This is a genomic window from Saccharospirillum sp. ABV4_185 (genome assembly GCF_056159245.1).
Window position 1 is genome coordinate 2,795,808 of the sequence record NZ_JBSWUW010000001.1, and the last position, 115,343, is coordinate 2,911,150.

The 115,343-nt window shown below is 55.8% G+C and carries 104 protein-coding genes (2 of these 104 cut by a window edge); 71 read left to right on the top strand and 33 right to left on the bottom strand.

The genetic code is table 11. From position 1 onward, the window contains the following. Positions 1-1,151 carry the 5' portion of an MFS transporter gene (locus ACXAE6_RS13285; protein WP_475149003.1) on the bottom strand. The gene continues 79 nt to the left of window position 1, outside the view, so only the first 1,151 of its 1,230 coding nucleotides appear in the window; it begins with the start codon at positions 1,149-1,151; its stop codon lies beyond the left edge, outside the window. 179 nt (positions 1,152-1,330) lie between these two features. On the opposite strand from ACXAE6_RS13285, the gene ACXAE6_RS13290 reads away from it, so the two are divergent. Then, positions 1,331-2,542, top strand: a complete 1,212-nt coding sequence (locus ACXAE6_RS13290) for an MFS transporter (RefSeq protein ID WP_475149006.1) — start codon at positions 1,331-1,333, stop codon at positions 2,540-2,542. A gap of 91 nt (positions 2,543-2,633) precedes the next feature. Then, a complete protein-coding gene (locus ACXAE6_RS13295; RefSeq protein WP_475149009.1) occupies positions 2,634-4,418 on the top strand; it encodes an ABC transporter ATP-binding protein in 1,785 nt (594 codons plus the stop codon). A 107-nt stretch (positions 4,419-4,525) separates the two neighbouring features. Here the strand turns inward: ACXAE6_RS13295 and ACXAE6_RS13300 are convergent, their stop codons facing one another. Together ACXAE6_RS13300 and ACXAE6_RS13305 are read right to left on the bottom strand one after the other, a co-directional pair. Next, entirely contained in the window at positions 4,526-7,603 is a 3,078-nt protein-coding gene (locus ACXAE6_RS13300) for an efflux RND transporter permease subunit (protein ID WP_475149012.1), read from the bottom strand. Continuing rightward, a complete protein-coding gene (locus tag ACXAE6_RS13305) occupies positions 7,600-8,880 on the bottom strand; it encodes an efflux RND transporter periplasmic adaptor subunit (RefSeq protein WP_475149016.1) in 1,281 nt (426 codons plus the stop codon). The genes ACXAE6_RS13300 and ACXAE6_RS13305 overlap by 4 nt, the downstream gene beginning before the upstream one ends. 337 nt (positions 8,881-9,217) lie before the next feature. Here ACXAE6_RS13305 and thrS point away from each other — a divergent pair, with 337 nt between their 5' ends. The 8 genes from thrS to ACXAE6_RS13345 all read left to right on the top strand — a co-directional run bounded on the left by thrS (position 9,218) and on the right by ACXAE6_RS13345 (position 15,231). Then, positions 9,218-11,149, top strand: a complete 1,932-nt coding sequence (thrS, locus tag ACXAE6_RS13310; protein WP_475149020.1) for a threonine--tRNA ligase — start codon at positions 9,218-9,220, stop codon at positions 11,147-11,149. A gap of 48 nt (positions 11,150-11,197) precedes the next feature. Then, positions 11,198-11,692, top strand: a complete 495-nt coding sequence (infC, locus tag ACXAE6_RS13315) for a translation initiation factor IF-3 (protein ID WP_475151750.1) — start codon at positions 11,198-11,200, stop codon at positions 11,690-11,692. Between the two features lie 166 nt (positions 11,693-11,858). Continuing rightward, positions 11,859-12,053, top strand: coding sequence for a 50S ribosomal protein L35 (gene rpmI, locus ACXAE6_RS13320; RefSeq protein WP_108165514.1), 195 nt, complete (start codon positions 11,859-11,861; stop codon positions 12,051-12,053). A 27-nt stretch (positions 12,054-12,080) separates the two neighbouring features. After that, positions 12,081-12,434 (top strand): 50S ribosomal protein L20, encoded by a 354-nt coding sequence (gene rplT, locus ACXAE6_RS13325; RefSeq protein WP_108124544.1) that lies wholly within the window; start codon positions 12,081-12,083, stop codon positions 12,432-12,434. A 131-nt stretch (positions 12,435-12,565) separates the two neighbouring features. Beyond that, positions 12,566-13,015, top strand: coding sequence for a protein tyrosine phosphatase family protein (locus ACXAE6_RS13330; protein ID WP_475149026.1), 450 nt, complete (start codon positions 12,566-12,568; stop codon positions 13,013-13,015). A gap of 47 nt (positions 13,016-13,062) precedes the next feature. After that, positions 13,063-13,623 carry a GNAT family N-acetyltransferase gene (locus tag ACXAE6_RS13335; RefSeq protein WP_475149030.1) on the top strand — a complete coding sequence of 187 codons (561 nt, stop codon included), beginning with the start codon at positions 13,063-13,065 and terminating at the stop codon, positions 13,621-13,623. Positions 13,624-13,626: 3 nt separating this feature from the next. Beyond that, a complete protein-coding gene (locus tag ACXAE6_RS13340; RefSeq protein WP_475149033.1) occupies positions 13,627-14,169 on the top strand; it encodes a DUF4256 domain-containing protein in 543 nt (180 codons plus the stop codon). Positions 14,170-14,178: 9 nt separating this feature from the next. Continuing rightward, the gene (locus ACXAE6_RS13345) at positions 14,179-15,231 is read left to right on the top strand and encodes a hypothetical protein (RefSeq protein ID WP_475149037.1); all 1,053 of its coding nucleotides are present in this window, start codon (positions 14,179-14,181) and stop codon (positions 15,229-15,231) included. Positions 15,232-15,243: 12 nt separating this feature from the next. Here the strand turns inward: ACXAE6_RS13345 and ACXAE6_RS13350 are convergent, their stop codons facing one another. Further along, positions 15,244-16,011 carry an SDR family NAD(P)-dependent oxidoreductase gene (locus tag ACXAE6_RS13350; RefSeq protein ID WP_475149042.1) on the bottom strand — a complete coding sequence of 256 codons (768 nt, stop codon included), beginning with the start codon at positions 16,009-16,011 and terminating at the stop codon, positions 15,244-15,246. Between the two features lie 127 nt (positions 16,012-16,138). On the opposite strand from ACXAE6_RS13350, the gene ACXAE6_RS13355 reads away from it, so the two are divergent. Both ACXAE6_RS13355 and ACXAE6_RS13360 read left to right on the top strand, forming a co-directional pair. Beyond that, positions 16,139-16,729 carry a TetR/AcrR family transcriptional regulator gene (locus tag ACXAE6_RS13355; RefSeq protein ID WP_475149044.1) on the top strand — a complete coding sequence of 197 codons (591 nt, stop codon included), beginning with the start codon at positions 16,139-16,141 and terminating at the stop codon, positions 16,727-16,729. After that, positions 16,726-17,325 carry a class I SAM-dependent methyltransferase gene (locus ACXAE6_RS13360; protein WP_475149046.1) on the top strand — a complete coding sequence of 200 codons (600 nt, stop codon included), beginning with the start codon at positions 16,726-16,728 and terminating at the stop codon, positions 17,323-17,325. Before ACXAE6_RS13355 ends, ACXAE6_RS13360 begins: the two co-directional genes overlap by 4 nt. Positions 17,326-17,349: 24 nt before the next feature. On the opposite strand, the gene ACXAE6_RS13365 is transcribed toward ACXAE6_RS13360, so the two are convergent. From ACXAE6_RS13365 to purM, 4 genes are all read right to left on the bottom strand, one after another. Then, entirely contained in the window at positions 17,350-18,342 is a 993-nt protein-coding gene (locus tag ACXAE6_RS13365; RefSeq protein WP_475149048.1) for a 2-hydroxyacid dehydrogenase, read from the bottom strand. A 90-nt stretch (positions 18,343-18,432) separates the two neighbouring features. Continuing rightward, positions 18,433-19,152, bottom strand: coding sequence for a DUF3108 domain-containing protein (locus ACXAE6_RS13370; RefSeq protein WP_475149052.1), 720 nt, complete (start codon positions 19,150-19,152; stop codon positions 18,433-18,435). Then, entirely contained in the window at positions 19,139-19,798 is a 660-nt protein-coding gene (gene purN / locus ACXAE6_RS13375) for a phosphoribosylglycinamide formyltransferase (RefSeq protein WP_475149054.1), read from the bottom strand. The genes ACXAE6_RS13370 and purN overlap by 14 nt, the downstream gene beginning before the upstream one ends. After that, positions 19,795-20,841, bottom strand: coding sequence for a phosphoribosylformylglycinamidine cyclo-ligase (purM, locus tag ACXAE6_RS13380; RefSeq protein WP_475149056.1), 1,047 nt, complete (start codon positions 20,839-20,841; stop codon positions 19,795-19,797). The genes purN and purM overlap by 4 nt, the downstream gene beginning before the upstream one ends. Positions 20,842-21,072: 231 nt before the next feature. Here purM and ACXAE6_RS13385 point away from each other — a divergent pair, with 231 nt between their 5' ends. The 7 genes from ACXAE6_RS13385 to hda all read left to right on the top strand — a co-directional run bounded on the left by ACXAE6_RS13385 (position 21,073) and on the right by hda (position 28,456). Next, positions 21,073-22,014 (top strand): ABC transporter substrate-binding protein, encoded by a 942-nt coding sequence (locus tag ACXAE6_RS13385; protein WP_475149058.1) that lies wholly within the window; start codon positions 21,073-21,075, stop codon positions 22,012-22,014. An 88-nt stretch (positions 22,015-22,102) separates the two neighbouring features. Then, the gene (locus ACXAE6_RS13390; RefSeq protein WP_475149062.1) at positions 22,103-23,602 is read left to right on the top strand and encodes a sugar ABC transporter ATP-binding protein; all 1,500 of its coding nucleotides are present in this window, start codon (positions 22,103-22,105) and stop codon (positions 23,600-23,602) included. A 7-nt stretch (positions 23,603-23,609) separates the two neighbouring features. Next, entirely contained in the window at positions 23,610-24,617 is a 1,008-nt protein-coding gene (locus ACXAE6_RS13395; protein WP_475149065.1) for an ABC transporter permease, read from the top strand. Continuing rightward, positions 24,614-25,576 (top strand): galactofuranose ABC transporter, permease protein YjfF, encoded by a 963-nt coding sequence (gene yjfF / locus ACXAE6_RS13400; RefSeq protein WP_475149068.1) that lies wholly within the window; start codon positions 24,614-24,616, stop codon positions 25,574-25,576. Before ACXAE6_RS13395 ends, yjfF begins: the two co-directional genes overlap by 4 nt. Positions 25,577-25,674: 98 nt before the next feature. Further along, entirely contained in the window at positions 25,675-26,766 is a 1,092-nt protein-coding gene (locus ACXAE6_RS13405; RefSeq protein WP_475149070.1) for a DUF2066 domain-containing protein, read from the top strand. 38 nt (positions 26,767-26,804) lie between these two features. Beyond that, positions 26,805-27,761 carry a hypothetical protein gene (locus tag ACXAE6_RS13410; protein ID WP_475149073.1) on the top strand — a complete coding sequence of 319 codons (957 nt, stop codon included), beginning with the start codon at positions 26,805-26,807 and terminating at the stop codon, positions 27,759-27,761. Continuing rightward, positions 27,761-28,456, top strand: coding sequence for a DnaA regulatory inactivator Hda (gene hda, locus ACXAE6_RS13415; protein ID WP_475149077.1), 696 nt, complete (start codon positions 27,761-27,763; stop codon positions 28,454-28,456). The genes ACXAE6_RS13410 and hda overlap by 1 nt, the downstream gene beginning before the upstream one ends. A gap of 13 nt (positions 28,457-28,469) precedes the next feature. Here the strand turns inward: hda and ACXAE6_RS13420 are convergent, their stop codons facing one another. Beyond that, the gene (locus ACXAE6_RS13420; protein WP_475149083.1) at positions 28,470-29,045 is read right to left on the bottom strand and encodes a hypothetical protein; all 576 of its coding nucleotides are present in this window, start codon (positions 29,043-29,045) and stop codon (positions 28,470-28,472) included. Between the two features lie 128 nt (positions 29,046-29,173). Between ACXAE6_RS13420 and ACXAE6_RS13425 the strand changes: the two genes are divergently transcribed. The 3 genes from ACXAE6_RS13425 to ACXAE6_RS13435 are packed head-to-tail and all read left to right on the top strand — an operon-like array spanning position 29,174 to position 32,080. Further along, on the top strand, positions 29,174-29,395 hold the full coding sequence (locus ACXAE6_RS13425; protein WP_475149090.1) for a hypothetical protein: 222 nt from the start codon (positions 29,174-29,176) through the stop codon (positions 29,393-29,395). After that, complete coding sequence (locus ACXAE6_RS13430) at positions 29,388-30,251, top strand: pseudouridine synthase (protein ID WP_475149094.1); 864 nt, start codon at positions 29,388-29,390, stop codon at positions 30,249-30,251. Before ACXAE6_RS13425 ends, ACXAE6_RS13430 begins: the two co-directional genes overlap by 8 nt. Then, positions 30,248-32,080 carry an ABCB family ABC transporter ATP-binding protein/permease gene (locus ACXAE6_RS13435; RefSeq protein WP_475149097.1) on the top strand — a complete coding sequence of 611 codons (1,833 nt, stop codon included), beginning with the start codon at positions 30,248-30,250 and terminating at the stop codon, positions 32,078-32,080. Before ACXAE6_RS13430 ends, ACXAE6_RS13435 begins: the two co-directional genes overlap by 4 nt. Positions 32,081-32,093: 13 nt before the next feature. Here the strand turns inward: ACXAE6_RS13435 and ACXAE6_RS13440 are convergent, their stop codons facing one another. Further along, positions 32,094-32,459 (bottom strand): helix-turn-helix domain-containing protein, encoded by a 366-nt coding sequence (locus ACXAE6_RS13440; RefSeq protein ID WP_475149103.1) that lies wholly within the window; start codon positions 32,457-32,459, stop codon positions 32,094-32,096. A gap of 162 nt (positions 32,460-32,621) precedes the next feature. On the opposite strand from ACXAE6_RS13440, the gene ACXAE6_RS13445 reads away from it, so the two are divergent. After that, positions 32,622-32,789 carry a DUF805 domain-containing protein gene (locus tag ACXAE6_RS13445; protein ID WP_475151754.1) on the top strand — a complete coding sequence of 56 codons (168 nt, stop codon included), beginning with the start codon at positions 32,622-32,624 and terminating at the stop codon, positions 32,787-32,789. A gap of 226 nt (positions 32,790-33,015) precedes the next feature. On the opposite strand, the gene ACXAE6_RS13450 is transcribed toward ACXAE6_RS13445, so the two are convergent. From ACXAE6_RS13450 to pdxR, 5 genes are all read right to left on the bottom strand, one after another. Next, positions 33,016-34,452 (bottom strand): phospholipase D-like domain-containing protein, encoded by a 1,437-nt coding sequence (locus ACXAE6_RS13450; RefSeq protein ID WP_475149109.1) that lies wholly within the window; start codon positions 34,450-34,452, stop codon positions 33,016-33,018. Positions 34,453-34,551: 99 nt separating this feature from the next. Then, the gene (locus ACXAE6_RS13455; RefSeq protein ID WP_475149113.1) at positions 34,552-35,931 is read right to left on the bottom strand and encodes an aminotransferase family protein; all 1,380 of its coding nucleotides are present in this window, start codon (positions 35,929-35,931) and stop codon (positions 34,552-34,554) included. 35 nt (positions 35,932-35,966) lie between these two features. Then, entirely contained in the window at positions 35,967-36,725 is a 759-nt protein-coding gene (locus ACXAE6_RS13460; RefSeq protein ID WP_475149116.1) for an SDR family oxidoreductase, read from the bottom strand. 37 nt (positions 36,726-36,762) lie between these two features. Then, positions 36,763-37,539, bottom strand: coding sequence for a sulfite exporter TauE/SafE family protein (locus ACXAE6_RS13465; protein ID WP_475149119.1), 777 nt, complete (start codon positions 37,537-37,539; stop codon positions 36,763-36,765). A gap of 146 nt (positions 37,540-37,685) precedes the next feature. Next, the gene (pdxR, locus tag ACXAE6_RS13470; RefSeq protein WP_475149122.1) at positions 37,686-39,185 is read right to left on the bottom strand and encodes a MocR-like pyridoxine biosynthesis transcription factor PdxR; all 1,500 of its coding nucleotides are present in this window, start codon (positions 39,183-39,185) and stop codon (positions 37,686-37,688) included. Between the two features lie 283 nt (positions 39,186-39,468). On the opposite strand from pdxR, the gene ACXAE6_RS13475 reads away from it, so the two are divergent. From ACXAE6_RS13475 to ACXAE6_RS13490, 4 genes are all read left to right on the top strand, one after another. Beyond that, on the top strand, positions 39,469-40,335 hold the full coding sequence (locus ACXAE6_RS13475; RefSeq protein ID WP_475149126.1) for a transporter substrate-binding domain-containing protein: 867 nt from the start codon (positions 39,469-39,471) through the stop codon (positions 40,333-40,335). Between the two features lie 84 nt (positions 40,336-40,419). After that, positions 40,420-41,061, top strand: a complete 642-nt coding sequence (locus ACXAE6_RS13480; protein WP_392803992.1) for an amino acid ABC transporter permease — start codon at positions 40,420-40,422, stop codon at positions 41,059-41,061. A 13-nt stretch (positions 41,062-41,074) separates the two neighbouring features. Further along, positions 41,075-41,740 (top strand): amino acid ABC transporter permease, encoded by a 666-nt coding sequence (locus ACXAE6_RS13485; RefSeq protein WP_475149130.1) that lies wholly within the window; start codon positions 41,075-41,077, stop codon positions 41,738-41,740. Next, positions 41,733-42,506, top strand: coding sequence for an amino acid ABC transporter ATP-binding protein (locus ACXAE6_RS13490; RefSeq protein ID WP_475149135.1), 774 nt, complete (start codon positions 41,733-41,735; stop codon positions 42,504-42,506). Before ACXAE6_RS13485 ends, ACXAE6_RS13490 begins: the two co-directional genes overlap by 8 nt. Before the next feature lie 53 nt (positions 42,507-42,559). Here the strand turns inward: ACXAE6_RS13490 and ACXAE6_RS13495 are convergent, their stop codons facing one another. Together ACXAE6_RS13495 and ACXAE6_RS13500 are read right to left on the bottom strand one after the other, a co-directional pair. After that, positions 42,560-43,033, bottom strand: coding sequence for a hypothetical protein (locus ACXAE6_RS13495; protein WP_475149138.1), 474 nt, complete (start codon positions 43,031-43,033; stop codon positions 42,560-42,562). Positions 43,034-43,175: 142 nt separating this feature from the next. After that, the gene (locus tag ACXAE6_RS13500; protein ID WP_475149140.1) at positions 43,176-43,391 is read right to left on the bottom strand and encodes a DUF4287 domain-containing protein; all 216 of its coding nucleotides are present in this window, start codon (positions 43,389-43,391) and stop codon (positions 43,176-43,178) included. A 222-nt stretch (positions 43,392-43,613) separates the two neighbouring features. Between ACXAE6_RS13500 and ACXAE6_RS13505 the strand changes: the two genes are divergently transcribed. Continuing rightward, on the top strand, positions 43,614-43,943 hold the full coding sequence (locus tag ACXAE6_RS13505) for a DHCW motif cupin fold protein (protein ID WP_475149142.1): 330 nt from the start codon (positions 43,614-43,616) through the stop codon (positions 43,941-43,943). 2 nt (positions 43,944-43,945) lie between these two features. On the opposite strand, the gene ACXAE6_RS13510 is transcribed toward ACXAE6_RS13505, so the two are convergent. From ACXAE6_RS13510 to ACXAE6_RS13525, 4 genes are read right to left on the bottom strand one after another with little or no spacing between them, the layout of a single operon-like run. Then, a complete protein-coding gene (locus ACXAE6_RS13510) occupies positions 43,946-44,293 on the bottom strand; it encodes a hypothetical protein (protein WP_475149145.1) in 348 nt (115 codons plus the stop codon). A 41-nt stretch (positions 44,294-44,334) separates the two neighbouring features. Further along, positions 44,335-45,516 (bottom strand): quaternary amine ABC transporter ATP-binding protein, encoded by a 1,182-nt coding sequence (locus tag ACXAE6_RS13515; RefSeq protein WP_475149150.1) that lies wholly within the window; start codon positions 45,514-45,516, stop codon positions 44,335-44,337. Further along, a complete protein-coding gene (locus ACXAE6_RS13520; protein ID WP_392803974.1) occupies positions 45,516-46,439 on the bottom strand; it encodes an ABC transporter permease in 924 nt (307 codons plus the stop codon). The genes ACXAE6_RS13515 and ACXAE6_RS13520 overlap by 1 nt, the downstream gene beginning before the upstream one ends. 10 nt (positions 46,440-46,449) lie before the next feature. Continuing rightward, positions 46,450-47,427: an ABC transporter substrate-binding protein gene (locus tag ACXAE6_RS13525; protein ID WP_475149155.1), complete on the bottom strand. Its 978-nt coding sequence runs from the start codon at positions 47,425-47,427 to the stop codon at positions 46,450-46,452. A 193-nt stretch (positions 47,428-47,620) separates the two neighbouring features. On the opposite strand from ACXAE6_RS13525, the gene ACXAE6_RS13530 reads away from it, so the two are divergent. The 3 genes from ACXAE6_RS13530 to ACXAE6_RS13540 all read left to right on the top strand — a co-directional run bounded on the left by ACXAE6_RS13530 (position 47,621) and on the right by ACXAE6_RS13540 (position 50,800). Further along, on the top strand, positions 47,621-48,703 hold the full coding sequence (locus ACXAE6_RS13530; RefSeq protein ID WP_475149158.1) for an enoyl-CoA hydratase/isomerase family protein: 1,083 nt from the start codon (positions 47,621-47,623) through the stop codon (positions 48,701-48,703). Positions 48,704-48,730: 27 nt separating this feature from the next. Then, positions 48,731-49,492: an SDR family oxidoreductase gene (locus ACXAE6_RS13535; protein WP_475149162.1), complete on the top strand. Its 762-nt coding sequence runs from the start codon at positions 48,731-48,733 to the stop codon at positions 49,490-49,492. Between the two features lie 129 nt (positions 49,493-49,621). Next, a complete protein-coding gene (locus ACXAE6_RS13540; RefSeq protein WP_475149168.1) occupies positions 49,622-50,800 on the top strand; it encodes a thiolase family protein in 1,179 nt (392 codons plus the stop codon). Positions 50,801-50,841: 41 nt separating this feature from the next. Here ACXAE6_RS13540 and ACXAE6_RS13545 read toward each other — a convergent pair whose 3' ends face one another. The 3 genes from ACXAE6_RS13545 to ACXAE6_RS13555 form a co-directional block, all read right to left on the bottom strand. Further along, positions 50,842-51,381 carry a hypothetical protein gene (locus tag ACXAE6_RS13545; RefSeq protein WP_475149173.1) on the bottom strand — a complete coding sequence of 180 codons (540 nt, stop codon included), beginning with the start codon at positions 51,379-51,381 and terminating at the stop codon, positions 50,842-50,844. Positions 51,382-51,479: 98 nt separating this feature from the next. Continuing rightward, complete coding sequence (locus ACXAE6_RS13550) at positions 51,480-52,019, bottom strand: hypothetical protein (protein WP_475149178.1); 540 nt, start codon at positions 52,017-52,019, stop codon at positions 51,480-51,482. 76 nt (positions 52,020-52,095) lie between these two features. Continuing rightward, positions 52,096-52,977, bottom strand: coding sequence for a LysR substrate-binding domain-containing protein (locus tag ACXAE6_RS13555; protein WP_475149183.1), 882 nt, complete (start codon positions 52,975-52,977; stop codon positions 52,096-52,098). 106 nt (positions 52,978-53,083) lie between these two features. Between ACXAE6_RS13555 and ACXAE6_RS13560 the strand changes: the two genes are divergently transcribed. Further along, entirely contained in the window at positions 53,084-53,857 is a 774-nt protein-coding gene (locus ACXAE6_RS13560; protein WP_475149188.1) for a ferredoxin--NADP reductase, read from the top strand. Positions 53,858-54,015: 158 nt separating this feature from the next. Here the strand turns inward: ACXAE6_RS13560 and ACXAE6_RS13565 are convergent, their stop codons facing one another. Beyond that, a complete protein-coding gene (locus ACXAE6_RS13565) occupies positions 54,016-56,034 on the bottom strand; it encodes a methyl-accepting chemotaxis protein (protein WP_475149193.1) in 2,019 nt (672 codons plus the stop codon). Positions 56,035-56,365: 331 nt separating this feature from the next. On the opposite strand from ACXAE6_RS13565, the gene ACXAE6_RS13570 reads away from it, so the two are divergent. Beyond that, the gene (locus ACXAE6_RS13570) at positions 56,366-57,553 is read left to right on the top strand and encodes a substrate-binding domain-containing protein (protein WP_475149197.1); all 1,188 of its coding nucleotides are present in this window, start codon (positions 56,366-56,368) and stop codon (positions 57,551-57,553) included. A 48-nt stretch (positions 57,554-57,601) separates the two neighbouring features. Here the strand turns inward: ACXAE6_RS13570 and ACXAE6_RS13575 are convergent, their stop codons facing one another. The 4 genes from ACXAE6_RS13575 to flgA form a co-directional block, all read right to left on the bottom strand. Beyond that, complete coding sequence (locus tag ACXAE6_RS13575) at positions 57,602-59,275, bottom strand: coiled-coil domain-containing protein (protein WP_475149200.1); 1,674 nt, start codon at positions 59,273-59,275, stop codon at positions 57,602-57,604. Positions 59,276-59,296: 21 nt separating this feature from the next. Beyond that, complete coding sequence (gene flgN, locus ACXAE6_RS13580) at positions 59,297-59,788, bottom strand: flagellar export chaperone FlgN (protein WP_475149204.1); 492 nt, start codon at positions 59,786-59,788, stop codon at positions 59,297-59,299. Positions 59,789-59,829: 41 nt separating this feature from the next. Continuing rightward, complete coding sequence (gene flgM / locus ACXAE6_RS13585) at positions 59,830-60,141, bottom strand: flagellar biosynthesis anti-sigma factor FlgM (protein WP_475149208.1); 312 nt, start codon at positions 60,139-60,141, stop codon at positions 59,830-59,832. 137 nt (positions 60,142-60,278) lie between these two features. Beyond that, on the bottom strand, positions 60,279-61,007 hold the full coding sequence (flgA, locus tag ACXAE6_RS13590) for a flagellar basal body P-ring formation chaperone FlgA (RefSeq protein ID WP_475149212.1): 729 nt from the start codon (positions 61,005-61,007) through the stop codon (positions 60,279-60,281). Positions 61,008-61,210: 203 nt separating this feature from the next. Here flgA and ACXAE6_RS13595 point away from each other — a divergent pair, with 203 nt between their 5' ends. The 13 genes from ACXAE6_RS13595 to flgL all read left to right on the top strand — a co-directional run bounded on the left by ACXAE6_RS13595 (position 61,211) and on the right by flgL (position 78,794). Next, entirely contained in the window at positions 61,211-62,167 is a 957-nt protein-coding gene (locus ACXAE6_RS13595; protein WP_392803943.1) for a chemotaxis protein CheV, read from the top strand. A gap of 73 nt (positions 62,168-62,240) precedes the next feature. Continuing rightward, complete coding sequence (locus ACXAE6_RS13600; protein WP_475149217.1) at positions 62,241-63,065, top strand: CheR family methyltransferase; 825 nt, start codon at positions 62,241-62,243, stop codon at positions 63,063-63,065. Between the two features lie 160 nt (positions 63,066-63,225). After that, the gene (gene flgB / locus ACXAE6_RS13605; protein WP_108165466.1) at positions 63,226-63,624 is read left to right on the top strand and encodes a flagellar basal body rod protein FlgB; all 399 of its coding nucleotides are present in this window, start codon (positions 63,226-63,228) and stop codon (positions 63,622-63,624) included. Between the two features lie 2 nt (positions 63,625-63,626). Beyond that, a complete protein-coding gene (flgC, locus tag ACXAE6_RS13610; protein ID WP_392803939.1) occupies positions 63,627-64,070 on the top strand; it encodes a flagellar basal body rod protein FlgC in 444 nt (147 codons plus the stop codon). Between the two features lie 45 nt (positions 64,071-64,115). Beyond that, on the top strand, positions 64,116-64,871 hold the full coding sequence (locus tag ACXAE6_RS13615; RefSeq protein ID WP_475149225.1) for a flagellar hook assembly protein FlgD: 756 nt from the start codon (positions 64,116-64,118) through the stop codon (positions 64,869-64,871). Positions 64,872-64,975: 104 nt separating this feature from the next. After that, a complete protein-coding gene (locus ACXAE6_RS13620; RefSeq protein WP_475149228.1) occupies positions 64,976-69,358 on the top strand; it encodes a flagellar hook-basal body complex protein in 4,383 nt (1,460 codons plus the stop codon). Positions 69,359-69,653: 295 nt separating this feature from the next. Beyond that, the gene (flgF, locus tag ACXAE6_RS13625; protein WP_475149232.1) at positions 69,654-70,400 is read left to right on the top strand and encodes a flagellar basal-body rod protein FlgF; all 747 of its coding nucleotides are present in this window, start codon (positions 69,654-69,656) and stop codon (positions 70,398-70,400) included. A gap of 13 nt (positions 70,401-70,413) precedes the next feature. Then, complete coding sequence (gene flgG, locus ACXAE6_RS13630; RefSeq protein WP_475149237.1) at positions 70,414-71,202, top strand: flagellar basal-body rod protein FlgG; 789 nt, start codon at positions 70,414-70,416, stop codon at positions 71,200-71,202. Between the two features lie 16 nt (positions 71,203-71,218). Next, positions 71,219-71,926 carry a flagellar basal body L-ring protein FlgH gene (gene flgH, locus ACXAE6_RS13635; RefSeq protein WP_475149239.1) on the top strand — a complete coding sequence of 236 codons (708 nt, stop codon included), beginning with the start codon at positions 71,219-71,221 and terminating at the stop codon, positions 71,924-71,926. 217 nt (positions 71,927-72,143) lie between these two features. Beyond that, on the top strand, positions 72,144-73,232 hold the full coding sequence (locus tag ACXAE6_RS13640; protein ID WP_475149245.1) for a flagellar basal body P-ring protein FlgI: 1,089 nt from the start codon (positions 72,144-72,146) through the stop codon (positions 73,230-73,232). Positions 73,233-73,369: 137 nt separating this feature from the next. Continuing rightward, complete coding sequence (gene flgJ, locus ACXAE6_RS13645; RefSeq protein ID WP_475149249.1) at positions 73,370-74,395, top strand: flagellar assembly peptidoglycan hydrolase FlgJ; 1,026 nt, start codon at positions 73,370-73,372, stop codon at positions 74,393-74,395. Between the two features lie 9 nt (positions 74,396-74,404). Beyond that, positions 74,405-77,470, top strand: a complete 3,066-nt coding sequence (flgK, locus tag ACXAE6_RS13650) for a flagellar hook-associated protein FlgK (RefSeq protein WP_475149254.1) — start codon at positions 74,405-74,407, stop codon at positions 77,468-77,470. Positions 77,471-77,537: 67 nt separating this feature from the next. Further along, positions 77,538-78,794 (top strand): flagellar hook-associated protein FlgL, encoded by a 1,257-nt coding sequence (gene flgL / locus ACXAE6_RS13655; RefSeq protein ID WP_475149259.1) that lies wholly within the window; start codon positions 77,538-77,540, stop codon positions 78,792-78,794. 16 nt (positions 78,795-78,810) lie between these two features. Here flgL and ACXAE6_RS13660 read toward each other — a convergent pair whose 3' ends face one another. Then, positions 78,811-79,101 (bottom strand): hypothetical protein, encoded by a 291-nt coding sequence (locus ACXAE6_RS13660; protein ID WP_475149264.1) that lies wholly within the window; start codon positions 79,099-79,101, stop codon positions 78,811-78,813. 191 nt (positions 79,102-79,292) lie between these two features. Between ACXAE6_RS13660 and ACXAE6_RS13665 the strand changes: the two genes are divergently transcribed. The 11 genes from ACXAE6_RS13665 to ACXAE6_RS13715 are packed head-to-tail and all read left to right on the top strand — an operon-like array spanning position 79,293 to position 90,608. After that, complete coding sequence (locus tag ACXAE6_RS13665) at positions 79,293-80,210, top strand: class I SAM-dependent methyltransferase (protein WP_475149270.1); 918 nt, start codon at positions 79,293-79,295, stop codon at positions 80,208-80,210. Between the two features lie 53 nt (positions 80,211-80,263). Next, positions 80,264-81,265: a UDP-N-acetylglucosamine 4,6-dehydratase (inverting) gene (gene pseB, locus ACXAE6_RS13670; protein ID WP_392803915.1), complete on the top strand. Its 1,002-nt coding sequence runs from the start codon at positions 80,264-80,266 to the stop codon at positions 81,263-81,265. Continuing rightward, on the top strand, positions 81,262-82,410 hold the full coding sequence (gene pseC, locus ACXAE6_RS13675; protein ID WP_475149276.1) for a UDP-4-amino-4,6-dideoxy-N-acetyl-beta-L-altrosamine transaminase: 1,149 nt from the start codon (positions 81,262-81,264) through the stop codon (positions 82,408-82,410). Before pseB ends, pseC begins: the two co-directional genes overlap by 4 nt. 4 nt (positions 82,411-82,414) lie before the next feature. Further along, the gene (pseF, locus tag ACXAE6_RS13680; protein ID WP_475149281.1) at positions 82,415-83,113 is read left to right on the top strand and encodes a pseudaminic acid cytidylyltransferase; all 699 of its coding nucleotides are present in this window, start codon (positions 82,415-82,417) and stop codon (positions 83,111-83,113) included. Next, positions 83,110-84,735 carry a UDP-2,4-diacetamido-2,4,6-trideoxy-beta-L-altropyranose hydrolase gene (gene pseG, locus ACXAE6_RS13685; RefSeq protein ID WP_475149286.1) on the top strand — a complete coding sequence of 542 codons (1,626 nt, stop codon included), beginning with the start codon at positions 83,110-83,112 and terminating at the stop codon, positions 84,733-84,735. Before pseF ends, pseG begins: the two co-directional genes overlap by 4 nt. Then, positions 84,725-85,774 carry a pseudaminic acid synthase gene (pseI, locus tag ACXAE6_RS13690; RefSeq protein WP_475149290.1) on the top strand — a complete coding sequence of 350 codons (1,050 nt, stop codon included), beginning with the start codon at positions 84,725-84,727 and terminating at the stop codon, positions 85,772-85,774. The genes pseG and pseI overlap by 11 nt, the downstream gene beginning before the upstream one ends. 15 nt (positions 85,775-85,789) lie before the next feature. Then, on the top strand, positions 85,790-86,935 hold the full coding sequence (locus ACXAE6_RS13695; protein ID WP_475149295.1) for an N-acetyl sugar amidotransferase: 1,146 nt from the start codon (positions 85,790-85,792) through the stop codon (positions 86,933-86,935). After that, positions 86,925-87,533, top strand: a complete 609-nt coding sequence (gene hisH, locus ACXAE6_RS13700; protein ID WP_475149300.1) for an imidazole glycerol phosphate synthase subunit HisH — start codon at positions 86,925-86,927, stop codon at positions 87,531-87,533. Before ACXAE6_RS13695 ends, hisH begins: the two co-directional genes overlap by 11 nt. Further along, positions 87,534-88,247 carry a HisA/HisF-related TIM barrel protein gene (locus ACXAE6_RS13705; RefSeq protein WP_475149304.1) on the top strand — a complete coding sequence of 238 codons (714 nt, stop codon included), beginning with the start codon at positions 87,534-87,536 and terminating at the stop codon, positions 88,245-88,247. After that, complete coding sequence (locus ACXAE6_RS13710) at positions 88,240-89,403, top strand: N-acetyl sugar amidotransferase (RefSeq protein ID WP_475149307.1); 1,164 nt, start codon at positions 88,240-88,242, stop codon at positions 89,401-89,403. The genes ACXAE6_RS13705 and ACXAE6_RS13710 overlap by 8 nt, the downstream gene beginning before the upstream one ends. 11 nt (positions 89,404-89,414) lie before the next feature. Next, complete coding sequence (locus ACXAE6_RS13715; RefSeq protein ID WP_475149310.1) at positions 89,415-90,608, top strand: DUF4915 domain-containing protein; 1,194 nt, start codon at positions 89,415-89,417, stop codon at positions 90,606-90,608. A gap of 47 nt (positions 90,609-90,655) precedes the next feature. Here the strand turns inward: ACXAE6_RS13715 and ACXAE6_RS13720 are convergent, their stop codons facing one another. Then, a complete protein-coding gene (locus ACXAE6_RS13720) occupies positions 90,656-92,692 on the bottom strand; it encodes a motility associated factor glycosyltransferase family protein (RefSeq protein WP_475149314.1) in 2,037 nt (678 codons plus the stop codon). 240 nt (positions 92,693-92,932) lie between these two features. Between ACXAE6_RS13720 and ACXAE6_RS13725 the strand changes: the two genes are divergently transcribed. From ACXAE6_RS13725 to fliD, 3 genes are all read left to right on the top strand, one after another. Beyond that, positions 92,933-95,350, top strand: coding sequence for a flagellin N-terminal helical domain-containing protein (locus tag ACXAE6_RS13725; RefSeq protein ID WP_475149317.1), 2,418 nt, complete (start codon positions 92,933-92,935; stop codon positions 95,348-95,350). Between the two features lie 105 nt (positions 95,351-95,455). Then, positions 95,456-95,896 carry a flagellar protein FlaG gene (locus ACXAE6_RS13730; RefSeq protein WP_475149321.1) on the top strand — a complete coding sequence of 147 codons (441 nt, stop codon included), beginning with the start codon at positions 95,456-95,458 and terminating at the stop codon, positions 95,894-95,896. Positions 95,897-96,041: 145 nt separating this feature from the next. Continuing rightward, the gene (gene fliD, locus ACXAE6_RS13735; RefSeq protein ID WP_475149324.1) at positions 96,042-99,929 is read left to right on the top strand and encodes a flagellar filament capping protein FliD; all 3,888 of its coding nucleotides are present in this window, start codon (positions 96,042-96,044) and stop codon (positions 99,927-99,929) included. A gap of 45 nt (positions 99,930-99,974) precedes the next feature. Here fliD and ACXAE6_RS13740 read toward each other — a convergent pair. Both ACXAE6_RS13740 and ACXAE6_RS13745 read right to left on the bottom strand, forming a co-directional pair. Next, positions 99,975-101,188, bottom strand: a protein-coding gene (locus tag ACXAE6_RS13740) for an IS3 family transposase (protein WP_475149327.1) whose coding sequence is annotated in 2 segments (ribosomal slippage) — positions 99,975-100,831 and positions 100,831-101,188 — 1,215 coding nt in all. Because the reading frame shifts where the segments join, the coding sequence is not laid out codon by codon here. Positions 101,189-101,296: 108 nt separating this feature from the next. Next, the gene (locus ACXAE6_RS13745) at positions 101,297-103,357 is read right to left on the bottom strand and encodes a class I SAM-dependent methyltransferase (RefSeq protein ID WP_475149330.1); all 2,061 of its coding nucleotides are present in this window, start codon (positions 103,355-103,357) and stop codon (positions 101,297-101,299) included. Positions 103,358-103,618: 261 nt separating this feature from the next. Here ACXAE6_RS13745 and fliS point away from each other — a divergent pair, with 261 nt between their 5' ends. The 11 genes from fliS to fliJ form a co-directional block, all read left to right on the top strand. After that, positions 103,619-104,074, top strand: coding sequence for a flagellar export chaperone FliS (fliS, locus tag ACXAE6_RS13750; RefSeq protein ID WP_392803883.1), 456 nt, complete (start codon positions 103,619-103,621; stop codon positions 104,072-104,074). Further along, positions 104,064-104,366: a hypothetical protein gene (locus tag ACXAE6_RS13755; RefSeq protein ID WP_475149334.1), complete on the top strand. Its 303-nt coding sequence runs from the start codon at positions 104,064-104,066 to the stop codon at positions 104,364-104,366. The genes fliS and ACXAE6_RS13755 overlap by 11 nt, the downstream gene beginning before the upstream one ends. 281 nt (positions 104,367-104,647) lie before the next feature. Further along, positions 104,648-106,099 (top strand): sigma-54 dependent transcriptional regulator, encoded by a 1,452-nt coding sequence (locus ACXAE6_RS13760; RefSeq protein WP_475149338.1) that lies wholly within the window; start codon positions 104,648-104,650, stop codon positions 106,097-106,099. 279 nt (positions 106,100-106,378) lie between these two features. Then, complete coding sequence (locus ACXAE6_RS13765) at positions 106,379-107,593, top strand: sensor histidine kinase (RefSeq protein ID WP_475149341.1); 1,215 nt, start codon at positions 106,379-106,381, stop codon at positions 107,591-107,593. Between the two features lie 26 nt (positions 107,594-107,619). After that, positions 107,620-109,032, top strand: coding sequence for a sigma-54-dependent transcriptional regulator (locus tag ACXAE6_RS13770; RefSeq protein ID WP_475149345.1), 1,413 nt, complete (start codon positions 107,620-107,622; stop codon positions 109,030-109,032). 218 nt (positions 109,033-109,250) lie between these two features. Next, positions 109,251-109,712: a flagellar hook-basal body complex protein FliE gene (gene fliE / locus ACXAE6_RS13775; protein ID WP_392803873.1), complete on the top strand. Its 462-nt coding sequence runs from the start codon at positions 109,251-109,253 to the stop codon at positions 109,710-109,712. Between the two features lie 55 nt (positions 109,713-109,767). Then, the gene (gene fliF / locus ACXAE6_RS13780; protein WP_475149349.1) at positions 109,768-111,561 is read left to right on the top strand and encodes a flagellar basal-body MS-ring/collar protein FliF; all 1,794 of its coding nucleotides are present in this window, start codon (positions 109,768-109,770) and stop codon (positions 111,559-111,561) included. After that, positions 111,554-112,612 (top strand): flagellar motor switch protein FliG, encoded by a 1,059-nt coding sequence (fliG, locus tag ACXAE6_RS13785; RefSeq protein ID WP_392803868.1) that lies wholly within the window; start codon positions 111,554-111,556, stop codon positions 112,610-112,612. Before fliF ends, fliG begins: the two co-directional genes overlap by 8 nt. A gap of 48 nt (positions 112,613-112,660) precedes the next feature. Next, positions 112,661-113,833 (top strand): FliH/SctL family protein, encoded by a 1,173-nt coding sequence (locus ACXAE6_RS13790; protein ID WP_475149355.1) that lies wholly within the window; start codon positions 112,661-112,663, stop codon positions 113,831-113,833. After that, positions 113,820-115,250: a flagellar protein export ATPase FliI gene (fliI, locus tag ACXAE6_RS13795; RefSeq protein ID WP_475149359.1), complete on the top strand. Its 1,431-nt coding sequence runs from the start codon at positions 113,820-113,822 to the stop codon at positions 115,248-115,250. Before ACXAE6_RS13790 ends, fliI begins: the two co-directional genes overlap by 14 nt. Positions 115,251-115,256: 6 nt before the next feature. After that, positions 115,257-115,343: the beginning of a flagellar export protein FliJ gene (gene fliJ / locus ACXAE6_RS13800; protein WP_475149363.1), read on the top strand. The gene runs 360 nt beyond the window's last position; 87 of the gene's 447 nt are visible here — the first part of the coding sequence; its start codon is at positions 115,257-115,259; its stop codon lies beyond the right edge, outside the window.

Sequence of the window (115,343 nt, forward strand, 5' to 3'; positions counted from 1 at the left end):
CAGGGAACGATCTCCAGCGAAAAGCGTGCCGCCAGAACACCGCTGAGTGCGGGCAGACCGGCACCACCAATGCCGGCGGCGGCGATCTGCATACCCATGGTGTTGTCCTGGTGCGCCTTGCCGACGCGGTGCGAAGTGCCAGATACCAGACCTGGAAAGACCGGCGCGAAAGCAAAACCGATTAGCCCGATGGCAAACAGACCAACAACATTGACCGGGTTCCAGATCAGCAGGATGGCACCGATCAAGGCCAGTCCCAGACTGCCCCAAATAAGCCGCTGATGTCCGAGCCAGTTAGCGAAGGCGCCGGCCAGCAGACGGCCAAGGGTAAACATGCCCCAGTAAATGGATACCCACAAACCCGCCGTTGCCACGGAATAACCGCGCGACTCTGCCAACAAGGAGTAGGTCCACAAACCCATGGTCAGTTCCAGGCCGGTGTAACAGAAAAACAGCAACATGCTGAGCCAGACCGACAGGGTGCGCATGGATTTGAACATGGACGCCGGCTGCAGCAGGTCGGGCCGGGTGGTGCTGACTTTGCCGGCCTCGTCACTGAGTTGTGCCGGTGCCTCAGGCGGAGTATCAGCGCTACGTTGCAGCCACAGTGGCGCGGTTAGCAAGAACACCAGCGCCAAGGCCAACTGCGCCAGGCCGACCGCCCAATACCCCGGGTGCCAATTGCCGGTTAACTTCAGGCCGGCGGTCATGATTAATGGACCCAGGGTGACACCGACACCAAAGCTGGCGTGCAGCCACTGCATCATGCGATCGCTGTGATGAGTGGCAACATAGTTGTTCAGACCGGCATCAATGGCGCCGGCACCCAACCCCAGCAACAGAGCCAGACCAACCAACAACCACCAATAAGGCGCTAGCGCATAGCCGATCAATGCCAGCGCTGTGGTTGCGCAACTGACCGCCAGCAGCCGACCAATACCCAGGCGGCGACTGACCGCTCCACTGACAAAACTGCTCAACATATAGCCACAGGTGGAGCCAATCAGCAGGGTTCCCAGCGCGTCCAGCGGCAGGTTGAAATCGCTGCGCATCGACGGCCAGGCAACACCGAGCAGGCCATCGGGCAGGCCCAGAGAGATAAAGGCGATATACGCCAACAGAATCAGTAACAGACTGCGATTCGCCGCCATGGGCACCTCCTGAATTATTCAGTGACAACACACCAGTAGGCCTGTCCCGTAGCGGGCGATGACCGCGGCGCAGGACTATAGCGCTGTGCGTGCGAAGGCTGCAAGCGCACGCTTGTCGGTTCTGGATGATGGCGCTATTGTCGGGCGCTTGCCTGCCTGAACGGAGCCTGTCTGCCACCATGAAAAGTCGTTTGTTGCCTGTTTTGCCTGTCTTGATCAGTGCCTGTCTGCTGCTGATGTTGTCCTTTGGTTATCGCGCCGGTTTCGGTCTTTTTATGCAGCCGTTGTCGTCGGCTCATGGCTGGGGTCGGGATGTGTTTTCCATGGCCTTGGCGATTCAGAATCTGGCCTGGGGCGTCATGGCTGTGATCGCCGGTGGCCTGGCGGATCGCTATGGCAATTTGAAGGTGTTGCTTGCTGGCGTGGCCTGTTACGCCGCCGGTATGGCAGGCATGGCTTACGCCGCCAGCGCTGGCGCCATTATCGCGACAGCTGGTTTGTTGGTGGGTGCCGGTATCGCCGGCACGGCCTTTGGTATCGTCCTGCCTGCTCTGGTGCGCGCCGTGCCGGAAGAGCGTCGCGGCTGGGCGCTGGGCCTGGGTACGGCTGCCGGCAGCTTTGGTCAGTTTCTGGTGGTGCCGTTGATGCAGACCCTGGTCGACGCTGTCGGTTGGTTCCAGGCGTTGCAATGGTTGAGTTTATCGGCGCTGGCCATGGCCTTGCTGGCGATTCCGCTGGCGCCTTATGGCGGTGCTTCCGATACCTCGAGCCCGGCCATTGAGGCCTCGCTGTGGCAGATTCTGCGTCGTGCCTTCGGCGTTCGTTCTTATACGTTGCTGGTGCTTGGCTTCTTTGTCTGTGGTTTTCACGTCGCCTTTATTACCGTCCATATGCCGGGCTATGTCGTCGATCTGGGTTTTGATGCCAAGGTCGGCGCCTGGAGTATCAGCCTGATTGGCCTGTGTAACGTTATTGGCGCCTATGTGGCGGGTGTGCAGAGTGGCCGCCTGCCCAAACAGCGGATATTGGCGTTTATTTATCTGGGTCGGGTGGTGGCGATCACGGCGTTTTTGCTGGTGCCGGTCAGTCTGGTCAGCATCCTGGTATTCAGTGCCGTTATGGGGTTTCTATGGCTGGCAACGGTGCCGCCAACGTCCGGTCTGGTGGCGGTGTTTTTCGGCACCCGTTATATGACCTTTCTTTATGGCGTGGTCTTTCTCAGCCATCAACTGGGTAGCTTTAGTGGTGTCTGGCTGGGAGGTTGGTTGTACGAAACCTTTGGCCATTACGATGGCATCTGGATCGCTGGCATCATTCTGGGTCTGGCTGCGGCGGCTCTGCATTGGCCGATTCGTGAGCGCGATGCCAGTGTGCAGTTGCGTACGGTCTGAGTGCGCTCAACCGCCGCGTTCTTGTTATTAATCCCGCTTTAGTCGCGAGCCGAATTGGCGGCTCGCTGATCGTTTTTGTTTAAGGATTGTCATGTCTGACTCTACCCAGACCAGTTTTCGCTCACTGTTGCGTCTGCTGCGTTATGCCCGTAGTTATCGTCTGCGCCTGATTGGGGCAGTTGCCTGCTCAGCGATCAACAAGCTTTTTGATATTGCCCCGGAAATTTTGATCGGTATTGCCATCGATGTGGTGGTGAATCAAGAAGCCAGTTTTGTGTCGCGTCTTGGCCTGGCGACACCGGAGTCGCAAATTACTGCGCTGGCCGTGCTGACGTTTTTGATCTGGGCGGGCGAGTCACTGTTTGAATATATGTATCAGATTTTGTGGCGCAATTTGGCGCAGCGACTGCAGGCCGATTTTCGTCAGGATGCTTATGAGCATATCCAGAAGCAGGATCAGAGCTTCTTTGAAAATCGCTCCAGCGGCCAGTTGATTTCGGTGCTCAATGACGACGTTAACCAGTTGGAACGCTTTCTCGATGGCGGTGCCAATGAGCTGGTACAGATTTTGGTCGCTGTGGTGGCCGTCGGCGCGGTGTTCTTTGTGATTTCACCCTTGATTGCCGTGCTGGCTTTTACACCGGTGCCGCTGATTATCTGGGGGGCGTTCTACTACCAGAAGAGAGCGACGCCGCTGTACGCCAAGGTGCGCGATCAGGTTGGCCGCCTGGCGACTCGCCTGGCCAACAACATTGGCGGTATGAGCACCATCAAGGCATTCACTGCTGAGCAGACCGAAGCGGCACGGGTGCGCGCCGACAGCGAGGCCTATGCCGAGGCCAACCGCCATGCCATCGCTGTCAGTTCGGCTTTTATTCCCATCATTCGTATGGCGATTCTGACCGGCTTTTTGTTCACCTTTGTCATCGGCGGCATGCAGACATTAGATGGCCAGTTAAGTGTTGGCGCCTATGGTGTGTTGGTGTTTTTGACCCAGCGTTTGTTGTGGCCGCTGACGGCTCTGGCACAGACCATCGACCTTTATGAACGGGCCATGGCCAGTGTGCGGCGTATTCTCGGTTTGATCGAAACGCCCATCGATATTCCCGATCAGGGCACGCGGAGTTTGGCGGCACCGGTGCGTGGTGAGGTGGATTATTCGGCGGTGAATTTTGTCTACGGCCGCACTGGTGTCGGTGTGCATGACATCAACTTTAAGGTGGCAGCGGGAACCACGGTGGCCTTGGTTGGCGCGACCGGTTCTGGCAAGTCAACGCTGATTAAATTATTGCTGCGCTTTAACCAGCCGCAGAGCGGTGAAATTCGTTTGGATGGCACGCCCATCGAACAACTGACTTTGAACAGTTTGCGCTCGGCCATCGGTTTGGTCAGTCAGGATGTGTTTTTGTTCGAAGGCACCATTCGCGACAACATCGCTTACGGTCGGCCGGACGCGAGCGATGAGCAAGTGATCAACGCCGCCCGGACCGCCGAAGCCTGGGAATTTATTGAGCGTCTACCCGACGGCTTGGACACGCCAGTGGGTGAGCGCGGCGTGCGTTTGTCTGGCGGCCAGCGCCAGCGCTTGTCACTGGCGCGGGCGCTGCTGAAAGACCCGGCCATTCTGGTGCTCGATGAAGCCACCAGCGCCGTTGATAACGAAACCGAGGCGGCCATTCAGCGCTCGCTGAAGCATATTTCCCACGAGCGCACCGTCATTATGATCGCGCATCGCTTGTCGACCATTGTCCACGCCGATCAAATTCTGGTGCTGGAGCAGGGGAGAATTGTTGAGCAAGGGAGCCACGATGAACTGGTCGCTCAAGGTGGCGCTTACTGGTCACAGTGGCAGGTACAGACCGGCGGTGCAGCCTGACGCGTTGCGACTCTTGGGAAGGGCTACGGCCATTACCGGCGATTCGCGCCTTGCGGCAGATCCATTTAACCTCGCGCAGAGCCCTGTGCGAGTTGGTCAGAGGCTCCTTAGACCTTGATAGTTTCCGGATCGCCACCGCCGCGGCGGCTGGCGATGCGCGCTTTCAATCGACCGATCTGCAGCAGCAGAATGGGCACCAGCAAGAGTATCAAGAGGGTGCCAAAACCGAGGCCAAAAACCATACCGACGGCGATGGGTTTGAGCAGGGCGGCATCGACACTGGTTTCGAACAACAGTGGAATCAGCCCGGCCATGGTGGTGATCGAAGTCAGAATCACCGGCCGCAATCGCGACAGCGAGGCTTCGACGGCCGAGTCGTAAAGGCTCAGACCATCGTCGTGCAGTCGCCGGAAGACGGTCACCAAAATAATGGCGTCGTTGATGACAATGCCCGATAGCCCGATCAGCCCGAATACCGAAATCGTTGATAACGGCATGCCCATTAACCAATGCCCGATAACCGCGCCGGTCAAGCCAAATGGCACGGTGATTAAAATGGCGAAAGGCCACAGCCAGGATTCAAACACCCAGGCCAGAATCAGATAGATCAGCAGGATGGAAATGCTCACCGCGAGCAGCGTATCGCTGAAGAAGGATTCCAATTCTTCGGCCTGGCCGCTGATTGAGCTGTCCACATCAAAGCGGGCGCTGATGCCGGGCAGTATGGTGTCTTCCAATACCGGATAAAAATCCACCAACTGGTCGCCGTTGTAAGTGGCCGTGACTTCCACTTCCAGCTCACCGTTGCGAGACGTGATGCGATTCAGGCCCTGGTCAAACTGAAAATTGACCAGGCCACCCAGCGGTCGGGTGGTGCCGTCGCTCAGTTGAATCGGCAGATTATCCAGCCAGGCATCGCTCTCGCGCTGACGCTCGATCAGTTGCAACACCACCGGTATTTCCTGATCACCTTCCTGCACCGTGACCAGCGTTTTGCCCGATAACTGACTGGCGACCTGGCTGGCCACGCTGTTCATATCGACGGCTGCGGTTTGGGCCGCCTGAGTCAGACTCATCTGATATTGCTGACCATCCAAAGGCAAATCATCGGTAATGTCGCTGAGCACATCGGAATAGTTCAGCAACTCCGTTTGCAGCGCCAGGGATGCCTGTTTCAGTTCCTGGATATCATCGCCCACCAAACGAATTTCCAGATCGCCACCGCCGCCAGGACCGCGGAAAAAACGACCGCTGGAATAGGCGCGCACGACCGGTGGCAGTTCGAATTCGTTCTGCACGCGCTCCAGTACCTGGGCGTTGCTCAACGCTCTGTCGGTATCGCTGGTCAGCGTCAATTCCAAAGAGGCGCGGTCGGGCTCATCGACGCTTTCAAATTCCTGAACGATGTTGGCGATCAAACCGCCGCCAACCGAAGCATCGATGTTCTCAACCACCGCCTGTAACTGATCGATCGCCGCTTCGGCTTCGGCCAGGGTGGTGCCGTCGAGCATATCGAGGGTGATATTCATGGTCGGCTGGTCGAGCGACGGCGAGGGTTCGAATTGAATGCGGCCGCTGGTCACAGCACCCAGGGTCAACAAAGCGATGGCAAAAACGGCGGCAACAAAGATGCTCGATTGCTGCAACGCCTGTTTGACCAAACGCTGAAAAGGACCATCGCGAAAACGATGAAAGGCGTCTTCAAATTGTTGCCGGCGCGCGCTCATCGGTTTGGGTTTGGCGTTATGGCCGAGGTGACCCGGCAGGATGATAAAACACTCCACCAAAGAGGCGATGATGGCAGCGGTGACGACGGTTGGAATATCGACCAGCAGATTGCCAAAAGAACCGCCGATCAGCAGCAGCGGCATAAAGGCGGCGATGGTGGTCAGGCTCGAGGCAATGACCGCCGGCATCATGCGTTTAGCAGCGGTGCGTGAGGCTTGCTCAGGCGATAAACCCTGAGATTCCAGCGCTGCGGCATCTTCGGCCACGACGATGGCATCGTCGACAATGATGCCGATGGCGATCACAAAGCCGAACAGGCTGATGGTGTTAATGGTGGTGTCGGAATAACCCATAAAGGCGAGGGTGCCCATAAAGGAAACCGGTATGCCGGCCGCCACCCAGAGCGCCAAACGGGTGCGCAGGAAAACGAACAACACCAGCAACACCAATACCATACCGGCGATGCCATTGCTGATCACCAGATTGAGCTGGTCCTGAACCACCTGCCAGATTTCGTTGTATTTGTGCATGCCGACGCCGTAGGGCAGTTCGTCGACAAAGCGGTTCATCCAGTTGTCCAGCAGCTCGGCATTTTCCAGGGTGTCTTCACCAGCAACACGGCTGACTTCCAACTTGACCGCTGGCATGCCGCCGTAACGCAGAATATCGGTGTTGTCATAAGCCTCGCTAATATCCGCCACTTGCGACAGGCGAATCACACCACCGGCGTTTTGCGCGATGATGGCGTCGTTCAGCGCAGCAAGGGTCCAGTCTGGCGAATCAGTTACTAAGGAGGTGCTGTTGGCACCGACGGCCAGAGTGCCGGCGGGGGTGGTATCGAACTGGGCGCGGATACGTTCAGCCAGGGTGTCGAGCGTCAGGCCCAGCGAGCCGAGGGTGGTCAGATCAACATCGATCACTCTTTTGCGCCCGGGCACGCCAGACAGCTCGACCACCGCCACGCCTTCGGCCAGTAACGACTGCTGCGCCTGATAGCCGATGCTGGCCAGATCACCACGCGGCAGATCGCCGTAGATGAGCACCGAAGCCACGGGTTCGGTCACTTCGATTTTTTCCAGATCATCGATGGTCACACCCGACGGCAAACCAATGTTATCGATGGCGTCTTCGAGCGTGGCAAAACCTTCATCGACGCTGAGGCCGTCTTTAACCGCAGCAAAGACTCGGTGACCACCGTTGTAAGAGACGGCACGGACGAAATCGAAGTCGCCGCTGTCCATCATTTCCTGATCGAGCGGGTCACCCAATTGAGTGCGGATGGTGTCGACGTCGGCGTTATCCCAACTGAAGGTGGCGCGCACCAGCGGCAGTTCAAAATCCGGAAACAGCTGCGAACGCACCGACTGCAAACCCCAAATGCCAGCGCCGATGACCAACAGCATCATCAGGTTGGCGGCCAGACGGTGGCGCAGTATCTGATCGTAAAAGCCGCTCATGAAGCGTCACCACTTTGAGTGGTGGCGGCGGTTTCACTGCTTAGGCCGACGCGAGTGACGGGCGTACCGTTGGACGGTTGCGACAGCCGGGTGGTCAGCACCGTTATCGGTTCGTCTGATGATGCTGACCCATCAAACGTCACCAGCGCCCACTGTTTGCCGTCACGTTGTTGATAACCCAGAACCTGGACGGTTTGCATGCTCAAAGCGCCATCGACCAGGCGATACAAACGGTTGTTCTGGTAGATGGCATCCTGAGGCACGGCGTAGCTGCGCAGCGTTGGCAGTTTCAGTTGCAGCTCAATGGTTTCGTTGATCAGTACGGGAATGTCGGGAGGCAGGGCGACTTCCAGTGCCACAGCGCCGGTTTCGGCGGAAGCGGCCAGGCTGGTGACGGTCAGTGGATAGTTGACGTCATCGATAACGGCTTCGGCTTCGATGTCCTGGCCGCGAATACGTCGATAGACCGATAAGGGCACCTGAGTGCGCGCAAAGAGTGAGCTGCGATCCACCAGCGTCATTAAAGGGGTGTCGGCCGCTAAGCGAGCGCCAGTGGCAACATTGATACTGACGACTTCGGCGTCAAAAGGGGCGGTGGGTTGCAAGTCATCAGCGTCGGCTTGAGCTTGCTCCAGCGCGATGCGCGCCTGCTCCAAATCGGCCTGTTGTTGAACTAATTGGTCGGCATAAATATCAACGGTCAACTCGGCGCTGCGCAATGCCTCTTCGGCAGTCTGTAAACTGGCGGCGTTGGAGTAACCCTGGTCGTTCAAAGCCACTTCGCGTTGATAGCTGGCGCGAGCATTGGCCAACGCCGCCTGATTCACCTGATGCTGGCGTTCGGCGATGCGAATCGCCGCTTCTTGTTGGGCGACCGCTGCCTGTTGCTGGCGCAGCGTCCATTCGATGGAGTCGGCATTGAGTTCAAGCAGCGCATCGCCGGCGCTGACGGTTTGGCCGGCCTGGACGGCGATGTCGATCACTCTGGCTTCGGCCGGGACGGTCAGTGTTTCCTGTCGTTTGGCATCGACCTGAGCTAACAGTGGAGTGGTGGGGGCGTGATCGTCCAGTACCACATCAATGGCTTCAACCTGGACAGTGTTGCTGCTGGCGTTGCTGCGTCCCCAGCGCGAACCGGCCAGACCGGCGCGCATGCTCATAGCGGCATTGCCACCACGCTGGGCGCCACTGTCGGAACCGATCGGGCTGCTCATCAATAGATAACCGCCGGCACCAACGGCCAGGATGACCGCGACTATGATCGACTGCTTTTTCATTCACTACTCCCAAGGTGCCAGGGTGCTGACCGGCCAGTCACATTAAAAAAGATCGAAGAATTGCGCGACAGTTTAAGGAATAAAGATGCAGAGAAAATGCAGCCCTGCGGTCAATAAACCGTAAACACAGGCTGGTTATCGGGGTGACCGCTCGGTTTCGATCAGGTAGACTGCCCAGCTCGTTTCAGTTGGGTCAAGGCTTATTCAGGCCGTCCGTTGAAATGTTGGTCCGATACGGTCCCTTGGTAGGGGTAGGTCGGGCCAGAGCTAAACCATTCAAAACCTGAAATATCCAACATGTGGCCCTTGGTAGGGGTCACCACTGAAGGAGTGCATCATGCCTGTTATTACCTTGCCTGACGGCGCCAAACGTTCGTACGACGCCCCTGTTTCCATTATGCAGATCGCCGAAGATATCGGTCCTGGCCTGGCTCGCAATACGCTGGCCGGACGCATTAATGGTGTGCGTGTCGATGCGGTCGATGTGGTCAGCGAAGATTCCGATATCGAGATCATTACACCCAAGGATGACGATGGTCTGGAAATCATCCGTCACTCTTGCGCGCATTTGCTCGGCCATGCGCTGAAACAGCTCTATCCAGATGCCAAGATGGCCATTGGCCCGACCATTGAAAACGGCTTCTATTACGATGTCGATCTGGATCATCGGCTGACTGAAGAAGATCTCGACGCCTTGGAACAACGCATGATGCAGCTTGCCAAGACCGACTACGAAGTGGTGCGCCACAAGGTCAGCTGGCAGCAAGCGGTGGATACCTTCCGCGAGCGTGACGAACCCTACAAGCTGGAGATTCTTGAGCAGAACATCAGCCGCGATGATCAGCCGGGTTTGTATCATCATGAAGAATACATCGACATGTGCCGCGGTCCGCACGTGCCGAATATGAAGTTCTGTCATCACTTTAAATTGATGCGTGTGTCTGGCGCTTACTGGCGTGGCGACAGCAGCAACAAGCAGTTGCAGCGTATTTACGGCACTGCCTGGGCCGATAAGAAACAACTGAAACAGCATCTGACATTTTTGGAAGAAGCGGCCAAGCGCGATCACCGTAAGATCGGCAAGAAGCTGGATTTGTTCCACCTGCAGGAAGAAGCACCGGGCATGGTGTTCTGGCATCCCAATGGCTGGACCATGTACCAGGTGATCGAGCAATACATGCGCGCCAAGCAAAGGGCACATGGTTACAACGAAATTCGCACACCGCAGATTGTTGATCGTTCCTTGTGGGAAAAATCCGGTCACTGGGACAAGTTTGGTGATGACATGTTCACCACTCACAGCGAACATCGCGACAACGCCATCAAGCCAATGAACTGCCCGTGTCACGTTCAGGTGTTTAATCAGGGGCTGAAGAGCTACCGCGATCTGCCGCTGCGGTTGGCGGAGTTCGGTTCCTGCCACCGCAACGAAGCCTCCGGTGCCTTGCACGGCATTATGCGCGTGCGCGGCTTTACTCAGGACGATGCGCATATTTTTTGTACTGAAACGCAGATTCAGCCGGAAGTGGCCAAGTTCATCGACATGCTGAACGAGGTCTATTACGACTTTGGTTTTGATGACGTCATCCTGAAGTTGTCGACTCGTCCGGAAAAACGCGTCGGCAGCGATGCTGACTGGGATCGCGCCGAAGCGGCCCTGGCCTCAGCGCTCGATGCGACAGGAAAACCTTGGGAAATCCTGCCTGGCGAAGGCGCCTTTTATGGTCCGAAAATCGAATTCACGCTGAAAGACAGTCTGGGTCGGATGTGGCAATGCGGCACCATGCAGGTCGATTTCTCGATGCCGGGTCGGCTTGACGCCCAGTACGTGGATGAGCAGGGTAATCGTCAAACACCGGTCATGCTGCACCGCGCTATCCTGGGCAGCTTTGAGCGTTTCACCGGTATTCTGATTGAGCAACACGCCGGCGCGATGCCGCCCTGGCTGGCGCCGATCCAGGCAATGGTCTGCAATATCACCGATGCCCAGGCCGATTTCGTCAAATCGGTTCAAAATCGGCTGATTTCCGCTGGGTTCCGGGCAGATGCCGACTTGAGAAATGAGAAGATCGGCTTTAAAATCCGCGAGCACACGATTCAGAGAGTTCCTTATTTGCTGGTTATTGGCGATAAGGAAGTCGAAAACGAGGCCATAGCGGTCCGTACCCGAGATGGGAAGGACCTGGGCACCATGTCAGTCGACGCCTTTATTGAACGTCTGACTGCCGATGTCGCCCAAAAAGGCCGTCTGGTAACAAACGGAGAGTGAGTTATAAAACGCAACGCGAGAGGCGCCAAACCTACCAATCGTCATATTATTAATGAGCAGATTCAGGCGGACGAAGTCCGTCTGATCGCGGAAGACGGCGAACAGCTCGGCATTGTATCGCTGGCCGACGCCATTGCGCGGGCTCAGCAATCCGAACTGGATCTGGTACAGATCTCTAATGCCGACCCCGTGGTCTGCAAGATCATGGACCTGGGCAAGAAGCTCTACGAAGAGAAGAAAGCCAAGGCCGCGGCTAAGAAGAAACAGGTTCAGGTGCAGGTGAAGGAGGTGAAATTCCGCCCCAACACCGACATTGGTGATTACAACGTCAAGTTGCGTAACCTGACCAAGTTTCTGGAACACGGCGACAAGGCTAAGGTAACGCTGCGTTTTCGTGGTCGTGAAATGGCTCACCAGGAAATCGGTATGGAACTGCTGCAGCGGGTCGCCAACGATCTGGAAGATCTGGCGACCGTTGAACAGCGTCCCAAGATGGAAGGTCGTCAGTTGACTATGGTCATGGCGCCGACCAAGAAGAAGTGAGGCTGCCTTAGGCAGCATCCCGAAGTGGTTCGCCACTTCGCACGTGGACGACGACTCTGCTTGAGTCGTCGTTTTTTAATGGCAACCGTTAGCTCCCGGATCCGGTGTTACATCGAATCCAGAAGGGATGCAAAGCGGTTTTCGGAAGTAGATCGGGAGATTGAAAATGCCAAAAATCAAGAGCAATTCCGGCGCTGCGAAGCGTTTTAAGAAGACAGCGAATGGCTTTAAGCACAAGCAGTCTTTCCGTAACCACATCCTGACCAAGAAAAGCACCAAGCGTATGCGTCATCTGCGCGGCACCCAGCAAGTTGCTGAGTCCGACGTGCCTTTGATCAAGCGCATGTTGCCTTACGTTTAACGGTCACCGGACTAGGAGGAAAGATAAATGGCACGTGTTAAGCGGGGCGTCATCGCCCGTCGTCGTCACAAAAAGATTCTGAAGCAAGCCAAAGGTTATTATGGTGCACGTTCACGTGTATTCCGCGTAGCCAAGCAGGCGGTCATCAAAGCAGGCCAATACGCCTACCGTGACCGTCGTCAGCGCAAGCGTCAGTTCCGCGCTTTGTGGATTGCTCGTATCAACGCTGAAGCTCGCGTGAATGGTCTGTCTTACAGCAAATTCATCGCTGGCTTGAAGAAGTCGTCCATCGAGATCGACCGTAAGATCCTTGCTGATCTGGCCGTTCACGACAAGGTCGCCTTCACCGCCCTGACCGAAAAAGCCAAGGCTGCTGCCTAAGCTTAATCGGTTCCGGTGATTGAAAACCCGCCTATTGGCGGGTTTTTTTATGGCAGTTTGCCGCCTTTAGCGCTAGTGAAAATAACACGGCTTGAGTAGTCTGAAGCTTTCGGCTAACAGACCTCTGGGTTATGGATTCCATCCGCAATTTTGTTCAGCTAACGCCCAATATCGGCAGTGCCGGCCAGCCAAGAGCAGAACAGTTTCAGTTGATCGCAGACCAGGGTTACCGTCATGTCATTAACCTGGGATTGTCTGATCACAGCGATGCCGTTGTTGACGAAGATAAGCGACTTGCCGATTTAGGCCTGAATTACTTTCATATTCCCGTGCCTTTTGATCATCCCAGGCCGGAGCAGGTGCGGCGGTTTTGCCTGTTGATGGACATGCTGTGCGACGACAAGGTGTTGGTGCATTGCATCATGAACTATCGGGCGTCGGCGTTTTTGTACCAGTATCTGACCAAACTGGCAGGCTACGATGAGGCCGGTGCCCGATCGCCGATGCTGGATAGCTGGACACCACCTGCAGTCTGGCAGGAACTATTGACCTGGACTCGCCAGGACATTGGTTTGGTATAGCGCGATCAAGATGAATCGATAGATTTGCAGACTGGTCGTTCACGAAAATGCGCGATTCAGCGAAATCGGCCCCAGTCGTTGAGGCAAGGTGGATGTCAGAAAACATAGCAAGTGACCGCTTGATGTATCGACCCTTGGTAGCTACCGATTGGATAGATTTGGCGGCCATCCTTGCCAATGTTGAGCATCTGCGGTTTAGCCAGTCGCTGACGACAGCCGAAGATCAGCAGCGATATTTTCACCAGCTGGCCAGTCAATGGCAGCGCTTTGGTTATGGTGCCTGGTTGATTCAACAGAAGTCCTCAGCAGCCATCCTGGGTTGGGGCGGCATTATCGTCGATGAGCAAGAACCTGGTTGGGGACCTGAGTTAATTTATTATCTGGCACCGGATCAATGCGGTTATGGCTTTGCCACAGAATTGGCAAAAACGGCCGTTACCTTTGCGCTGGAACATCTGGAATTGCAATCCATAGCGGCGTTTGCACATCCGAACAACCTGGCTTCCAACCGAGTTCTGGTGAAGGCGGGATTTGAATATCGAGACTATGTAGCGTCTTTAGATCGGCATTACTATTGCTTTACCCAAAGGATTGTAACGGAGGTTTAATCGATGGCAGATGCCAAGCAAGATCTTATTACTTTATTGCACCAGCGCTTTGAAGCCCATCCTGAGCGTCATTCAGGTATCGACTGGCCAGAGGTAGTGACACGTTTGCTCGCCAATCCAGCCAAGCTCAATATCCTTGAGCAAATGGAACAAAGTGGTGGTGAACCCGATGTCATCGCCTACGACGATTCTGTTGATGGTTATGTGTTTTGTGACTGCTCAACGGAGAGCCCGGCCGGGCGGCGCAGCCTCTGTTATGACGATACCGCCTTGCAGGCACGTAAGAAAAACAAGCCCAGTGGCAGCGCTATGGATCAGGCTTTGGCGATGGGTATTGAGTTACTGAGTGAAGCCGATTATCGCTATTTGCAAACGCTGGGTGAGTTCGATCTGAAAACATCGAGCTGGTTGGTGACGCCGGACAATATCCGTCAGCGCGGTGGCGCCATCTTTGGAGACCGTCGTTATGATCAGGTATTTATTTATCATAATGGTGCTGACTCCTACTACGCGGCGCGCGGTTTCCGTGGCCGGCTAGTTGTTTGAGAGGGAAAGATGAAACCATTCGCGTTAGTGGCTTTGGTTTTTATGATATTGAATGCCTTGGCCGCCGAGTGGGAAAACCCCAGCGAACGTTACAGCGATGCCTATAAAGCTTACCTGGATGCGCGTTGCCCCATTCCGGAAGACGGTATCGAGCATTTTGTCTATTTCGCGCGTGATCGTGATGCGCTGCAAGAACATCCGTTGCTGACGTCCGATGGTTTTTCCGGTGCTCAGATTATGTACAGCTGGCGAGAGCTAGAACCGCAACGCGGCCAGTACGATTTCTCCGCCATTGAGACGGATCTTGCTTACCTGCAAGCGCACGGCAAACAACTCTTTGTGCAACTGCAGGACACCACCTTTTACGATATCTACGTGGCCGCGCCAGAATACCTGCTCAGTGAAGAATTCGATGGTGGATTGGTGCAGCAGTATACCGACGATGGCGAATCGGAAGGTTGGGTAACCAAGCGTTGGAATGCCGGTGTTCGCGCCCGTTTTGCGGCTTTGCTGACGGCTTTGGGTGAGCGTTTTGATGGCGAAATCGCGGGCATTAATTTGCAGGAAACAGCCATCGGCGTGAGCAACGAAACTGATCCAAGCTTCACACCCCAAGGTTACGTCGAGGGCTTAAAAACCAATATGCAGGCGCTGGCGGATGCTTTTCCCAATTCCATCAAATTACAGTACGCCAACTTTATGCCGGGCGAATGGCTGCCTTGGGAAGACGAAGGTTATTTGCGCTCAATCTACGAGTACGGCAATAACATTGGCGTTGGCCTGGCGGGTCCGGATTTAATGGTGCAGCGCAAAGGTCAGTTAAACCACACCATCGCCATGATGCACGAACATGACTACAACGTACCCCTGGGCATTGCCATCCAGGATGGCAACTATATTGGCGCCACCAATTCCGATCGCGTCGTCACTGATCGCGCCAATATCGTGCCGTTATTGCATGCCTTTGCTGAAGACTTTATGGGCGTGTCACTGATGTTCTGGAGTAACCAGGAACCTTATTTCAGCGAAGATGTGCTGCCCTGTTTTACTGCTCAACGTTGAGCACTTAGATCCCTACCAAGGGTTCGGTCCGTTTTCACCCGTGAAGGTGAAGCCTGAAAAGGTGCCGGTCGGGCCATCGTCATCCAGTAATGCCAGGCGCACTGCTTCGGCCGCGCCCTCTTTGACGGTCCTGTTGCCATAGAAGTTATTAAACTCAGTCGCAGTAGGGCCCGGGTTGGCCGCGTTGACTTTAATGCCGCTGTCTTCGAGCTCAATAGCAAAGGCCAGAGTGAAGGCATTGAGCGCTGTTTTTGAGGGTCCATAGAGGGCGCCAAAATGCGCTCGCATCGGAAAGTTCGGATCGGCATGAGCGCTGAGGGAACCCGCACCGCTGGAGACCATAACGATGCGCGCCGCCGGCGCCTGACGCAGCAAGGGCAGCATTGCCTGGGTGACCGCAAAGGCACCGAAGACGTTGGTCTCAAACATCTGCCTGACGTCGTTAATGGACGCCATGCTTGGTTTGGCTGCCTGGGTGATTTCTTCCAGCGATAAGCTGCCCGTGCCGGCATGAGCAATGCCCGCATTGTTCACCAGCACATCAAGCTGGCCATAGGTTTTGGCGATCTGCTGTTTGGCGGCTTCGATGGAAGCCGCATCAGTAACGTCTAGTTGAATCGCCTGAGCCTGTGGCCCCAGCTCTTGTGCCGTTTGTTGTCCTTTACTCAGATCACGCGCGCCAATCAGCGCGATAAAGCCATGCTCGATCAACTCCACTGCGATCTGGCGGCCGATGCCTTTGTTGGCACCGGTGACGAGTGCAATTTTCTGGGTAGTCATATTTTTTCCTCTGGGTTATAAGCGGATCATTGTTCCGAATAATATGGATCAAAGTTCCGTTTTGCAAATAAATGGATCAACGTTCCGTATTTTGGCAGAATGGCAGGCATCAGGAAGGAGGGACGTTGTGAGTCAGTCGGAGTTCAGCGGGCCAGCAAAGACGCCCATGCGGGCCGATGCCAAGCGCAGTCTGGAGGCTATTTTGACGGCCGCTTTGGCGGTGTTTGCCGAATCGGGTGTCGATGCGCCGGTACGGGAAATTGCCCAGCGCGCAGGGGTCGGAGTGGCTACCCTGTACCGTCGCTTTCCGCAACGATCAGATTTGATCGTCGCGGTATTTCAGCGTCAGGTCGATGCTTGTGCTGCAGCGGCACCCGAGTTGGCGCAACAATATGAACCCGCCGATGCGCTGGCGCATTGGCTGCAGCGTTACGCTGATTTTATTGTCACCAAGCGTGGTCTGGCGGCCGCTTTGCATTCGGGCGATCCTGCCTATAGTGCATTGCCTGCATACTTCGATGCGCATTTGCGCCCGGCACTGCAAAGTCTTTTGGATGCGGCCATTACCGCCGGTGAGGTGCGCGACGATGTTGATCCTGATGAACTATTGCGCGCGGTTGGAAACCTTTGCTTGTCTGCGAAAGAAGATCGTTTGGATACGGCCCGACGCATGGTCAGCTTATTGGTCGATGGCATGCGTTACGGAGTGGGCGAATGACACCGGAGCAGATTGGTCAGGCTTACGACGGTATTACTCACCTCTGGCGACGCGACGACTTTAATCGTGACAATGGCATGGCTGCACACCGTCGAGCTTTGGGCTTTGTCGAGGGGCGAGGTGCGGCGCTTGATGTGGGCTGCGGTTGCACCGGTCGGTTTATCGACTGGTTGCAAAGTGAAGGTTTTACCCCGGAGGGCGTTGATGTCTCAGGCCAAATGATTGAACTGGCGCAGCAAAAGCATCCGCAACTGAGCTTTTATCATCAGGATATTTGCCAGTGGCAATTACCGAAGCGCTATGACTTTATCACCGCCTGGGACAGCATCTGGCATATTCCACTGAGCGAGCAGAAGCCGGTGTTGACGAAGTTGGTGAATGCACTGGAGCCGGGCGGGGTGTTGCTTTTCAGTTGTGGCGCAACGGATGAAGCGGGCGAGCATAGGGACGACTTTATGGGGCCGGAGGTTTCGTATTCGTCACTGGGAGTGAATGGTTTCTGGCAATTGTTCAGTCAGCTGCCGTGCCGGATACGTCACTTCGAAGTCGATCAGTATCCGGAACTGCACGCTTATTTTATTGTTCAGAGAACCTAGTCCAGAGAATCTAGTCCAGAGAACCTAAACCGAGACTTCGTGCATCTTGTCGAAGTCGCCTTTGTCGAACGCATCCAGGTTGCCCAGGGTGACATCGGCAATGGCCGCCAGCGCTTCCTTGGTGAAGAACGCCTGGTGACCGGTGACCAGCACATTGCGGAAGGTCAGTAGGCGGGCGAAGATGTCGTCGCGCAGGATGGTGTCGGAATTATCTTCAAAGAAAAGATCCGCTTCTTCTTCGTAAACATCCAATCCCAGATAACCCACCTTGCCGGATTTCAGGGCTTCGATAACGTCCTTGGTTTCTATCAGAGCGCCGCGGCTGGTGTTGATGATCATCACGCCGTCCTTCATCTGTGCCAGGGTATCGGCGTTGATCAGATGGCGGGTAGCGGGCATCAGCGGGCAATGCAGTGAGATGACATCGCTTTCAGCCCAGAGTTGTTCCAGCGGCACATAAACCGCGCCGGCTTTTTCGACCTCTGGATTAACGTAAGGATCGCTGCAGATCACCCGACAACCGAAACCGGTCATGATGCGCATAAAGGCGGCGCCGATCTTGCCGGTGCCAATGACGCCGATGGTTTTATTGTGCAGATCGAAACCGAGCAGGCCGTGCAGTGAATAATCGTTTTCGCGTACCCGGTTAAAGGCGCGGTGGGTGTTGCGATTCAAGCCCAGAATCAAAGCGACAGCGTGTTCAGCGACCGCATAGGGCGAATATTCCGGTACCCGGGCGACACGAATACCCAGTTTCTGCGCGGCGGCCAGATCGACGTTGTTAAAGCCGGCACAACGCAGTGCAATCAGCTCCACGCCCTGGCGGTGCAGTTCGCTCAGGGTGTCGGCATCAACGGTATCGTTCACGAAGCAGCAGACCGCTGTGTGGCCCTGGCTGAGGGCGGCGGTCTGTGGGGTCAGGTGCGCTTCAAGGTAGTTGAATTCATGCCGGCCCTGGTTGGCGGCGTCCAGCGAATGTTGGTCGTAGGCTTTACTGCTGAAAACGGCGACTTTCATAGCGGCTCCTTGTCTGACTTCACAAGCCTTACTATACCGGCCTTAAGCAACCGCGTAGTTAACCCAGGTCAATTAAGAAGTTAACCCAGATCAATTAAAGTGGATGCGCTCGCCGTCGAGTATCAGGCCGGTAACACGGAATTCTTCGCGTATCTTGCCGTCTTCTTCGCGGGTAAAGCGCAGTGGGACAAAGCCCAGCTCTGGCGCAATCCAGATGCGTTTGCGTTCTTTGCGGCGCAGTGGCGCGGTCTGATCAATGATCAAGGTATCGACGCTGCCGCCGGCAATGCGCAGACGCTCTTCGCCGACCACACGGAAGGCAAAATCGTCGACTTCGTCTTCACGGAAGACATCGAATTCCATCTCACGCACGCCCGCTTTCAGACGTTGCTGTAGCACCAGTTGGTAGCCCAGCGCATCGTAAACACTGCTGCTGACAGGCTCATTGACGTCTTCACCGTCGACTTCACCAACCACGCGTTGTGCCAGATGGTCGAAGGTCAGATGTTGGCGTTCCCGCGACCATAAAACCTTGGTGTCGGAGCTATAGCGCAGCGGCCGGATATCGCCATCGACTTCGGTGGTCCAGCTGTCTTCGCGCAGATGAATGCCGCGCGTTTCGGCATAGAGTTGATAGTGCCATTCTCCCGCGTCGTTTTGCTGCAAGCGAATGTGACCGTCGGCGCTGATATCGACCAGGCCATAGCGGGTAACTTCTATTTCGGCTTCGAATGGGACGAGAGGTTCTGCCAGGGTGGTTAACGGCAGAAACAGCAGTGCGGACAGACTGAATCGTTTAAGGTTCTTCATGATTGGCAGTATCCAGCAGACGACCGGTGTTGGGAAGGGGGGCTCCGTCGAGAAGTGCCTGATTGTTGACCAACGTCAAACGATTTTCGGCAAACCATCGAACCACGCTCGGATAGAGTCGGTGTTCCTGGGCCAATACGCGTTTGGCCAGATCACTGGCAGTATCGCCGGCTTTAATGGGCACACTCGCCTGGGCGATGGGCGGACCACCATCGAGCTCGGCGGTGACAAAATGAACCGTGGCGCCAGCTTCGTTATCACCGGCATCCAGGGCGCGCTGGTGGGTGTGCAAGCCAGGGTATTTGGGCAGCAGGGACGGGTGAATATTGAGCATACGTCCCTGATAACGCTGTACAAAGCCGGCGGTCAGAATGCGCATAAAACCGGCCAGGGCAATCAGGTCTGGCTGATACTGATCGATGCGCTCGGCGAGAGCCGCGTCGAAGCTTTCGCGGTCGGCAAAGTCACGATGATCGATCACCTCGGTTGCGACACCGGCTTGCTGCGCCCGCTGCAGGCCGAAGGCGTCGGCCTTGTTGGCGATGACAGCGACCACGTCAGCGGGGATGTCGCCGTTGCCACAGCCATCGAGCAAGGTCTGCAGGTTGCTGCCGCCGCCACTGATCAAAACAACCAGTCGGGTCACGCCAGCGGACCATCCAGAATAACTGCTTCGTTGCGACGGCTTTCGATCTGACCAATGACCAGCGGTTTTTCGCCGGCAGCGTGCAGAATGTCCAGAGCGTTGTCGGTTTGATTCGCGGCCACAACCAATACCAGACCAATGCCACAGTTAAAGGTCCGCGCCATTTCCCGGTTACTGATGTTGCCCGCTTGCTGCAGCCAGTCGAACACTGGCGGCCGTTGCCAACTGCTGGTATCGATGCGAATGGCGAGTGAATCCGGCAGTACGCGTGGCAGGTTTTCATAGAAGCCGCCACCGGTGATGTGCGAGATAGCGCCGACCTGATGCTGTGCCAGCAATTGCAGTACCGGTTTAACGTAGATACGCGTTGGCGCCATCAAGGCATCGGCCAGCGTTTGCTCACCCAGGCTTTGCTGCAAATCGGCACCGGAGACTTCCAGTACCTTACGAATCAGCGAGTAGCCATTGGAATGCGGGCCGGAAGAGGGCAGACCAATCACCTTGTCGCCCGGGCGCACCGAGGTACCGTCGATGAGCTTGTCTTCTTCGGCAACGCCGACGCAAAACCCGGCCAGATCATAGTCTTCGCCCTGATACATGCCCGGCATCTCAGCGGTTTCGCCACCGACCAGGGCGCAGTTGGCCTGGCGGCAACCTTCGCCAATGCCTTCAACCACCTGGGCAGCGATGTCGACTGACAGCTTGCCCGTGGCGTAGTAATCGAGGAAGAACAGCGGCTCGGCACCGCAGACAATGAGGTCGTTGACGCACATGGCGACCAGGTCGATACCGATCTGGTCGTGTCGATCCAGATCCATGGCCAGACGCAGTTTGGTGCCAACGCCGTCGGTACCGGACACCAGGACCGGCTTGCGGTAATGGCTGGGGATTCGTGTCAGCGCGCCAAAGCCACCCAGACCACCGATGACTTCGGGGCGACGGGTCGATTTAACCGTGTCTTTAATGCGTTCAACCAGGGCATTACCGGCGTCGATATCGACACCTGCATCTTTGTAACTGAGGGATTTGGGCGCGTCCGTCATTCTATGGCTCCGTCGGCGGGCGGTGGCTAGGCGCGCGGATTGTAGCAGGCCCGACGCCGGGAAACAGCTTGACCATCCGGTCAACTTGGCTCGACTTCCTTGGCTTGATCGAAACGGACGTTTATTGGTCAATCAAATTTGTAATATAAAATATTATATTATATATTTTTCGAGCGATTTGTTTGAGCCGTACGTCGCACCAACAACAATAAAATAGAATTGAGGCTAACCATGAAAAAGACCGTCCTGGGCCTTGCCCTAACTTCGCTCCTTACCCTCTCACAGTACGCTGCTGCCTTAACCGTTGGCTTTTCTCAGGTCGGTTCTGAGAGCGGCTGGCGCACAGCATTTTCCGAATCCATGATTGCTGAAGCCGAAGAGCGCGGTATCGACCTGCGTTTTTCTGATGCTCAGCAAAAACAGGAAAACCAGATCAAGGCCATCCGTAGCTTTATCGCTCAGGGTGTCGATGCCATCGTCGTCGCACCGGTGGTTGAAACCGGCTGGCGTCCAGTCTTTATGGAAGCTCGCCGCGCTGGCATTCCCGTCTTTATCGTTGACCGTAACGTCGATCTCGGCGACGACAGTCTCTACGTTACCCGCATCGCCGCCGACTTCTCCAACGAAGGCCGTGCCGCTGCTAACTGGCTGATGGACGAAACCAACGGCAACTGCAACATCATCGAACTGCAGGGCACCGTGGGTTCCAGTGCTGCGCTTGATCGCATGGCGGGCTTTGGCGAAGTGATTGCCGATTACCCGAATGCGAGCATCATCCGTACTCAGACCGCTAACTTCACCCGTACTGAAGGTAAAACGGTGATGGAAGCCATGCTCAAAGCCGAAGATCCGGATGACATCTGTGCGGTTTGGGCACACAACGATGAGATGGCACTCGGTGCGATTCAGGCCATGGAAGAAGCCGGTCTGAACCCGGGTGAAGACATTCTGGTGGTTTCTGTTGACGCTGTGGATGACATCTTTGTCGCGCTGCACGAAGGCAAAGCCAACGTGTCTGTTGAGCTGAGCCCGCACCTGGGTGAGCCGGTGTTCGATGCCGTTGAAGAGTATATGGATGGCAAGCGCGATTTCGACAAGTGGATCATGATGGAAGGTCGCATCTTTACTCAGGATAACTACCTCGACGAGTACAATCGCCGCATGGGCAACTAAGCCCGACTAATATCGCCATCAACAACAATAAAAGAAGGTGAGTTCGCCCGCGTGATCGCCGGTCACGCAGGGCGAACATAGTGCGACTATGGATAACGAAAATCTGGTTTTATCGCTGCAGGGTGTGGTGAAGACCTTTCCCGGTGTCAAAGCGCTGAATGGTGTCGATTTCAAACTCAGAGCAGGCGAGATTCATGCTTTGTTGGGTGAGAACGGCGCGGGCAAGTCGACACTGATCAAAGTGATGACCGGGGTGTATCGCCGCGATGCCGGTGACATCCATCTCAATGGCCAATTGATTCATCCGACCAGTACCGGTGACGCCCAGGCTCTGGGTATCAGCACGGTCTATCAGGAGGTCAATCTGGTACCGAATTTATCGGTTGCCCAGAATCTGTTTTTGGGGCGTGAACCCAAACGCTGGGGACTGATCGACTGGCGCACGCTCTATCGCCAGGCGCGCGATCTACTGACCGATTACGATCTGGATATCGACGTTACCGTGCCGGTGTCGCAATACTCGGTGGCCGTTCAGCAATTGGTCGCCATTGCGCGTGGTGTGTCCATGTCAGCCCAGGTTCTGGTGCTCGACGAACCTACCGCCAGTCTCGATTCCGATGAAGTAAAAACCCTCTTCAATATCATGCGCTCCTTGCGTGAACGGGGTATTGGCATTGTCTTTGTGACCCATTTTCTTGATCAGGTTTATGCCGTTTGCGACCGCATTACCGTGTTGCGTAATGGCAGTCTGGTCGGCGAGTTCGAGGCCGCCAAACTGAGCAAGCACGACCTGGTCAGCCATATGCTGGGCAAAGAGTTGAGCCAATCGCTCAGCGCGCCCCATAAGCCGAGCGCTGCGGCCGATGCCGGTGGTCTGCTGAAATTGACCCAAGCCAGCAGTACTGAACTGGAACCGATGGATTTGAGCGTTGGTGCCGGTGAAGTAGTGGGTTTGGCAGGTTTGCTGGGTTCTGGCCGCACCGAAGTGTGTCGGCTGGTATTCGGTCTGGATCATCTAGCCAGCGGCCAGCGCGATGTCTGTGGCAGTCCGGCGAAGTTTCGCAGCACTCGTCAGGCGGTGCTGGCGGGTATCGGTTTGTGCCCAGAAGACCGTAAGCGCGATGGCATCTTTGGTCCGATGTCGATTCGCGAAAACATCATTATGGCGCTGCAAAGCAAGCGTGGCTGGTGGCGTTACATTCCCATGGCGCGGCAGAAAGCCCTTGCCGAGGAATACGTTAAGGCGTTGAACATCGCCACTTCCGACATCGACAAACCCATCGACCAACTCAGTGGCGGTAACCAGCAAAAGGTGATTTTGGCACGCTGGCTGGCCGCCAAGCCCAGCTTGTTGTTGCTCGATGAGCCGACGCGCGGTATCGACGTTGGCGCCCATGCTGAAATCATCCAACTGATTCGCCAATTGTGTCGCGATGGTTTGGGCTTGTTGGTGGCTTCGTCCGAGCTGGACGAACTGGTGGAATTTTCCGATCGGGTGGTGGTACTGACGGATCGTCGTAAGGCCGCCGAAGTCAGTGGCGCCGATGTCACTCAAGAACGCATTTTGCAGTCCCTAGCCGAAGGCTGAGCTGATCATGACTTTACTGAATCTCAGCGCCGATGCCCGGCGCTATATCTGGCCGCTGGCCGGACTGGCGGCCTTGCTGCTGGTCAATCTGGTGGTGACACCGGAGTTCTTTCATATCGATATCATCGACGGGCGCCTCTATGGCAGCTTGATCGATGTCGTAAACCGCGCGGCGCCAGTGGCTTTACTGGCCATTGGCATGACGCTGGTAATCGCCACTGGCGGTGTGGATCTGTCGGTCGGCTCGGTGATGGCCATTGCCGGGGCGGTGGCTGCGGGTTTGATCGTCAGCGGCGTCGACAATGTGGTGGTGATCGTGGCCGGTGGTCTGCTTGCCGGTATTGCCGGCGGCCTGCTTAACGGCATGCTGGTCGGTTTTCTCGGCATCCAGCCAATCGTTGCGACCTTGATTCTTATGGTGGCCGGTCGTGGCGTGGCGCAGTTGATCAACGCCGGTCAGATCGTCACTTTTCACCATCAGGCGTTTGGCTTCCTCGGTTCCGGTCATCTGTTTGGCCTGCCGTTTCCGATCATTATCGTGGTGCTGGTGTTTGTCTTGCTGCAATTGCTGATGCGCCGTACGGCTCTGGGTCTATTCGTTGAGGCGGTGGGTTGTAATAGCCGCGCCAGTCAGTACGTCGGTATTAACCAGCGTTTGGTTAAGTTGATGGTGTATTGCATTTCCGGTCTGTGTGCGGCCTTTGCCGGCATGATCGCCACGGCCGACATTGCCGGCAGCGACGCCAATAACGTCGGTCTCTGGCTCGAGCTCGATGCCATCCTGGCGGTGGTCATTGGCGGCGCCAGCTTAATGGGCGGCCGCTTTTCCATCCTGTTGTCGATCATCGGCGCGCTGATTATTCAGGCGTTGAGCATCACCATCATCATCAGCGGTGTTCCGCCCAAATTTAATCTGCTGATCAAGGCTGCGGCGATCATCATTATTCTGTTGCTGCAATCGCCTCAGTTCCATCGGCAGATGACCTTGTTGCGCCAGACCTGGAGATCGGCATGACGCGTCATAAGTTTTTTCCGTTATTCGTTACCCTGGCGTTGTTTCTGTTGATGTTCTCGACCGGCGCTATCCAGTTTGAAAACTTCGGCACGCTGCGGGTCTTTGTCAACCTGCTGACCGACAACGCCTTCCTGCTCATTACCGCTGTGGGTATGACCTTCGTCATCCTCTCTGGCGGCATTGATCTGTCGGTGGGTTCTACCATCGCCTTGAGTGGTGTCATGATCAGCGTGTTATTGACCCACTTTGGCTGGCATCCGATTCCGGCCTTTATCCTGGTGCTTGGTTTCGGGACCTTGTTCGGTGCCACCATGGGCGCCATCATCCATTTTTATCGGTTGCAGGCGTTTATTGTGACGCTGGCGGGGATGTTCTTTGCCCGCGGTCTGGCGCAGGTCATCAGCTCGGAATCGCTGCCGATCAATCATCCGTTCTACGACACTATCGCCATGGCCGGTTTCAGTCTGCCGGGTAATGCCTGGCTCGATACCAGCACCATCATCAGCCTGGTGGTGCTGGTGTTGGCGATTGGACTGGCTAACTTCAGTCGTTTTGGTGGTCGCGTCTATGCCATCGGTGGCGATGCGCACTCGGCCGCCTTGATGGGTGTGCCGATGGCGAGCACCATTATCGGGGTATATGCGCTGAATTCCTTCCTGGCGGCGCTGTCCGGTATCGTTTTCAGTTTCTATACCTTCTCCGGCTATTCATTGGCAGCGGTGGGGGTGGAGCTGGATGCCATCGCAGCGGTGGTGATCGGCGGGACTCTGCTCAGCGGCGGCCGGGGTTATGTCATTGGCACCCTCTTTGGCGTACTGATCATGGGGGTGGTGCAGACCTACATCTCCTTCGATGGCAGCCTGAGTAGCTGGTGGACCAAGATCGTCATCGGGTTGTTGCTGTTTATCTTCATTGCGTTGCAAAAGGTGATGTCCAGTCGGCAGCATCAACTGGCCTGATGGTCGTGCAATAAGCAGGCAGGTGGTGTGGCCTGGTGCCTGATTTTCTCATCGTCCTCTGTCACAATAGCGCTCTTTGCCAAGTTGAGAAGACGAAGATGTCTGTGCGAATTCTGCTTGCTCTATTGCTGGCCTGTCTGGTGGCGCCAGCCTGGTCCGCCCGAACCCTGGACCTCTATTCCGAACAAGCCGTGCTGGCCCAGAATGCCGGTCAGGATGATCAGGACGAGGCCGTTGCCGAAGCCCTCAGCCGAGTGTTGATCCGGGCCACCGGTAACGACAGTGTGACCGAGCTTGAACCCATAGCGGCGGCGGTGGAATCTCCCAATCGTTTTCTTTCCACCTTCCGCTTTGAACGCAGCGACGTCACTCTAACCAATGTCCTGGGCGAGTCAGTACCGACCAAGTTGATGGTCATGCAATTCGATCGCGGTGCGGTCGAGCAATTGTTGATCGACAACAGCCTGCCGGTTTGGGGCAATAAGCGCCCGGTGACCCTGGTTTGGCTGGCGGATCGTCTGGAAGGTGGCGATCACATCCTGGCCGACAGCGAACAGGGTTCTTCAGCCCAACGACTCAAAGACTATTCGCGCGAACGCGGTATCCCGCTGACGCTGCCGATCATGGATCTGGATGACACCCTGAACGTCGACTTCACCGATGTGTACGGCCTGTTCGTCGATAACCTCGAGACCGCCTCCGAACGTTATCAGCCCGATGCCGTCTTGATCGGTCGGTTATCGCGTCAGGGCAATGAATATCAGGCCAACTTTGTTTATCGCCTGCAGGATGAACGCCGCCGTTATCAGGTCAGCGCCAGCAGTCGCTCGCGGCTGATGGAAGCGCTGGTCGACCAGATGTCGATCCGTCTGGCCAACCAATATGCGGTGGTTCTGGATCCGACGCTGGCCGGTCAGTTGTCGCTGCGCATTACCGCCGTCGACAACCTGGCGACTCTGGCTGAGGTGGAGCGTTATCTGCAATCGCAGAATCTGATCACCCGTGTGACCCTGCGTCAGGTCGAGCCGGATGCGGTGCGTTTTGATCTGGAAATCAGCGGCAGTGAAGGCCAGTTGCGCGATATTTTGGCGCTCGATGATCGTCTGTCTCAGTACGATGATGTGTCGGTCGACAGCCGCGATGATACCGAGCTGCTGTATCAGTGGGTGGCCAACGCCAATAACTTTTAAGGCCCTGGCCCGTAATTGTTAGACCTTGGATAGAAGCTATGTCGACGCCGACCTGGAATCCCATCGATCGTTTGACTGCGGTCATTTTACTGCTGGCGCTGATCTTCCTGGCGGTATTGGCCGCGCCCGTGGCAACGCCGCTGCTGGCCGGGCTCTTGGTGGCGGTGGCGTTGCGCACCGGCCGTTCCGATCAACCGGTATTCGCACTGCAGGGTATGGCTTGCGCTGGTTTAGGCGCTTTGCTGGTCCTTGCCGCTGTGTATGGCGCCTGGCCACTGCTGGTTAAACAAAGTGCGCGCGCCGATGCGTTGCTGGTCTCGGTGGATCTGGCCTGGCTTGATTGGCTGCTCGCTCGCGCAGTGGTGGTCAGTCTGGCTTTCCTGGCCTGGCTGCTACTGTTACCCGCGGGTTTTGTGCTTGGCTGGGTAGGTTCCCACTCAGTGTCCGCCTGGTTGAACCGGCACCGTTCCAGCTTCTTGTCGCGCTATCAGCATTGGGCAGAGCATCTTCGGGGTGTTTTGCTGGTGCTGATGCTGCAACTGGGCGGGCGCCTGCTGCTGTTCAGTCTGGTGTTTTGGTTGATGGGTATCGAGGTCTGGTGGCTGCTGGCGGTACTGCTGGGTCTTGCTGCCTTGCTGCCAACCTTGCCGCTGGTGCTGGCCGTGGCTGTAGTTTGGTTGTCGGGGCCTTCACCCTTGATGTATGGCCTGCTGGCAGTGGTCGCCGTGATTGAAGCCGGGATGTTCAGCCTGGCGCAGCGCGGACCGGCCTGGGCACGGACCAGACCTGCATCGCTGCTGCTGGTTGGCGTTACGCTCATTTTTGGTGTTGCCGCCTTGGGTCTGGTCGGAGTCGTGCTCGCCATAGCTTTATTGGCGGCGCTTTGGGCCGGGTTCGACGATAACAAGACGCTTGCTGGTACCACTCCGGTGCTAACGGAAGCGAGCGATCCGGTCGATGCCATTGATGAAAGTATGCGCCAGGAGGACAGCTGATGACGGTCGGGCAACTGCCGCTGGGCGTGACCTTTCGCGAACACGCCGTCTTTGATGACTTTCTCCCTGGCGACAATGCGCAGACCTTGGGCGCTTTGCGCCATGCGTTGGCGCGGCTCGACGATACGCTGATCTATCTCTGGGGCGCTCCCGGTTCCGGCCTCAGTCATTTGCTGCAGGCCAGCGTGCACGAACTGCAAGGGCAGGGGCTGACGGTTATCTATCTGCCCATGGCGGACTGCCTGGACTACGGCCTGCAGGCGCTGGAAGGGCTGGATGATATGGATGTGGTGGCGCTGGATGACATCGATCTGATTGCCGGCCAGCCAGAATGGCAAGAGGCGGTCTTTCATCTGTTCAACCGGCTGCGCGACAGTGGCAAGTTATTGCTGGTCACCAGCCATGCCAGTCCGTTGCAACAACCCATCGAGCTGCCTGATCTGCGTTCACGTCTTAGTTGGGGACTGACCTTTCAGGTGCAGCCGCTCAGCGATGAACAGAAGCTTGATTGGTTGGTGTGGAAAGCCCGGCGCCGTGGTTTGGCGTTAGAGGAAGACGTGGCGGCTTTTCTGATTAATCGCGTTGCGCGCTCAATGGCGACGCTGGTTGAGGCCTTTGAGCAGCTCGATGAACGCTCGCTGGCTGAGCAGCGCCGCTTGACCATTCCCTTTATCAAGGACGTGCTCAGCCTGTAACGGTGCCATTGGTTCAGCGCTCGGCGCGGCCGTCGGCATCTTCGTCTTCGAGCTCACCGTCGTCCGCTGGCTGCACCAGCGTTTCCAGTTCGATATCTTCAGCGCTGATGCCATGAATGCGGGCGTACAGATGCACAAAGGTGCGGGCGACGTCCTCAGCGTGAATGGCGGTCAGATCTTCGGTTTCCATAATAAAGCGGCGCTGATCTTCCACATCGAGCGGATCGAAATCTTCGAAGGCAACCGACACTGGCACCACCTCGACACTCATTTCACGGCCGTAAGCATCGTGCATCAGATCCAGGCAATACTGAGCCATGGCTGGGTCTTCGCAGTAGACCTCGCCCTGTTCGAAGTCATTGGCCCATTCTTTTAAAACATCGAGTACGGTTTCACCGCGTTCACGCAGGTCTTCCAGCGGTGGTGCGCCACCGCTGAGCTGGCCACTGTCCCAGTCGATCAGCCAGTCGTCTTCCGGTTGCAGCAGGACGGCCTTGTACTGGCCGCTGGGCAAGGTCCAGGCAGCAGCGTAGGGGTAACCCTGTTCTTCATCGGTGACTTCGAAGGCGAGAAAGCTGGGCAATTGCATGGCAGTCTGGTTCGGTGAAAATGGGCGCGCATTATAGCCATCTGTGGCGGCATCCGCGACAGTCCTAGTTTAGGGTCGTTATAATGCCGGCCTTTGCGAACAGCCTAGATAACAACAGCGGAGACAAGATGAGCGGTGAGCCGATCGAACGCGATTTCTATCAGCGTGACCCCCAGGAGCAGCAAGCCTTTCTGGAAAACACCTGGTGTAACGACTGCCAGGCGCTGGATCTGGGAATGACCGAGCCACAGGAGTATGAACTGAACGGCCGTATCTATATTGAAGGTCAGTGCCTGAAATGCGGCGCAACGGTGCGCACCGAGTTGGCCGATGAGGACGAGGATGTCTGAACTGAGCATCCTCTATGAAGATGACTATTTGCTGGCGGTCGATAAACCCGCCGGTCTGCTGATGCACCCCAGTTGGCTGGACAAGGCTGAAACCGACACCCTGGCCGGTCGCGTTAAGCGCTATTGGCAGGGCGCTAAAGTCCATACTATCCATCGTCTCGATCGCCCAACCTCGGGTGTGGTACTGATTGCCCGCACTGATGCCGTAGCACGCACGCTGGCCAATGCCTTTCATGAGCGGCGCGTCAGCAAAACTTACTGGGCCATCGCCCGTGGTTTTACCGATCAATCAATCGACTGCGATTACCCGTTAAAAGAAGAGCTGGATGCCATTGCTGATCGGCAGGCGCGGACAGATAAAGAAGCTCAGCCGGCGCGTACCGGCTTTCGTCGCCTCGGCATCAGTGCCTTGGATACGCCGGTCAGCCGCTATCCGCAGGCGCGTTTTAGCTTGCTTGAGTGCCAGCCGCAGACCGGACGTAAGCACCAGATCCGCCGTCACCTGAAACACCTGCGCCATCCTATTCTGGGCGATACCCGTTACGGTGATCGTCATCAAAACCGCTGGGCTAAAGCGCATTTGCCTTACGATGGCCTGATGTTGCGGGCCATGCAGCTGGGGTTCGAACATCCAGTTTCCGGTGTTTATACCGTTATCTTCGCTGATTTGTCACCGCAGTGGCGGGCTGTAATCAACTGTTTCGGTTGGGCTGGGCGAGGTGCAGCGGCGGCGGGTACGACCCTGCCAGCTGAAGCTCCATCGAGTGCGGCAGGGGTCGAAGCGGCAGGGGCCGAAGCGTTTCCGGCACATTCGCCTCAGGCGGATTTGCTTAATCCTATCGTGGAGAAGTCATGAAGCGCGATCGATCGAGTACCAGCAAACCGCTGAACCAGCTGGATCTGAGGTTTATCGCCCGGTCTCTTTGGCCTTATTTATGGGCCTGGCGGGGTCGGGTGCTGGTGGCGCTGATCTTCCTGGTCGCGGCCAAAGGCGTCACCGTTGCCATGCCCTGGGCGCTGAAACACATCGTTGATGGTCTGGATAACGACAGCGCTCAGATGCTGGCGATTCCGGTCGCCTTTTTACTGGCCTATGGTTTCTTCCGCTTTACCTCAGTCGCCTTTGGGGAATTACGCGATGCGGTGTTCTCCCGCGTTACCGAACGCGCCATGCGCCAGGCATCGCTGGAAGTCTTCGAGCATCTGCATAAGTTAGAGCTGGATTTTCATTTGTCGCGCCAGACCGGTGGGCTGAGTCGCGATATTGAGCGCGGCACCAACGGCGTGCACTTTCTGTTGCGTTTCCTGGTGTTCAATATCGTCCCGACGCTGCTGGAACTGGCGCTGGTGGCGGGCATCCTGATCATCAATTTCGATGTCTGGTTTGCCGTGATCACGCTGTTTTCGGTATTGATCTATGTCGGCTTCACCATTGCTACTACTGAATGGCGCAACCGCTATGTGCGCGAGGCCAATACGCTGGATAGTCAGGCCAATACCCGCGCCATCGACTCGCTGCTTAATTACGAAACGGTTAAGTACTTCGGCAACGAAGCCTGGGAAGCCCAGAATTACGATCGCAATCTGGCCGACTGGGAGAATGCGCGGCTGAAAAACCGCATGTCATTGCTGATGCTCAACACCGGCCAGGCGTTGATTGTTTCGGCGGCCTTGACCTGGATGATGTGGCTGGCCGCAGGCGACGTGGTTGCCGGCAAGATCACCATCGGTGATCTGGTGATGGTCAACGCCTATGTGATTCAGTTGTTTATTCCGCTTAATTTTCTCGGTTTTGTTTACCGTGAAATTCGCCGCGCCCTCACCGATATCGAAAATCTATTCGGTCTGCTGAAGCGTCCTGTGCATATTCGCGATGCCGACGATGCCAGGGCTTTGGACGTGAAGCGCGGCGCCATCGAGTTTGATGCAGTGAGTTTTGGCTACCATCCGGATCGCACTATTTTGAAGTCTTTGGATCTGCGTATCGAAGCGGGCCAGAAAGTCGCACTGGTCGGTGGCAGCGGTGCTGGAAAATCGACCATTGGCCGGCTGTTGTTTCGCTTCTACGACCCGCAATCCGGCGCAGTGCGTATCGACGGTCAGCCGATAAAAGAGGTCACTCAGGCAAGCTTGCGCGCCGCCATCGGGGTGGTGCCACAGGATACGGTGCTGTTCAACGATACCTTGTTCAACAACGTCCGCTATGGACGGCCGGACGCCAGCGATGACGACGTCTGGCAAGCCATCCGCATGGCGCATCTGGATAACTTTATCGCTCATCTGCCCGATGGCGCCGACACCCGGGTCGGCGAGCGGGGCCTGAAAGTCTCCGGCGGTGAAAAACAGCGCATCGCCATCGCCCGGGTATTGCTGAAGAATCCGCCAATCTTACTGTTCGACGAAGCCACTTCAGCGCTCGACTCTCATGCCGAGCAAGCCATTTTGACGGCCATGAATGAAGTCTCCCGGAATCGCACGTCTATCGTTATTGCACATCGGTTGTCGACCGTCATCGATGCCGATCGCATTGTGGTTTTGCGTGATGGTCAGGTGGTTGAGCAGGGCTCGCATCAGCAATTGCTGGCTGAGCAGGGTGTCTATGCGGATCTGTGGCGAACTCAGTTGCGCCAGGCAGACCAGATCACTGATGCCGATTCGGATGAGCCCTCAACAGAGCCAGAATAAGAGGCTTATTGATTCAGCATGCCATGCTGTCGGGGTTGAGTATCCTTTCGCGATAAGTCGAGGGCATGCGGCCCACTAATCGCGAGAATTCGCGATGAAAGTTGGACTTGGTTTGAAAACCGGACTCCAGAAAAATTTCGGTAATTGGCAACTGAGTTGTGGTTAATAATTGCTGGGCGTGTTCGATACGAAAGCGATTCACCCACTGCGAAATATTCTGTTGATAAACCCGATTAACAGCCGTTGAAATCATTCGGCTGGGGATACCCGATTTCCGCGCCAGGCTAGCCAGCGTTAGTTGATGCTCCAGGTGTAAACGGTGTTCAACCAAGGTGTTCTCTACCCGGGCCATGATCTCTGCAGCACGGTCATCATCCATAGCAGTGTCGGGCTATATTGAATCGTCTGGACGAATTTCGGCTGTAATCGAGTGCAATTTTGGACATTTGTAGCAGTGCATTGCCCGGTCAGCTTTTTGTTGTTGATCTTACAACTGCGAGCGCCGCATCAGCCCTGGATGGCCATCGTCTAGGGCCTGTTTATCTTTTTACCCTTTATTGCCGCTGTCGTGCGGCGGTTGCGTGATACCGGCTGGTCACTGAACTGGCTGTTTGTGGTGTTAGTGCCGCTGGGTGTTATTTTTTTGCTGGTACTACTGACGTTGCCCAGTCGAGATGGCGTCGCCATGGCGGGTGAGCATCTTGCTTAATTGTTGCATTGTTTTTGCTGCGGGTGTTGCTGTTCGCTGTGGCGAACCGGGTCGTTAGGTTTTTGCCGGCCCGGCTTTATCTAGCAGCCCCGACTGCCATGGCGTTCACGGCGGCGCTTGGAAAACCTCTGTGCCAGTAAATGCCAGCACTCGCAGGCAACTCTATGTAGTACGAGATTTAGCACGAGTCACTGTCAAAAAAAGCAGCCATCAGGCTGCTTTTTCTTTAAAACGTCGACATTCCCGTCACTTCCATAAACCGGTACATGCCATAACGCCAGCGGCTGTGATCAGAGAACTCGGCGTAGTCGAGACTGAAGACGCTGTCGTCGGGGTTGCTCCAGGAACGGTCAAAATCGTTACGCATGGCGATCACTTCCGGGTGATCGGAGCCTACCGTTATCAGCACGCTGGTCTCCATATTGAGGTTATGGAGGTTGCGTCGGGTGAAGTTGGCAGAGCCGGTGATGACCTGGGTTTCACCATTGGCCCGATCCAGACGAATCCACTTGCGGTGACATTGCTCGCCCTCGGTGGCGCACCAGCGCACGGCGATGCCTTCGTCATGCAAATCCCAGGCAGTCTGGCGATTGGGAATGCCGTTTTTCTCGCGGCCAAAGGCATCCCGGTTGGGATCGAGAATGACGCGCAGTTCGACGCCGCGTTCATGGGCCCGGATCAGCGCTTTGATCACCGGCCGTGATGCCAGGTAGAACATTTCCAGATCGATCTGATCACCTTCATCGGATGAGTCGATCAGCGTCAACAGCCCGGTTTCAATCGCGCCTTCGGTCAGTACCTGCACCCTGAAGTCGGCGTCGGCATCCAGCTCATCCGCGACAGGCGGTGCCTCAGGCCAGTTCTCGGCGGCCTCAAAGCCGGACATCAGGGCGGCAGCGCGTTCGGTTTGCAGTAAATCCAGCGCGGCCGGACCGGTGAAGGTAACGGCGTTGTTGTCGTGACGGCTGCTGGCATCGTGGGGATTCATTGACGTCACCAGAGCGCGCCATTCGGTGCCGGTATTTACCACCAGTGTTTTGCGATGGTTGGCGCGGAAGTTCAGCAAGTGCAGGTAGGAACGCAGCGTCACTTTTCCGGGTCCGACCGGGTTGGGCAGCCAGCCGCCCCGGCTGCTATTGCCCACGAAACGGCAGCATAGGGTCCACAATGTGGTCCAGCTGCGGTTGGACACCGGTAACTTTGCAAGGTCGGTGGTTACTACATCCACGCCGGCCGCTTCCAGGCGATCGAAGTAGGGCGATTCCATGCCACCGTAGAGGGTGTTGAACGGGTCGGTGATCAGCACCACGGGCATGTCAGGATGACGTTCTTTGGCGCGGACTAATGCTGTCGTCAATTCGTTTGATAGTGGGCGATAAGCGGTCTCACCGGCGAAGTCGTTGTACAGGAACATATCCAGCACCAGCATGGATTCGGCGCTGTCGATCAGCGCTAGAATTTCATCCATAACTTGCTGGTTGACGACTTCGTCGCCATCGCTTTGGCGATACGTCTGGTCGTAGAAGAAATCGACATTCTCGGCGGCCCGAACCGGTCCGGTGGCGGATAAACCTTGCGGCATGGAACTGCAGGCAGTTAACAAGAGGCTGCACAACACAGCCAGACACAGAGAACGATACAGAGCAATAGAGGAGTGAGTCATGCAGTTTCCTTACTATGTTCAAGTCGCGAGATTGCCCAATGCAGTCTGTCTTTGCAATGGTGTGACGGCATCCTTGCCGCTTCTCGAAGTTCCAAGAAATTATAGTGTGTCGCTGATTTCGGTCAGCGCCTGATCGAGTGTATTCACCAGGGTGTCGATGTCTAGATCAGTGGCGGTGAGCGCCGGGCTGAAATTCAGGGTGTTGTTGAACCCGGTCAGGCTGCGGTTGGTGCGGCCGATCAGCAGTCCCAGTTGTTTGCAACGGGCAACAATGGCCATAGGAATGCTTTCGTCAGCGGGTGTTTTGGCGCGTCGGTCGGTGACTAACTCCAGACCGGCAAACAAACCTTTACCGCGCACATCACCAATCAGCGGATGTTTTTGTGCCAGCTTTTGTAAGCCCGCCAGTAGCCGTTCACCCTGGCGCGCGCTGTTCTCAACCAGGGCTTCGCGCTCAATGATTTCCAGGTTGGCCAGCGCCGCCGCCTGCGACGAGAGGCAACCGCCGAAGGTGGAGATATCGCGGAAGTAACCCAGATTATCATCGGGCGCTTCCTGCAATAACTGATAGACGCCTTCGGTGGTCACGGTGCAGGAAATAGCGGCGTAACCGGAAGCGACGCCTTTGGCCATGGTGACGATATCAGGTGTGATGTCGTAGTGCTGGTAACCGAACCAGGCACCCGTGCGGCCGAGACCACACACCACTTCGTCGATGATCAGCAGCACGTCATATTGATCGCAAATCTCGCGCACCCGCTTTAAATAACCTTCCGGTGGCGGGATGATGCCGCCGCCGGCGGTAATCGGTTCAATGATAACCGCGCCAACGGTATCGGCACCCTCGCGCAGTATCACGTCTTCCATGGCGGCGGCAGCGCGTTCTCCATAGTTATCGACGTCGCCAAACTGGTTGCGGTATTCGCAGCAGTGCGGGAATTCCACAAAGCCTGGCACAAAAGGCCCGAAGTGATCGCGTCGTTCACTCTGGCCGGTGGCGCTGAGCGCGGCGATGGTGGTGCCGTGATAATCACGCTCACGGTAGAGAATTTTGTGCTTCTTGCCGCCATGATGTTTATGCGCAATCTGGCGCACCATCTTGAAGGCTTTTTCGTTGGCTTCCGAACCGGAACTGGAATAGTAGACCCGGCTCATGCCGGGCATCTTGCTGATTAATTTTTCGGCAAAGGCAGCGGCTGGTTTGCTCGCCATGGAACCGGCGAAATAATTCAGTTCGGTCAACTGGCGATAAACCGCCTCGGCGATTTCGGTACGGCCATAACCGACATTGGTGACCCAGACGCCACCGGCGGAAGCGTCCAGATATTCGTTGCCGTCGCTGTCCCAAAGGCGCAAACCTTCGCCGCGCACGAACATGGGCAGACCGGCGGCGGCTGATTGGCCGGGGGTCAGATGATGCCAGACGTGGGTTTTATCCCAGTCTTTTAAGGCGTCAACGTCGTGCTCAACTTGGGTCATGGCGGCTCCTTGGATTCGCGCAGTGGGTGAGGGTGTCAGTCGTGTCGATGCACCGAGAAAGGCGACCAGGCCTGGGATACCGGCATGATCTCCAACTGGTTGATGTTCAGATGCGCCGGCAGGTTGGCGATCCAGAAAATGGTGTCGGCAATATCGTCCGGCTGAATCGGATCGGCGCCCTGGTACAACTTATCGTGGGCTTGCTGATTGCCACCGGTACGCACCAGCGTGAACTCGCTTTCGGCCATGCCCGGCGCCAGATTAGTCACGCGCACACCGGTGCCGCTCAAATCACAACGCAGCGCATAGGAAAACTGTTCAACGAAGGCTTTGGTACCGCAGTAAACATTGCCGCCCGGATAAGGCCAGTGACCGGCAATGGAACCGATGTTAATGATGCTGGCGCCTTTGCCCTGATCGATCAGAGTGGGTAGCAGAGCATGCGTCATGCGCGCCAGACCGCTGATATTGGTGTCGATCATCTGTTGCCATTGTTCGGGATCGCTGTTTTGGGCAGGGTCCGTGCCTAAGGCCAGGCCGGCGTTATTGACCAGCACCGAAATGGCTTTGAATGCCTCGGGCAAACTGGCAACCACATTTTTGACCGCTTCGGCATCGGTAACATCAAGCGCCAAAGTCAGCACCGGACACTGTGATGACAGCTCAGCTTTCAGTTCATCCAGACGCTGTTGGCGACGACCGGTCAATACCAACGACCAGCCGGCTTGAGCAAAACGTTGGGCCGTGGCGCGGCCAAAACCTGAGGTGGCACCGGTAATAAAAGCGATGGGCATTGCAAACTCCTTAACGTAAACACCTTCAAACGGATGCCTAGGCTACCAAAAACAGCGTCCGTACTTCGCGCAATAACAACCAGCCGGCCATCAAAATCAGCAGCGGTGCGACGACGATGCGATACGACAGCGGCGGAAACTGAGCAAATAACCAATGACCAAGTGCGGCGCCGATCAATGCCAGAGGCGACAAACTCAACGCCAGCCAGACGGTGTCGGTGCGTACCAGTCCCAGGCTTAGATAACCCAGTAAGGCGGTTGAGCTGGCGCTGAGAAAAAACACGATGGCGGTAGCTCGTGCGGTTTGTGGGCTCAACTGGCTGTGCATTAAATAGATCATCAATGGCGGGCCACCAGCGGATGACAGACTCATCGCCAGGCCGGAGGCACCACCGGCGGGAAGGGCCCGGCGCAGATCGCGTTGACGATCCAGATGGGTGGTCAGGTCGTTGTTGCGCTGCGGTTGCGCCAGTGTGGACAGCGCACCGATTAAACACAGGCCAGCCACGACCAAACGGGCGCCTGTCGTTGGCAGCACGCCCATCAGCGCTACGCCGGCGATAGATGCCAATACCATGGTCGGTAGCAGTCGCTTCAAGACAGCGCCGTCGGCGTCGCGCCAGGCGCTGCTTACCAGACCCAGAGCACCGAGCAGATCGAGCAGCAAGACAGTGGTCACCACCTCGACCGGTGGCAGCAGCCACAACAGCCCGAGCGCCATGGTCATGGCGAAGCCGAAGCCGGTGTAACCGCGCAGCGTGCCGGCTGCTAAAGCGACGCCGCCGCTGATCAGCCAGGCAGAGGAGAAGGGCATGCGGTGGCGCTCCACAATCGAATCATGCAGCGACTATAGAACCACCAGGGCCTGAACTTTTAGGGCCAGATTGGGTGTCTGGATGTGACATCCCTGATGGTGAATTAACTGTCGTGACTTAAGTGTCGTGAATTAACTGTCGTGAATTAACCAAGGTGCTGCATTACAGAGGCAAGTTGCTCGATACCCGGAAGTATTCTCTGGCGTTCAATGGCGTTAAAACCCAGACGCATAAAATGGCGAGGCGGTACCGGGTCATTAAAGTGCTGGAACCCCGGTTCAATTAATACGCCCTGTTGCGCCGCACGCCAGGCCAACTGTTGAGTGTCGGTGGCACTGGGCAGTTCCAGCCAGAAAGCGCTGGCCCGAGCTGAGCTGGTGCAGTGCGCCTGGGGTAATAAGCGTTCGATGGCGGCGCGCAATGTCTCGCGTCGGGCATCGGTGTCCTGCACATGGCTGCGCAAATGGGCTTCGTAGTAACCCTGGGCGATAAACTGTGCCATCTGGTGCTGCAGGTTGGCCGGCGGATGACGATACATCAGTCGACGCAAGGCGCGCAGTTCATCGATCAATTCGCTGTCGGCGACGATATAGCCCATACGCAAACCCGGCGACAGCACCTTGGAAAAACTGCCCAGATAAATCACCCGGTTGCCGAACTGGCTGGCTTTCAGCGCTGGCAATGCCTGGCTGTCGTTGTGCAGTTCGGCGTCGTAATCGTCTTCGATAATGATCTGATCATCCCGAACCACCTGCGCCAGCAGAGCGTCACGCCGCGCTCGGCTCATCGGAATACCGGTCGGCACCTGATGACTGGGCATCACATAAAAATAATCGCACTGGGCAGAGCGCTCGTTGAGTTGAATGCCCTGATCATCGACCTGGTGACGCTCCAAAGTGCTGCCAAAAAAGCGGAACACATTCACAGCTTCGCGATAGCCGGGATCTTCCAGACCGATACGGGTGCCATCGTTGATCAGCAGTTGTGCCAGCAGATAGAGCGCGTTTTGCGAACCCAGGGTGATCAGCACCTCATCCGGCCGCGCCAGGATGCCCCGGCGTGGCAACAAGCGTTTGCGCACCTGCTCGACCAATAAAGGGTCGTCCTGATCGATGCGATCACGCAGCCAGTTGCGGTCACGATCACCGGCCAGTCGGCGTCGGGTAATGTCGCGCCAGGCATTGAGCGGAAAGTCCTCGGTACCCGGTTGGCCATAAATAAAGGGGTAGGGGTAGTCGGTCCAGTTGCTCGGTTTAAGAATGCCCTGAAACTGACCCGGGTGACGCGCCAGTCGTTTGCTCCAGGATGGTGCGTCCTTCGATCTCGGTGCCGATGGGGCTGTCTGTTTCAGTGCCAGTTTTGAAACCGACTGGGCTGGTATCGCATCGCTTTGGTGGTAATCGCTGTGCAGGAAATAGCCGCTGCGTGGCCGGCTGATCAGATAACCATCGTCGACCAGTTTTTCATAAACGATGGCCACGGTATTTCTGGAAATACCCAGCTGTTCAGACAGTTTGCGGCAGCTGGGCAGCGCCGAATCGGCCGGCAGGCTGCCAACACGAATGGCCTCGAGCAGACCTTCACGCAGGCGTTCCTGTAAGCCCCCTTCGCAACGATCGTGCAATGCCAGGCTGAGAGTCGTCATGGTCGGCATCCTCTTTGCTCTACTGTTTGAGCGCTGGTCTACACAACACCAAGGCACAGCGAGACGAGCGTGTAAAAGCTGAAATCAGCACAAAACATGCCACGGCGTCTGTCACAAGGTGAGGGTTCATCTGGCTCTAAGCAGGCTTTAGAAAACGCCCTAGGGTGCCAAAGAGCTGCTGTTCAACAGTGGTTAAAGAGCGAAAAAACGACATCGATACGCGCCACCTTCGAAAAAAATGCAAGCGAAAACGTGCATGCAAACGAGAGTCTGGAGAAACCCTATGAAGCATATTTTGACGTCGGCTATTGGCCGCGGCGCCTGTTCCCTGATCGCCGGTCTCGGTTTGATCGCTGCGGTTCACGCCGCCGATCTCGATGAGATCAAAGAGCGCGGTTACATGGTCGTTGCCACTGAAGACAACTACGCACCCTTCAACTTTATGAATGGCAGCGAACCCGATGGTTTTATGAAATACATGATCGAAGAATTGGAAGCCTATTCTGACGACTTCGAAATCCGTCAGGAAATTCTGCCCTGGACCGGCCTGCTGGCTGCGGTTTCCAATGGCCAGTACGACGCCGCCATCACCGGTGCGTCCATCTCTGACGAACGCATGCGGGTGTTCAACTACGCCCCGCCTTTTGCGTCTGCTCAGCACTTTTATATCAAGCGTGCCGATGACGATCGTATCAACAGCGTTGCCGATCTCGATGGCATGACCGTCGGCGTCCAGGCCGGTTCAGTATTGCTGTCGCGGCTACCGGAACTGGAAGCCATGTTGGAAGAAAGCGGCGGCAAACTTGGTGACGTGGTTCAGTACGAAGCCTACCCGGAAATTTATGCGGACCTGGCGAATGGTCGTCTCGACTACGTGATCAATTCTGCCGTCCCGGTTAACGATCTGATCTCCGAGCGCGGTGACATCTTTGCCGCGGGTCAGGCGGTATCCGGTCCGGGTTTTGTTGGCTGGCCGGTGCCGAAGAACAGCCCGGAACTGCTGGCCTTCCTGACGGATTTTATGAACGAGATGAAAGCCAGCGGCCGTTTGGCTGAATTGCAGGAAGAGTGGTTCGGTGAATCCTTCCCGGATCTGCCTGAAGTCCCCATTACTACGGTGGAAGAATTCCACGAACTGGCGGGTATGTAAGGCGTTTCCCCGATGTCCACCAGGGAAGACACCGCGGGCCGGGACGCCCGCATCTTTTAACCCGGCCTGCGTAAGAGGAAAACCATGGATTCCACGGCTTGGAGCATGTTGCTCAACGGCGCCTGGGTGACGCTTTGGATCTCCGGTGTGTCCATCGCTCTGGGGGTGACCCTGGGATTAATCATTGCCCTGATACGGTCGGCAAAAATTCCCTTTGTGCATCAAGTGCTGGGTGTCTATATCAGCATTGCCCGCGCCACGCCGCTGGTGACCCTGGTGTTATTTATTTTTCTGACGGCACCGACTCTGGGCATCAGCATGGATCGCTCCATTGCCGGCATCCTGGCGTTAACGCTTAACACCACCGCCTTTAATGCCGAAATCTGGCGCTCCGCTTTTAATAATTTTTCCAACGACCAACGTGAAGCCGCTCTGGCCGTCGGTATGACGCCGGGCGTCTATTTCCGTCGCATCATGTTGCCGCAGATCGTTATCACCAGCTTGCCCAGCCTGGTGAATGAAATGTCTTTTTTGATCAAAGGCAGCCCGGCCATTGCGGTCATTGGTGTCGTCGATTTAACCCGGGTGACCAATCGTATTTCTGCGGTGACCTATGAACCCTTGCCACCCATCCTGGCTGCGGGGCTGCTTTATATGTTGATCATCGCGGCTTTGGTCTGGTTCCAGCGGGTAGCTGAACGCAAAGCCAACCGGCTGGCCATGTGAGGGAGATACAGCGATGACAGATTGGCAGATTCTCTGGGCCGAACGCGGCGTTTTCGTCGACGGTTTTTTAAACACCTTGCAGTTGTTTGGCCTAGGCACCGTGCTCGGCTTTTTACTCGGTTGTTTGATCGTGTTTGGCTTGGAAGGTGCCAAGGCACCACTACGAATTGCGTTACGAATTTTTATCGACGCCATGCGGCTGTTGCCGTTTTTGGTGTTGGCTTATTTGTTTTATTACGGCTTGCCGTCGCTGGGCATTCGGCTCAGCTCCTGGGAAGCCGGCGTCAGTGCGCTGGTGTTATATCACGGCGCTTATTTCGCAGAAATCATGCGCGGTGCCCGGGTGACCTTACCTCCGGGGCAGGTCGAAGCCGCCGTTGCCCAAGGCTTTTCCATGCCGAAGATGTTTCTGCGCTTGATCCTGCCGCAATTGGTGTTGAAGTCGCGCGGGGTGATGGGCAATCAGTTGATCATCCTGCTTAAAGACACCGCCTTCCTTGTCATCATCACTGTGCGTGAGTTGACCGCCGCCGCCAACGGTTTGTCTGGCACCTACTTCATTCCGATGCAGGCTTTTATCGTGGTCATCGGTTTCTACTGGATTATCAGCATCGCCCTGGAGCAGGCCGTCAATTGGATGGGACGCAGTGGCGCCAAGCGAGGTTTCAAGAATGCCTGAATTAGCCGAAGTCAGTATCCAAAAACTGTCCAAACAATTCGGTGGTGTGGAAGTGTTGCGCGATGTCAGCCTTGACGTTCAACGCGGCGAAGTGGTCAGTATTCTGGGTTCTTCGGGCTCGGGTAAATCGACCTTACTGCGTTGCATAAACTGGCTGGAACAACCCGATGGCGGCGAAATTCGCATCGCCGGTGAACGCATTGGCGTTAAAGCCGACGGCAAAGCGATGAACAACCGCGACCTCGCTAAGGTGCGCTCACAATTGGGAATGGTGTTTCAGAGTTTTAACCTCTGGCCGCACCTGAACGTACTGCATAACGTCACCGAAGCGCTGATCCATGTTAAAGGCATGAAGAAAACCGAGGCTCAAACACTGGCCGATGAACTGCTCACCAAGGTCGGTATGGCGGAAAAACGCAGCAACTATCCCTACACCTTATCCGGTGGCCAAAAGCAGCGCGTTGCCATCGCTCGGGCGCTCGCCATGCAGCCGCGCGTGATGCTGTTTGACGAACCGACGTCGGCGCTCGATCCGGAATTGGTGGGCGAAGTCTTGGCGGTGATCCGCGATCTGTCGCAGGAGGGTTATACGATGATCATCGTTACTCACGAAATGGAATTTGCCCGTAACGTGTCGGATCAGGTGGTGTTTCTGGAGAAAGGGAAGATCATCGAGAAGTCGGCGCCGGAAGAGTTTTTTGTTAATCCGAAGACGGAACGGGTGCGGCAGTTTTTGGAGTTGGATGGGAAAACTAGAGTGTCTTGAATAACTCGAGTGAGGCGTGTCGGACAGTCTTAAGACTGTCCGACGTTTTCTTATTATTCGGATTCAGCGTCCACACTGGGGACCAATACCCACTCACCATCAATTTGACGGAATACACCGATTCGGCAGCTTCCAGCATATTCACCGTTGCTGTATACATGGTAGTCCATGGGTTCTGAGAAGTTCATTAAAGTCGAAACATTACAGCGCCAGTTCGCAATATGGTATTCGGCGCGAATTCGAACATTGGTATTTAATGGAACCTGGTTTTTATAGACGCGTATATTCTTGGCGCTTTCTTCATCTTCGAAATCATTGATTTCATGATAGCGTTCGTCGCCAATGGAAACCTGATATGACATCCAGCCCTGATTTCTAGAGTCAGAGAGGCTGTCAATAAACGTAATATCGGTGGTTTCTACATCGGCAGGCACAGTGTAGTTTGGGTAAGTTGCGCAACCGGCCAAAGCTATCGTCGCTAAAACAGTAACTGCGGCTTTCATGCTGAATAAGCGGTAATACATCATGACTATCCTTGATAGAGGTTTGGTTTAATGAGTGGCGGTTAGGGCTTTGATGAGCAATGCTCACTGTTATATTAGCCAATAAATCTATAAATCCCAAAAAGAACCTTTGTCCAGGCTGAATAGAAAACGGATTGTGTTAATTCTAGTCGCTTTTTTGAGTTTTATGATACGCCACCAAGGCATTGGCGTGGCCGTGCCCCAATTGATGTTCCGTCTTTAAAAATGCTACCTGTTCCATATGCTTTCGATCCTGGACGCTATCCAGCAATTTGAGCCAGTGATCAATGGGTTTTCCGTAAGTCTTCTCTATGGACGGGAAGTATGAAGCGGGGCCTTTGGGTTTGTCGTTCGTTGCCATGGTTCATTTCCTTATTGAGTTTATCAGCAAGCTGCCGGATGCAGCCGGTCGGCGTTGTCATGGTTTTGGTCGCTCCGGGCGACGGTCTTTCGACAGCCGAACCGCACAATCAGCATTTTTTTCCTGTGCTTAGGTTTAAATCATAACGTGCTAGGTGCGTTTTTGCAGGAACGGGTTGTATGCTAGCAGCCGCTCTGTCGCGGACACTAAGGACGCCACGCTATGAAGATGTCAGCCATTCCCTTCGGGCTCACCGATTGGGCGCAAATCGAAAGAACCACTCATCCTGGTGAACAGGGGCAGGCGTTTTGGCGGACGCAGACTTTCGGGGATATCCGGGTTCGCATGGTCGAATACAGCGCTGGCTACCTGGCCGACCATTGGTGCAGCAAAGGCCATATTCTGCTGTGTCTGGAAGGGGAGCTGCATACCGAGCTGGATGACGGTCGTACCTTTGTATTGACGCCCGGGGTCAGTTATCAGGTGGCCGACCAGGCCGAGGCGCATCGGTCTTTCACTGAGCTTGGTGCGACGTTGTTTGTGGTAGATTGATTTTAAAAGACGGCCGAACGGATAACATACCAGTGACCGTCTTTTTGGTAGATGCCCATTTCCACCAGGGCATCGCGCTTTTCATAAATGCCTTTCCAGGCGGTGCGATAGACATCCAGATCGTCGATACTTTCATTACGCAACTCACCGAGAAATTCGTAGCCCTGGTTGCGGCCATTTCTATGCTGCATCTGCTGAATGTCATTATTAAATACTTCTGGGGTAAAGCCTTGCAGGTATTTGTCTTCGTAGCGTTGGGTAAATAACTTAAAATCGGCGTTGTCGTCGGCCGCTAACATTTCCTTGAGATATTGTTCAGCGATGCTGAGAGCTTCGGCTTTTGTAGTCATAACAATCATCCTTAGAGTGTTGCGTCTTTCAGGCTAAGACATCATTCCACGGCTCTGCTTTGCGGCTCGGTACTGACCAGATCCACCACTCGGTCTCTCGATACCCAACCTTTAAATTCCCCCAGATCTGACGTTACTGCCATCGGCACATTCTCCCGAATCATCTGAGGCAACAAGCTTTCCAGATCGGCCGATTCCGGTACGCAGACGACGTCAGTGACCAGTGCGCCAATTTCACCGTCGGCGTTTTGCAGGTCGTTCAAGGTAACGATGCCGACCAGGGATTTACCTTCTAAAACGGTGGCGTAATCGAAGCCTTGGTCAATCATCCACTGACGCGCTTTCTCGACGCTGGTGCGAGTGGTGAGGGTGGCTTGCGGCATGGCCATCACATGGTGGGCGGTCAGTACCTTGCCTCGGTTGACGTCACGGACGAAAGCGGCAACGTAGTCGGTACTGGGGTTTAGCAGGATATCTTGCGGGTCGCCCTGTTGTACCAGCGCGCCGTCTTTGAGGATGGCGATGCGGTTGCCCAGGCGCAGTGCTTCGTCGAGGTCGTGAGTAATAAAAACGATGGTTTTGTGCAGCCGCTGTTGCAGTTGCATCAGCAGGTCCTGCATTTCTTTGCGAATCAACGGGTCGAGCGCGGAGAAGGCTTCGTCCATTAACAGTATGTCCGGATCGGTTGCCAGGGCACGCGCCAGGCCAACGCGTTGTTGCATGCCGCCGGAGAGTTGATGCGGATATTGGTCGCCAACCCCTTTCAGGCCGACCTGTTCCAGCCAGTATTGTGCTTTCTCGCGGGCTTCGTTTTTGGTGACGCCCTGGATATGCAAGCCATAACCAACGTTGTCCAAAACGGTTTTGTGCGGGAAGAGGGCAAAACGCTGGAACACCATCGACATTTTGTTGCGACGGCGTTCAATCAGGTCAGCCTGTTTCAGCGCGATCATTTCTTCGCCGTCGATACGGATGTTGCCGGCGGTCGGGTCAATCAGGCGGTTGAAGTGACGAATCAGCGTTGATTTGCCGCTGCCAGAGAGTCCCATGATGACGAACAACTCGCCATCTTCAATGCTCAGATTAATGTCGTTCAATCCGAGCGTATGGCCGGTGTCTTCCAAGAGCTGTTCCTTGCTCATGCCGGCTTTAACAGAACCCAGATGGCTGCTGGCTTTGGGGCCAAAGATTTTATAGATGCCTTCGACTTCTATTTTTGCCATCAGTCACCGTCCTTTACTGCTGGGTACTGCAAACGTTTGCCATAGCTTTGGGTGACGCGATCAAAAATAACCGCCAGGGCGACAATGGCCAGACCGGCCAATAAGCCGCGTCCCACTTCCAAACGGTTGATGCCCGCGAGCACCTCTTGACCCAAACCGCGCGCGCCGATCATGGAGGCAACTACCACCATCGCCAGCGCCATCATGGTGGTCTGGTTAATGCCGGCGAGGATGTTGGGCAACGCCAGCGGCAATTGCACGCCGAGCAGTTTTTGGCGTTTGGTGGCGCCAAAAGCGGTGGCTGCTTCCATCACCGAATGATCGACCAGACGAATACCCAGGTCGGTCAGGCGTATCAGCGGCGGCACGGCGTAAACGATGGTGGCGATCAGCGCTGGCACCTTGCCCAGACCAAACAGCATGACCACCGGGATCAAATACACAAAGGTCGGCATGGTCTGCATGATGTCGAGAATCGGCAGCATGATTTTGCGAAAGCGTTCAGACACCGACATCAAAATACCGGTGGGAATGCCGATCAGCACACACATCACCAGCGAGACGATCATCAAGGCCAGCGTCTGCATGCCTCTGTCCCATTGGCCGATGGCGCCGATAAACAACAGCAGCACGGTGACGCCAGCGGTCAGTGTCCAGCGACGGCTGCCGTACCAGCTGACAGCCGCGATGATAGCGATGACCAGCCACCAAGGGGTGTCGCGCAGTAATTGTTCGACAAAGACCAGGAATTTCAGCAGTGGCATGCTGATACGCTCCAGGTCGTCGGCGTAGTTGATGACCAGGGAATCGACGAAGGCGTCGATGCTCTGGCGCAGGGCGCGAGCGTCGAGAATTTCCGGGAAAGCCAAGAGTGAGTCCTCTTGCTGGAGCGGATCGGACGGCACCCGGACGGATGCCGTCATTTAAAAAAGCTTAGAGGCTGGCGCGAACCTTGTCGGCAATGTCGTCAGACACCCAATCGGTCCAGACGTCTTCGTAATTTTCGAAGAAGTAGTCGGCGACCTGATCGGGTTCAGCACCGTTTTCATCGGCCCAGCCGAGCAGCTTGTTGACTTCTTCAGTCGGGATGTTGACTGCTTCGAAGAAGGCTTTCAGCTGCGGTGCGGCCTTGCCGAATTCGGTGTTGATGCTTTTATGGATGCGCGCTGTCGGGTAAGCGCTGGCAACAGGATCGGCGCATTCGGGGTCCATATTGCAGCGGAAGCCCTCGGCCTGATAATCCGGCATTTCCAGCTGCACCATATCGAATTTGCCGAGCACCGCTGTGGGTGACCAGTAGTAAGTTACAAAGGGACGCTGGCGACGATAGTTGGATGCAATAGCCGCATCCAGAGCGGCGCCACTGCCGGGGGAGAACATGACGTAGTCGTCGCTCAGTTCAAAGGCTTCCAGCAGGTTGTTGTTAACAGCACCACAGACCCAACCTTCCGGGCAGTTATAGATGCGGCCTTTGCCGGGTTCTTCCGGGTCTTCGAACAGGTCGGCGTAGTCGGGCAGGTCGTAGACCGATACCAGACCCGGGTTCTGTTCAGCGACGTAAGCCGGAATCCACCAGCCTTCAATGCCGCCCGAGTAAGTGCTGCCAAGCGATTCAACGATGCCTGCTTCGTTGGCGGTCACCCAATCTTCGGGGGCCGAGTCGATCCAGGTTTCGTTATAGATATCGACATCACCACGCACCAGGGCAGCAATCATCGGCACGGTATCGCCGGCTTCTACCTGGGTTTCGCAGCCGTAACCTGCTTCGACGATGGTGCGTTCAATTTCCACCATCATCAGGTTCGACATCCAGCTCATGCCCGAAAAACGGACCGGGCGATCAAGTTCACAAGCAAAGGTCGGAAGACCGACCAGCAGTAAAACCAGCCCCAGCAAAGTCGTCTTTTTCATGGCAGCGTCCTTTATCTTCGGCGGTGTGTTAGGGGGTGTTGGAACCCTGGAAGTCACGGCACAGATCAGTTTTGGGTTCCATGGCGTCACAGTATTACGCAGTGGTTTTTGAATTGCCAACCCGGCTCAGCAGTCTTGTGCGCGTGACAGGGGCAAGGCAGGATGTCGACCGTCTCGATGCAGGAAAGTTCCGATGACCGCAGACTCTAATAACGATAATGCGCTGGTACAGCTTGAGCGCCGCCAGGCCTTACAGCTGATCCGGCTGAACCGACCCAAGGCGCTGAATGCGCTGAACCTTGAACTGATTGAAGCCTTAACGCTGGCCTTACAACAGGCGTTTGATGACGACTCGGTACGCAGCATCTGGCTGGAAAGCAGTACTGAGAAAGCTTTTTGCGCCGGCGGCGATGTTAAAACGCTGGTGACCGAGCTTGCCGGTCAGCCGGCCGATGAACAGCGCCGTATCGGTCATCGTTATTTCGCCGCTGAATATCAGCTCGATGCCATGATTGAACACAGCCCCAAGCCGATCGTTGCTTTTGGCCGTGGCTTGGTCATGGGCGGTGGCTGGGGATTGTTTGCCGGTGCCGATCTGCGCCTGGTTGATCGCAGCAGTCGCTTTGCCATGCCGGAGTTGCAGATTGGCCTGTTTCCCGATGTCGGTGCCGGCCATTTTCTGCAAAAGCCAGACTGGCGTGCCGGTACTTTGATCGGCATTTCCGGCATTCATCTGTCGATGCTGGATGTACTGGCGCTGGAATATGCCCATGCCGAGGTGGATCACCAAGAGGTGGCTGCATTGCAGGCTCAACTGGCTGGCGGTGAGTTACCCGAACAGCGGGAGCTGGCTCAACCAAACAGCGAGATTCAGGCGCATCGTCAGGCCTGGCAGCAGGCTTTGGCGTCGCTCGGAGATCCGTTGTTAACCGATTGGATGCACGCGGTGCGCAACAGCGACTTTGCGCCCTTTCAAGCCGCTGCCGAACAATGGCGTACGGCCTCGGCGTTGAGCATTGCCCATTGTTGGTATCACTTTAAGCGGCTGCGTCAGGCCAGTCGGGTGGAGGCTCTGGAAATGGACTTGACGGTTGGTTCTAACGCCTGCAGCGAGCACGAATTTTTGGAAGGCGTACGTGCGCTGCTGATCGATAAGGACAAACAACCGGCCTGGCTGTACCCGAGCGTTACCTCGGTTCCCTTTAGTTTGATTGAACGCTTTTATCAGCCGCTGCCCTTCACCACCGAGACCATTTATCCGGCCAGCAATAGTTAACAGCCGGACAGAAAAAGAGGACGCCCGATGCAGGACATCGCCCAGCAACACATTTTGATCACCGGTGCCGCTCGTGGTTTAGGGTTCGCCATGGCGCGCTTATTGGCGCAGTCAGGCGCAGTGATATCGTTGGTGGATATCGATACTGAGGCGGTTGACGCTGCGGTAGCTGCGTTGCAGAAGGACGGTTTGAGTTGCCAGGGCTACACCGCCAATGTCGCCGATGAAGCCTCGGTTTTGAACTTGTTTAACCGCTTGAAGGCCGAGCACGGACACTTGGACGCGCTGATTAATAACGCGGGCATCTTGCGCGATGGTTTGCTGGTTAAACAAAAAGACGGCGAATTGCTGACGCTGAGCCTGGCGCAATGGCAGGCGGTGATTGATGTCAATTTGACCGGCGTCTTTCTTTGCGGTCGCGCAGCCGCCGCCTGGATGGTTGAGCAACAAACTCAGGGCGTGATCGTCAACATCAGTTCCATTTCCAAAGCGGGCAATCTGGGCCAATCCAACTACAGCGCGGCTAAGGCTGGTGTGGCGGCCATGACCGTCACCTGGGCCAAGGAATTGGCGCGTTATGGCATTCGCGTCGCCGGTGTCGCGCCGGGCTTTATCGAAACCGAAATGACCGCCAGCATGAAGCCCGAAGCCATCGAACGATCGTTGCAAGCCGTGCCGCTTAAACGCATGGGTCAACCGCAAGATATTGCCGAAGCGGTGAAATTTATTCTCAGCAACGACTATTATTCGGGCCGGATTCTGGAAGTCGATGGCGCGATGCGGATTTGATGGGCTTCGCGTTAGACGCTGAACGGGAGACGGAAGACGGAAGACGCTAAATAGCGAAAGAACTCACACCTAACCAGCGCCTCCCGTCTCCCGTTAAGCGTCTCCCCAACCACCAAAGAGGTTCCCTTAATGACCCACGAAATTGTCATCGTCGCCGCCAAACGTACGCCGCTGGGTGGATTTCAGGGCGCCTTGTCGAGCCTTGCGGCAACCGACCTGGGTGGCGCTGTCATTGCCGCCAATCTGGCGCAGGTAGGCTTGGCGGCTGAATCCGTATGCGATGTGCTGATGGGCTGTGTATTACCGGCCGGCCTGGGACAGGCACCGGCACGTCAGGCGGCGTTGAGCGGCGGTTTGCCGGAATCGGTACCGACCACCACTGTCAACAAGGTCTGTGGCTCGGGCATGAAAGCGCTGATGCTGGCGGCCGACCAGATGCGCGCCGGCGATATCGACATCGCTATCGCCGGCGGCATGGAATCGATGTCTGGAGCGCCTTACCTGATGCCCAAAGCGCGATCGGGTTATCGCATGGGCCACCAGCAGGTATACGACCATATGTTTCTTGATGGTCTCGAAGACGCCTACGATGGCCGCGCCATGGGCGTACACGCTCAGGCTACGGCCGACGAATACCACCTGACTCGTGCGGCTATGGATGACTACGCCTTACGCAGCCTGAGCCGAGCGCAAAACGCCATCGCTCAGGGGCATTTTGATAACGAAATAGTGCCCATCACCGTGACTGATCGGCGCGGTGAAACCCGGGTGACTGAGGATGAACAGCCCGGCCAGGCGCGACCTGACAAAATTCCTCAGTTGAAGCCCGCCTTTGCCAAAGACGGCACCATCACCGCTGCCAATGCCAGCTCGATCAGCGATGGTGCAGCCGCCCTGACTTTGATGACGCGAAAGCGTGCTGAAGCTTTGGGACTGGCACCCCTGGCGGTGATCCGCAGTTATGCCAGTCATGCGCAAAAACCCAGCACTTTTACCTGCGCGCCCATCGGTGCGATGAACGCAGCGTTGGCCAAAGCCGGCTGGCGTAACAGCGATGTCGAGTTAGCAGAAATCAATGAAGCTTTTGCCATGGTGGCCATGCTGGGTATGCAGGAAGTTGGATTAAGTGCTGATATAACCAATATTAGCGGCGGTGCCTGTGCGCTGGGTCATCCACTGGGTTGCAGCGGTGCGCGTATTGTCGTCACTCTGCTGCACAACATGATCCGTCTGGATCAGCGTAAGGGTATGGCGGCGTTGTGTATTGGCGGTGGAGAAGGCACGGCAGTGTGTTTGGAACGGGTGTAAAACAGAGTTGTTAAAAAAGGGCCAGAAGGCCCTTTTTTAATTCATTCTTCAATCGGATACAGCGTTTTTAATTGCCATAAACCAACTCCATCTTCAGCGTGCAGCTGAGCCACAGCGTCTGCCTGTGTCTCTCTGGTGGAGGGGATGACCAGGGAACTGGTACTGCGATCCCTATTCTTATGAACCGTCATGGTATTGTTTAATACCGTGATGGTGTCTTCTTCGATGGTGAAAGCGTAGAAGACTCGCCTCGGTTTTGGGTTGTAAGAAAACCTAAGTGTTTGTGATTGTTTGGGCCAGGTTGTTTGAATACCCAGATAATACTCACCAACCGGGTAGGGGCCGAAGGTTGCGACTCTTTTGTTCAGGGTTGGATCCAGAATGATTCGGTCGACAACGCCTTCTTCTCCAGTACGAAATACCTGAAATTCGTAGGTGTAATAAAACCGGCCACCCGATTCGCTGGAAACCTGCATCGGGAAGGCGAGCATGCCACCGGTTGTGTCACTGGGCGCTGGCAGGGTTGCACAGGCCGACAATGTCAGCGTTATTACCAATAGCAGGGTATGTATAGGTCTCATAGGCGTGTCCTTGTAGTGATAGCAGCGGGCACGATGATGACTGGGTCTGTTCACCGGTGTCCGCTTGCAGAGCCATGGCTGTTGGCCGTTCAGGAGTTTTATTCAGGAATGGCGGGATTTATTTGCCAAAGTCCGGCTTCATCCATCGCCCTAAGCTCGGTCAGTGCCTCAGTCTGAATGTCCTCAGTTAAAGCACGACGACGATTGCTCGTGCTAAACCCGCCGCCACTTTTGGATCGCTTATGTACCACCAGCTTGGTGTTCAAAATGGTGATGGTGTCTTCTTCAATGGCAAAGGGGATATAGATTTCACGAGGGTTGGGTTTGTATTGAAAACTCATCGAAGGGGATGATTTTACTCGGGTGGTTTGTACGCCAAGATAATATGCGCCGGGCTCATATGGCCCGAAGGTACGGACATGAATACCGCTAGCCGGACTCAGTTGAATGCGATCAACTTCGATATCAGTATCGTGTTCGAATACGGTAAATTCATAAACATAGTAAAAGGTGCCGACACCGCGTACTTCCATCGGGAAGGCCAGCATGCCGCCATCGGTTTCGTTTGGAGAGGGGAGAGAAGTACAGCCTGTCAGCATGAGCATCCCGGCGATCAGACCCCAACGTAGGTACGTCATAACAGCTTCCTCGTTTTGAGTGGGAAACCTCGCAACCTTGCGAGGCGGGTGATTTTTGAACACCCGTCAGGTCACCCTAGCAGGCGTCTTTACAAAGCTCCAGCCAATGTTGGATTCCCGGGCTGCGGAATTTCTGGCGGTGCAGGACGAAATAAAAATCGCGTTGAAAGTTGCGTTGCGGTACCGCCAACGGCACCAGGGTGCCGCGTTTAAAGGCTTCCTCCAGACAAACTCGTGACAGGCAGGCGATGCCCAAACCAGCCTCGACGGCTCGCTTGATGGCTTCGGTGTGTTCCAGTTCGAGGGCAATTTCCAGCTCGCTCAATAAACCGTGCATGCCACGCTCAAAGGTTTGGCGGGTGCCGGAGCCAGGTTCGCGAACGATCCAGGGTTGGGCGATCAGTTGGTCGTCGGTTAACGGGCCAGCGTTAGCCAGGGGATGATCCGGGGCGCAGAAGATCATCAGTTCATCGGAACGCCAGCGAGTCACTTCCAAATCCGGATGGTTGATCTCACCTTCAATCATGCCCAGGTCCAGATCGAAGGTCAGCACCCGGTCGGCGATGGCGCGGGTGTTAGCCACTTCCAGAGTGACGCGGGCATTGGGCTGGGTGGCCTTGTATTGCGCCATTAATTCCACTGCCAGGTAGTTGCCAATAGTCAGGGTTGCCCCCACTTTAAGCCGCCCCAGGTCGTGATGACCGGTCAGGTCGGCTTCCAGTTGGTCGGCCTGTTCCAGCAGTGCTTCGACCCGCGGCCACAACTGGCGGCCCACTTCATTGAGCTTGAGTCGCTTGCCGGCCCGTTCGAACAGGCGCACACCGTACAGCGTTTCAAACTCGCGCAGCGCACCGGATGCCGCGGACTGGGACATATGCAGGCTGGCCGCCGCACGACTGATGTTTTCGTAGTGTGCGGTCGCCAGAAAGACCTGGAGTTGGCGCAGCGTGAATTTCATATTGGTAAAACCAATTAAACATATCGGAAATAATCATTTTGCCGATAAGCTCGCGCTGCGTATAGTGTCATCCATATAACTCGTTATTAATTTTTTAGAGGTTCTTATGTCGAATTTGAATATTGAAACCGTCACCAGTGTTCGGCATTGGAACGACACCCTGTTCAGCTTTACCACCAGCCGGGATCCAGGTTTCCGCTTTAAGAACGGCTATTTCACCATGATCGGGCTGGAACAGGACGGCGGTCGTCCTTTGCTGCGGGCCTATTCCATTGCCAGTGCCAACTATGAAGAAGAGCTGGAGTTTTTCAGTATCAAGGTACCGGATGGTCCGTTGACGTCTCAGTTGCAGAACATCAAGCCGGGCGATGAAATCTATGTGGGCCGTAAACCGACGGGCACCCTGGTGACCGATCATCTGCTGCCGGGTAAGAACCTCTGGTTGCTGTCTACTGGCACCGGTTTGGCGCCGTTCTTGAGTATCATTAAAGACCCGGAAATCTACGAGCAGTTCGACCGCGTGATTCTGACCCATGGCGTGCGCCAGGTGTCTGAACTGGCGTATCAGGACATGATCAGTGAATTGCCGAACAATGAATTTTTCGGTGAGATGATCGACGGCAAACTGCTGTATTACCCGACCGTCACCCGCGAGGAATTCCGCAACCAGGGTCGCCTGACCGACCTGATGACCAGCGGCAAGCTGTTTGACGATCTGGGTCTGCCTAAGCCGTCACTGGAAGACGACCGCTTTATGCTCTGCGGCAGCCCGGCCATGCTTAAAGACACCACCGATATTCTCGACAGCTGGGGCTTTAAAGAAACCCGTGCCGGTCACATTGGTGAGTATGTGATCGAGCGGGCCTTTGTCGAAAAATAACGTCGACCGCTGACGAAAAACCGGCGTAGGGAAAAGTCCTTACGCCGGTTTTTTTGTTTATCGATCCGCGGATCAAAGCGCCAACGCCATTCGCGCCAAGCTATCCGCAAGGTGCGTTATGGCCTGGCGCTTCGGGCCTGTCGACGCCGTCAGTTGGATCAGTACTGAAACCGGCTGACGGCCTTGTTCTGTTGCTCTACCAAATTGTTAAGCCGCTCGAAAGTCGCGCCATTACGCGAGGCGTTGGAGTAAATCGCATCCGACAGTTCGGCAATGGCTTCGATCGAACGCGCCACTTCATCGGCGGTGGCGCGCTGGGCGCTGGTGCCTTCGGCAATGTGCTGGCTCATCTCGGTGATGTCATTCAGCGCCGTGAGAATGTCCTGCAGCGAATGGTCGGCTTCGCTGGTGCGGTTAACCACCTGGTCGACCCGTTCGCGGTTGTGGGTCATCAGTTCGACCGCTGAATTGGCGCGTGTCTGCAAGCGTTCGATCATCTCGTAGATTTCTTCCGTCGAGCTTTGTGTCCTGCTGGCCAGGGTGCGCACTTCATCGGCAACCACGGCAAAACCTCGGCCTTGCTCACCGGCACGAGCCGCTTCGATGGCGGCGTTCAGCGCCAGCAGGTTGGTTTGCTCCGCGATGTCTTGAATCACTTCCAGGATGGTGCCAATGCTCTTCGATTCTTCCTGCAGATTGTTCACCACCTCGCTGGCTTCGGTCAGGTCTTTAACCAGTTGGGTGATTTCCTGCTGGCTGGCCGCCATATTGCGCTGGCCTTGAGCAGCCGAATTGTGCACCGCCTGGACGCGCTCGAGGGTGTTGTCGGAATGGTCGGATATATCGCTGGCGGACGAGGTCAGCTCGGTGGCCGCCGTGGCGATGGACGCTGACTGGTCTTTTTGCTGCTGCAGTTTTTGTGAGCTGGAGCGAGTGGTCTGCGACACCTGGTGCGACACCGAGGCGATCTCTTTGGAGGTGTTCTTAATGTCACTGACAATCAGGCGGGTGTGTTCGATCAAGGTATTGATGCCACGACCGATCTGGCCGAATTCATCAGCCGAACGCACCGTCATCTGCTGCGACAGATCGCCTTCGGACACAGCGCCGAGTAAATCGGTAATGGTCTTCAGCGGTCGGCGAATACTGCGAATCAGCGACAGCATGATGGCTACGGCTATGACCAGCGACACCACCAGCACACCCAGCAAGATCAGACTGGCGCGTTCGTTGGCGGTGTTGCCTTGCTGGCGCAGTGTTTCGCTTTGCTCGCTTAAGGCCGAGGTCACCAGCCCCAGGCTGCGCACACCACTGTTAACGGTGTCGGCCAGTACCGCCAGTTCGCGGCTGGACAGTTCCTCAGCACGTAAGGCGGACAAATAGAGCGTCAGGGTGCCGGTGTCGCCAGAAACCGCGGTTTGCAGCAGTTCGACATAGGTCGACAGATAACGGTGGATGATGGCATTGCTCTCCGCCAATCGTTCCATGCGTGAACCCAGACGCTCCAGTTCACGCCCCAGGTCTTCCTGCACCGCCAGCACCTGACTGGCCGTGGCCAGACCATTGATACCGTTGATGCCGGTACGGACCAGGTCGATGCGGTCGAGCACGTAGTTGGCGTCGGCGCCAATCTGCCGGGCTTCGGCAGTGGACTGCTGGCCCAGAACTTCCAGCACCCGGTCGACAATTTTCATATCGTCACTGAACGTCAGCCAGCGTGACCCCTGAGTTTGAAACTCACGCAAAAAGGCCTGCCGGCTGTCGAGTACGGTGCGGCGGGTTTGCAGGTGTTGCTGGCCCAGGCGCAAGGCTTCATTGATGGTGCTGTTGGCCTGTGCAAGCGGATCTACCAGAGGGTCGTTCTCGCTCAAGCTGTCGGCCAGGCCGGTGCGGATGCGGTTCACTTCGGCTTCGGCCTCGGTGAAATCGGTTTCGTAGCGTTCCAGGTCTTCATCGCTGGAAACAGCGGCGTGCTGGGAGACGGCTTTATTGGCATTTTGCAGCGCGATCACCAGGCGATAAGCCTGTTGCATGCGCGGTACCACTTCGGACGTGGTGGTCTTGAACAGACCGCCAACGGAGGCTTGGTTGGTCAGGGCCGAGACTGTAATGCCAACCATCAGCAGCAGAATCAGTGCAAAACCCAGAGCCGTTTTCATGACCACCGTTAACTTCATGGCGGAACTCCTAACTGGATAACTAGAGCGGTGAACAGGTTGTTACTGTAGCGACAGTTTACCTGATTCATTGAATTGAAATACGTTGGATGTTCCGAACACTGTCCGCCTGCAGCCCACGGGGCTTGCGCTTGCGAGCGGCGGTCACGGTCAATAAGATGCCAGCTGATTCAGCTGTCCTTCATGCTGCGCTCATCGTCTTTCGTCCTGGTATTGGCCGATGGTTGATGGCTCGGTAAGCGGTCTGCCCAGCGTTGTCAGCAGCGTTGTGGTGCGGTGCCAGGGCGAGTGTGAAACGACAGATTCAACGATTCGATGACGGAGTAGCAGTATGAAAAGATGGGCGGTTAAAGGGGTGGTGCTGTTTTGTTCTCTGGTTTTGGCGTCGGCGCTGGCGTGGGCGGATGATCCCATTCGCATCGCTCATATCTATGGCAAGACCGGGCCTTTGGCCCACTACGGCAAGCAGAGCCATGACGGTCTGATGCTGGGTCTGGAATACGCCACCGAAGGCAGTATGAGCGTGAACGGTCGGGCCCTTGAGGTGATCGAAAAAGACAGTCGTCTGGATCCGCTGCTGGGCCGTTCTCTGCTGGAAGAAGCCTATGCTGAAGACGATGTCTTGATGGCCGTAGGGCCCTTATCGTCCAGTGTGGCGATACCGATGTTGCCGGTCGCGCGCCAGTACCGACGCATTCTGCTGGTCGAACCGGCGGTTGCCGACACCATTACCGGTTCGCGTGGTAATCGTTATGTGTTCCGCACCGGTCGTTCGACCAGTCTCGATGCGGTGGCCAATGCGGTGGCGCTGGCTCGTCCAGGCCTGAAGATCGCCACCCTGGCGCCGGATAACGACTTCGGTCACAACACCCTTGCTGCGTTCGGTCAGGCTTTGCTGGGCACTGGCGCGGAGGTGGTGCATCAGGAATTTCTGCCCGCCGGCAGCGATGACTTCCGCGCTGCCAGCGAGCGCATCTTTGCGGCTTTGGAAGATGCCGACGGTGACCGGCTGGTGTTTGTAAACTGGGCCGGTGCTGGTGACCCTCTGGCACAGCTGTCCGCCCTGGACCCGCAACAACACGACATTCGCCTGGCGGCCAACGGTGGGTTCTTATCAACGTTGGCAGGCTACAAGGCATACGACGGCCTGGAAGGTGCCAATTACTATTACTTTGAACACCCCAGCAACAGCGTCAACGATTGGTTGGTGGAGCAGTATCTGGCGCGCTTTGGTACGCCACCGGATATCTTTACCGCTGGCGGCATGACCGCTGGTATCGCTCTGGTTGAAGCGTTGCGTCGTGCCGACAGTACCGACACCGAAGATCTGGTCGAAACTCTGGAAGGCATGCGTTTTAACACGCCCAAGGGCGACATGCTGATCCGCGCGGAAGATCATCAGGCTTTGCAGTCGATGTATCACTTCCGGCTGCGCAGTGAAGAGGGTGTGGAGTGGGCTATCCCCGAGCTGGTGCGGGAAATTCCTTTTGAAGAATTGCCCTTGCCGGTGGGTCGTTGAGGGCAGGGAGCATCAGGGCGTCTGATCAAATACGCCCTGAATTTTAGCTTAGGGCGCCGGCGTTGTGTCGGTCGCTTTGCTGCCGCCTTTGAGGCGTTTGTTTTCGTCTTCCAGTGACTTCAAACGACGCAACATGGACTGGCTGTCGCTCATAAACTGACGCAGCAACGATTCCATTTCTTCCACGTTTTCGCTGCTGTCAGGACGCTCGTCGGCCGGGCGCGCTTGCGGCGCGGCGGCTGCGGCTTCTTCGACGTCTTCCTGTAGTTGCTGAACCGCCTTTTCCATCTGCCGCAGCAGTTTTTGCAACTGATCGATTTCCGCTTCCTGTTGATCGGCGAGTGAGCTGATATCGGCATCGTCCTTGCGCACGTCGTTGGCGGTTTTACGCAGTTTAATCAGCACTTCTTTCTGTTCGGCGCTGAGCGCCTTCAAATGCTCCGGCATGGGCGGCAGCGACGCGTCATCCGCTTCGTCCGCTTCGGGGCGTTCTGCCAACTGGCGCAGCAGCTCTTGTTCGCGTTCGTTCAAATTGCCAATGGCGAGTTGCGCCTGTTCCAGTTCCATTTCCAACACGCTGACACAGGATTGGGTGTCACGGACCAGCAGTTCCAGGCGACCGATTTCCGCCTCCTGATATTCGGCAACCTGCTCGCGATCTCCGCCGCTGCGCAGTTGATCCAGTGAATCACGCAGATTGGAAACCGACTCGGCCTGTTTGTTGGTATTGGCTGACAGTTGATCGACGTTGTCGCGGTTGACCGGATTGCCGTCTTCGCTTTTGTCTTTCAGGCTCGCCATCTTGGCGCGCAGTTCACGAACTTCTTCATCCAATTCGTTCTTGGCCTGCTGGGCGGCCTCCATTTCTTTTTCCATCAGATTCATGGTGACGTCGGCGTCTTTGATGTAACGCTCCATGTTTTGCATTTGCTGTTTCTGCGCTTGATCGAATTCCGCTGAGTTGGGATTCATCTGTTGCAGTTTCAGGCGCAGCTGATTGATGGATTCCTGCATGTCGAACTTGTCGCAACGCAATTGGTAAAGCTCGTCGGCGTACTGACCGGGTTCCGGTTTTTCCATCAGCCGTTCGGAGGACAGATCGATGCTCTTAAACTCTTCGACTTCTTTTTCCAGGAAGGAAATGCGGTCTTTGGCAGCCTCATATTGATTGCGATATTGCTTGAGGTCTTTTTCCAGCTGTTCACTGCGCAGCTCTTCGCTCGCCAGTTCTTTGCGGTTGCTGGAACCGGGTTCGACGCCCAGTTCGCGCAATGTATCGCCGGCTTTTTCCTGCCACATCTCTTCGTCGATATCACCGGAGAGCAATTGCTGTTCGAGTTCGAGAATGCGCCGACGCATCCAGTTGAGCTGCTCGGCGGGGTCGGCACCGGGTGGTTCGTCCGGGTCGGTGCCTTCCTGACGGGCGTCCTCGCTGAGTTGGTCGACGCGGTCGCGCAGCTGTTCCGGGATGGTTTTGCCGGCCGATTCGGCGGTGCGCTTAACCACCTCGAATTCGGTGGTCAGCTTTTTGTTCTTGGCGCGCAGCTCAGCGATTTCCTGCTGACGTTCCTGCTGGCGACGCAGCTTTTCCCAGCGCATCTCTTTAAGGATGGCCACCAGTACGTGATAGAGCCGCCCCCGGAAAAACAAAAAGACGGTAATAATGAAGTAGACCACCGCTACTTCGGCCAGGATGAAAAGGGTCATCTGGTCAATAAACATGGCGGTCTACAGCTCCGTATTTTAGACGCGATCAACCCAGCCGCTGGGCTGGCTGGTATTGCTCTGGCCATCGGCGGAATAGGTTTCGGTGGGGGCCAGCAGATTGCGCAAAATGGTCATCTGCGCTTGCTTGCGGCTGGACAGGGTGGCCAGGACCTGCCGGTTGACGGCACTGCGCTGGTCGTTGACGGTCAAGCTTTGCCGCAGTTCACGCCAGCGGTTTTGCCAGCTTTCGCGGTCGGCCTGGGCCAGGTTTTGTGTCCAGGCCTCAAAGGAGGCGAAGTCGGGATCGATGTCCTGCTCAGCACACCATTGCAGCAGTGTCTGAGACGCGCTCAACAGTGCTTCGGTCTGTTGGCGTTTGCGTTCAATCAGCTCCTGGAGCGCCGAGATATCGGCAGACTTCAAAGCCGCCAGTTCTTCTTCAAGCAGTGGCTTGAAGGCATCGCTGGCAGTCTGGGCATCGCGCAGGGCTGCGTCCAGACGGGTCAGGGTGGTAGTGTCGATGGTCATGTCGCCGAGCCTCCCCAGCGACGCCCTTAACCTTGATACCCTCAGAGCTCGGATTCAAAGCGTCTAAAGGCGGCCGCCAGTTTCTCGTGGTCAATCTTATAGTCGCCACCTTCGATGGCGCTGCGAATGCGGTCTACTTTTTCCTGATCAATTTCCGGCATCTGGCTGATGGTGTCTCCAGCCGACTTCAGGATGCGGGCTCGATCGGAAAGTTGAACCACATCGCTATCACTAGCAGATTCCGTTCCACTTTTTTGTGCAGCCGGGGTGCCGACATCACCAGCGCCATCATTCTGGCGGGTTTTGGCGGTGCCCGTTTGGCCGGATGTAAGGCCGTTGATATTCATGGCCATGTCTAACCTCGCTGAAAATAGATTTTTCTGGAGGGGTTAACGGCTGTCACTCCAGGAACTTTAGTCCCAATTGTGACAAATTTCCGTTATTTCCCCAAATGTTAGCGTTTTACACGCGGTTTATCGTCTTACGGTCGTTAACGGCTGCTGGTTTCCACCACGCCGCGCTCCTTGATATAGGCATGCACGGTTTCACCGGAACGCAGATTTCGTACCGGTATTTGCTCGCCGGCGCGCCCTTCACGCAGCGCTTCTCCCAAAGTGCGTACCGACAGGAGTCCACTGTGCGAGAGGATATAAACCCGGTCACCACGGTCGACCAGCATCGGCGGTTCGGCGATGTAGGGCGTGATCACCTGGCCACTGTTGACGCTGCGCGCCAGTTGATAACCGATCAGATTATCAGTTGTTTCAAAATAACCCTGGCGCAGGCTGGCAATATCCGTATTCTGCAGGCGCAAATCGGCCGCCGTTAGACGATGGCCGCGATTCAGGTTGCTGGCGGTGACCACCACTGGCAGATGAATGGCGACGCTGACCGGTACATAGAGTTGCCAGCCTTCGTTGGCACAACTGACCTTGGGTGTTAGCCGACTGCTCAGATCCTGGCCGCGCCAATCCACCTCGATGGCGGATGTGCAGGGCGTCAAATTGCCGGCAACGGCCTGCAGTTGGAAATCAAACTGACTGTTTTGTGCATCCAGATTGGGATGCTGCTGCGCCAGTCTTTCAATCAGGGCGGCATTCAGGGCACTGGTGATCTGCGCTTGTGCCGTCGCCTGCGCCGCCTGAACCGTCACTGCACCAAGCAGTAAAGGAATTAAGCATTGGCCGAGTCGGGCCGATAGCCTGAGTAATGATTGCATTCAGTTGTCCTGTGCCGATAGCCGTCTATGCTTACTGCCAAAGGGGCCTGCAGGCGGATACTGAGCAGCACTGCAATCCCATTTGTTAACGACCTGAGTGTCGGTGTTTTGACACCATTCAGGGCTTGTTGAAGGTTACTGCAAAGGCTGTGCCTGGTTGTTTGAGGTGACCAGTCACTGCATCTAGCTAGACGGAGATGGCCATGGCCGGAGTGCTTGATAGTGTTAACCAGCGGACGCAGCTGGTGGGTAAGAACCGACTGGAATTGCTGTTGTTTCGGCTCAGCGGCGATCAACTGTATGGCATCAACGTATTTAAGGTGAAAGAGGTACTGCAGTGTCCGCCTTTGACGCAGATGCCGCAGAGCAAATCGGTGGTTAAAGGCGTGGCGCATGTGCGCGGCGGTACCATTCCAATTCTGGATTTGAGCCTGGCCATCGGCCAGGCACCGCTGACCGACATTCACAATAAGCTCACCATCATCACCGAATACAACATGCGCAATCAGGGTTTTATGGTCCGCGGTGTGGAGCGCATCATTAACATCAACTGGGAAGAGGTGCAGCCGCCCCCCAAAGGCTCGGGTCACGAGCATTTTCTGACGGCGGTAACGCGACACGAAGATAACCTGGTTGAGATCATCGATGTGGAGCGCATCCTGGCCGATGTGTCACCGATGAAAGAAGACATCAGCGAGGGTATCATTACCGAAGCAGCCACCAGTGCCGCCGTCTCCAAGCAGGTGTTGATCGTCGATGACTCCAAGATTGCCCGTAAGCAGATGACCAAAACGCTGGAGCAGGTCGGCCTGACGGTGGTGGCCCTGAACGATGGTCGCGAAGCGCTGGATCATCTGCTGGGTCTGGTGGATGAAGGCGTGGACCCGGTTGAACGCTACCCGATTGTCATCTCCGATATTGAAATGCCGGAAATGGATGGCTATACGCTGACGACCCACATCCGCGCCCATGATAAACTCAAAGGCCTCTATATCCTTTTGCATACCTCCTTGAGTGGTGTGTTCAACAAGAGCATGGTGCAAAAGGTGGGTGCTAACGAATTTCTCGCCAAATTCCAGCCGGATATGCTGGCTCAGTTGGTCATCGAACGGGTGACCAATCTGGGTGGCGAATTACCAGCCGTTGAAGGAGAGTTATGAAGCGGTGCAACCATCAGCCGGGAAGGCTGATTTTTGATCGGCCCACGACTGCAATGAAGGAGCTGAGGCTTTAATGGTTGACGTTAACCAGGGCTATGAAGCCTTCTGTGATTACCTCGAACAGCACAGTGGTATTTGTCTGGGGGCCAGTAAACAGTATCTCGTTTCCAGTCGTTTGCGAAAAATACTGCAAGAAGCGGCCATCAATAATCTGACCGATCTGGTATCTGCCATGTCTAGGCCAGGCGGGCAGTCGCTTCGTTCGGCCGTTATTGACGCTATGACCACCAACGAAACCCTCTGGTTTCGGGACATCCACCCATTCCGTATTCTGGAAGAACAGTTGCTGCCTGAGTTTTTCCAGCAGAAGACGAGTCGTCCGCTGCGTATCTGGTCGGCTGCCTGCTCGACGGGGCAGGAGCCCTACTCGATGTCGATGATGATCGAAGAGTATAAGCAGAAGAACCGGGTGTTCAGTGCCGGCGAAAAGATCATCGCCACGGACATTTCGGCCACTGCGCTGGATGCGGCCAAGTCCGCGGAATACGCCATGCTGGCCATTGGTCGTGGTCTGGACCCGGAACGATTGAAGCGCCACTTCGAAGAAACTCCGGCCGGACGCTGGAAAGTCAAAGCGCCGATTGCTCAACGCGTTGAGTTTCGCGCTATCAATCTGCAGGACAGTTACGCTCTGTTGGGCAAGTTCGACATCGTCTTCTGCCGCAATGTATTGATCTATTTTACCGCTGACCTCAAGCGCGACATCCTGACCCGCATTCACGCCACGTTGAACCCGGGTGGCTATCTGATGGTCGGTGCTTCCGAGGCGGTAAACGGCCTGGGCGATCTGTACGAAATGGTGCATTGCCGGCCGGGCATCATTTACCGCAAACGCTGATCCCATCAAGCGGCATACCGGCAACGGCCAAGCCTTGCCGGTATGCCGGTCCAGCTCCCGCCGAAAACGTCTAACCCACTGATAAATAAAGAAAAATAAAATTGGCACCTGCTTTGCAATAAGTTCTGCATCTGAACTAAAAGCGGCAAAGAGGTGCGCGATGTCTGCACTGGGTTTCAACAACTCTCTCGGGATTCACGATAACGCTCTGCTGGTACGCGCCGAGCGTTCTCAGGTATTGGCCAACAACCTGGCCAACGCCGATACCCCTCACTTCAAAGCGCGTGATATCGACTTCAAGGCGATTTTGCGTGGCGAAGTCGAGCGCAGCAAAAGCCTGGAAGTGAACCGCACCGACAACGCTCACATTCCCGGCCGTGTACGCGAAGAAAGCGAACTGCTGTACCGCTTCCCATACCAGCCGTCGATCGATGACAACACCGTCGACCCCAACGTCGAGAAGGCTGAGTTCACCAAGAACTCCATCGACTACAACTCCAGTTTTGATTTCCTCAACCGCAAGTTCAAGGGCCTTGATGGCGCATTGAGAGGGCAATAAGGATGTCATTAAGCAACGTCATTAATATTTCCGGCACCGGTATGACCGCTCAGTCAGTGCGGTTGAACACCACCGCTTCCAACCTGGCCAACGCCCAGAGCGTGAGCTCGAGCATTGACGAGACCTACCGGGCGCGCAAGCCGATCTTCCAGCAATTGCAGCAGCCCTGGCACGAGCGCGACATTCTGGCGCCGGTCGACCTGGAACACGATGTCGGTGAGGGTGTGAAGGTGCGCGCCATTGTTGAGAAAGACGCGCCTTTGGATATCCGTTTTGAACCGACCCATCCCTTCGCTGACGAAGACGGTTATGTCTATTACCCGAACGTCAATGTGGTGGAAGAGATGGCTGACATGATCTCAGCGTCGCGCAGTTTCAGTGTGAACGTTGAGGTGTTCAATACAGCCAAAACGATGATGCAGAAAACGCTGACGATGGGTCAGTAATTACCAGCTAGTCGCTAGCCGGTTTTTTTACAGCGAGGTTTCACCATGGCGGATGTCAACAACGTATCAGGCAGCTCACCGCTGGACCAATACGACATCGGCAATAAGAAAGAAAAGAAGACCAACAGCAATGAACTGGGTCGCAACGAGTTTCTGGAACTGATGATCACTCAGTTAAAAAACCAGAACCCGCTGGATCCGCAGGATAACGCTGAGTTCGTTGCCCAGCTGGCCCAGTTCTCGACGGTGGAAGGCATCGAGAATATGTCCTCCAGCCTGGAAAACATGTCGGCCTCCTTTACCTCATCGCAAGCCTTGCAGGCGACGGCTTTGGTCGGAAACTCGGTCACCGTTAACGGCCAGGACACCAGTATTCTGCAGCATGGTGATCTGGTGTACGGCTTGATTGAGGTGCCTCGTGGCGCCTCCAACATGACCTTGCGCATCACCAATGCCGAGGGCGAAACGATTGAAGATGTGCCTTTGGATAATCTGCCAGCGGGAGCGGCCACCATGAAGTGGGATGGTGCCAATCTGGAAGTCAACGGTGCGCTGGTTGAGATCGATTACGACAAGTTCGAAACCGACGAGGACGGCAACATCATTCCTCATCCGCAAGGTGAATATTCTTTCGATGTATTCGGCAGTGTGGCGGGAGTGCAGGAAGAGATTGAGTTGAACATGAGTTCACGCGTCGATTCGGTCACCCTCGGCAGTGCCGGTGAAATCCAGCTGAATCTGGCAGGTGCTGGCAAAGTCATCACCATGGAAGACGTGCTCCAGATCAACAGCGCTTATTGATGGCCGGGCCGGCTGGTCCGGCTCAATTGAATGAAACACTAGGAACGAACTTGGCGGCAACGCGGGTTCTGGCTCTGTAACAGCGCAGTGCGAGGTGCAATACGATGAGCTTTACGACAGGTCTTAGCGGCATCGCGGCCGCCAACAAGGACTTACAGATCACCGGTAATAACATTGCCAACGCCAGTACGACCGGCTTTAAAGCCAGCCGTGCGGAGTTTGGCGATGCCTATACCTCATCCTTTATCGGCTACGGCCAGGACAAGGTTGGTTACGGTGTAAAGGTGGTGAATGTCGGCCAGAAGTTTGAGCAGGGCAACATCAGCCAGACGAACTCGGCGCTCGACATGGCCATCGACGGCGAAGGCTTCTTCGTCACCGAATACCCCAACGGCAGTATTTCCTACACCCGTTCCGGTATTTTCGGCATCGATAAACAGGGCTATATCGTCAGCAACCAGGACGCCAAGCTGCAAGGCTACGGTGTGACCGCTGGTGGTGACATCAACACCGGTGTGCTGACCGATCTGCGCGTCGACAAAGCCAACCAGCCGCCACGTGGTACTCACCAGGTGGATGCTAAGGTAAACGTTCCTGCCGGTGCTCAGGTGCTGGCGGAAGATGGCACCATCCTGACCACCGAAGGTCTGGCCATCGGTTCAGCGCAGGTCGGCCCGACTGAAGATACCGCCACTGTTTTGAACACCGTGGGTTCACCGACCACAGCTGGTACCAACGCCGAACTGATTGGTGGTATTCCACGTGTGCCGTTCCCATGGCAGCCGTCTCCGGTGGAAGCCTCGTTCACCATGGACATCGAACTGCGCGGCCCGAATATCACGGGAACGAACAATACCGTCACCGGCACCATTCAGCCGTTTGATTCGGCTCAGGTTTATACCGATGTTTACGACCTGGTTGACGCCATCAATGCGTCCATTACCGGTGACTCCGGTTTGCGCGGCAAAATTGAAGCCACAGTTAACGACTACGGCGGTTTATCGTTCCAGACATCGGGCGTTTACGCCACCGATGGCACGGCGATTGTCAGCATCGTCGACAACGTGGGTAACCTTTCTGGTGATAACTACTTGAACTTCCAGAACGGTACCATGATGGCTTCTGGCACCACCGAGCCGGGTCTTGAGGTCGTGAACGCCGCGACCCCGACTGTTTTGACCGGTGGTCGTGATATGAACTCTCTCCCTAGCGGCGGTGCCTTCCTCGACAGCTCTGCCACGCCTACCAATATCGACTTTGTGATCAGCATTGGCGGCACACCGACGAACATCAGCGTGCCGGTTCCGGGTGGCGGTTTTGCGAGCCAAGCAGCCTTTGTCGCCGCGGTTAACGCCGAATTCACCGGTGCGGGTCTGAACGTGGCGGCCAGTATCACTGGTGCTAACCGTCTGACCATCACCGCGACCGGTGCGGCAGTCGGTGATACCGATATTGTTGTCAATGCTCTGGGGTCGACTACCAATTCGGTCGATGTGCGTGATTTAGGTCTGACCACGAACTCGACCTTCCCGCCTGCCGTGACCCAGGGTCTTGATCCCAACGATACGCTGTCGTTCAGCCTCGACGGCGGTGCGCCGATCGCTATGGCCGCGCTGACACCGGGTGTCTATGCCAGCGTTGATCAACTGGTGCAGGAGATTAATGCTCAGATTACGGCCACTGCGGGTCTGACCGGTGAAATTCGTGCCATCAATGATAACGGCGTCATCGTCTTCGATCGTCTGAACAACCCGGGTGCTGGTACCGCTGATATTGACGTTACCGGTACGGTCTTTGCCTTGGAGTATTTCGGTCTGGATACTCTCGACAAGCAATTGTCGCCATCGGTTGTTGCGCCCGTTCCAGGTAATGATCTGTTTGCCAATGGTGGCTCCATTGACCTGACGTCCGATCCGGGTCAGGCCGCCTCTTTAATCAGTAATACGCAGGCAGAGCTTGACTATAACAGCCTGACGCCGGGCACTTTCTCGACCCTGACCAGCTCCAGTACGCTGAACTTCCTCGATAACACCTTGCCCTTTGGTGACTTGGAAGCGGGTAACTCCTTTGCCTTTGGTATTGCGGTTGGCAGTAATTCGGCAACGGGTGTTACCGTCACCGTCCCAGCGGGCGGCTGGCCGACTCAGGCCGCTTTTGTCGCCGACCTGCAGACGGCGATTGATGGTGCACTGGGTGCCAACGTAGCGAACGTCAGCATTGACGGCGCCACCAACCAGCTGATCATCGAAGCGGGCACGGTTGCTGGTGTTGGCCCGAACGGCATTACCATCACTCATTTGGCGGGTTCAACCACCACCACTTCCTTCGATCTTGAAGTTCTGGGTTTGGCATCGACGTCTTCGCCAGCACCGACGCTTGATCCGGGTGACTCGACCATTCTGCCGAACAACGAATTCTCTCTGTCGGTGGATGGCAGTGCGTTCCAAACCATCATCATTCCGCCGGGCAGTTACACCGAGATTGAAGATCTGGTGGCGGCCATTAATCAGCAGATTTCCACCAACTCCATCCTGAACGGTGAAGTGGTGGCGTCGCAGGTCAATGGACGTCTGGTGTTTGAGCGTACTGAGATCGGTAACTTCCCGCTGGATCTGGACATCAATGGTTCGGTGCAGGCATTGCAAGCCTTGGGCATGGATAGCGCTACCAAGATCGAAGGTGAAGATCCCATTGATCGGTCAAACTCCTTCCGCATCAACCTGACCGTTCCGCTGCCGGATGAAGACAATCGTTCCGGATCCGTGGAAATCAGTCTGAGCGAAGACATCCGCTCCATCGATCAGCTGGCGGCTGCCATCAACCGTGAGTTGGCGGCGGTATCGGATGAGGACTACATCGGTGTGCGCGCCCGGGTGATACAGGACGATGCCGGTAATGAGCAGTTGATTCTCGAAGCCACGGTCGAAGGTGAACCGTCGCAAATCTCGGTCAGTAACATCCGCGCGCCGGGTGATGACCTGGCCGTGGAAGCCATGTACGGCTTGCTGCAATTTGCGCCGGTGGCTGGTGATTATCTGGTGCTGGGTGAAGCTGCTGTTACTAACGGCTACCCGGAACAGGGTGTGGTCATCTACAACGAAGAGGCCGATGAGCGCGAGCTGGTCACCATTCCCGAAGGCTCGACTGCCGGTGAAATCGCGGCCCAGTTGAGCGAGTACGAAGGTGTGGACGCCTCGGCGGAAACCGAAGTGCGGTTGATGTCGCAGAACTACGTCAACTCGGGCGACATGAATATCTACATCAACGGTCAGGTGATTGAAGCGAACAGCCTGGAAGCGATGGTGGCTGAAATCAATCAGTACCAGCAGACCTCGTTGAACAGCATCACCGCCGAATTCGATACCGAAACCGGCGATGTGGTTCTGACCTCCAGCACCGGTATCGACATCTCGGTGCGCATTGAATCACCGACGGTGACCGATAGCCTGCGAGTACAAGGTGTTCAGGGGTCTGCACCGGTGGTGCTGGGTGGCAATGCCGACGCGGAAACCAATGCGCGCATTGGTGGTTCCGTCGATATCATCCTCAACGAAGGCTATACCATGTTGGAGCCGGATCCCTATGTGGCCGGTCTGTTCAACGGCCTGGGTGAAGATGCGTTCGAGCCGTACACCATTAACGAGTTCAACCCGGATGATTCCGATACCTATAACGAAACACGGGCGTTGCGAATCTTCGACTCCATCGGTAACGAGCACGAAATGCGTTTCTTCTATGTGAAGGATGCGCCCGATCCGAATCGCCCCAACTCGCTGAGCAGTTGGACGGTGTATCTGCAGGTCGATGGTGAGAATGTCGGTGATCCGAACACCAACCTGCCGTTCCCGGAGAACACCCAGGCGACGCTGGCATCGCACAAGTTGTTCTTTAATGCCGACGGTACCCTGAACGAGGAAAGCACCGGTGACTTCCTGATCTCCAACTGGAAGCCGATCGACCCCGATACCGGCAAGCCGACCGGTGCCTACATCGGTCAACCGGAAGCTCAGGGCGGTGCCTTGCCGATTCCGGACCCGAACTTTAACTCGAACTTTGCGATCTCGTTCGATGGCACCACTCAGTACGGTGGCACCTTCGCCAACAACAATCTGCAGCAGGACGGTTACGCCTCAGGCCGACTGTCCGACCTGGAGATTGACGACGCCGGCATCATCTACGCCCGTTACTCCAACGGCGAAGCGCTGAAGCTGGGTCAGGTGGCGCTGGCATCCTTCGCCAACACCGAAGGCTTGATTCCAGTGGGTGACACCGAGTGGGTTGAAGGGTTTGAATCCGGTGATGCGGTGATCGGTGAGCCGGGAACGGCCTCGCTGGGCACCATCGAATCGGCCTCTTTGGAAGATTCGACGGTGGATCTGTCTGAGCAGTTAGTACACCTGATTATCGCCCAGCGAAACTATCAGGCCAGCTCGAAGACGATCGAAACGGCTAACGCCGTGACCCAGACGATTATTAACCTTCGATAAGGGCTAGTAACAGGCGCCTTCTAAGGCGCCTGTTACGCTGGACGCTTAACGGGAGACGCAAATTACGAAGCACCTTCGGTGCCTTGAGTTTACGTATCCAGCGTCTCCCAGGCGCGCAGCGCCTAAGCGTCTTCCGCCCACGGCAAGCGCTTGCCGCCTGCCGCCGTTCCTACCTAACCTCAACATCCAACCCCCCGCCAAATCTGGCTCTCCGCGCGATTTCAAAACTTGGCACGGCTTTCGCTATCTATCCGTTATTAGCGGTTAAACAGCCCAATAGCGGCAGGAGTTACCCATGGATCGCGCGATATACATCGCCATGACCGGCGCCAAACACAACATGCTGGCGCAGACGTCACACTCGAATAACCTGGCCAATGCCACCACCACCGGCTTTCGCGCCGACTGGGAGCAGGCGCGCGCCATGCCGGTGTTTGGTGAGTATTACCCGTCGCGGGCGTTCTCCAACACCGAACGGCCGGCGACCGATTTTAACGACGGCCCCCTGGTCGAAACCGGCAATGAATTGGATGTAGCCATCACCGGTGATGGTTTCTTTGCTGTTCAAGACAACGAAGGCAATGAAGCCTATACCCGACGCGGCGATTTTTCCGTCACCCCCGTCGGTCAGTTGATTAATGGTTCCGGCCAGCCGGTGATCGGGCAGGGTGGTGGCCCTATCGTTTTGCCACCTTATGAAAAGGTCGAGATCGGTGAAGACGGCACCATTTCCATTCGTCCGGCCGGCGCTGGTCCGAATGAGATGGCGGTCATCGACGGTCTGAAAATTGTGAACCCGGATCTGCAGAACCTCGATAAAGGCACCGACGGTTTGTTCCGTCCGCGTGAAGGCGAGCAGGTGTTGGAAGATGATCCGGCGTTGTCGGTTGTCAGTGGCTTTGTTGAAGGCAGCAATGTTAATCCGGTGCACGAACTAACCAATGTGCTGGCGCTGAATCGCCAGTACGAACTGCAAGTAAAAATGATGAAGACGATCGAGGAAATCACTCGTTCTTCTGAACAAATTCTGCGGTTGAGCTAAGAGGGTATTCAAGATGCATAAGGCATTGTGGGTCGGTAAGACCGGTTTGGAAGCCCAGGATCTTTCCTTGGCCACCATCTCCAACAACATGGCAAACGCCAGCACCACCGGCTTTAAAAAAGAGCGGGCGGTGTTTGAAGATCTGATCTATCAAATTCAGCGTCAGCCGGGCGCCCAGGGCACGCAAAACACCCAGCTGCCCTCTGGTTTGCAGCTCGGTACCGGGGTGCGCACCGTGGGTACGCAAAAGCTCTTTACCCAGGGCGATCTGAATACCACTGAGCAGCCCTTGGATTTGGCGATTAACGGTCGCGGTTTTTTCCAGATTCTGCTGCCCGACGGCAACCTGGCTTACACCCGCGACGGCACCTTTCATATGAACGATGAAGGCCAGATCGTTACCGCCAGCGGTTATCTGCTGGAGCCGGATATCGAAGTGCCGGAACAAACCAGCACCATCACCATTGGTGAAGACGGCATCGTCACGGCGGTGATCGGTAACGACAACAACAACCTGGTGCAGCTGGGCGATATCGAAGTGGTCGACTTCGTCAACCCGGCGGGTTTGCAGTCCGCGGGTAAAAACCTCTTCCTGGAGACCGCGGCCAGTGGCCCACCTCAGGTCGGTGTGCCGAGTCTGGATGGTTTTGGCGCCATCGTTCAAGGGGCTCTGGAGACCTCGAACGTGACCATCGTCGAGGAAATGGTCGACATGATTTCGACGCAACGCTCCTACGAAATGAACTCCAAAGTGGTCAGCACTGCCGATCAGATGCTGGGCTTCATTACGTCGAACCTCTAAGGCGGGGACTAACATCATGACAATGATCACCGAGCATCGTACCACTCTGGTCATGGCGGCTTTGGCGCTGCTGATCATCAGTGGCTGCAGTACCACCCAGTCGGTGGGCCTGGGCGAACCCTTTCCGCAGCCAGGCGACCCGGATTTTGCGCCGGTTCCGGCAGAAGCCTTGGAGGCGCCGCCGGGTGCGGATGGTTCGTTGTTTAACAGCCAGGCCGGTATGGCGCTCTATGGCGATAAGAAAGCCATGCGCACTGGTGACATCATCACCATCGTGCTGGATGAGCAAACCCAAGGCAGCAAGTCGTCTCAGGCGTCCTCATCAAAGACCAGTGAAGCGGCCCTGAACGCGCCGATCATCGGTGGGGGTCAGCCCATTGAGCTGCTCAGTGGCACCGTTGGTGGTAATCGCAGCTTTTCTGGCAGCGGTGATGCCGACCAGAGCAACAGCTTGAGCGGCAACATCTCTGTGACCGTCTCCGAAGTGCTGCCCAACGGCGTACTGCGGGTGCGCGGTGAAAAGTGGATTACGCTGAACACCGGCGCTGAATTTATCCGTATTCAGGGCATGTTGCGCCCGGAAGACATCAACCTGGACAACACCGTGTCCAGCCAGAAACTGGCCGATGCCCGCATTTCCTACAGCGGCGCCGGTGCCCTGGCCAACGCCAGTCAGCCTGGTTGGTTGAGTCGGTTCTTTAATAGTCCGGTTTGGCCGTTTTAGCGGCCAGACCGGACGGGAGCGGTGCGCCGCCCGGACGCTTGACGCTTAACGGGAGACGCTTAAAACCGAAACTCTAGCACCCAGGTGCTCAGTAATTTGCGTCTCCCGTCCGGGCGGCGTACCGCTCCCGTTAAGCGTCCAGCGTGGCCAGCCATAGGCTGGCCCACTAATTGCTCTAAGCTGCTTAAGTCAAAGCAGACGTCAATAGAGTGACACCATGAAAAAGTTGCTGATTGTACTGATGGCCACCCTGGCCATGCCGGTTTGGGCCGATCGCATCAAGGATCTGTCGTCCGTTCAGGGCGTGCGTAATAACCAACTGGTTGGTTACGGCCTGGTGGTGGGGCTCGATGGGTCGGGCGATCGGGCGCCTTTTACCAACCAGACGTTCCGTAACATGATGGAGCAGTTTGGTATCACCATTCCCGAAGGCGAAAACCCCAACCTGAATAACGTCGCCGCAGTCAGCGTGCACGCCACCCTGCCGCCGTTTTCCAAGCCGGGTCAGGAAATTGACGTCACCGTCTCCAGCATCGGTAATGCCGACAGTCTGCGTGGTGGCAGTCTGTTGCTGACGCCGTTGCGCGGCCCCGATGGCCAGACCTACGCCGTGGCCCAGGGCAATCTGGTGGTCAGTGGCTTTGGTGCTGAAGGCGAAGATGGCTCCTCGATCAGCGTCAATGTCCAGAACGCCGGTCGTATTCCCAATGGCGCCATCGTCGAACGCGGCGTGGCCAATACCTTTTCCCAAGGCGATTATATGACTTTCAATCTGCATCGCCCGGATTTCACTACCGCCAAGCGGATGTCGAGCGTGATTAACGAACTGCTCGGCCCGGGCGCTGCCTATGCGGTCGATGCTGCCTCGGTTCGGGTCACCGCGCCGCGCGATCCCAACCAGCGCGTCAACTTTATCAGCGTGCTGGAAAACCTCGATGTGCAGCCTGGCGAAGAAGCCGCGCGCGTCATCATCAACAGCCGCACCGGCACCATCGTGGTGGGTCAGCATGTGACGGTCTCTCCTGTTGCCATCACTCACGGCAATATGACGGTCACCATCGACAACACCCAGAACGTCAGTCAGCCCAATGCGTTCAGCGAAACCGGCGAGACCGCCGTGGTCCCTGACACCGAAATCGAAATCGATGAAGGCGACAACCGCATGTTCCTGTTCGGGCCGACGGTCACCCTCAGCGACATTGTTGATGCGGTCAACGAAGTCGGCGCAGCGCCGGGCGATTTGATGGCCATCCTTGAAGCGCTGAAAGCGGCCGGTGCCCTGAAAGCCGAATTGATCGTGATCTGAACTCGAGCGCTCGGTTTGCTGAATTGGCACGAGCTTTGAAATACAAAGATCACAGTTAAGACAAACCGGCCTGGAATGCAGGCCAGACGGACGTTGCCGCGGTAAAAGCGGCAAGTTCTGACCGGAGAGCGGCAAAGATGGTTTCGCAAGTCGACGCAGCCTTTAACTACAACGACCTCAACGGCCTGAATCAGGTCAAGTCGATGGCGCGTAAGGATGACCCGGAAGCGTTGCGGGTGGTGGCGCAGCAATTTGAGTCCATGTTTATCGGCATGGTGCTCAAGAGCATGCGTGAAGCCAATGACGTCATGGCGTCTGACATGCTCAACAGTAACGAAAGCCGCTTCTACCGCGATATGTATGATCAGCAACTGAGTCTGAACCTGGCGCAACAAGGCGGTTATGGTCTGGCGGATGTGCTTTTCGATCAGTTGTCGCGTCAGCTGCCACAGCGTGATCAAGACTTCAGCAACATCAATATTAAAAGCCTGGAAGACAGCCGTCGCCCGGTCCTGCCAGCCAATCAGGCCGATCCAATGCCGGTGCTGCCCGGCGCGACTGAAAGTCGTTCGGATGCCGTCGTTCCCGATGCCGCCGAAGTGCTCGATGACAACCTCGAAACATCCGACTTGTCGGTTAATTTGCCCGGCAAACAAAGCGCCTTCGACTCGCCCGAAGAATTTATTCAGTCGTTGTTGCCGCATGCTCAGGCGGCGGCCGAATCGCTGGGTGTGGATCCGCGTATTCTGTTGTCTCAGGCGGCGCTGGAAACCGGCTGGGGTCGTTACATGATTGAAGACGGCCAGGGCAAGAACAGCCATAATTTTTTCGGTATCAAGGCCGATGCCCGCTGGGATGGTGCCACGGCTGAGACCATGACCCATGAAGTCTTTGACGGTCGTACCATTCAGATGCGCGATGCTTTTCGTGCCTACGAAGATCCCAGCCAGTCCTTTGATGATTACGCCAACTTTTTGCAATCCAATCCGCGTTATCAGCAGGCCTTGAGCCAGGCCGATGACGCTGAAGCTTTTACCCGATCATTGCAGGCGGCCGGCTACGCCACCGACCCGCAATACGCCGATAAAATATTACGCATCGCCGACAGCGAAGTGATGCGTTTAGCCGCTGCGGACCATGCAGTTCGGCATCCTTTGGGGTAATGGTGGCCTATGGGCAGCATTCTTAATATCGCCATCACCGGACTAAAAGCTCAGCAAACCGCGCTGAGTGTGACCGGTCACAACATTGCCAATGCCGGTGTGGAAGGTTACTCACGCCAGGACGTGGTACTGCACACCAATAACCCTCAGTTCCGTGGCTACGGTTACATTGGTAATGGCGTCAGCATTTCCACCGTGCGCCGTATTACCGACCAGTTTATGGTGGAACAGCAGCGCATTGACACCAGCAGTTTCCAGCGTGAACAGACTTATAAATCCAACATCGAACGCATCGATTCATTGCTGGCTTCACAAAGCACTGGTTTGCAATCGGTGCTCGATAACTTTTTCGCCAGCTTGCAGGGTGCGTCCGACAACCCCGGTTATGTGCCGTCGCGTGACGTCGTGGTGGGGACGGCTGAAGGCGTTGTTGATCGCTTCAAAACGCTGCATCGGTATCTGACCAACCAGAACGAAACTCTGAACGGGCAGATAGCCACCGCTGTCGACGAAATTAATGCGCTGGTCGAAGGCATCGCCAATTTGAATGAGCGCATTGTTTTCGCTCAGGGGCGGATTGAATCGGAACCGCCCAACGATCTGATGGACCAGCGCGATGAATTGGTGCGGCAGTTATCGGAGTTCCTGCCCGTCGAAGTGACTGAGGATAACGGCCAGTACAATGTTGCCTTTGGTCAGGGCGAGTCATTGGTGCTGGGCAATCAGGCGCACCGGTTGATGGCCGTGCCGTCGGCCGAAGATCCGCAACAGACGGGCATTCGTTTTGTCAGCAATCTGCGCGATGTCTTTGTCACCGATACCATCAAAGGCGGCCAGCTCGGTGGCATGTTTGCGTTTCGCGAAGAGGCCCTGAACCCGACCATGAATGAACTGGGTCGTATTGCCGTCGCCTTCACCGAAGAAATTAATGCCAAGCATCATCAGGGCGTCGATATGAACGGTGATTTCGGCGGCGATATGTTCCAGGATTTGAACGATCCGGTACTGGCCAAGCAGGCGCGTGTTCAGGGCGATGGTCTGAACACGCCGCCGATCAACCAGGTGTTCAGCCTGTATTTCGAAGATGTCGGTGACCTGACCACGAGCGACTACACCATCCGCTTTACCGGTCCTGATGACGACAGCTATGAAGTGTTCCGTAAAAACGATGGCGTCAAAGTGGATGGCGGCACCATCGATGGTGGCAACCTGCCAACGGAAATCAGCTTCGATGGTCTGCGCATCGTGCTCGAAGAAGGTAATTTTAAAGCTGGCGACGAGTTCACCGTCAAACCGCTGCGCGATGTCGCCGCTCAGATGGATTTTGTCTTGTCGCAGTCATCGGAATTGGCACTGGCTTATCCGATGCGCTCCGACAAGAGTTTGGGCAACCTCGGTACCGGTCTGATCGACCACGGCCAGATGCTCAGTGAAGACGGCAAAGCCTTCGCCATTGAAGGTCAGTTGAACCCGCCTTTGGTGGTGGTTTTCCATAGCGAAACGCATTATTCCATTCTCGATAACAGCGATCCGGGTAACCCCAAACCGCTGGATCCGCCGATGGAAAATATCCGTTATGTCCCCGGTGCGGAAAACGATTTGTTCCCGACCGATCCGGGTGAAACCATGGTCAGTTCGTGGCGTCCCCGCTTGCCGGAGCTGCCTTATATCACCCCGGACGGTCCGTCTTCGACCACGCCTTACAACGGCATTAATTCGGAACGTTTTACCTTCAGTCGAACCGATCCGGTTACCGGTAAGGTGACGCAGGACCCAGTCGTTACCACCGCCAGTGGCGCGACTGCCGCCGAGATTGCCCAGGAACTGAACAAGGTTGATGGTGTCCAGGCACGGGCCTATACCGAGGTGAAACTGAGTAATTTCACCAACTCCGGTACGCCCTATGATCCACCCAATCCGTTCGAGGTTTGGGTCAATGGCTATGAAATAACCCTGGATGATCTGGGTCCTAACCAGAGCATCTTTATGGATGGTTTCCCGGAAGAAATTCCCGAAGACATGACACCGGATTTTCTGGCCGATCGCATCAATTCGCACTATGACCTGGTGGCTGCCGGTGTGCGTGCCAGCAGTGATGGCGAAACGCTGACCATCACCGATGCCAAGGGTAACGACATCTTTATCGAGATGCGCGGCGATAAACCCGATCCTGCCATTGTCGGTCCACCTCCGCTGGGTACGCCGCCGCCGAACGATGCCATTGATCCGGGCGATACCTTCGAAATCAGCACCGGTGAAAACTGGCCAGTGGAAGCCGTTGAAGGTGAAACACGCGGCCTGTTGAACAACCTGACCGGTTTCGATTTCAGCGAAGGCGGCCCTTATCGCTATCAGATGTATTTGCCAGACGGTCGCAAGGGCACCATTGAACTGACCGGTGACCATGCCACCGGCGATGACGTTAAAGCCGAAATCGAAGCCAAGATCGGTGCGCTGCTCGATAGCCCCGGACGCGCCGAGGTGAGCATTTCTCCGGAAGGCGAAATCAGTTACCAGGTGTTCGTTAAGATGGAAGGCTCGGGTAACGACGATACCGCCGGCATGAACGTGGGTGGCCAGGTCGATGTCACCATGGCCGACGGTATTTCCATGAAAACCGATCCCAGTGACGGCGCGATCTTTACCGGGGTGTCGGCCGCCAAGCCGACCTATCAGGGCTTTCAGTTCACCATTTCTGGTCGCCCCGAAGCCGGTGACAGCTTCACCATCGAGTGGAATTCAGACGGTATCTCCGATAACCGTAATGCGCTGGATCTGATCGCGCTGGAAACCAGCGATACGCTGAACGAGCGCGAAGGCGGCATGACCTTTACCGAGGCTTACAGCCAATCGGTCGAGAAGGTGGGCACCAAAACCAACCAGGCGCAGATTCGTGCCCAGGCTGCCGAAGCGGTTTTGGAGGGCACTGAATCCGACCTGAACTCGGTGCGGGGTGTGAACCTGGACGAAGAAGCCGCCTTATTGATCGAATTTCAGTTGGCCTACCAGGCCAATGCCCAGGTGATCAGTGTCGCCCAGGAAACATTCAACGCTTTGATTGGCGCCTTCCGTTAAGCCTCGCTGCGGACAGGCCGATAAGTTTGCCGTCATCCACCACCGGATGACCGTTTAGGAGGTCGAGATGGTCGATCGTGTTTCAACCTACTGGATGTTCAATCGTCCAGTCAGTGACATGACCCAGTTGCAGGCCGATATGACCCGGACTCAGGAACAGCTGAGTACCGGCCTGCGTATTTTGACGCCGGCCGACGATCCAGTCGGTGCCGCTCGGGTACTGCAGCTGAATCAGGAAATTGCTCTGACCACGCAGTACGAGCGTAATATTATCCTCGTCGAAGGGCGTCTTAATGAAGAAGAGGGCATTCTGGAATCGATCCAGAACACCATCGGCCGTATCCGCGAGCAGGCGGTAAAAGCCGGTAACGCCGCCACCCTGAACGATGAAGATCGTCTGGCCATTGCTGCTGAAGTTCGTATACGCGTTGATGAACTGTACGACCTGATGAACAGTAAAGATGGCAGCGGTGAATATCTGTTTGCCGGCTATTCCGGTGGCACTCAACCTTTCCAGCGCAATCTTGGTGGTGGTACTTCCTTTGAAGGCGACCAGGGCGTGCGCTATTTGCAGATCAGCCAGAACGTCACCCTGGCCTCCAGCGATTCTGGCAAGGATGTCTTTATGGACATCCCCGCTGTAGAGCCAAGTTTCTCCACCTATGGCAACCCGCTGAACAGTGGCAACCCGCCGGGAATTATCTCCGCCGGCATCACCCGTGATCAGCAGGCGCTGGACGAATTCTTCCCGCACGATGCGGTTATTACCTTCGAAAACCCGCTCGATATCGAGCCCTCTGAACCAAACTATACGGTGCGCCGGAAGTCGGATGGTCGGGTTGTGGAAGGCTTGAAAAACATTCCCTATGTACCAGGCGGTAATATTGAATTCGGTGGCATGAGTGTCACCGTGGTGGGCGACCCGGCACCGGGCGATGAGTTTGTTGTCGAGACCAGCAACAAACAGGGCATTTTGACCACCTTCGAGAAATTTTTGTTTGCGCTGGAGAGCTATCCACCCGGTACCGCATTTGACGATGCCTATGATGAAGCCATCGAACAAACTCTGGGTAATTTGGATAACGCCGTCGATAAAATATCCCAGGTTCAGGCCCGCATCGGCGCGCGCTTGAATACCTCCCAATCGGTCACCAACCAGCATGCCGATAGTAAATTGGATATGCAGGACGTTCGTTCACAGATACAGGATGTCGATTGGGCAGAAGCGGTCAGTCGGTTACAGATGCAGAGTTTGACCTTGCAGGCGGCTCAACAGAGTTTTGCTCAGACCAGTCAGCTCAGTTTGTTTGATTTTATTCGTTAACGCTGGGGCGGCTTGATCAGTCTTTAAGCTGATTGATCTGATTGTAGCGTTTGGCCTTGGCCGCACTGCTCGGTTTGGCCGGATGCAGTTGAATCAGCTCATCCCAGATGTGCTGGGTTTCCTGCATCGCCAGGTTATGGTTTTCGGCGATAACGGCTTGCAATTGTTGGATGACCTCCTGGCGTTGTGAGGCCGACATTTGCGCCAGACTTTGTTCGCAACGCTTACGCCATTGCTCAAAAGCCGGCTCTAGATTGTTTTGCTGGTTGAGCAACGGCAACAGGGATTCAACGAGTGGATGAGCCATGAGGTCCTCTCAGACCAAGTTGTGCAGAGTCGATAGCATGGCACAAGCGTCTGCGTATTGCATAGCGCTTCTCGGTTGTGGCGCGATACAGTCTAGTGGACGCCGGATACATGCTAGAGTTGTTTTCATCAGCACCGTTATAACGCACGATAGCGTCGGTTTACCGACACCTAAATGACAGGACGGACCTTATGAAGTCGCCTCGACAATTAAAAACGCATTATCAGCAGGGTGACAATATCAGCGCCCTGATGCGTGCCGATCGCGGCTTGACGGAGAACAACAGCGAGATCATTGAAGTCGCCTACGACTTGCAGGCGGGTTCATACATTAAAGCACTGGAAAATCCGCAACACGCTGAACGTAAGCTCGCCTACAACGAGGCGTTGTTGACGATCCTGAACGATTTTAAAGATAGCCGCCACTTGCTCGAGGCCGGTGTCGGTGAAGCCACCACGCTGGCCGCAGTGGCCGGGCAGCTGTCACATGCCCAGGGCTACGGTTTTGATTTGAGCTGGTCGCGGGTGGCGCATGGTCATCATTGGTTGCAACAGCAAGGCGTCAGTGCCCAACTGTGCACCGGTGATTTACTGGCCATTCCCATTGCCAGCAACGCCATTGATCTGGTGTATACCTCGCACTCCATTGAACCCAATGGCGGACGCGAAGCGACTATTTTGCAAGAACTGTATCGGGTGGCCGGTCGCTATCTGGTGCTGTTTGAACCGGGTTATGAATTTGCCAGCGATGAAGCCCGGGCGCGTATGGATCATCACGGTTATTGCAAAGGCCTGGCGGACACCGCTCGTGAGTTGGGCATGACGGTGGTCGATCATCGACCGATGCCAGTGTCGGTGAATCCGCTCAATCCGACGGCGGTGACCATCATTGAAAAACCGCCGGCCGATGCAGGATTGGATCTGAATTCGGACAGTCCCTTTGCCTGTCCGCAATATAAGACACCCCTGGTCGAGTTGGGGCAGATGTATTACAGCCCGGAGGCACTGAGCGTGTATCCGGTGATTGCAGGGTTTCCCTGCTTACGACGTGAAAACGCCGTTTTTGCCAGTAGTTATGAAATGGCGGTTAGCCAGTGGGGCTATGCTTAACGTCCTAATAGCGAGTGTCTGCAACGCAGCAGACCGGTTGTCGAGGTATGTCTATGTTCGATAATGCATCCATTGTAATTACCGGGGGCACTGGTTCCTTTGGTAAGCAGTTTGTGCGAACCATTCTGTCTCGGTTTCGACCTAAACGTCTGGTGATTTTTTCCCGTGATGAACTCAAACAGTATGAAATGCAACAAGAGTTCAACGCGCCCTGTATGCGTTATTTTATTGGCGATGTGCGTGATAAAGAACGCGTGATGCAGGCTTTTAAAGGCGTTGATTTTGTCATTCATGCGGCGGCGCTAAAGCACGTTCCTGTTGCCGAATATAATCCGACAGAATGCATCCGCACCAACATCAACGGGGCGGAAAATGTCATCCGCGCGGCGATTGAAAACCGCGTGCAAAAAGTCATTGCTCTGTCGACCGATAAGGCCGCCAATCCGATTAATTTATACGGCGCGACCAAGTTGGCATCGGATAAGCTCTTTGTCGCCGCCAACAATATGGTAGGCAGCGATGTGCCGCGTTTTGCTGTGGTCCGCTATGGCAATGTGGTCGGTTCCCGTGGTTCTGTGGTGCCGTTTTTTAAGCGCTTGATTGCGGAAGGCAAAACCGAGCTGCCAATCACCGATGCTGAAATGACCCGCTTCTGGATCACCTTGCAACAAGGTGTTGATCTGGTGATGTCTGGCTTCGAACGCATGTACGGCGGCGAAATTTTTGTGCCGAAAATTCCCTCCGTGCGCATTACTGATCTGGCCGCTGCGGTAGCGCCGGATGTGCCGCATAAAATTGTCGGTATTCGTCCCGGTGAAAAGCTGCATGAACAGATGATTCCACGCGATGATTCTTATCGGACGCTGGAATTTGATGATCACTATGTCATCACACCAGCGATCAAGTTTATGGATCAAAAAGTCAACTATGCGCGCAACCGTTTGGGCGAGCAGGGCGCTTTGGTGGAGCCGGGTTTCTATTACGATTCCGGTACCAACCCCGACTTTTTGAGTGTCGATGCCATCCGCGATTTACACGCATCCATCGGGCTATGATTCCATACGGTCGTCAATCCATCAGCGAGGCCGACATCGAAGCGGTTGTCGAGGTTTTGCGCTCAGATTTTCTGACCCAGGGACCGGTGGTGCCTGCGTTCGAGCAAGCCTTCGCTAGGCGCGTTCAGGCGTCTTACGCAGTGGCCTGCAACAGCGCCACCTCGGCGTTGCATCTGGCGTACCTGGCGTTGGGTGTCGGTCCGAGCGATTGCGTTTGGACGTCGCCCATTACCTTTGTTGCTACCGCCAATGCGGCTCTGTATTGCGGGGCCGACGTCGATTTTGTCGACATTGATGCGCGTACTTATAACCTCAGTTGTGATGCCCTGGCGGAAAAACTGGCTCAGGCTGAACGGCAGGGACGCTTACCCAAGGTGGTTACAGCGGTGCACCTGGCCGGCCAGCCTTGCGAGATGGCTGCTATTGCCGAACTCAGCCAGCGCTATGGCTTTGCTGTGGTGGAAGATGCCTCCCACGCCGTCGGTGCCCGCTATCGCGATGAGCCGGTCGGTAATGGCCGTTACAGCGACATCACCGTGTTCAGTTTTCATCCGGTCAAAATCATGACCACGGCCGAAGGCGGTCTGGCTACTACCCATCAGGCAGAGTTGGCTGAGCGTATGCAATTGTTGCGCAGTCATGGTGTGACTCGTGATGCGCAGTTGTTGCAAGCGCCAGACAGCGGTGGCTGGTATTACGAACAGCAGGCGCTCGGCTTTAACTATCGACTGACCGAATTACAGGCGGCTTTGGGGTTGAGTCAGTTGCAGCGTCTGGATGCTTTTCTCGAGGCGCGCCGGCAACAGGTGGCACGCTATCAGGAACGCTTAGCGTCATTGCCGCTGCAATTGCCCTGGCAACATCCGGACAGCGATTCAAGTTATCACCTCTATCCCATCTGCGTAGCGGATGAGCCGGCTCGTGCTCAGCTATACCAGCAGATGCTATCGGCGGGTGTTGGCGTCAATGTGCATTACATTCCGGTTCATACGCAGCCGTTTTATCGCGCGCGTGGTTTTGACTGGGGCGACTTTCCGGTCGCCGAAGACTATTACCGCCGGGCCTTGTCGTTGCCCGTCTATGCCGACCTGACCTCGCACGATCAGCAAAGCGTGGTCGATGTGCTGGTTAAGGCTTTGGGGTAATGCCATGAAGGTGGCCATCATCCCAGCACGCGGTGGTTCCAAACGGATACCGGGAAAAAATATTCGTCTCTTTCACGGCCGCCCGATGATGGCTTGGTCGATTGACGCGGCGTTGCAATCAGGCTGTTTTGATCGGGTCCTGGTTTCGACCGACGATGCCGACATTGCCGAGGTGGCGCTCAAGTCCGGCGCCGAGGTGCCCTTTGTGCGCCCGCTATCTTTAGCCGACGACTTCGCCACCACGGCTGATGTGATGCACCACGCCGCCGACTGGCTGCAACGCCAGGGAACATCTCCATCGCAACTCTGTTGTCTCTATGCCACTGCCGCTTTTGTCACGCCGGCGGTCTTAGTCGAAGCGCAGCAATGGCTCGACCAGGCCGACTGGGATTACGTCTTTGCCGCGGTGCGTTTTGATTACCCCATTCAACGAGCATTACGGCTGTTGCCGGAGGGTGGCGTGGATTGGTTGCAACCTGAAATGGCGCAGCAGCGCTCTCAGGATTTGGAGCCCTGTTATCACGATGCCGGCCAGTTTTACTGGGGTCAGTTCGACGCCTTCTATCAGCGCCGTCCGATATTGGGCCCACGCTCGCGTCCGCTGTTGCTCGATGGCCGTGATGCCCAGGATATCGATACCGAAGCGGACTGGGCGATGGCTGAAGCCTTGTTCGCCTTGCGCCGGGGAGCCGGGAGCGCATGAGTTGGGCATTATTCCGGGTGGATGCCAGTACAACCATCGGCGCCGGCCATTGGATGCGCTGTCTGGCACTGGCCGATGGACTGGCGCAGGCCGGCGTTGAGGTTGTCTTTGCGTACCGCAACACCCTGGACAGCTGTCAGTCGCTGGCTGAACAGGCTGGTCATCGCTGCGTCGAATTAGCCGCTGCTAGCGCTAGTACCGATACGCTTCAGGCTACTGACTACGCCCATTCGCACTGGCTCGACGGTGGTGAGCAGGCCGATGCTGAGGCCTGTCTGAGTTGGCTGGCTGAGCCGGCGGTGCAGGCGATGGGCAAACCCGGATGGATCATCGTCGATCACTATGCCTTAGCCTCGCCCTGGGAGCAGGCCTTGGCGGCTATCGCTCCGATTCTGGTAATCGACGATCTTAACGACCGGCCGCATCAATGCCGTTGGTTGCTGGATGCATCGGCCGACAAAACAGCCGAAGTCTACAGCGACTGGGTCGATGCCGGTTGTCGACTGTTGTTAGGACCACAGTACGCCTTGCTGCGGCCTGAGTTTGCTCAGTGGCGTGAGGTCAGCCTGGCGCGGCGACACCCGCCAATCGATGGTCCCCTGAAAGTGTTAATCAGCCTTGGCGGGGTCGATGCCGACAACCTGACCAAGGCCGCTTTAAGCAGTCTGTTGCCGCTTGCCGATGCGCTGTCGGTCGAGGTCATCGTCGGTTCGGCCAATCCTCATATCACCGCATTGCGGCAATGGATTGCCGAGCACTGGCCCACTTGTCAGTTGCATACCCAGGTCAACACCATGGCGCAACACCTGGCCAATGCCGACGTCTGTATCGGGGCCGCCGGCACCAGCAGTTGGGAGCGTTGTACGCTGGGCGTACCCACCGTGCTGTTGCTGCTGGCGGAGAATCAGCGTCATAACGCCCGTTATCTGAGCGACAGCGGCGCCGCCATTGCGCTGGGCCAATGGAGTGAGCAGACGGCGGCGCAATTAACCCAGGCATTACAGACGTTATTGGCCGATACCAACCGGTTGCAGTCGTTGAGTGATGCTGCCGCCCGTCAATGCGATGGTCTGGGCGTGGCACGGGTTCTGCAACAGTTGATGCCAAGGCCGGCGGCTGTTGCTGCGGCCACAGGTCGGTTGCGGGAAATGACAACAGAGGATTTGGCCCTGGTGCGGCAATGGCGCAACCATCCGCAGGTGCGCAGCGCTATGTATAATCAGCACCAGATTACGCCGGATGAACACCAAAACTGGTTCGCTCAGGCGCAGGCCGATGCGGATCGGCAGTTGTATATTTTTGAAGTTGAGGGCCGGGCGCAAGGCTTCGTGCAGTTTCAGGCCCGGCCGGAAAATCGTGCTGTTTGGGGCTTTTATATGGCGCCAGAGGCGCCCAAAGGGCTCGGCCGTAAACTCGGTCGCTGTGCGTTGCAACACGCCTTTGAGCGCTTGGAATATCAGCACCTGGAAGCCGAAGTATTGGTCACCAACGATGCCTCCCTGGCGTTTCATAGACGTCTGGGTTTTAACGCCATCGCCCACAAAGAGGTTGCCGAACACGAGGTGGCCTGTTTCGAGCTCAGTGCGCAGCAGTGGTTGAAGAGAGGTCAGGATGTCGAATGAAGTCTGGATCAACGGTCGCCGACTGGCCGCTGATGCACCGCCTTACGTGGTGGCGGAGGTTTCGGCCAATCACAACGGCAGTCTGGAGCGAGCCAAGGCGATTATCAGTGCCGCCGGCCAGGCTGGGGTTGATGCCGTCAAACTGCAAACCTACCGGCCCGATACCATTACCTTGCCAGCGGACAGCGCTGATTTCCGTATTGAAGGTGGCCTCTGGCATGGCCGGACGCTCTATGATCTGTATGAAGAAGCCCATCTGCCTTGGGACTGGCATGCCCCCTTGTTTGAACACGCGCGCAAGCTGGGTCTGACCATCTTCAGTTCGCCCTTCGATAACACCGCTGTTGATCTGCTCGAAGACCTGGGCGCGCCGGCCTATAAAATTGCCTCATTCGAGGCGGTTGATCTGCCGTTGATCCGCTATGTGGCCAGTACCGGCAAACCGATGGTGATTTCGACCGGCATGGCCAATCAGGACGAAATCGCTGAGGCCGTGGCGACAGCGCGTGACAACGGCTGCTCGCAATTGATTGTGTTGCATTGCGTCAGTGGCTACCCGGCGCCGGCGGGCGATTACAACCTGCGCACTCTGGTCGATATGGCGCAGCGTTATCCGGCTCTGGTCGGGTTGTCGGACCACACGCTTGATAACGCCACGGCCGTCGCCGCCACGGCGCTGGGCGCCTGTTTTATCGAAAAACACTTTACCCTGGATCGCTCCGGGGGCGGCCCGGATGACAGCTTTTCACTGGAACCGGACGATCTGGCGCGGCTGTGTCGTGATGTTAAAACCGCCTGGGAATCTCTGGGGCAGGTGCATTACGAACGCAGTGAGTCCGAACGTGGTAACGCCCAGTTCCGGCGTTCGCTCTATTTCGTCAAGGATCTGCAGGCGGGCGATGTTATTGACGCCGACTCGATTCGCAGCGTCCGCCCCGGCTATGGTTTGGCACCGCGCCACTACGATGAATTGCTGGGTAAAACACTGACCCAGGCGGTGCAGCGTTATCAGCCGGTGCGTTGGGAATGTTTTGACTAAGGGCCGCTGTCGACCATGAAATACTGCACTCAGTGTCTGAGCACCGATTTACGGCCGAATGCCCACTTCAGTGAAGCGGGCGTCTGCATTGCCTGCCAGTATTACAACGACGATCGAGTCGTAGAAGACAAGCGTTTTAAGCTCACAGCCTTGCAGGAGCGTATCAAGCAGATCCGCTCGCGCCGGCGCAAACGTGCCGCTTACGATTGCATCGTTGGCGTTAGCGGCGGCAAAGACAGTACCCGTCAGGCGCATTGGGTGCGCGATCGTCTGGGCTTGCGCCCGCTGCTGGTGTGCTGTGCTTATCCGCCAGCGCAGATGAGTGAGATTGGCGCCAGCAACCTGTCCAACCTGATCGGTATGGGCTTCGATTTGATTACCGCCACCCCGGCACCCCAGACATCCCGTCGGCTATCGCTGCAAGCCTTTCGGGATTTTGGCAACGTCTGTAAATCGACCGAACTGGCGCTGTTTTCTACCGTGCCCAGGCTCGCCATCGATTTGGGTATCAATCTGATCTTCTGGGGTGAGAACCCGGCGCTGCAGGTCGGGGACTCGGGTACACAGGGCATCGATGAATTCGATGGTAATCGACTGAGTCATTCCAACACCCTGTCTACCGGCGGCATGGAATGGATGAAAGGCTGTGTCGATGAGCAACGAAAACTCGACCACTATCGCTATCCGCAGGAACACTATTTCGATAAAAACGGCATCTCCATCTTGTTTCTCGGACCGGCCTGGGATGACTGGAGTAATGCCAATAATGCCACCTACGCCGCCTTGCAAGGCCTGACCCTGCGCCCGAACGAAGCGCTGGAAACCGGCGATATTTCCGAGGCATCGATGCTCGATGAGGAATATTCCAACATCAATATGATGCTGAAATATTTTAAATTTGGCTTTGGCCGCGCCACCGATATCGTCGATGAAGGCATCCGCAACGGCCAACTGACACGGCAACAGGGCATCGACATCGTAAAACAATACGATGGCCGCTGTGACGACCGCATCATCGACAGCTATTGCCGCTATGTCGGCATCAGTACGGCCGAGTTTTGGCAGATTGCCCATCAGTGGGTGAATACCGACTTGTTCGACATTCAACCAGGACAGCGCCCTAAGCCGCGCTTTACTGTGGGAGTCGACTATGGACATTGATGTGATCAACGTCGGCAGCGGCAACCTGCGCTCCATTGCTAACAGCCTGACCCGACTGCACCTGCGACCGAACTGGGTGACCCAACCGAAAGAGTTGAAACATTCGCGTATTTTGCTGCCTGGGGTCGGTTCCATCGCCTATTTTATGGCCAACCTGCGCCGCGCTGAGCTGGATAAGGCGGTGCTCGATGCCGCCGCCCAAGGACGCCGAGTCATTGGCATTTGCCTGGGCTATCAGGCGTTAACGCATTATTCCGAGGAAGATGGCGGGGTCGAGGGGTTAGGGTTGTTGGACGCCCAGGTGGAAAAATTGGCCGGTGGCATCGGCAACAACGGCTGGAAGAATTTTCATTTGCGCTGTCAGGACGCCGGTCTGGTACCGAAATTAACGCTGAAGCGAAAGCTCCGGGGACGGGTTTATTACAACCACGAATACGGCGTGCGTTGCACCGATACTGGCGCGCTGAACCTGGCGATCGACGATCCGGCCTTGGCCGCTTACAGCGCCATGAGCGTTAAGGGTGAGCTGATCGGTTGCCAGTTCCATCCGGAAAAAAGCCAGTGGACCGGCAGTCAGCTGCTGCGGATGGTGCTCTAGATGACGATGCGAACCGCAGCCCTGGTGCTTTATCTCGATGGCTACTGTTATCAGTCCTATGGCTGGCAGATGCTGCGCCCTCTGGGTGAGGTGCAGACCGTCTTCTCAATGTTGGATGATCATCAGATTGATGAGATTGCCTTGATCCGCCCGGTCCGTGAAGGTGACAGCCTGGCGGCGTTTGAACGCGATGTGGATCGGCTGGCCAGCCTGCAAACCCAGTCGCCGCTGTCGTTTGGTGGTGGCATTCGTGAGCTGGCCTGTTTTAACGCCTTCGAGCGTTTGCCGATGGAGCGGGTGTTACTGAGCTCGGCCTTTGTCGGTGGCGACGCCGAGCTGCTGCAAAGTCTGCAGCAACGGCTGGGCCGACAGGCACTGCAGGCATTATTACCACTGCGTCGAGGTGCTCAGGAACTGGAGGTGTATCACTGCGCTGAAGGTCGGTTTGTGCCGCTGGCGACGCTGGATCGAGCGTTGCTCGAGCAATTTGCCAACGAGGTCGTGGTATACGATTGCGATCACGAAGGCACGCTCGGTGGTTTTGACTTTAGCCTAGCTGATGCGCTGCAACTGGCACCACAGCGGCTTATTCTGGCCGGTGGTCTTGATCCCGTCGGCGTCAAACAAGCAGCGGCGGCCGGTCACGCCGCCGTGGCCATTGAAAACCGAATTCTGCAGCAAGAGTATCACCCGCGACGGTATCGCCATGGTTGAACAGTGTCCTCAGTGTCTGTACGACAGCCGTCATCCTTTTGGTCTGACCCTGATCGATGGTGAGTGTTCCGGCTGCCATACCCACCGCGAAAAAGATCAGCTCGACTGGTCGCAGCGTTATCATTTATTGCAGCAACGCTTGGCCAGCCGACGCCACCGCGGCACCTACGACTGTGTCGTTCCGGTCTGTGGCGACGCCGAAGATTATTACGTCCTCGACCAGGTGTTAAAGCTGGGCCTGCACCCCTTGGTCGTGGTGGTTAACGACTATTTTATGAACGACATCGGGTGGCATAACCTGCACAACCTGATCACTCATTTTGATGTCGATTCGATGGTCTACAACCCGGATATGCGCGCCTATCAGGAGCTGATTCGCACCTGCCTACGCAAGCTCAATCATCTGTTGTGGCCGGCGCTGGCATTGCGCACCGCCTACCCCATGCATGTGGCCCATGATCGTGGCATTCCCTGGGTGATAACCGGCCAATTACAAGCGGTGGAGCAGGTCGGCAAGTTTTCCCATACGGAAGCTGCCGACATCAGTCAGTGGAGTCGCCTGGAACACGATTTGTTTAACCAGAGTGTCGAGGCCGTGATCGGAACCGGCGCGCAACTGCAAGACAGGGTGCTGGCCTATTATCGCTATCCAGCGGTGGCATCTCTGGCCAAGGTGGGCGTGCAGGGGATTTATCTGAGTAACTATTTGCGCTGGGATCCTCTGGCGCAAAATCGTCTGGCGCTGACTCAGGGTTATCAACCACAGCGACAGAGCAGCACTTTCGATTGTTATGAGCGCGCGGGCAGTTCGGTGTATTACCAGCTGCACGACCTATTGAAATTTAAACGACATGGCTACCGCAAAGCCACCGATCATCTGGTGCGTGAGCGGCGTCATGGACGCATCACCTTGGATGAAGCACAAAGACTGCAACATCACTATCGGCATCAGAAGATCAATATCCGGCCGTTTTTCGATTGGTTGGGTGTGACTGAATCGGGTTATCAGTGGTTTGTTGAGCATCAACTCGGTGACGTCAAATCCTTAGTGGGTGAACCGGATGCGGCCCCTAAATTGCCGCAAGCCCTGGCCGATATGCTAGAGACAGGTTCCGATCCAAGTCGTGATTTTATTCCCTTTGCCAAGGGTATCTAGAGGCTACAACCATGCTGATAAAAACCTCGTTCGCCGAGTTAGAAAAACGCAATCAAAAACCCTACGTTTTGTTCGGCCGCAGTAAGCTGGCGGAAAAAACCATTAAACGACTGGGCGATCAGGTTGCCTTTCTGGTGGATAACTCGACGCCGTTGCAAGGTTCAACCTTTCATGGTTTGGAGGTGAAAGCTCCTTCGGTATTAACCGACGATTACTTTGTGCTGATCTGCTCTACCGACGTCATGAACATCTCGGCGCAGCTCGAAGGTCTGGGACTGGCGGCCGATCGTGATTTTGCTTTATCACCACTGGCTAACGATCTGCTGGCCATCGCCGAGCTGGAGGAATTAAAGACCGAGTTTTATTTCACCAGCGGCACGGTTGCCGCCGAAAAAGGTCCTTGGGGTGGGGGCCTGTATCTGTGCACAGTGCACCAGACGCAAGTCAGTTTCGAGCGGCTGTACAGCGGACCTTGTTATGGCGCCATGCGTGACGGTGATGATGTCCTCTTCGTCAATGGTGATATCGGTTTGTTCCGCTATTCAAAAGGTGAGGTCACTCAGCTGGCCAGTTTACCGGAGGGCGCACGGGCCCACGGCGTATCTTTCAACGAAGCCAACGGCTGTTATTACATAAATTGTTCTAATCGAGACAGCGTGATTGAACTGAACGCTAAGTTTGAACAGACCAGAGAGCTGTTTTTCTCGGAAAAATTTGCCCAAAGCGGTGATGCTCAACACCACACTAACGATAACGTTGCGCTCGGTGACAGCCTCTATGTGAGTATGTTTTCATCGTCAGGCAACTGGAAAAAAGATGTTTTCGATGGCTGTGTGGCTGAGTTTGATCTGGTCAGCGGTGAGCGTCGCCGCGATGTAGTGACCGGGCTTTATATGCCGCACAATATTCGCTTTATCGATGGTGGTCTGCACGTCCTGGATTCATTGCCCGGTCATCTGCGCTACAACAACATGAGCATTCAGGCGACCTTTCCGGCCTTTACCCGAGGGCTGGATTATCGCAAAGGTCTGTATTTTATTGGCCAAAGCAAAAACCGAAATTATTCGCGCGTTATTGGCTTATCCAATAATATCTCAATTGATTGCGGGGTCATTGTTTACAACCCTGAACTGGGTGTTTCGCGCTTCCTGCAATTTCCCTACGAGATCGGCGATATCCACACCGTCCTGATCAAGTCGTTGTAATAAAAAAACGGCGGCTCCATTTTCCGGTGCCGCCGTTGTTACCCGTCTTAGGCTTCGGCTGGCAGTTCCGCCAAGGGCACTTTCAACCAAGGATCGTCCGGGGTGAATGACTTGGTCATCATCATGTTCAAATCCTGCTCAATCTGATCGGCAAAGGCCTTCAGAGTTTTGCGGTATTTCAGCTGGAATTTTTGCTGATCGGTTGCGTCTCGCATACACAGACAATAGGTATATAAGATGTGACTGAGGTGCCAGATAGAACCACGAATAAACCAGTAATATGCCGGATGCTCTTTTTGAAAAACTTGTTCCAGACGATGGTTAATGCCGAAAACAGTATCTTCAAAATCGGCATTGCGGCTTAACACTTCGTTATCCAGCTTATTCAAAAAGGCCAGGATGGCTTTTTGCAGATCCTTTATGCCTCGGCTGATTTGTTTTTCTGTCAAAACGTCCGCTGAGCGCTGCAAGCTGCTCACAACCTCTGCTTTGGAATACGCCTCTAAGTTATCAACTTGTTGCTTAAACGCCTGGCTGTCGAGTATCTGGGTATGGCGCAAATCCACACCTTCAGAGCAATTATTGAGTGTCAGCCCTTGCTGCACGAAGGCATAGGCTACTTTTTCCACTGTCCGCAGTGACGAATAGAGTTGCACCGTTGTATAGATGGGTTCGCCTTTGATATCGGTCAGCGTTCTGTAACGCGCTGGATTTTTATGCTTCTTGTCGTAGTTCTCTTTAAAGCTGCCCTGATAATAAATGGAGCCTTTGGCATGATGGTTTTCTTCATCACGGAAGCCGTAGTCGCAACCGAACAGATAGGTGTTTTTAAATCCGTAATAAAGGCAAAAAGCGACCGCAGCATTGGTACAGGTCGGTGTACCAAAAGGAATGATGGCGCTTTCGCTGCCAAACATGCCCCACAGTGCGGACTCGCCTTTGAAATAGAGCAGCGAGTCGCCAAACTGGTTGATAACTTCCGGGTGGATGTGTGACGGGCTGATGATGGTGATGCTTTTTAACCATTGCGGGTCATCAATGGTCTTCAGCGAGTCAACAACGATTTTGTGCGATTCCAGTTCGAGATGGAAATCAGGCTTGATGCCGTAATGATGCAGCGATTTCAGAGCGGTACCGCAGGAAATAATCAGCGCTTTGTCCTGGTAGGCACGAACTTCTTCGATACGTTGGTCCAGTGAAGGGCCGGCACCAATAATAAAAACCGGGGTATTGCGATCCGTGGGTTGGCGGTTTTTTAAGATGGCGCTGTGGCCACGAATATTGTGCAAGCACTGGTTGAGTTGATTCAGCTCATCATCATAGAAACCCCAGACATTCATAAACAGCGAGATGTCCTGATTCCAGCGATTGATCAGATCCAGGTTTTCTTTGTTGCCCAGGTGGTTGAAATAATAGGTCGAGGTTGGGAACAGCGGGTTAAGGCGAGCCAGGGTATTCCAGACAGCCGCGAACTTTCGTTCATCAGAAATAATGTTGCCGACAAATATTTGCACGCTGAGTGCGCTGTCGCGGGAGCGCGATTCAAATAAGCCGGACCAATCCATGGTATAGAGGCTGGCCGCAAATATGTCCGGGTTCGGTTCATAAATCACAAAGTGGCTGACCTGGGCCCGGTTGCTCAGAGCTTCGATATGCCCACCCAGGCCAACGCCGGTAACAACCACCAACGGATAGTTGTCGCGCGAGATCAGAGGCGTTGATCCTGGTTTTTTAATGGGAGCGGCACTCATCAGTTCACGCCCTAAGGTATGAAATGCCCGAGGGGTTGGGAAATAGCCCGGCCCCGGCGCTTTGGCGGTGGTGATGGGCGAATTGCGCGGAAAGCTGCGCATAAAGATATCGCACTCGCGCTCACCGGTTCGCCGATAGTCCCGCTCATAGAGTGCCTTGCCGCCCACTAACAGGTTGATGTCGTTGCCGTCAGGACTGATGTTCAGTTTGGCGTCGCGCAGGCTGTAGTTGTGAAAAGCCTCATATATTTTGGGGTGGTGTTGTTTGAAATAGGCCAGATTCTGATAGCGGCGACTCTGCATCAGTTCAAGGATGGTCTGGGCGTTTGGCATAAAGGGCCCCTTTAGAGCGGTAAACGACAAGGTACTGTTTATATAAGCAATTATACGGCCAGCATGACGGCTTCTTTAAAGCTTGTCTCTATATTCATTTTTGTTTTTAAAATAGTATTTATATTCTCAAATGTTATTAATGTTGATTAAAGCCTGGTCTCTAGCGGTCGCTAACAAGGATGTGAAACGTCCAAGCTCGTATTGCGGGCTGGGCACACTGGCAATAGAGGAGACCATCTCATGCCGCAGATTATTAATACCAACATGGCGTCGTTGACGGCGCAGCGTAACCTCAACAACTCTCAGAGTGCCAACAGCACAGCGTTGGAGCGCCTGTCATCCGGTCTGCGGATTAACAGCGCCAAAGACGATGCGGCAGGTTTGGCAATCTCCACTCGCTTTGAGTCTCAGACCCGTGGTTTGGGCGTAGCGATTCGTAACGCCGGTGACGGTATCTCTCTGGCCCAGACTGCTGAAGGTGCTCTGGGTGCAATGACTGAGAACCTGCAGCGGATTCGTGACCTGGCTAACCAGTCAGTCAACACCACCAACAACCCCGATGACCGTATTGCTCTGCAAGCGGAAGTTGAGCAGCGTATTGCTGAACTGCGTCGTACTGCTGAAGACACCAACTTCAACGGCCGTAAGCTGTTGGACGGTAACTTCTCTGGTACTTTCCAGATCGGTGCTAACGCTGGTGAAACCGTAGACGTGCAGATTGCTGCGCTGACTGTGGATCGCCTGGGTTCTGACGCCCAGTCAGGTGTGTCTTCTTACGGTACTGATGAAGCGCTGGGTAACGGCGACTTGATCATCAATGGCATCGCCATTGGTCCGTCTCAGTCGGGTGACGACACTTCGTCTGTTTCCAATGCCGAAGCGTCTGCGATCGCTAAAGTCGCAACCATCAACCGTTATTCTGATCAGACCGGCGTTGAAGCCTTTGTTAATGCCAACGAAGTCAACGGTGCTGCGATGCAGTCTACTGCTGCACAGGCCGGTACCCTGACCATCAATGGCGTCGACATCGACGTGTCCACCACCACCAACTCCAATGATTCAGAATTGGCTTCTACCCGGGCGGCTGTTATGGCTGCTATCAACGCCAAAGCTGAACAGACTGGTGTTCGTGCGGTTGACAGTGGCAGCGCTGATAACGGCGTAATTCTGGTCGCCGAAGATGGCCGTAACATCACCATCACCAACAACGCCGGTAGCACCCTGACCGCTGCGGGTACAGGTCTTGATATTGGTGCGGCTGGCGAAACTCAGACCGAAACCGGTGGTTTTACTCTGGTTGCTAATGGTGCGACCAAAGAAATCGTTATCGGTGGCGGCGACGGAACCGGTAACGGTGACCTGGCCAATGCGGGTCTGCAGCGCGGTACTTACGATCGTGCGACAGCGGTTTACACCAACGAAGCGCAAGCTAACGTGCTGGGTACTGCCGGTACTGTGGTTGGTACAACTGCGACCATGGTTGATCACACCACTGCAGCAGCGCTGGATACTGCGCTGAAAGACCTGGTTAAGAATGGTGCTTTGCAAGATGGTGACATCATCATCAACGGTGTAACCATCGGTGCCAGCTCCGCTCTGGACGACCGTGCTTCTGATACCAACGCTGTGATGTCTGACGGTGCCGCTTCTGGTATTGCGATTGCCGCTGCCATCAACCGTGCCTCTGAAAGCACCGGCGTGTACGCCAAGGTCAATGAGACTGTCGTTGTCGGTGGTAATGACGATTCAGCGGTTGCTTCTACGGGTGCCCAGATGGACCTGTGGATCAACAACGTTGATATCGGTACCGTCACTTCTCAAGGTGATCGTCAGCAAGACATCAACACCACTGTCGGCTTGATTAACTCCAAGTCTGGTCAGACTGGTGTGGTTGCTGAGTTCAACGGTAAGTCAATCACCCTGACTGCTGCCGATGGCCGTAACATCTCCGTCTTTGCCCTGGCTGACAGTGATTCTGGTACTGCCGCCTGGGGTCTGGATTCAGATGTCGATGGTATCGGTGGTCTGGGTACCTCTGGTATCACCTTCACCTCGGGTGTGGTGGGTGCCTCCATCGGTTTCGCAAGTGCAGTGACAGCGGCTAACGCCTCTTCTGCTGCGATTGCTGCAGCGACACTGAGTAACGGTCAGGTCTTCGTACTTGACGCTGCCGGTGGTGCCTTCTCCGGTGGTATTGCCAGTGCTCTGATTGCTGAAACCACGCACTCTACAGTGACCCTGGAATCTTCCCGTGAAATCATGCTGGAAGCCGGTACTGCCGGTACTGAAGGCCTGGAAGACAGCGGTTTCATCCGCGGTACTTTCGGTAACGGTGAAGACGGTATGTTCCTGAGCGAAATCGATATCTCTACTGCAGAAGGCGCCGAAGCGGCTCTGACTGCGATCGATAACGCCCTGGACGCAGTGAACTCTCAGCGTGCCGACCTCGGTGCCTTGCAGAACCGTTTCGAATCCACAGTGAGCAACCTGCAGATCTCCCAGGAGAACCTGACAGCGGCGAACTCACGGATTCGTGATGCGGACTTTGCGGCCGAAACCGCTGAACTGTCACGGACACAGGTACTGCAGCAGGCCGGTATCTCGGTTCTGGCTCAGGCCAACCAGCGTCCGCAGCAGGTCCTGTCACTGCTCGGTTAATAACTGAGGGGGCGGCGGCCTGATCCATCGGCCAGCCGCCCATTCCCTTAGGGGGTTGGCGCGGTAATCCGCCCCGGTTTTAACTGAGATGACGGGAGGTGTGTAATGAGTGAGTTCAACGGTCCATCATTGAACGCTCTACCTGCCGCATTAGTGAGCCAGACAAGCGAAAAGTCGCCGCAAGGCGGCAAATCCTTGCCGGCCCAAGTTGTGGAAAATGCTGAAACGACTCGGGAGAAACTGGAAACTGCCCAGTTGTATGAGAAGGAGTCGCCAGAAGAAACGGAGGTTGCTGAACGTTCAGCTGCAACCGAATCCATGGATGACCGCATCAAAGAGGCAGTAGCCAGGCTGAATGATTACGTTCAGCAAGCCGAGCGGAAGCTCAATTTTCAAGTGGATGAAGAGGCAGGCTTAACTATCATCCGGGTGTTCGATAAGCAATCCGATGAACTGATTCGTCAGATTCCGAGTGAAGATGCTGTATCGCTGGCCCGAAAATTGAATCAGGAAGAGCCTTTGATGTTGTTTTCCGCTCAGGTGTAATGACCGAAGCGTCAAAATACCGACTGGAAATAACTGTTCTTTACAACAAGGGATATCAAGTGTACGCGGTGCAAGCCGATACCCTTGGTATCCTTTTTTGCGTTTTCGGCGTACGCATTGAAACGACGGCATAGAGGTAAAGGATATGGCCAGTATTTCGTCTTTGGGTATCGGTTCAGGGTTGCTCGACAACAAACTGTTGACCGATATCTTGACTGCAGAACGTGAAGCTACGGAACTGCGCCTGAAGCAGCGGGAAAATCGCGCGACGGCAAAAATTTCAGCCTACGCTGAAGTCCGTACCGCCTTGGACACTGTCAGTAAGGCCGCTTCATCTCTGGCGGATGCCAGCCTCATCATGGGGACCTCTGCCAGCATCAGTGACGAATCAGTCCTGGCCGCTTCTACCCAAAGTGCAGCCCGCCCGGGCAGCTACCGAATCGATGTTGATCGCGTCGCCAGCTCGCACAGTCTGGCATCCAAGAATTACGGAACCACCACGGCGACCGTCGGTTTAGGCCAACTGACCTTTACCCTGGGTACCACCAGTTATGACGAAGTGACGGGTGATTATGACGGCTTTACCCAGAACGAAGGCATTACCCCCGTCACCATTGATATCACCGAAGACAACAACACCCTGACCGGGGTTCGCGACACCATTAATCGCGACGTTAAGGGCGTTACTGCGAGTATTGTTTTTGACGGTAACGGTTACCGCCTACAACTGACCAGTGACGAAACCGGTGAAAACACCAGCATGCAGATTAACGCCAGTGGCGATGCTGATTTGCAAGCCTTGGCCTATAACGGTTCGCAAAACGATCCCGCCAACAATATGACCGAAACCCAGAAGGGTGCGGATGCGGTGTTGCGCGTCAATGGTCTGGAAATTACCTCATCCAGTAATGAGGTAACTGAGGCCATTGAAGGGGTAACGCTGAACCTGTTGCAGCAAAGCAGTGACACCATCAACCTGAGCATCAGCCGCAATACCAATGACGTGCTCGACAAGATGGAAGAGTATGTCGACGCTTACAACTATTTCAAAAAAGTCTACGACGAAGTCAATCGGTACAATCCGGATGAACAGGATTCGGCTGGCCTGCTGCTGGGTGAAACCTCGCTTCGTTTGGGCTATTCAAAGATCCGCAGCAGCCTGAATACCATCGTCGATGGTTTGGTCGGCAGCGACTATAAGAGCCTGGTTCAGGTTGGTCTGGAAGTGAATCCCAACAATGATTATTTGCTGGAATTCGACCGCGCCACCTTCCGCAAAGCCATGAATGAAGATGCCGCCGGCATGGCCGGTTTGCTGGCGAATCAGCAGATCATTGATGATCCGCAGATTAAATACATCGCCAAGGGTATCGACACCAAACCTGGCAACTACGACATCTTTATTGAACAGGCTGCGACCCAGGCACGCTGGCAGGGTTTATCTGCCGAGCCGCTGGGATTTGCCAGCGATCTGGTGATCGGCGGCAGTAACGATGAATTCCAGCTGGCGCTGGGTAATTCTGTGCGCGATATCAAGCTCGAGCAGGGCTCTTACGATAACGGCGATGACCTGGCACAGATGATTCAGAACGCCATCAACCAGGCCTATGCCGGTTCGGGTAAATCAGTGGCGGTCGGTTTCGACGCCGACAGCAAGAGTCTGTCGATTACCTCGTCAGAATTTGGTTCGGCGTCGACCATCAACATCAACAATATGGATGCCACCCTGGCCAACACCCTGGGCTTGACCAGTGCCACCTTTGGTGGCGTCGACGGTCAGTCTTACAGCAATCTTGGCGCCGGTGGTTTTGGTGCCCAGTCGCTGGCGTCGCTGAATGCGTTTGATATTCAGGATGGCATCGACTTTTCTGAGAACGAAGTTCAGTTCGACCTGACGCTGACCGGTACCGCTAACGATGGTACTTACACCATTAACCTGGATGAAGACTGGTCGGATATCGTTGATACCGACGGCAACGTAACCACCAATCGTACTCGCGCCGATGCTCTGTCTTATATTCAGTCCGAGATTAACAACGCCGGTTTGGCGGGTGTGGTCACCGCAGAATTTAATAATAACGGTCGGCTGGTGTTCCGCACCGAACCGGAGGCGGGTACCCAGACGCTGGAAGTCAGCAATGTCAGCAGTACCGGAACGGATCCGCTGGGGCTGCAGGAAGGAGTGGGTACCAGTGGTGTCACGCTCGACAGCGATGCCGAATTCCAATTGGCGTTCAGCAACCGCAGCGCCGATGTCACCAGTGGCACCATCAGTGTCGCTGCCGGCACCTATGAAACCCCCGAAGACCTGGCCGCGGCCATTCAGACCGCCATTAACAATGACGCCGCTGTGCAGGCCGGTGCCGAAGGTGCCAGAACCACCAAAGGCAGTCGCAACCTCAGTGGCGGTGTCGACTTTGCGGCAGACCCGGCCCAGTTCGGCTTCAAGCTGAACGGCACTGACTACACCATCAATGTGAATAGCAATGGTACGAATACGCTCGACAGTATTCAGCAAGCCATTGATGCCGAACTTGGCGCCGGCGTGGTCACCGCCTCAACGTCCGGTGGTGGCTTGGTACTGACCACCGATATCACCGGTTCAACCCAACAGATCGAAATTACCAGCGACGGTCTTGGCGCGACCACCACCGCCGGCTCGGTTGATCTGTCGACCGGCATTGACTTCAGCGCCAGCCCGGCCAACTTCACGCTGGAAGTCGATGGCGTCAATATCGATGTAACCGTCGATGGTGATGGCACCGCCGGCAGTAACGATGCCGAGTCCAATCTGGCGGCCATTCAGGAAGCGCTGGATTCCGCGCTGGTCAACACCGGCGGCGAGTTCAAACCGGGCGATATCAAAGCCCGCTTGGATGCCAGCAATCAGCTGTATTTTGAAACGGTTTCGAAAAACGGCGAGCCGACTGAGGCCACCTTTGGCGCCGACGCCACCATCGAACTGAAAAATGCCGACGCCAATGCGCAGTCAGTACTGGGTCTGGCGGATCAGGGACCTCAGGTTAATGGTGCTGATGGTTTTGGTCTGGCCAAGGGCTTGTACCAGGGCTTCGATTCGCAGGCGACAGTCAGCTATAACGTCGATGAAGATGGTAACGGCAGCTTTGGTGTGACCTTCGGCAACGACACTCAGGTGGCGTTCCTGGACGTCAACGACGTGGGCATGATCATGCTCGGTTTCTCACCACCTCTGGGGGATGAAGCCGATCCGGTTCAGGGCAAAGACGTTAAAGGCACCATCAACGGCTACGAAGCCACTGGGCGGGGTCAATATCTGACGGCGCAGGAAAGTTCGAATCTGTCGACCAACGGTTATTTGCTGGGTGGTAAAGGGGCCGCTTTCGAAAGTGCGGTTGTGATTGATGCGACCAATAAATCGTTTCAAGTTAAGATCGATGACGTCGAGTCCGGCACCATTGAATTGACCGAAGGCGTTTACACCAGCGGCGACCAGATGGCTGCGGAAATGCAGCGTAAGATCAATGCCGACCTGGAAAACAGTGGTAAATCGGTTTCGGTTCAATACGATGAAGACACCGATACCTTCGGCATCATATCCGCCTCCAAAGGTGAAGAGTCCACCGTCGAGGTGATGTCAATCGATCCTGGCCTTTCCGATATTCTGGCCATGACCCCGACAACAGTGGGCGTGCCCGGTAAAGAGGCCACCGAGGCGAGTAACGATGCCAAAGGGATGATTCTGAAAATCTCCGGTTCGCAAACCGGTCAACGTGGCAGTATCTCGCTTGTCGACGGTATTTTCTCGCGGATGCAGGATGCGCTGGATGACATGATTGGTATATCTGGGTCCTTGACGCAGCGTGAGAAATCACTGGATGACGAAATGGCCTTTATCGAAGAGGAGCGTTCCAAGCTCGATATTCGTATGAAGGCGATGGAAGAGAATCTGGTCAGTAAGTTTATTTTTAACGACAAGCTGATCAGCCAGTTGCAGAACACGCAAAGCTTCCTGACGCAGCAGTTTGAAGCGATGCAGCCTTCTAAAGACTGATAGGGTTGTTGTCTAGTCCTAAAATAGGTTGACACCTATTCCCTCTTAAAACGCCCGATGCACAGCGTCGGGCGTTTTGTATTTCAAAGCCAAGTGTGGCCGATCTCGGTTATAGGTTTGCACCGATTCATCCACCATCTGACGAGCCTGCTCTATATCCCTCGGCTGAACCAACAGGAACTCTGTCTTTAGGATGCCGTTCACGCGTTCGGCCAACGCGTTCTGGTAACAGTCATAACCATCCGTCATCGAACATTGAATACCATACTGACGATGCAGTTGCTGATAGCTGTCACAGCAATATTGGATACCCCGATCTGAATGATGGATCAGTGGCGCTCGTCCCGTTCGTTCACGCAACGCCTTGCGCAGAGCTTGTTCCACATCGTCACTGCGCAAATTGTCATGCACCGAGTGACCAACGATTTTGCGTGAGTAGGCATCAGTCACCAAGCTCACATAGCTCATTCCGCAGCGTGTCGGTAGATAGGTGATGTCCGCCACCCAGATCTGGTTGGGCCTTTGGGCTACCACCTGTTCCGGACCCGGTTTGAGCAGGTTCGGATGGCGTCGAAAGCGATGATGGCTTTGGGTCGTCTTGTGGTAAGCCCGACGTCTTGGGACCAGCAGACGCTGGGCGCGCAGCAGGTGGAACAACTGATCACGACCGAGATGCAGCGCCCGATCGGCTTGTTGATGCAGTAAATAATGGAGTTTACGAGTGCCAATCCGAGGCTGGTGGCAGCGAATGGATCGCACGAAGTCGATCACCTGACGTACCCGAGCGTCTTGGGCGAGTTGTGCGCGTTGCGCCTGATACCAGGCTTGGCGACTGATGCCCAGAAAGTGGCACGCGCGACTGATGGTTAATCCCTCGACGCGTTCTTGCGCGAGGATCTTCCCGACTGCTTTTTTACGGACACCCCGTAATCCTTCTCCATGACCTCGACCACGGCTTCGAAAAACTCCGCCTTCTGTTCAGCCAGGCGCAATTGCTCTTCCAGTTCTTTGATGCGTTGCTCTGGGGTGAGCGGTGATTTTGTCATGGCGGAGCTCCGAGGTGTGTGGCGAACCGCCCCAGGACTCCAGTCCTGATGGCCGTATCGACGTAACCAGTTTAGGACCGTTGATCGCCCCTGAATACCGTAGCGTACCTGAGCCTGTGAATAGGTCAGCTCACCATTTTCCACTTGGTCCACGACGGCTTGTTTAAAGGTGAGGGGGTAATCGCGTTGTGTGCGCTTAACTCGTTGATTCATCACATTCTCCCAAGGTTGAAGGCGGAATGTGTCAACTCTATTTAGGACGGGTCATGTTCATTAAAAAAGGCGCTTTCAAAGCGCCTTTTTTTGTGACTGCGACTGGCATTATCTCAAGCGAACATAACACTGATACATGGCTGCAAAAGTGGTCGGGCGTTCTATTTCAAATTGCTCCCATTGCTTAAGATCAGTGAAAGCACTGTGCGCGAAGCGTTGCCGGAATGCCTGCTTGGTTGCAGCTGGCAGCACAAACCCCAGAAATTCCAGGTTGTGGTCAGTTAACAGATCGCTCAGTTGGCTGGGTGTAAAGCGATGTTCCTGCACATGGAATAACAGATCGCGACAGCCGCTGGTGGAGTAAAAATCCGGGGCTTCGAGCAAGGCTTTAAAATCGCCCTCGAGCCGATTCTCCAGCAGGTGTGTGCGAAAACGACGGATGTCATCGCGCCGGGCCCGATAACCGAAATCTGCGATCCACTGTCGTGCCGCCACGACCGATTGACGAGCCACTTCGCTGTACAGGGCCAGCTTGATTACGCCGTTATTTTCCAGCTTGGTGGTTAACTGTGCCAGGCCGGCTTGTGGGTCGGCCATATGGTGCAATACGCCCGAGCATTCGATGACATGAAAGCGTTCATCTAATGCGTCGAGCGCCAGGATGTCACCCTGCATAAAGCGAATGTTGTGAATGTGATAACGCTGCGCCATGCGCTTGGCGTAGGCCAGGCTGCGGGCGCTAAGGTCAAGGGCGGTCACTTCAACATTGCGGAAATACTTGGCGATGCGTAACGCCTGTCGGCCTGTGCCGGCACCGGCCACCAAGACTTTTATGGTGCCCATATTAAAGAACTGCGGTGCTTTAAAACCTTCCAGCTCGGCTTCCAGAGCCCGACCGTAATTGGTCGGTGTGTTGTAACCCAGATGCAACCAGCGCGGGTAGGGCGATTGTTCATACTGCTGTTGCACCTGCAAAGAGATTTTATCCTCGATGAGCGTCAGCCGTTCGATCTCACGCGCCTGTTTAATTTCATCCAGCGGGCCTGCCAGGCAGTGGCTAATGACCGGTCTTACATAAGACGGCCAACGATTGTTGGCTATTTGCAATAACCGCTGCGCGCCCTGGAGCTCTGCCAGTGGTTCGTACATGCCATACATCAGCAGCGCGCTGAGCACATCGTTGGGTTGCAGTGAGGCGGTATTATTCAGGGTGCTGTGCAGCAGTTCGGCTAAGGCGCTTAACAGCGATTGCTCATCCTCATCCACCGCGTAGACATGTTCGTTGTGCGCCGCCTGCATGCAAAAGGCGGCCGCCAGACGCAGCAGGGCGGTGTCGCTGAACTGACCGGCCAGACTGTGCAGCAACACTTGCTTGCGCACCATCACCAAGAAAGACTCCAGACCGGCGTGCGTGAAATAAAGTCGTGACAGTGCCAATTGCAGTAATTCATCGCGCGCCAGATCTTGCAGGTCGATCACGGCGTCAGGATCGTCCAACTGATATTTGTGCTTGAGTAAACTGGCTGCCAGGCGGGACAGGCCATCGTGGGCGACGTTGTCGAGCTTTAACCAACTGATCAGATCGGTTTCCAGGTCGACCTGATAGTGATCGGCCTGGATGTGCCGGACCACATCAAACAGCTGGGCGCGGATATGATCGTTGTCCGGGTGGGTGCGAAAGAGTTTGCGGTAGCCGTTGAAGGCCTGAACCATCTTGCCCTGACGGGCAAAGGTATACACCAGAGAGGTGGCCGCCCGGGTTTCATCCGGGGCCAGCTGCAAAGCGCGTGAGAACAGCGTGATGGCGTCATCGAAGCGCCGCTGAGCCAGCTTCACATGACCCAGTGAATAACAGCAGCCGGCGTCATTGCCATTCAGGTTAAGCGCCTGTTGCAGCAGATCTTCAGCCGATTCGTAAAAGCCTTCGTCCAGGGCTATCCGGCCCAACAAGTTAAGCGCCAGCGCATGATCCGGGGCCAGCGCTAACATCCGTTGTGCCAGTTGTCGGGCCTGAGCCCGATACTGAGCGGTATGTTCGTTACTGACGCGACTGCTCAAACTTTGCTCATAGCAATGCCGCGCCTGGTTTTCCAATTCCTGCAGCGAAGGGCTGTCAGCAGGATTCACCAGAGGCGGTGTTTGCGTCAGTGCTTGGGACGCTTGTCTCATAAGGCTACCCGTCCGGCTCTGCTTGAGCCTCTAATCCATCCAAACCGGCTAAAATACGACCATCCATAGTGACTAACCGGCAACTCCTTACCGTTTTTCAGGCCAAAACCGTTGCCTGAAAGGCTGTGCTGGAGGAAAGAGCAAGGACAATGCCAGAGCGGAAAAAACGGCATAAAAGTGATGACCGGATCAGGCTCAACTTTCCCTACATCCAGCCGCTAACTGAAGTATGCTTCCGAAAGGCTTTTCGGGAGGTGGCTTATGAATGATTCCAGCCGTCAGCGAGGTAATACCCCTATGTATGCTCAGGGTATCAAGCAGTACCAAACGGTCGGTACCGAAACGTCCATTATGGATGCAGATCCGCACCGTCTTATCCAACTCCTGTTCGAAGGGGCCCTGGCTCGTATTTCCACTGCCAAGGGACATATCGAGCGCAATGAATACGATCGCAAAAGTCAGGCACTGAATTCCGCCATCGACATCATTGGTGGCCTGCAAGACAGCCTTAACACCGATACTGGTGATCTGGCGCTGAACCTGGAGCGATTGTACGACTACATGATTCGTCGCCTGTTCGAAGCCAATGTGCGCAATGACAACAGCATTCTCGACGAAGTCACCGATTTGCTGATTCAGATTAAATCCGCCTGGGATGCAATCCGCGAAGAAGCGCTGCAGAGCATGAAAACGGCCGGGCCCACGGATGGCGCTTGAAGCCGAGGTGCTGGTTGACCGCTCTCGTCAGTTGATCGAGCAGGGCTTAGGCTTGCAGTCGGAAGTCGACACCGAGGCGATGGCGCAGTGGGATGATGCGGTCAATGAATGGCTCCAGGACGTTAATCTGGCTCTGGCGCAGGACAATTTCAGCAGTCGCCCCCTGCAACGCCACCTGGGTATCTTGATTGAGCTTTATCAGCAAGCTGTGGCTGAATTTGCTCAGCTTCGTGATGATCAGGCGGCGACAACGGCTGAATTGCATCAAAAACGCTGGAAAATCACCGGTTAAATTTCCGTACAGAATGTGCGTTAACCCTCCCCGTCAGGGGCAGGGTGGGGCGCTTTTTTTTGTTACTGAGTGTGCACTTTGTCAAGGAAACGTTTGAATTGCCGTGTAAACCGCTTGAAAATCAACGCTTTATCAGCGTAAATTCGGGCTGTAATGTGAAGTAGTCATCGGTTTGACAGTCAGAGTCGATACGTCTTTACTATTGTTTGACAGTCAATTTGCTGACGTTATCTCACTTTGACTGTGACATGCTTCCGGTGTTTTGTGAGGAATTGTTCACGATGTTGCGTGAAATCAAACTGTTGATGATCGATGACGACGACCAGCGTCGAAGGGATTTTGAAGTCATTCTTCAATTTCTTGGCGAAACCTGTGTTGGCGTTTCCAGTGATAACTGGCAGGCGCAGATTACCGATTCGGTATCTGGCCCGGAAGACCTGGTGGCAGTTTTGGTCGGTCGGAGCAGCGCATCGCTCGCTGGTATGGTCCAGTCGCTGGTGCAGTGGGATGAAGGCTTGCCCGTCATTTTGATGGACGATCATCCCGAGGTGGAATTGCTCGATGAATGCCTGCGCCGTCAGGTCATCGCCAAGCTGCATTCACCGCCCACCTACAACAAGATGCTCGACACCCTGCACCGGGCGCAGATGTATCGCGAACAGTTTGATCTGACCCGCGGTCGTGGCCAGCGTCGCGAGGTGAATCTGTTTCGTTCTCTGGTCGGCTCCAGTCGTGGCGTACAGCAGGTGCGCGAGATGATGACTCAGGTTGCTGACAAAGAAGTCACGGTGATGATCCAGGGTGAAAGCGGCACCGGCAAAGAAGTGGTCGCGCGCAACCTGCACTACAACTCCCATCGACGTCATAAGCCTTTTGTCCCGGTCAACTGCGGTGCCATTCCCAGTGAATTGATCGAAAGCGAACTGTTCGGCCATGAAAAAGGTGCTTTCAGTGGTGCCATTACCGCCCGGGCCGGTCGTTTCGAAATGGCCGAAGGCGGCACGCTCTTCCTCGATGAAATTGGCGACCTGCCACTCAACATGCAGGTTAAATTGCTGCGTGTGTTGCAAGAGCGCACCTTTGAACGCGTCGGTGGCAACAAGACCTTTACCTGCGATATCCGGGTCATCGCAGCGACACACCGCAATCTGGAGCAGATGATTGAAGAAGGTGTGTTCCGTGAGGATCTTTATTATCGGCTGAATGTTTTCCCGATCGAAATGCCGCCGCTGCGTGAGCGTTCCGAAGACATTCCTCTGCTGTTGAACGAATTGATTTCGCGCATGGAAAACGAAAAGCGCGGTTCCATTCGTTTCAGTTCAGCCGCCATCATGTCGTTGGTACGCCATGACTGGCCGGGCAATGTTCGCGAGATGGCCAACCTGGTTGAGCGATTGGCGATCATGCATCCCTATGGGGTGATTGGCGTGCAGGAATTGCCGATTAAATATCGCCACGTTGAAGATGAAGACGACGCCCTGATGAGCTCCATGCCGATGGTGGCATCGACCGACGGGGGCGGCTTTAATTTTGACCAGTCGGCCTTGTTACCGGTCAACGGTCTGGACCTTAAAGAGTATCTGACCGACCTGGAGCGATCCCTGATTCAGCAGGCTCTGGATGATGCTCAGGGTGTGGTCGCCCGGGCCGCTGAAAAATTGCATATTCGTCGCACCACCCTGGTCGAGAAGATGCGTAAGTATAAGATCAACAAACGCGAAGCCGTTAATTGATCTGCCCAGCCTGGCGCGTTCTGGCGCCAGGCTGTTTCCCTCCTTTAGCACTGCACAACAGCCACCACTTGCCCGCTGTCTTAGCCGCCTTTAAGCGTTATCAGGCGGTGCGAATGATGGTGCCAAAATCCGTCAAGACATTGCCGTCGGTCGAAAATTTCCGCCTGAAGAACCGCTGCAGGCCTTGATGCGGCTAGCTTTGTCCGCTTTTGGCACCACCTTTGCAGTAGCCCTCCCGTGACACCAAAAAGTGCCAATAAATGGTCAGTGGGAGTATTAATGGGCGCGCCCGAATTTGACAGCTTGATGCAAAAACCCGCTCCGGAAGCGGAAGCGATGCGCGACCGTTCGCTCGCCGATCTGCAGCAAGCCTTTGTGACCTTTACCCAGATGTCGGAGCAACTGACCGAAAGCTACGAGATGCTGGAAAGTCGGGTGCTGGAACTCAGTGGCGAGTTGGCGTCGGTCAGCGAGCAGCGCATGCAGGAGCTGAGTGAAAAAGAGCGCCTGGCTGATCAGTTGGAAAGTCTGCTCAATCTGCTGCCTGCGGGTGTGGTGGTGGTCGATAACACCGGCATCGTTCGGCGCGTGAATCCGGCGGCGCAGTCGCTGCTGGTCAGCGATGGATTGCCGGAATTGGTCGGCGTGCCCTGGGGGCGGATTATTCGTCAGACGTTTAAGCCGCGGCAGAACGATGGCCACGAAATTTCGTTGGCTGATGGGCGTCTGGTCAGTATCGAAACCTGCGCTCTGGATAACGCCGGTCAATTGATTCTGCTCAGCGACCAGACCCAGACGCGCGCCTTGCAGGCCAAGTTGTCTCGCCACGAACGATTAACGGCCATGGGGCGGATGGTTGCCTCCCTGGCACATCAGATTCGTACGCCCTTGTCGGCGGCCATGCTCTACGCCTCCAATCTGAAAAATCCACGCGTCAGCGACGAGGTGCGCGGTCAGTTTGTCGATAAACTGATCGGTCGTTTGCATCACCTTGAGCAGCAGGTTCAGGACATGCTGATCTTTGTTAAAGGTGAATGCCAGCTGGTGCATCGGCTCAGTGTCAGTGAGTTGTTCACCGTTATGGCCGACAACTTATCAGCCCGGATCGAGCAATATCCCAAGGCGTTGCACTGGCACAACGATGCCGCTGATGTTGAGCTGCAATGCCAAAAAGATGCGCTGGTCAGCGCGCTGTGCAATCTGATCAACAACGCCTTTGAAGCCAGCCCTAATGATCCAGATATTGCTATCGCCGCCGAACGTCGCGGTGATCGCTTGCGCTTAACCATTCGCGATCAGGGACCGGGTATGGATGAACAAACCCTGGCGCAAATTCGCGAACCTTTTTTCACCACTAAAAGCCACGGCACCGGCCTCGGTATTCCCGTTGTCATGGCCGTTATTCGTGCCCATCAGGGCGATTTTGAGATCGACAGCCAGCCAGGCAAGGGCACTGTCGTGCACCTGAACCTGCCCGTTAGGGCCGAGCGCTGAAAGCGTCGTTTAGGAGAAAGACCATCATGAATATTTTGATCGTAGAAGATGATGCCAACCTGCGTGAAGCGGTCAGCGACACCCTGAAGTTGTCGGACTATGACGTTATCGAAGCCGATTGCGGCGAAGCGGCGGTGGCGCGACTGAAAGAACAGTCGGTCGATTTCATCGTCAGCGACGTCAATATGCCAGGCATGGATGGCCATCAGCTGCTCGACTATGTGCGTACACATCACCCTGACTTGCCGATGTTGCTGATCACCGCCTATGCCGCGGTCGATAAAGCGGTGGCAGCAATGCAGGCTGGCGCGGTCGATTATCTGGTCAAGCCGTTCGAGCCTGATCAGTTGATCGACTTGATTGAACGTCATGGCCAGGCAACGCCGGCGACACAAGACGATCCCATCGCCGTTGAGCCGGCCAGTCAGCAAGTGTTGGCGCTGGCTCGCAAAGTCGCGGCTACCGATTCCACCATTTTGATCAGCGGTGAAAGCGGAACCGGTAAGGAAGTGCTGGCGCGTTTTATTCACCAGCAATCGGCGCGTGCGGGCGAAGCTTTTGTCGCTATCAACTGCGCCGCTATTCCGGAAAATATGCTCGAAGCCACCTTGTTTGGTCATGAAAAAGGTGCCTTCACCGGTGCCATTCAAAGCCAGGCCGGTAAGTTCGAACAGGCTAATGGCGGCACCATTTTGCTGGACGAGATTTCCGAAATGGATCTGGGTCTGCAGGCAAAATTGCTGCGCGTCTTGCAGGAGCGTGAAGTGGAACGCATCGGCGGCCGTCGCACCATCGCCCTGGATGTGCGCGTGCTGGCGACCACCAACCGAGATCTGCTTGAAGAAGTGCGCGCCGGTCGTTTCCGTGAAGACCTCTATTACCGCCTGAATGTTTTCCCGTTGCAGTGGCAACCGCTGCGTGCCCGTCGTGGTGATTTGCTGCCGCTGGCACAGCATCTGTTATCGCTGCACGCGCGCAAAATGCACAAAGGTAACGTCGCTTTGGATGATTCCGCCCGCGATCGGATTTTGAGTTACGACTGGCCGGGTAATATCCGCGAGCTCGATAACGCTCTGCAACGCGCTTTAATTCTGCAAAGTGGTCAGTGGGTCACGGCGCAGGATCTGGGTTTGGATGGTGAACATCTGATCGACTTCGAAGCGCGCCGTCCGGTGATGACCAGCCACCGGTTCGAGCATTCCGAAGCCGCCCCGGACATGGATTTGGATGACGACAACCTGGACAACAACGACGGCATCCACCGCGACCTGAAACACCACGAATTCGAATTGATCCTCAATGCATTGCGCGTGACCGGCGGGCGTAAAAACAAGGCGGCCGACAAGCTGGGAATCTCAGCGCGGACGCTGCGTTACAAGCTGGCGCGCATGCGTGAACTGGGCATGGATGTGGACGGCGCCATCGCCGGTATTCGTTAACCGGCCAGTCGGCGGCAGGGTTTGACCGGAAAAACCAAGCCGCCGGCAAAAGTTGGCCCGCCCTTTGCTCAATGACTGTATAGCGGGCGTTTTGGCGACCAAAGTGACTGTTTTTTGTCGCCAGCCCAGATACAGACAGCCTGATGCACACAGCAGCAGCTAATTTTTGACACCTTGCTTGCCACAAGCCGGGTGTCAGCGGGAAGAGGGAAAGGCAGATGACTGATCGAGCCGACATTCAAAACGTCCTTGGGCAGATGCGCTCAATCCGTGAGCAGATGCAAGTACCGCGTCCGCCTGGGCCGCAACCGCTGCAAGGGCCGTCGTTCGAGCAGCAGATGCAACAGGTGCGTAATCAGTCCGGACCGGTGCGTCCGGAAGCCGAACTCAATTTACCGCAACCGCAAACGCCTGGTGGCATCAACGAACTCGATGGCATGCCGCCGATGGGCCATGTGCCGTCCTTCGGTGAGATGTTCAAATCCGCCGTCGACACCGTTAACGATACGCAGATGGCGGCCAGCGAAATTGCCACCCGTTACGAGCAGGGCGACCCGGAAGTCGACCTCCCCGAAGTAATGATTGCCCTGCAGAAATCCAGCGTCTCCTTTCAGGCCATGACCCAGGTTCGCAACAAGATGGTCGAGGCTTATAAGGACATTATGAACATGCCGATCTGATGCCTTTGGGTGTCAGTACGCCGGCTGGACCGGTGCTGAAGAGTGAAGCGAGACCATGACCGAAAATGTCCCTGCTGCAGCCGGTAATACCTCCGACGACAGCGATAACAACGCCCAAAGCGGATTGCCGGCAACGCGTGCGGAGGCTGGTTCCGGCACGGCTATTGCCACGACCGGCGCAGGCGCCGATGACAGTCCTGATCTGGTCGATAAAGAACCTTCTGCGCTGAAAAAAATGCATCCGCTGGTGGCCGGTTTTAACCGCCTGACCATGATGCGCCAGTTCGGTCTGTTGGTGGGTCTGGCGGCCAGTATTGCACTCGGTCTTGGCGTGGTGCTCTGGTCGCAGCGCGAGACCTACCATCCATTGATGAATTCCACCAACACCTATGCGGCCGCCGACGTCATTCAGGTGTTGCAGGGCGAGAAAGTGAATTTCGATATCGACCCGGCCAGCGGTGTGATCCTGGTGCGTCAGGATGATCTGCACCGGGCGCGCCTGGCCATTGCCGGGGCCGGGTTGTCGAACGATCAAACCGTGGGCTACGAACTGCTCGACGACGACCAGCCGTTGGGCACCTCGCAGTTTATGGAAAACGCTCGCTATATGCGCGCGCTCGAAGGCGAGTTGGCGCGTACCATAGCGTCGATGAATCAGGTGCGGGCCGCGCGCGTGCATCTGGCCATTCCCGAACGCTCGGTCTTTATTCGCGACCGGCGCCAGCCGACCGCCTCGGTATTCACCGAATTGCACGCCGGCGCCGATATGGATGTCGATTCGATTCGAGCCATTCGCAACCTGGTCGCCACCTCCATTCCCGAACTGAAACCGGAAAACGTTTCCGTGGTTGATCAGCGCGGCCAGTTGCTGTCGGCCCAGACTGAAAACCCCGAAGATGAACTGACCGATCGACAGTTCCAGTACACCCAGCGGGTGGAAGACAACCTGCTGAACCAGATCAACTCCATTCTGGGTCCGGTGGTCGGGCGCGATAATTTCCGCGCCGAAGTGAACGCCGATATCGACTTTACTCAGGTCGAGCAGGCCGAAGAACTGTACAACCCGGATCTGATTGCGCTGCGGTCGGAGCAGACCATCGAAGAAGAGCGCATCGGTGAACCCGAAGGTGGTATTCCCGGCGCCTTGACCAACCAGCCTCCGGGCGCGGCGGAAGCGCCGGAAGAGGTTGATCCGGAAGCGCAGAACAACACGCCGCCGCCGTCGACCACGCGTAATGAGGCGACCCGAAACTACGAAGTCGACCGCACCCTGAGCTACACTCAATTCCAGCAGGGCCGGATGCGTCGACTGACGGTGGCTGTGGTGGTTGACGATCTGGTCAGCACCAACCCGGAAACCGGTGAGCCGGTGCGCGAAAACTGGACCGAGGCCGACCTGCAACAGTTGCGTTTACTGGTTCAGGACGCGGTCGGGTTCGACCCGAGCCGGGGCGACAGCGTCAATATCGTCAACTCAGGCTTCCGCGGCGTGGCCGACGCCGTTGATGATTCGCCCTGGTACACCCAGCCCTGGTTCTGGGAGATTGCCAAACAGATATTGGCTGGCCTCTTTGTTCTGATCCTGGTGTTCGGCATACTCAGGCCAGCACTGCGCTCCTTGCTGAGTCGTGGTGAGGATGAAGACGAAGAGGACGATCTGGCGTCGCTGGATGTCGATGAGGATTCCATCACCGACGACAAGGTAACGCTGAGTACGGCCGATGAATACGCGCTGCCGGGACCGTCGGAGCAGTTTGAACGGCAGCTGGACGCCTTGCGCGGTCTGATCGCAGAAGACCCGGGCCGGGTGGCACTGGTACTGAAACGTTGGATCATGAGCAATGACTGAGCAGAATCCGAATTTGCCGGTGCCCCAGGGCACCGAAGACGCCACCAAGGCGCTGGACGGCATCAGTTGGCTGAACCGGGCGGCCATCCTGCTGATGAGCGTGGGTGAAGCCGACGCCGCCGAGGTGCTCAAGCACCTGGGGCCGAAAGAGGTGCAGCGCGTCGGTACCGCCATGTCCGGCTTATCGGAAGTGCGCCAGGAACAATTGGAAGGGGCGGTGCGTCTGTTCCTGGAAGAAGTCGGCGGTCAGACCAGTCTCGGTATTGGCGCCAACGACTATATTCGTAACATGCTGACCCAGGCGCTGGGTGCCGATAAGGCCACTGGCCTGATTGACCGCATTCTGCTCGGTGGTAACACCACCGGTCTGGATACGCTGAAGTGGATGGAACCCCGCGCTGTGGCCGACATCATCCGCAACGAACACCCCCAGATTCAGGCCATCGTGATCGCCTATCTGGAGCCGGATCAGTCGGCGGAAATTCTCGCCCAGTTCAGCGAAAAAGTGCGTTTGGATATCGTTATGCGGGTGGCGGCTCTGGAAACCGTCCAGCCAATCGCTTTGCAGGAGTTGAACTCCATTTTGGAAAAACAATTCTCTTCCAGCGCCGGTGCTCAGGCTCAGTCGTTGGGCGGCGTGAAGACCGCGGCCGAGATCATGAACTTCCTCGAGTCCAGCGTCGAAGCCGAAATCATGGACGGCATCAAAACCGTCGACGAAGATCTGGCGGCGGAAATTGCCGACCTTATGTTCGTCTTCGAAAACCTGTCCGACATCGACGACCGCGGCATTCAGATGCTGCTGCGCGAAGTACCGACCGACTTGCTCAAAGTCGCCTTGCGCGGTTCCGATCAGAAGCTGCAGGAAAAAATGCTCGGCAACATGTCCAAGCGTGCCGCCGAAATCCTGCGCGACGACATGGACGCCATGGGCCCGGTCAAGCTCAGCGATGTCGAAGTGGCACAGAAAGAAATCCTCAACATCGCCCGACGCATGTCCGATTCGGGCGAAATCGCCCTCGGTGGAACCGGTGGCGAGGCCATGGTGTGAGGCCGCCATCGGCCGCCGCCAGGGGAGTAGTAGGTTATGGCGCCATCCATGCGTAAACCGCCGTTGCACCATCCAGAAGAGAACAATCAGGATCTGGATATTGAAACCTATCGACTGCCGCGCTGGGATGCGCAGGGCAATTTGATCGACGACCGGCCCAAACCGATCGCCACGGTTACCGAAGACGTTGAAAGCGTCGACATTCAACCGCCGACCGCTGAAGAAATCCGCCAGATTCATGACGACGCCTTTAACGAAGGTTTTGAATCCGGCTATCAGCAGGGCATGAAACAGGGTCAGCAGGAAGGTCATAAAGCCGGTCACCAGCAGGGTTATGAAGCCGGCGAGCAGGCTGGCCGTGGCGTGGGCGAACAAGCTGGCTATGAAGCAGCGCGCAAGACAGAGCAGCAGCGAATTGATGAGGAACTGGCGCCGCTGAAAGCCGTGCTGGAGCAACTGCAAGGCCTGTTGCCGAAACAGGAAGCGGCGTTGCGCGAAGGCTTGATGGCGCTGGCGGTGCGGCTGGCGCGTAACCTCTTTGATGCCGAACTGGCGTTAAAACCCGACCACATTCAAGCACTGGTGCACAGCGCCATTCAGGCATTACCCAATGCCGATGAACGGCTGACCATTGAATTGCATCCGGAGGATCTGGCTCTGGTCGAGCCCATCGCCGACAGCCACTGGACCTTGCAGGCCGATGCGCAATTGAACCGGGGTGGTTGCCGGGTTCGCACCCGGTTCAGCTATATCGATTACAGCCTGGAACATCGCTTTCGCCAACAGATCAGCAATCTGTTGGCGCAGTCGGGGTTATCCGAACGTCTGGACCAGCTGAGCCAGCCCTGGACCTTACCCGAGGCCAATGCAGCGGCGGCAGACACACCATTGAGCACCGACGACCAGCCGCAGGAAATTCTCAGTGAGTCGATGGGCCCAGAACAATCCGCCGCTGCTGAATCAAATGCCGCAGCCGAATCCGCTACGACGGATACCGCCGACCAGGCACCGTCGGATAATGCAGCGATCGGGGAAGCACCGGCTGGAGAAAGTCTGACCGAACCCGATCAGGATGCCCCGCCAGCCGCGGATGCAACCAACAGCGATCAAAGCAACTCGACGGCCTCGGCTGACGACACATCTGAAGCAGCCGATCCATCTGTTGCCGATCCGAACGTCCCACCTGCCAGCCAAGAGTCGCCAGACGATGAGCCTCGCTGATTACCTCAACGACAGCCAGCGCTGGCTGCCCGATCAGGCGCCGGTCATTGTTGAGGGCCGTTTGACCCGGATGGTGGGTTTAACGCTCGAAGCTATTGGTTTGAATGCCACCGTTGGTGAGCGTTGCCAGGTGATCGATCGTGGTAATTGCGTCGAAGCCGAGGTGGTTGGGTTCCAGGACGACAAGGCCTTTTTGATGCCGGTGCAGCCGATCAGCGGTTTGCGTGCCGGCGCGCGCGTGGTGCCGGTGGAGACCGCCAGCGAACTGGTCATTGGTGAGGAGTTGCTCGGTCGGGTGGTGAACGGCTTTGGCGAACCCATCGATGGCAAAGGGCCGATTGGCTGTCGGGTACGTCAGAACCTTAACGGCGAAACCATCAACCCGCTGCACCGTCAGCCGATTCGTGAGCCACTCGATGTCGGTATCCGCGCTATTAACTCGGTACTGACGGTTGGCCGTGGTCAGCGTCTGGGGTTGTTCGCGGGCTCCGGTGTGGGTAAATCCATGCTGCTGGGCATGATGACTCGCTTTACCACGGCCGATATCACCATCGTCGGGCTGATCGGCGAACGCGGCCGGGAAGTCAAAGAATTTATTGAAGACATCCTCGGCGAAGAGGGGCTGGCGCGTTCAGTCGTGGTTGCCTCGCCGGCTGATGATGCGCCCTTGCTGCGTTTGCGCGCGGCGCAATACACCACCGCCATCGCCGAATATTTCCGCGCTCAGGGCAAGAATGTGCTGATGCTGATGGATTCGCTGACGCGTTATGCCCAGGCGCAACGTGAAATCGCCCTGGCCATTGGCGAACCGCCAGCAACCAAAGGTTATCCGCCCTCGGTATTCGCGCGGGTGCCGCAATTGGTGGAACGCGCCGGTAATGCCGAAGCCGGGGGTGGCTCCATCACCGCCTTCTACACCGTTCTGACCGAAGGCGATGATCAACAGGATCCGGTCGCCGATTCCTCTCGAGCAATCCTCGACGGCCACTTTGTATTGAATCGTCGCCTGGCCGAAGAAGGCCATTATCCGGCCATCGATATCGAGCAAAGTATCAGCCGGGCGATGTCGCAGGTGGTGCCCGAGGCGCACTTTAAACAGGCGCAAAAAATCAAACAGATCTGGGCGCGTTATCAGCAAAACCGGGATCTGATTTCCATCGGCGCTTATAGCCCTGGCACCGATCAGGCGATCGATGAAGCCATAGCGCTCTATCCCAGAGTGACCGGCTTCCTGCAGCAGGGCCTGGGCGAGCGGGTAGGTTACGACGAGAGCCTGCAGCAAATGGGTCAGATGTTGCCGCCGGCGCAGGACAACGCCAATGCCAACAATGGCGGTGGCAGCTTGCAAAAAGGCCGGCCGCTGGCCAAACCGGGCGCGCGTAATCGGCGCGCCGGCAATGCCCAAGCGAGGCGATGATTACTGATGAAGCGATCCGAGCGCTTACAAGTCATCGAACGGCTGGCCAAACAGCGGGAAGACCAGGCTGCCCAGGCGTTGCAGCAGGCGCGT

Coding starts and splice junctions, on each gene's coding strand:
- flgM (WP_475149208.1), bottom strand. CDS start 60,141: ATGGCCATGAATATCAACGGCCTTACATCCGGCCAAACGGGCACCGCC.
- rplT (WP_108124544.1), top strand. CDS start 12,081: ATGGCACGTGTTAAGCGGGGCGTCATCGCCCGTCGTCGTCACAAAAAG.
- ACXAE6_RS13430 (WP_475149094.1), top strand. CDS start 29,388: ATGTCTGAACTGAGCATCCTCTATGAAGATGACTATTTGCTGGCGGTC.
- ACXAE6_RS13660 (WP_475149264.1), bottom strand. CDS start 79,101: ATGGCTCATCCACTCGTTGAATCCCTGTTGCCGTTGCTCAACCAGCAA.
- pdxR (WP_475149122.1), bottom strand. CDS start 39,185: ATGACGACTCTCAGCCTGGCATTGCACGATCGTTGCGAAGGGGGCTTA.
- ACXAE6_RS13575 (WP_475149200.1), bottom strand. CDS start 59,275: ATGTTTATTGACCAGATGACCCTTTTCATCCTGGCCGAAGTAGCGGTG.
- ACXAE6_RS13555 (WP_475149183.1), bottom strand. CDS start 52,977: ATGAAATTCACGCTGCGCCAACTCCAGGTCTTTCTGGCGACCGCACAC.
- ACXAE6_RS13715 (WP_475149310.1), top strand. CDS start 89,415: ATGCTGATAAAAACCTCGTTCGCCGAGTTAGAAAAACGCAATCAAAAA.
- ACXAE6_RS13495 (WP_475149138.1), bottom strand. CDS start 43,033: ATGATGTATTACCGCTTATTCAGCATGAAAGCCGCAGTTACTGTTTTA.
- ACXAE6_RS13565 (WP_475149193.1), bottom strand. CDS start 56,034: ATGAAGTTAACGGTGGTCATGAAAACGGCTCTGGGTTTTGCACTGATT.
- ACXAE6_RS13505 (WP_475149142.1), top strand. CDS start 43,614: ATGAAGATGTCAGCCATTCCCTTCGGGCTCACCGATTGGGCGCAAATC.
- ACXAE6_RS13480 (WP_392803992.1), top strand. CDS start 40,420: ATGGATTCCACGGCTTGGAGCATGTTGCTCAACGGCGCCTGGGTGACG.
- ACXAE6_RS13600 (WP_475149217.1), top strand. CDS start 62,241: ATGGTTGACGTTAACCAGGGCTATGAAGCCTTCTGTGATTACCTCGAA.
- ACXAE6_RS13665 (WP_475149270.1), top strand. CDS start 79,293: ATGAAGTCGCCTCGACAATTAAAAACGCATTATCAGCAGGGTGACAAT.
- fliG (WP_392803868.1), top strand. CDS start 111,554: ATGACTGAGCAGAATCCGAATTTGCCGGTGCCCCAGGGCACCGAAGAC.
- ACXAE6_RS13770 (WP_475149345.1), top strand. CDS start 107,620: ATGAATATTTTGATCGTAGAAGATGATGCCAACCTGCGTGAAGCGGTC.
- ACXAE6_RS13520 (WP_392803974.1), bottom strand. CDS start 46,439: ATGACGGCATCCGTCCGGGTGCCGTCCGATCCGCTCCAGCAAGAGGAC.
- ACXAE6_RS13640 (WP_475149245.1), top strand. CDS start 72,144: ATGAAAAAGTTGCTGATTGTACTGATGGCCACCCTGGCCATGCCGGTT.
- ACXAE6_RS13460 (WP_475149116.1), bottom strand. CDS start 36,725: ATGCCCATCGCTTTTATTACCGGTGCCACCTCAGGTTTTGGCCGCGCC.
- ACXAE6_RS13370 (WP_475149052.1), bottom strand. CDS start 19,152: ATGAAGAACCTTAAACGATTCAGTCTGTCCGCACTGCTGTTTCTGCCG.
- ACXAE6_RS13790 (WP_475149355.1), top strand. CDS start 112,661: ATGCGTAAACCGCCGTTGCACCATCCAGAAGAGAACAATCAGGATCTG.
- ACXAE6_RS13540 (WP_475149168.1), top strand. CDS start 49,622: ATGACCCACGAAATTGTCATCGTCGCCGCCAAACGTACGCCGCTGGGT.
- ACXAE6_RS13510 (WP_475149145.1), bottom strand. CDS start 44,293: ATGACTACAAAAGCCGAAGCTCTCAGCATCGCTGAACAATATCTCAAG.
- ACXAE6_RS13765 (WP_475149341.1), top strand. CDS start 106,379: ATGGGCGCGCCCGAATTTGACAGCTTGATGCAAAAACCCGCTCCGGAA.
- pseB (WP_392803915.1), top strand. CDS start 80,264: ATGTTCGATAATGCATCCATTGTAATTACCGGGGGCACTGGTTCCTTT.
- fliI (WP_475149359.1), top strand. CDS start 113,820: ATGAGCCTCGCTGATTACCTCAACGACAGCCAGCGCTGGCTGCCCGAT.
- rpmI (WP_108165514.1), top strand. CDS start 11,859: ATGCCAAAAATCAAGAGCAATTCCGGCGCTGCGAAGCGTTTTAAGAAG.
- ACXAE6_RS13525 (WP_475149155.1), bottom strand. CDS start 47,427: ATGAAAAAGACGACTTTGCTGGGGCTGGTTTTACTGCTGGTCGGTCTT.
- thrS (WP_475149020.1), top strand. CDS start 9,218: ATGCCTGTTATTACCTTGCCTGACGGCGCCAAACGTTCGTACGACGCC.
- ACXAE6_RS13475 (WP_475149126.1), top strand. CDS start 39,469: ATGAAGCATATTTTGACGTCGGCTATTGGCCGCGGCGCCTGTTCCCTG.
- ACXAE6_RS13465 (WP_475149119.1), bottom strand. CDS start 37,539: ATGCCCTTCTCCTCTGCCTGGCTGATCAGCGGCGGCGTCGCTTTAGCA.
- ACXAE6_RS13435 (WP_475149097.1), top strand. CDS start 30,248: ATGAAGCGCGATCGATCGAGTACCAGCAAACCGCTGAACCAGCTGGAT.
- ACXAE6_RS13490 (WP_475149135.1), top strand. CDS start 41,733: ATGCCTGAATTAGCCGAAGTCAGTATCCAAAAACTGTCCAAACAATTC.
- pseC (WP_475149276.1), top strand. CDS start 81,262: ATGATTCCATACGGTCGTCAATCCATCAGCGAGGCCGACATCGAAGCG.
- ACXAE6_RS13720 (WP_475149314.1), bottom strand. CDS start 92,692: ATGCCAAACGCCCAGACCATCCTTGAACTGATGCAGAGTCGCCGCTAT.
- ACXAE6_RS13755 (WP_475149334.1), top strand. CDS start 104,064: ATGGCGCTTGAAGCCGAGGTGCTGGTTGACCGCTCTCGTCAGTTGATC.
- ACXAE6_RS13385 (WP_475149058.1), top strand. CDS start 21,073: ATGAAAAAGACCGTCCTGGGCCTTGCCCTAACTTCGCTCCTTACCCTC.
- ACXAE6_RS13530 (WP_475149158.1), top strand. CDS start 47,621: ATGACCGCAGACTCTAATAACGATAATGCGCTGGTACAGCTTGAGCGC.
- ACXAE6_RS13455 (WP_475149113.1), bottom strand. CDS start 35,931: ATGACCCAAGTTGAGCACGACGTTGACGCCTTAAAAGACTGGGATAAA.
- yjfF (WP_475149068.1), top strand. CDS start 24,614: ATGACGCGTCATAAGTTTTTTCCGTTATTCGTTACCCTGGCGTTGTTT.
- ACXAE6_RS13360 (WP_475149046.1), top strand. CDS start 16,726: ATGACACCGGAGCAGATTGGTCAGGCTTACGACGGTATTACTCACCTC.
- fliS (WP_392803883.1), top strand. CDS start 103,619: ATGAATGATTCCAGCCGTCAGCGAGGTAATACCCCTATGTATGCTCAG.
- ACXAE6_RS13420 (WP_475149083.1), bottom strand. CDS start 29,045: ATGCAATTGCCCAGCTTTCTCGCCTTCGAAGTCACCGATGAAGAACAG.
- ACXAE6_RS13300 (WP_475149012.1), bottom strand. CDS start 7,603: ATGAGCGGCTTTTACGATCAGATACTGCGCCACCGTCTGGCCGCCAAC.
- fliF (WP_475149349.1), top strand. CDS start 109,768: ATGACCGAAAATGTCCCTGCTGCAGCCGGTAATACCTCCGACGACAGC.
- ACXAE6_RS13450 (WP_475149109.1), bottom strand. CDS start 34,452: ATGACTCACTCCTCTATTGCTCTGTATCGTTCTCTGTGTCTGGCTGTG.
- flgK (WP_475149254.1), top strand. CDS start 74,405: ATGGGCAGCATTCTTAATATCGCCATCACCGGACTAAAAGCTCAGCAA.
- ACXAE6_RS13550 (WP_475149178.1), bottom strand. CDS start 52,019: ATGACGTACCTACGTTGGGGTCTGATCGCCGGGATGCTCATGCTGACA.
- ACXAE6_RS13425 (WP_475149090.1), top strand. CDS start 29,174: ATGAGCGGTGAGCCGATCGAACGCGATTTCTATCAGCGTGACCCCCAG.
- hda (WP_475149077.1), top strand. CDS start 27,761: ATGACGGTCGGGCAACTGCCGCTGGGCGTGACCTTTCGCGAACACGCC.
- ACXAE6_RS13535 (WP_475149162.1), top strand. CDS start 48,731: ATGCAGGACATCGCCCAGCAACACATTTTGATCACCGGTGCCGCTCGT.
- fliE (WP_392803873.1), top strand. CDS start 109,251: ATGACTGATCGAGCCGACATTCAAAACGTCCTTGGGCAGATGCGCTCA.
- ACXAE6_RS13290 (WP_475149006.1), top strand. CDS start 1,331: ATGAAAAGTCGTTTGTTGCCTGTTTTGCCTGTCTTGATCAGTGCCTGT.
- ACXAE6_RS13570 (WP_475149197.1), top strand. CDS start 56,366: ATGAAAAGATGGGCGGTTAAAGGGGTGGTGCTGTTTTGTTCTCTGGTT.
- ACXAE6_RS13330 (WP_475149026.1), top strand. CDS start 12,566: ATGGATTCCATCCGCAATTTTGTTCAGCTAACGCCCAATATCGGCAGT.
- ACXAE6_RS13545 (WP_475149173.1), bottom strand. CDS start 51,381: ATGAGACCTATACATACCCTGCTATTGGTAATAACGCTGACATTGTCG.
- ACXAE6_RS13560 (WP_475149188.1), top strand. CDS start 53,084: ATGTCGAATTTGAATATTGAAACCGTCACCAGTGTTCGGCATTGGAAC.
- flgL (WP_475149259.1), top strand. CDS start 77,538: ATGGTCGATCGTGTTTCAACCTACTGGATGTTCAATCGTCCAGTCAGT.
- ACXAE6_RS13710 (WP_475149307.1), top strand. CDS start 88,240: ATGGTTGAACAGTGTCCTCAGTGTCTGTACGACAGCCGTCATCCTTTT.
- ACXAE6_RS13705 (WP_475149304.1), top strand. CDS start 87,534: ATGACGATGCGAACCGCAGCCCTGGTGCTTTATCTCGATGGCTACTGT.
- ACXAE6_RS13295 (WP_475149009.1), top strand. CDS start 2,634: ATGTCTGACTCTACCCAGACCAGTTTTCGCTCACTGTTGCGTCTGCTG.
- ACXAE6_RS13440 (WP_475149103.1), bottom strand. CDS start 32,459: ATGGATGATGACCGTGCTGCAGAGATCATGGCCCGGGTAGAGAACACC.
- ACXAE6_RS13305 (WP_475149016.1), bottom strand. CDS start 8,880: ATGAAAAAGCAGTCGATCATAGTCGCGGTCATCCTGGCCGTTGGTGCC.
- pseF (WP_475149281.1), top strand. CDS start 82,415: ATGAAGGTGGCCATCATCCCAGCACGCGGTGGTTCCAAACGGATACCG.
- flgN (WP_475149204.1), bottom strand. CDS start 59,788: ATGACCATCGACACTACCACCCTGACCCGTCTGGACGCAGCCCTGCGC.
- pseG (WP_475149286.1), top strand. CDS start 83,110: ATGAGTTGGGCATTATTCCGGGTGGATGCCAGTACAACCATCGGCGCC.
- flgF (WP_475149232.1), top strand. CDS start 69,654: ATGGATCGCGCGATATACATCGCCATGACCGGCGCCAAACACAACATG.
- ACXAE6_RS13615 (WP_475149225.1), top strand. CDS start 64,116: ATGGCGGATGTCAACAACGTATCAGGCAGCTCACCGCTGGACCAATAC.
- ACXAE6_RS13500 (WP_475149140.1), bottom strand. CDS start 43,391: ATGGCAACGAACGACAAACCCAAAGGCCCCGCTTCATACTTCCCGTCC.
- ACXAE6_RS13335 (WP_475149030.1), top strand. CDS start 13,063: ATGCGCGATTCAGCGAAATCGGCCCCAGTCGTTGAGGCAAGGTGGATG.
- ACXAE6_RS13595 (WP_392803943.1), top strand. CDS start 61,211: ATGGCCGGAGTGCTTGATAGTGTTAACCAGCGGACGCAGCTGGTGGGT.
- ACXAE6_RS13405 (WP_475149070.1), top strand. CDS start 25,675: ATGTCTGTGCGAATTCTGCTTGCTCTATTGCTGGCCTGTCTGGTGGCG.
- ACXAE6_RS13345 (WP_475149037.1), top strand. CDS start 14,179: ATGAAACCATTCGCGTTAGTGGCTTTGGTTTTTATGATATTGAATGCC.
- ACXAE6_RS13515 (WP_475149150.1), bottom strand. CDS start 45,516: ATGGCAAAAATAGAAGTCGAAGGCATCTATAAAATCTTTGGCCCCAAA.
- ACXAE6_RS13340 (WP_475149033.1), top strand. CDS start 13,627: ATGGCAGATGCCAAGCAAGATCTTATTACTTTATTGCACCAGCGCTTT.
- ACXAE6_RS13730 (WP_475149321.1), top strand. CDS start 95,456: ATGAGTGAGTTCAACGGTCCATCATTGAACGCTCTACCTGCCGCATTA.
- flgG (WP_475149237.1), top strand. CDS start 70,414: ATGCATAAGGCATTGTGGGTCGGTAAGACCGGTTTGGAAGCCCAGGAT.
- fliD (WP_475149324.1), top strand. CDS start 96,042: ATGGCCAGTATTTCGTCTTTGGGTATCGGTTCAGGGTTGCTCGACAAC.
- ACXAE6_RS13395 (WP_475149065.1), top strand. CDS start 23,610: ATGACTTTACTGAATCTCAGCGCCGATGCCCGGCGCTATATCTGGCCG.
- ACXAE6_RS13745 (WP_475149330.1), bottom strand. CDS start 103,357: ATGAGACAAGCGTCCCAAGCACTGACGCAAACACCGCCTCTGGTGAAT.
- flgB (WP_108165466.1), top strand. CDS start 63,226: ATGTCTGCACTGGGTTTCAACAACTCTCTCGGGATTCACGATAACGCT.
- flgA (WP_475149212.1), bottom strand. CDS start 61,007: ATGCAATCATTACTCAGGCTATCGGCCCGACTCGGCCAATGCTTAATT.
- ACXAE6_RS13365 (WP_475149048.1), bottom strand. CDS start 18,342: ATGAAAGTCGCCGTTTTCAGCAGTAAAGCCTACGACCAACATTCGCTG.
- ACXAE6_RS13725 (WP_475149317.1), top strand. CDS start 92,933: ATGCCGCAGATTATTAATACCAACATGGCGTCGTTGACGGCGCAGCGT.
- purM (WP_475149056.1), bottom strand. CDS start 20,841: ATGACGGACGCGCCCAAATCCCTCAGTTACAAAGATGCAGGTGTCGAT.
- hisH (WP_475149300.1), top strand. CDS start 86,925: ATGGACATTGATGTGATCAACGTCGGCAGCGGCAACCTGCGCTCCATT.
- flgH (WP_475149239.1), top strand. CDS start 71,219: ATGACAATGATCACCGAGCATCGTACCACTCTGGTCATGGCGGCTTTG.
- pseI (WP_475149290.1), top strand. CDS start 84,725: ATGTCGAATGAAGTCTGGATCAACGGTCGCCGACTGGCCGCTGATGCA.
- ACXAE6_RS13350 (WP_475149042.1), bottom strand. CDS start 16,011: ATGACTACCCAGAAAATTGCACTCGTCACCGGTGCCAACAAAGGCATC.
- ACXAE6_RS13485 (WP_475149130.1), top strand. CDS start 41,075: ATGACAGATTGGCAGATTCTCTGGGCCGAACGCGGCGTTTTCGTCGAC.
- flgJ (WP_475149249.1), top strand. CDS start 73,370: ATGGTTTCGCAAGTCGACGCAGCCTTTAACTACAACGACCTCAACGGC.
- ACXAE6_RS13410 (WP_475149073.1), top strand. CDS start 26,805: ATGTCGACGCCGACCTGGAATCCCATCGATCGTTTGACTGCGGTCATT.
- ACXAE6_RS13695 (WP_475149295.1), top strand. CDS start 85,790: ATGAAATACTGCACTCAGTGTCTGAGCACCGATTTACGGCCGAATGCC.
- ACXAE6_RS13390 (WP_475149062.1), top strand. CDS start 22,103: ATGGATAACGAAAATCTGGTTTTATCGCTGCAGGGTGTGGTGAAGACC.
- ACXAE6_RS13760 (WP_475149338.1), top strand. CDS start 104,648: ATGTTGCGTGAAATCAAACTGTTGATGATCGATGACGACGACCAGCGT.
- flgC (WP_392803939.1), top strand. CDS start 63,627: ATGTCATTAAGCAACGTCATTAATATTTCCGGCACCGGTATGACCGCT.
- ACXAE6_RS13620 (WP_475149228.1), top strand. CDS start 64,976: ATGAGCTTTACGACAGGTCTTAGCGGCATCGCGGCCGCCAACAAGGAC.